Source organism: Acinetobacter sp. LT1 (genome assembly GCF_059800965.1).
This window is the reverse complement of record NZ_JBBAXE010000006.1, coordinates 1-115343: the sequence shown is the minus strand read 5'-3', so window position 1 is coordinate 115343 and position 115343 is coordinate 1. Positions and strand designations below refer to the sequence as shown.

At 38.3% G+C, this 115343-nt stretch carries 110 protein-coding genes, 2 tRNA genes, 1 other RNA gene and 1 pseudogene (1 of these 114 running past the window's edge); 63 read left to right on the top strand and 51 right to left on the bottom strand.

What is annotated here, in order from left to right:
- Both nfuA and WBW42_RS07745 read left to right on the top strand, forming a co-directional pair.
- Nucleotides 1-557, top strand: the 3' portion of a protein-coding gene (gene nfuA / locus WBW42_RS07750; protein WP_002117617.1) for a Fe-S biogenesis protein NfuA. The gene continues 82 nt to the left of window position 1, outside the view; 557 of the gene's 639 nt are visible here — the last part of the coding sequence; the start codon falls outside the window, past its left edge; the stop codon is at nt 555-557.
- 169 nt (nt 558-726) lie between these two features.
- Nucleotides 727-2991, top strand: a complete 2265-nt coding sequence (locus WBW42_RS07745) for a TonB-dependent siderophore receptor (protein ID WP_163114271.1) — start codon at nt 727-729, stop codon at nt 2989-2991.
- Between the two features lie 23 nt (nt 2992-3014).
- Here the strand turns inward: WBW42_RS07745 and WBW42_RS07740 are convergent, their stop codons facing one another.
- Both WBW42_RS07740 and WBW42_RS07735 read right to left on the bottom strand, forming a co-directional pair.
- Nucleotides 3015-4022 carry a hypothetical protein gene (locus WBW42_RS07740; RefSeq protein WP_032056851.1) on the bottom strand — a complete coding sequence of 336 codons (1008 nt, stop codon included), beginning with the start codon at nt 4020-4022 and terminating at the stop codon, nt 3015-3017.
- Between the two features lie 26 nt (nt 4023-4048).
- A complete protein-coding gene (locus WBW42_RS07735) occupies nt 4049-5074 on the bottom strand; it encodes an alpha/beta fold hydrolase (RefSeq protein ID WP_032056850.1) in 1026 nt (341 codons plus the stop codon).
- A gap of 284 nt (nt 5075-5358) precedes the next feature.
- Between WBW42_RS07735 and WBW42_RS07730 the strand changes: the two genes are divergently transcribed.
- On the top strand, nt 5359-5973 hold the full coding sequence (locus tag WBW42_RS07730) for a carbonic anhydrase (RefSeq protein WP_002117769.1): 615 nt from the start codon (nt 5359-5361) through the stop codon (nt 5971-5973).
- Between the two features lie 35 nt (nt 5974-6008).
- Here the strand turns inward: WBW42_RS07730 and WBW42_RS07725 are convergent, their stop codons facing one another.
- Nucleotides 6009-6632, bottom strand: a complete 624-nt coding sequence (locus WBW42_RS07725) for an arylesterase (RefSeq protein ID WP_032056849.1) — start codon at nt 6630-6632, stop codon at nt 6009-6011.
- A gap of 44 nt (nt 6633-6676) precedes the next feature.
- Here WBW42_RS07725 and WBW42_RS07720 point away from each other — a divergent pair, with 44 nt between their 5' ends.
- Together WBW42_RS07720 and WBW42_RS07715 are read left to right on the top strand one after the other, a co-directional pair.
- Entirely contained in the window at nt 6677-7369 is a 693-nt protein-coding gene (locus WBW42_RS07720) for an ABC transporter ATP-binding protein (protein WP_032056848.1), read from the top strand.
- A 3-nt stretch (nt 7370-7372) separates the two neighbouring features.
- Nucleotides 7373-9832: an ABC transporter permease gene (locus WBW42_RS07715; RefSeq protein ID WP_032056847.1), complete on the top strand. Its 2460-nt coding sequence runs from the start codon at nt 7373-7375 to the stop codon at nt 9830-9832.
- Nucleotide 9833: 1 nt separating this feature from the next.
- Here the strand turns inward: WBW42_RS07715 and WBW42_RS07710 are convergent, their stop codons facing one another.
- Nucleotides 9834-10643 (bottom strand): rhomboid family intramembrane serine protease, encoded by an 810-nt coding sequence (locus WBW42_RS07710; protein WP_032056846.1) that lies wholly within the window; start codon nt 10641-10643, stop codon nt 9834-9836.
- Between the two features lie 76 nt (nt 10644-10719).
- On the opposite strand from WBW42_RS07710, the gene mtgA reads away from it, so the two are divergent.
- Together mtgA and ppk1 are read left to right on the top strand one after the other, a co-directional pair.
- Nucleotides 10720-11397, top strand: coding sequence for a monofunctional biosynthetic peptidoglycan transglycosylase (mtgA, locus tag WBW42_RS07705; protein WP_002117784.1), 678 nt, complete (start codon nt 10720-10722; stop codon nt 11395-11397).
- Nucleotides 11398-11502: 105 nt separating this feature from the next.
- Nucleotides 11503-13581: a polyphosphate kinase 1 gene (ppk1, locus tag WBW42_RS07700; RefSeq protein ID WP_032056845.1), complete on the top strand. Its 2079-nt coding sequence runs from the start codon at nt 11503-11505 to the stop codon at nt 13579-13581.
- 60 nt (nt 13582-13641) lie between these two features.
- On the opposite strand, the pseudogene WBW42_RS07695 reads toward ppk1, so the two are convergent.
- A pseudogene (locus tag WBW42_RS07695) lies at nt 13642-13770 on the bottom strand (hypothetical protein).
- Between the two features lie 57 nt (nt 13771-13827).
- On the opposite strand from WBW42_RS07695, the gene WBW42_RS07690 reads away from it, so the two are divergent.
- On the top strand, nt 13828-14412 hold the full coding sequence (locus tag WBW42_RS07690; RefSeq protein ID WP_032056844.1) for an SPOR domain-containing protein: 585 nt from the start codon (nt 13828-13830) through the stop codon (nt 14410-14412).
- Nucleotides 14413-14441: 29 nt separating this feature from the next.
- Here the strand turns inward: WBW42_RS07690 and oxyR are convergent, their stop codons facing one another.
- The 4 genes from oxyR to rubA all read right to left on the bottom strand — a co-directional run bounded on the left by oxyR (nt 14442) and on the right by rubA (nt 17794).
- Nucleotides 14442-15350 carry a LysR family transcriptional regulator OxyR gene (gene oxyR, locus WBW42_RS07685; RefSeq protein ID WP_005070616.1) on the bottom strand — a complete coding sequence of 303 codons (909 nt, stop codon included), beginning with the start codon at nt 15348-15350 and terminating at the stop codon, nt 14442-14444.
- Nucleotides 15351-15356: 6 nt separating this feature from the next.
- Nucleotides 15357-16301 (bottom strand): esterase EstB, encoded by a 945-nt coding sequence (gene estB, locus WBW42_RS07680; RefSeq protein WP_032056843.1) that lies wholly within the window; start codon nt 16299-16301, stop codon nt 15357-15359.
- A gap of 52 nt (nt 16302-16353) precedes the next feature.
- A complete protein-coding gene (gene rubB, locus WBW42_RS07675) occupies nt 16354-17535 on the bottom strand; it encodes a rubredoxin reductase RubB (RefSeq protein WP_032056841.1) in 1182 nt (393 codons plus the stop codon).
- Nucleotides 17536-17629: 94 nt separating this feature from the next.
- A complete protein-coding gene (gene rubA, locus WBW42_RS07670; RefSeq protein WP_000760495.1) occupies nt 17630-17794 on the bottom strand; it encodes a rubredoxin RubA in 165 nt (54 codons plus the stop codon).
- Nucleotides 17795-18240: 446 nt separating this feature from the next.
- On the opposite strand from rubA, the gene WBW42_RS07665 reads away from it, so the two are divergent.
- The gene (locus WBW42_RS07665; RefSeq protein ID WP_032056840.1) at nt 18241-18681 is read left to right on the top strand and encodes an SRPBCC family protein; all 441 of its coding nucleotides are present in this window, start codon (nt 18241-18243) and stop codon (nt 18679-18681) included.
- Between the two features lie 15 nt (nt 18682-18696).
- On the opposite strand, the gene WBW42_RS07660 is transcribed toward WBW42_RS07665, so the two are convergent.
- Nucleotides 18697-19185: a YqiA/YcfP family alpha/beta fold hydrolase gene (locus WBW42_RS07660; RefSeq protein ID WP_014206073.1), complete on the bottom strand. Its 489-nt coding sequence runs from the start codon at nt 19183-19185 to the stop codon at nt 18697-18699.
- Nucleotides 19186-19441: 256 nt separating this feature from the next.
- Here WBW42_RS07660 and lysS point away from each other — a divergent pair, with 256 nt between their 5' ends.
- The 6 genes from lysS (at nt 19442) to WBW42_RS07630 (ending at nt 25988) form a co-directional block, all read left to right on the top strand.
- Nucleotides 19442-20971, top strand: a complete 1530-nt coding sequence (gene lysS, locus WBW42_RS07655; protein ID WP_002117806.1) for a lysine--tRNA ligase — start codon at nt 19442-19444, stop codon at nt 20969-20971.
- A gap of 185 nt (nt 20972-21156) precedes the next feature.
- The gene (locus WBW42_RS07650) at nt 21157-22611 is read left to right on the top strand and encodes a capsule assembly Wzi family protein (protein ID WP_032056839.1); all 1455 of its coding nucleotides are present in this window, start codon (nt 21157-21159) and stop codon (nt 22609-22611) included.
- Nucleotides 22612-22864: 253 nt separating this feature from the next.
- On the top strand, nt 22865-22996 hold the full coding sequence (locus WBW42_RS07645; RefSeq protein WP_002117520.1) for a hypothetical protein: 132 nt from the start codon (nt 22865-22867) through the stop codon (nt 22994-22996).
- Nucleotides 22989-23897, top strand: a complete 909-nt coding sequence (gene cysD, locus WBW42_RS07640) for a sulfate adenylyltransferase subunit CysD (protein WP_000140408.1) — start codon at nt 22989-22991, stop codon at nt 23895-23897. The genes WBW42_RS07645 and cysD overlap by 8 nt, the downstream gene beginning before the upstream one ends.
- A gap of 30 nt (nt 23898-23927) precedes the next feature.
- Entirely contained in the window at nt 23928-25541 is a 1614-nt protein-coding gene (gene cysN, locus WBW42_RS07635; RefSeq protein ID WP_032056838.1) for a sulfate adenylyltransferase subunit CysN, read from the top strand.
- A 90-nt stretch (nt 25542-25631) separates the two neighbouring features.
- Nucleotides 25632-25988, top strand: coding sequence for a hypothetical protein (locus tag WBW42_RS07630; RefSeq protein WP_032056837.1), 357 nt, complete (start codon nt 25632-25634; stop codon nt 25986-25988).
- Between the two features lie 48 nt (nt 25989-26036).
- On the opposite strand, the gene WBW42_RS07625 is transcribed toward WBW42_RS07630, so the two are convergent.
- Nucleotides 26037-26594 carry a DUF2239 family protein gene (locus tag WBW42_RS07625; RefSeq protein WP_080776927.1) on the bottom strand — a complete coding sequence of 186 codons (558 nt, stop codon included), beginning with the start codon at nt 26592-26594 and terminating at the stop codon, nt 26037-26039.
- A gap of 213 nt (nt 26595-26807) precedes the next feature.
- Between WBW42_RS07625 and WBW42_RS07620 the strand changes: the two genes are divergently transcribed.
- Nucleotides 26808-27320 (top strand): hypothetical protein, encoded by a 513-nt coding sequence (locus tag WBW42_RS07620; protein WP_002117749.1) that lies wholly within the window; start codon nt 26808-26810, stop codon nt 27318-27320.
- A 42-nt stretch (nt 27321-27362) separates the two neighbouring features.
- On the opposite strand, the gene WBW42_RS07615 is transcribed toward WBW42_RS07620, so the two are convergent.
- The 3 genes from WBW42_RS07615 to WBW42_RS07605 all read right to left on the bottom strand — a co-directional run bounded on the left by WBW42_RS07615 (nt 27363) and on the right by WBW42_RS07605 (nt 31707).
- Nucleotides 27363-28700 carry a CitMHS family transporter gene (locus WBW42_RS07615; RefSeq protein WP_002117607.1) on the bottom strand — a complete coding sequence of 446 codons (1338 nt, stop codon included), beginning with the start codon at nt 28698-28700 and terminating at the stop codon, nt 27363-27365.
- A 568-nt stretch (nt 28701-29268) separates the two neighbouring features.
- On the bottom strand, nt 29269-30594 hold the full coding sequence (paeA, locus tag WBW42_RS07610; protein ID WP_002117726.1) for a polyamine export protein PaeA: 1326 nt from the start codon (nt 30592-30594) through the stop codon (nt 29269-29271).
- 123 nt (nt 30595-30717) lie between these two features.
- Nucleotides 30718-31707 carry a LysR family transcriptional regulator gene (locus WBW42_RS07605; protein ID WP_004703082.1) on the bottom strand — a complete coding sequence of 330 codons (990 nt, stop codon included), beginning with the start codon at nt 31705-31707 and terminating at the stop codon, nt 30718-30720.
- Nucleotides 31708-32294: 587 nt separating this feature from the next.
- Between WBW42_RS07605 and WBW42_RS07600 the strand changes: the two genes are divergently transcribed.
- Nucleotides 32295-33899 carry an isocitrate lyase gene (locus tag WBW42_RS07600; protein WP_002117581.1) on the top strand — a complete coding sequence of 535 codons (1605 nt, stop codon included), beginning with the start codon at nt 32295-32297 and terminating at the stop codon, nt 33897-33899.
- Nucleotides 33900-33954: 55 nt separating this feature from the next.
- Here the strand turns inward: WBW42_RS07600 and WBW42_RS07595 are convergent, their stop codons facing one another.
- On the bottom strand, nt 33955-34425 hold the full coding sequence (locus tag WBW42_RS07595) for a copper resistance protein NlpE (RefSeq protein WP_032056835.1): 471 nt from the start codon (nt 34423-34425) through the stop codon (nt 33955-33957).
- Between the two features lie 187 nt (nt 34426-34612).
- The gene (locus tag WBW42_RS07590; protein ID WP_005070594.1) at nt 34613-34936 is read right to left on the bottom strand and encodes a hypothetical protein; all 324 of its coding nucleotides are present in this window, start codon (nt 34934-34936) and stop codon (nt 34613-34615) included.
- 201 nt (nt 34937-35137) lie between these two features.
- Between WBW42_RS07590 and WBW42_RS07585 the strand changes: the two genes are divergently transcribed.
- The 8 genes from WBW42_RS07585 (at nt 35138) to WBW42_RS07550 (ending at nt 40897) form a co-directional block, all read left to right on the top strand.
- Nucleotides 35138-36013, top strand: a complete 876-nt coding sequence (locus WBW42_RS07585) for an urease accessory protein UreD (RefSeq protein WP_032056834.1) — start codon at nt 35138-35140, stop codon at nt 36011-36013.
- A gap of 101 nt (nt 36014-36114) precedes the next feature.
- Complete coding sequence (gene ureA / locus WBW42_RS07580) at nt 36115-36417, top strand: urease subunit gamma (RefSeq protein WP_032056833.1); 303 nt, start codon at nt 36115-36117, stop codon at nt 36415-36417.
- Nucleotides 36418-36428: 11 nt separating this feature from the next.
- Complete coding sequence (locus tag WBW42_RS07575) at nt 36429-36737, top strand: urease subunit beta (protein ID WP_032056832.1); 309 nt, start codon at nt 36429-36431, stop codon at nt 36735-36737.
- A 37-nt stretch (nt 36738-36774) separates the two neighbouring features.
- Nucleotides 36775-38475, top strand: coding sequence for an urease subunit alpha (ureC, locus tag WBW42_RS07570; protein WP_032056831.1), 1701 nt, complete (start codon nt 36775-36777; stop codon nt 38473-38475).
- 70 nt (nt 38476-38545) lie between these two features.
- Nucleotides 38546-39028 carry an urease accessory protein UreE gene (ureE, locus tag WBW42_RS07565; protein WP_002117757.1) on the top strand — a complete coding sequence of 161 codons (483 nt, stop codon included), beginning with the start codon at nt 38546-38548 and terminating at the stop codon, nt 39026-39028.
- Entirely contained in the window at nt 39015-39680 is a 666-nt protein-coding gene (locus WBW42_RS07560) for an urease accessory protein UreF (RefSeq protein ID WP_032056830.1), read from the top strand. The genes ureE and WBW42_RS07560 overlap by 14 nt, the downstream gene beginning before the upstream one ends.
- 23 nt (nt 39681-39703) lie before the next feature.
- A complete protein-coding gene (gene ureG, locus WBW42_RS07555) occupies nt 39704-40318 on the top strand; it encodes an urease accessory protein UreG (RefSeq protein ID WP_002117800.1) in 615 nt (204 codons plus the stop codon).
- A gap of 9 nt (nt 40319-40327) precedes the next feature.
- A complete protein-coding gene (locus WBW42_RS07550; protein WP_032056829.1) occupies nt 40328-40897 on the top strand; it encodes a HupE/UreJ family protein in 570 nt (189 codons plus the stop codon).
- 42 nt (nt 40898-40939) lie between these two features.
- Here the strand turns inward: WBW42_RS07550 and rsmD are convergent, their stop codons facing one another.
- Nucleotides 40940-41491 carry a 16S rRNA (guanine(966)-N(2))-methyltransferase RsmD gene (gene rsmD / locus WBW42_RS07545; RefSeq protein ID WP_032056828.1) on the bottom strand — a complete coding sequence of 184 codons (552 nt, stop codon included), beginning with the start codon at nt 41489-41491 and terminating at the stop codon, nt 40940-40942.
- Nucleotides 41491-43509 (bottom strand): penicillin-binding protein 2, encoded by a 2019-nt coding sequence (gene mrdA / locus WBW42_RS07540; RefSeq protein WP_002117576.1) that lies wholly within the window; start codon nt 43507-43509, stop codon nt 41491-41493. Before mrdA ends, rsmD begins: the two co-directional genes overlap by 1 nt.
- A gap of 235 nt (nt 43510-43744) precedes the next feature.
- On the opposite strand from mrdA, the gene WBW42_RS07535 reads away from it, so the two are divergent.
- The 4 genes from WBW42_RS07535 to WBW42_RS07520 all read left to right on the top strand — a co-directional run bounded on the left by WBW42_RS07535 (nt 43745) and on the right by WBW42_RS07520 (nt 46587).
- Nucleotides 43745-44263 carry a hypothetical protein gene (locus WBW42_RS07535; protein WP_032056827.1) on the top strand — a complete coding sequence of 173 codons (519 nt, stop codon included), beginning with the start codon at nt 43745-43747 and terminating at the stop codon, nt 44261-44263.
- 61 nt (nt 44264-44324) lie between these two features.
- Nucleotides 44325-45638 (top strand): DUF445 domain-containing protein, encoded by a 1314-nt coding sequence (locus WBW42_RS07530; protein WP_032056826.1) that lies wholly within the window; start codon nt 44325-44327, stop codon nt 45636-45638.
- 86 nt (nt 45639-45724) lie between these two features.
- Nucleotides 45725-46378: an adenylate kinase gene (gene adk, locus WBW42_RS07525; RefSeq protein ID WP_002117671.1), complete on the top strand. Its 654-nt coding sequence runs from the start codon at nt 45725-45727 to the stop codon at nt 46376-46378.
- 71 nt (nt 46379-46449) lie between these two features.
- Nucleotides 46450-46587 (top strand): hypothetical protein, encoded by a 138-nt coding sequence (locus WBW42_RS07520; RefSeq protein ID WP_002117672.1) that lies wholly within the window; start codon nt 46450-46452, stop codon nt 46585-46587.
- A gap of 37 nt (nt 46588-46624) precedes the next feature.
- Here WBW42_RS07520 and nth read toward each other — a convergent pair whose 3' ends face one another.
- Entirely contained in the window at nt 46625-47314 is a 690-nt protein-coding gene (nth, locus tag WBW42_RS07515) for an endonuclease III (protein ID WP_002117539.1), read from the bottom strand.
- Nucleotides 47315-48106, bottom strand: coding sequence for an RnfABCDGE type electron transport complex subunit B (locus tag WBW42_RS07510; RefSeq protein ID WP_032004136.1), 792 nt, complete (start codon nt 48104-48106; stop codon nt 47315-47317).
- Nucleotides 48107-48378: 272 nt separating this feature from the next.
- Here WBW42_RS07510 and gdhA point away from each other — a divergent pair, with 272 nt between their 5' ends.
- A complete protein-coding gene (gdhA, locus tag WBW42_RS07505; RefSeq protein WP_080776925.1) occupies nt 48379-49782 on the top strand; it encodes an NADP-specific glutamate dehydrogenase in 1404 nt (467 codons plus the stop codon).
- Between the two features lie 53 nt (nt 49783-49835).
- On the opposite strand, the gene WBW42_RS07500 is transcribed toward gdhA, so the two are convergent.
- From WBW42_RS07500 to WBW42_RS07480, 5 genes are all read right to left on the bottom strand, one after another.
- Nucleotides 49836-50945, bottom strand: coding sequence for an META and DUF4377 domain-containing protein (locus tag WBW42_RS07500; RefSeq protein WP_032056824.1), 1110 nt, complete (start codon nt 50943-50945; stop codon nt 49836-49838).
- A gap of 168 nt (nt 50946-51113) precedes the next feature.
- Complete coding sequence (locus tag WBW42_RS07495; protein ID WP_005075524.1) at nt 51114-51890, bottom strand: DODA-type extradiol aromatic ring-opening family dioxygenase; 777 nt, start codon at nt 51888-51890, stop codon at nt 51114-51116.
- Nucleotides 51891-52002: 112 nt separating this feature from the next.
- A complete protein-coding gene (gene rlmH / locus WBW42_RS07490; RefSeq protein WP_002054393.1) occupies nt 52003-52482 on the bottom strand; it encodes a 23S rRNA (pseudouridine(1915)-N(3))-methyltransferase RlmH in 480 nt (159 codons plus the stop codon).
- A gap of 304 nt (nt 52483-52786) precedes the next feature.
- The gene (gene lon, locus WBW42_RS07485) at nt 52787-55216 is read right to left on the bottom strand and encodes an endopeptidase La (RefSeq protein ID WP_284105998.1); all 2430 of its coding nucleotides are present in this window, start codon (nt 55214-55216) and stop codon (nt 52787-52789) included.
- Between the two features lie 463 nt (nt 55217-55679).
- Nucleotides 55680-56264: a 5-formyltetrahydrofolate cyclo-ligase gene (locus WBW42_RS07480; RefSeq protein ID WP_005070553.1), complete on the bottom strand. Its 585-nt coding sequence runs from the start codon at nt 56262-56264 to the stop codon at nt 55680-55682.
- Between the two features lie 223 nt (nt 56265-56487).
- Between WBW42_RS07480 and WBW42_RS07475 the strand changes: the two genes are divergently transcribed.
- The 3 genes from WBW42_RS07475 to WBW42_RS07465 all read left to right on the top strand — a co-directional run bounded on the left by WBW42_RS07475 (nt 56488) and on the right by WBW42_RS07465 (nt 57472).
- Nucleotides 56488-56832, top strand: coding sequence for a hypothetical protein (locus WBW42_RS07475; RefSeq protein WP_005070552.1), 345 nt, complete (start codon nt 56488-56490; stop codon nt 56830-56832).
- Between the two features lie 112 nt (nt 56833-56944).
- A complete protein-coding gene (locus WBW42_RS07470; RefSeq protein ID WP_002117788.1) occupies nt 56945-57058 on the top strand; it encodes a hypothetical protein in 114 nt (37 codons plus the stop codon).
- A gap of 93 nt (nt 57059-57151) precedes the next feature.
- Nucleotides 57152-57472 carry a hypothetical protein gene (locus WBW42_RS07465; RefSeq protein ID WP_032056823.1) on the top strand — a complete coding sequence of 107 codons (321 nt, stop codon included), beginning with the start codon at nt 57152-57154 and terminating at the stop codon, nt 57470-57472.
- A 141-nt stretch (nt 57473-57613) separates the two neighbouring features.
- On the opposite strand, the gene ssrS is transcribed toward WBW42_RS07465, so the two are convergent.
- The 3 genes from ssrS to WBW42_RS07450 form a co-directional block, all read right to left on the bottom strand.
- A non-coding RNA gene (gene ssrS / locus WBW42_RS07460) (6S RNA) lies at nt 57614-57798 on the bottom strand.
- A 192-nt stretch (nt 57799-57990) separates the two neighbouring features.
- On the bottom strand, nt 57991-58275 hold the full coding sequence (locus WBW42_RS07455; RefSeq protein ID WP_002117766.1) for a cell division protein ZapA: 285 nt from the start codon (nt 58273-58275) through the stop codon (nt 57991-57993).
- Entirely contained in the window at nt 58272-58832 is a 561-nt protein-coding gene (locus WBW42_RS07450) for a hypothetical protein (protein ID WP_002117619.1), read from the bottom strand. Before WBW42_RS07450 ends, WBW42_RS07455 begins: the two co-directional genes overlap by 4 nt.
- A 64-nt stretch (nt 58833-58896) precedes the next feature.
- Between WBW42_RS07450 and WBW42_RS07445 the strand changes: the two genes are divergently transcribed.
- The 5 genes from WBW42_RS07445 to WBW42_RS07425 all read left to right on the top strand — a co-directional run bounded on the left by WBW42_RS07445 (nt 58897) and on the right by WBW42_RS07425 (nt 63844).
- The gene (locus WBW42_RS07445; RefSeq protein WP_005802891.1) at nt 58897-59526 is read left to right on the top strand and encodes a UPF0149 family protein; all 630 of its coding nucleotides are present in this window, start codon (nt 58897-58899) and stop codon (nt 59524-59526) included.
- 67 nt (nt 59527-59593) lie between these two features.
- Nucleotides 59594-60916, top strand: a complete 1323-nt coding sequence (gene pepP, locus WBW42_RS07440; RefSeq protein WP_032056822.1) for a Xaa-Pro aminopeptidase — start codon at nt 59594-59596, stop codon at nt 60914-60916.
- A gap of 31 nt (nt 60917-60947) precedes the next feature.
- Nucleotides 60948-62156, top strand: a complete 1209-nt coding sequence (gene ubiH / locus WBW42_RS07435; RefSeq protein ID WP_163114267.1) for a 2-octaprenyl-6-methoxyphenyl hydroxylase — start codon at nt 60948-60950, stop codon at nt 62154-62156.
- On the top strand, nt 62153-63385 hold the full coding sequence (locus WBW42_RS07430; protein WP_032056820.1) for an FAD-dependent monooxygenase: 1233 nt from the start codon (nt 62153-62155) through the stop codon (nt 63383-63385). The genes ubiH and WBW42_RS07430 overlap by 4 nt, the downstream gene beginning before the upstream one ends.
- Nucleotides 63386-63592: 207 nt before the next feature.
- A complete protein-coding gene (locus WBW42_RS07425; protein WP_002117665.1) occupies nt 63593-63844 on the top strand; it encodes a hypothetical protein in 252 nt (83 codons plus the stop codon).
- Between the two features lie 38 nt (nt 63845-63882).
- Here the strand turns inward: WBW42_RS07425 and WBW42_RS07420 are convergent, their stop codons facing one another.
- The gene (locus tag WBW42_RS07420) at nt 63883-64284 is read right to left on the bottom strand and encodes a MerR family transcriptional regulator (protein ID WP_032056819.1); all 402 of its coding nucleotides are present in this window, start codon (nt 64282-64284) and stop codon (nt 63883-63885) included.
- A 65-nt stretch (nt 64285-64349) separates the two neighbouring features.
- Between WBW42_RS07420 and WBW42_RS07415 the strand changes: the two genes are divergently transcribed.
- Nucleotides 64350-64991 carry a cation efflux transmembrane domain-containing protein gene (locus tag WBW42_RS07415; protein WP_005075543.1) on the top strand — a complete coding sequence of 214 codons (642 nt, stop codon included), beginning with the start codon at nt 64350-64352 and terminating at the stop codon, nt 64989-64991.
- 55 nt (nt 64992-65046) lie between these two features.
- Here the strand turns inward: WBW42_RS07415 and WBW42_RS07410 are convergent, their stop codons facing one another.
- Complete coding sequence (locus tag WBW42_RS07410; RefSeq protein WP_002117603.1) at nt 65047-65649, bottom strand: LysE/ArgO family amino acid transporter; 603 nt, start codon at nt 65647-65649, stop codon at nt 65047-65049.
- Nucleotides 65650-65755: 106 nt separating this feature from the next.
- On the opposite strand from WBW42_RS07410, the gene WBW42_RS07405 reads away from it, so the two are divergent.
- Nucleotides 65756-66646 (top strand): LysR family transcriptional regulator ArgP, encoded by an 891-nt coding sequence (locus WBW42_RS07405; protein ID WP_032056818.1) that lies wholly within the window; start codon nt 65756-65758, stop codon nt 66644-66646.
- Nucleotides 66647-66648: 2 nt separating this feature from the next.
- Here the strand turns inward: WBW42_RS07405 and WBW42_RS07400 are convergent, their stop codons facing one another.
- Complete coding sequence (locus tag WBW42_RS07400) at nt 66649-67035, bottom strand: hypothetical protein (protein ID WP_032056817.1); 387 nt, start codon at nt 67033-67035, stop codon at nt 66649-66651.
- Between the two features lie 99 nt (nt 67036-67134).
- The gene (gene rsmI / locus WBW42_RS07395; RefSeq protein WP_032056816.1) at nt 67135-67971 is read right to left on the bottom strand and encodes a 16S rRNA (cytidine(1402)-2'-O)-methyltransferase; all 837 of its coding nucleotides are present in this window, start codon (nt 67969-67971) and stop codon (nt 67135-67137) included.
- 208 nt (nt 67972-68179) lie between these two features.
- Here rsmI and WBW42_RS07390 point away from each other — a divergent pair, with 208 nt between their 5' ends.
- From WBW42_RS07390 to WBW42_RS07380, 3 genes are all read left to right on the top strand, one after another.
- A complete protein-coding gene (locus WBW42_RS07390) occupies nt 68180-68581 on the top strand; it encodes a YraN family protein (RefSeq protein WP_005070523.1) in 402 nt (133 codons plus the stop codon).
- Nucleotides 68582-68660: 79 nt separating this feature from the next.
- Nucleotides 68661-69368 (top strand): BON domain-containing protein, encoded by a 708-nt coding sequence (locus WBW42_RS07385; RefSeq protein ID WP_032056814.1) that lies wholly within the window; start codon nt 68661-68663, stop codon nt 69366-69368.
- 3 nt (nt 69369-69371) lie between these two features.
- Nucleotides 69372-70235, top strand: coding sequence for an alpha/beta hydrolase (locus WBW42_RS07380; protein ID WP_002117650.1), 864 nt, complete (start codon nt 69372-69374; stop codon nt 70233-70235).
- Between the two features lie 28 nt (nt 70236-70263).
- Here the strand turns inward: WBW42_RS07380 and nudC are convergent, their stop codons facing one another.
- The 3 genes from nudC to dnaQ form a co-directional block, all read right to left on the bottom strand.
- The gene (gene nudC / locus WBW42_RS07375; protein WP_005070517.1) at nt 70264-71007 is read right to left on the bottom strand and encodes an NAD(+) diphosphatase; all 744 of its coding nucleotides are present in this window, start codon (nt 71005-71007) and stop codon (nt 70264-70266) included.
- Nucleotides 71007-72650, bottom strand: coding sequence for a hypothetical protein (locus tag WBW42_RS07370; protein WP_032056813.1), 1644 nt, complete (start codon nt 72648-72650; stop codon nt 71007-71009). The genes nudC and WBW42_RS07370 overlap by 1 nt, the downstream gene beginning before the upstream one ends.
- Before the next feature lie 130 nt (nt 72651-72780).
- Entirely contained in the window at nt 72781-74160 is a 1380-nt protein-coding gene (gene dnaQ / locus WBW42_RS07365) for a DNA polymerase III subunit epsilon (RefSeq protein ID WP_032056812.1), read from the bottom strand.
- A 233-nt stretch (nt 74161-74393) separates the two neighbouring features.
- Here dnaQ and WBW42_RS07360 point away from each other — a divergent pair, with 233 nt between their 5' ends.
- The 6 genes from WBW42_RS07360 to WBW42_RS07335 all read left to right on the top strand — a co-directional run bounded on the left by WBW42_RS07360 (nt 74394) and on the right by WBW42_RS07335 (nt 84557).
- Nucleotides 74394-77609 (top strand): LysM peptidoglycan-binding domain-containing protein, encoded by a 3216-nt coding sequence (locus WBW42_RS07360; RefSeq protein WP_032056811.1) that lies wholly within the window; start codon nt 74394-74396, stop codon nt 77607-77609.
- A gap of 15 nt (nt 77610-77624) precedes the next feature.
- The gene (locus WBW42_RS07355) at nt 77625-79460 is read left to right on the top strand and encodes an extracellular solute-binding protein (protein WP_017403143.1); all 1836 of its coding nucleotides are present in this window, start codon (nt 77625-77627) and stop codon (nt 79458-79460) included.
- 31 nt (nt 79461-79491) lie between these two features.
- On the top strand, nt 79492-80544 hold the full coding sequence (locus WBW42_RS07350; protein ID WP_032056809.1) for a microcin C ABC transporter permease YejB: 1053 nt from the start codon (nt 79492-79494) through the stop codon (nt 80542-80544).
- Nucleotides 80544-81554 (top strand): ABC transporter permease, encoded by a 1011-nt coding sequence (locus tag WBW42_RS07345; protein ID WP_032056808.1) that lies wholly within the window; start codon nt 80544-80546, stop codon nt 81552-81554. The genes WBW42_RS07350 and WBW42_RS07345 overlap by 1 nt, the downstream gene beginning before the upstream one ends.
- Nucleotides 81529-83124, top strand: a complete 1596-nt coding sequence (locus tag WBW42_RS07340; protein WP_032056807.1) for an ABC transporter ATP-binding protein — start codon at nt 81529-81531, stop codon at nt 83122-83124. Before WBW42_RS07345 ends, WBW42_RS07340 begins: the two co-directional genes overlap by 26 nt.
- Nucleotides 83125-83312: 188 nt before the next feature.
- A complete protein-coding gene (locus WBW42_RS07335; protein ID WP_032056806.1) occupies nt 83313-84557 on the top strand; it encodes an NADH:flavin oxidoreductase/NADH oxidase family protein in 1245 nt (414 codons plus the stop codon).
- A 40-nt stretch (nt 84558-84597) separates the two neighbouring features.
- Here WBW42_RS07335 and WBW42_RS07330 read toward each other — a convergent pair whose 3' ends face one another.
- From WBW42_RS07330 to pyrC, 4 genes are all read right to left on the bottom strand, one after another.
- The gene (locus WBW42_RS07330; protein WP_032070507.1) at nt 84598-86712 is read right to left on the bottom strand and encodes a TonB-dependent siderophore receptor; all 2115 of its coding nucleotides are present in this window, start codon (nt 86710-86712) and stop codon (nt 84598-84600) included.
- A 183-nt stretch (nt 86713-86895) separates the two neighbouring features.
- Nucleotides 86896-86971 (bottom strand) — tRNA-Glu (locus WBW42_RS07325).
- 18 nt (nt 86972-86989) lie between these two features.
- A complete protein-coding gene (gene rnt, locus WBW42_RS07320) occupies nt 86990-87652 on the bottom strand; it encodes a ribonuclease T (protein WP_002117536.1) in 663 nt (220 codons plus the stop codon).
- Nucleotides 87637-88671, bottom strand: a complete 1035-nt coding sequence (pyrC, locus tag WBW42_RS07315; protein ID WP_032056804.1) for a dihydroorotase — start codon at nt 88669-88671, stop codon at nt 87637-87639. The genes rnt and pyrC overlap by 16 nt, the downstream gene beginning before the upstream one ends.
- Before the next feature lie 149 nt (nt 88672-88820).
- Between pyrC and WBW42_RS07310 the strand changes: the two genes are divergently transcribed.
- A complete protein-coding gene (locus tag WBW42_RS07310) occupies nt 88821-90083 on the top strand; it encodes a GGDEF domain-containing protein (RefSeq protein WP_032048894.1) in 1263 nt (420 codons plus the stop codon).
- A 61-nt stretch (nt 90084-90144) separates the two neighbouring features.
- On the opposite strand, the gene argG is transcribed toward WBW42_RS07310, so the two are convergent.
- Complete coding sequence (gene argG, locus WBW42_RS07305) at nt 90145-91503, bottom strand: argininosuccinate synthase (protein ID WP_081309928.1); 1359 nt, start codon at nt 91501-91503, stop codon at nt 90145-90147.
- 297 nt (nt 91504-91800) lie between these two features.
- On the opposite strand from argG, the gene WBW42_RS07300 reads away from it, so the two are divergent.
- From WBW42_RS07300 to WBW42_RS07290, 3 genes are all read left to right on the top strand, one after another.
- Nucleotides 91801-93831, top strand: a complete 2031-nt coding sequence (locus WBW42_RS07300; RefSeq protein WP_032056802.1) for an NADPH-dependent 2,4-dienoyl-CoA reductase — start codon at nt 91801-91803, stop codon at nt 93829-93831.
- A gap of 85 nt (nt 93832-93916) precedes the next feature.
- Nucleotides 93917-94007 (top strand) — tRNA-Ser (locus tag WBW42_RS07295).
- 151 nt (nt 94008-94158) lie between these two features.
- Complete coding sequence (locus WBW42_RS07290; RefSeq protein WP_032056801.1) at nt 94159-95556, top strand: hypothetical protein; 1398 nt, start codon at nt 94159-94161, stop codon at nt 95554-95556.
- On the opposite strand, the gene WBW42_RS07285 is transcribed toward WBW42_RS07290, so the two are convergent.
- From WBW42_RS07285 to WBW42_RS07255, 7 genes are all read right to left on the bottom strand, one after another.
- Nucleotides 95553-95732, bottom strand: coding sequence for a hypothetical protein (locus tag WBW42_RS07285; RefSeq protein ID WP_032056800.1), 180 nt, complete (start codon nt 95730-95732; stop codon nt 95553-95555). The genes WBW42_RS07290 and WBW42_RS07285 overlap by 4 nt on opposite strands.
- Nucleotides 95725-96045 carry a hypothetical protein gene (locus tag WBW42_RS07280; protein WP_032056799.1) on the bottom strand — a complete coding sequence of 107 codons (321 nt, stop codon included), beginning with the start codon at nt 96043-96045 and terminating at the stop codon, nt 95725-95727. Before WBW42_RS07280 ends, WBW42_RS07285 begins: the two co-directional genes overlap by 8 nt.
- Nucleotides 96045-96476: a DUF5681 domain-containing protein gene (locus WBW42_RS07275; RefSeq protein WP_004998933.1), complete on the bottom strand. Its 432-nt coding sequence runs from the start codon at nt 96474-96476 to the stop codon at nt 96045-96047. Before WBW42_RS07275 ends, WBW42_RS07280 begins: the two co-directional genes overlap by 1 nt.
- A 35-nt stretch (nt 96477-96511) precedes the next feature.
- On the bottom strand, nt 96512-97228 hold the full coding sequence (locus WBW42_RS07270; RefSeq protein ID WP_000029898.1) for a hypothetical protein: 717 nt from the start codon (nt 97226-97228) through the stop codon (nt 96512-96514).
- Between the two features lie 670 nt (nt 97229-97898).
- On the bottom strand, nt 97899-99563 hold the full coding sequence (locus tag WBW42_RS07265) for a YfjI family protein (RefSeq protein WP_032056798.1): 1665 nt from the start codon (nt 99561-99563) through the stop codon (nt 97899-97901).
- A gap of 138 nt (nt 99564-99701) precedes the next feature.
- On the bottom strand, nt 99702-99944 hold the full coding sequence (locus WBW42_RS07260) for a helix-turn-helix transcriptional regulator (protein ID WP_000155629.1): 243 nt from the start codon (nt 99942-99944) through the stop codon (nt 99702-99704).
- A gap of 200 nt (nt 99945-100144) precedes the next feature.
- Nucleotides 100145-101353, bottom strand: a complete 1209-nt coding sequence (locus WBW42_RS07255; RefSeq protein ID WP_032056797.1) for a tyrosine-type recombinase/integrase — start codon at nt 101351-101353, stop codon at nt 100145-100147.
- A gap of 1134 nt (nt 101354-102487) precedes the next feature.
- Here WBW42_RS07255 and WBW42_RS07250 point away from each other — a divergent pair.
- The 10 genes from WBW42_RS07250 to WBW42_RS07205 all read left to right on the top strand — a co-directional run bounded on the left by WBW42_RS07250 (nt 102488) and on the right by WBW42_RS07205 (nt 111066).
- Nucleotides 102488-102748, top strand: coding sequence for a hypothetical protein (locus WBW42_RS07250; RefSeq protein WP_049591060.1), 261 nt, complete (start codon nt 102488-102490; stop codon nt 102746-102748).
- A gap of 18 nt (nt 102749-102766) precedes the next feature.
- Nucleotides 102767-103345, top strand: coding sequence for a hypothetical protein (locus tag WBW42_RS07245; RefSeq protein WP_236162483.1), 579 nt, complete (start codon nt 102767-102769; stop codon nt 103343-103345).
- Between the two features lie 11 nt (nt 103346-103356).
- A complete protein-coding gene (locus tag WBW42_RS07240) occupies nt 103357-103737 on the top strand; it encodes a hypothetical protein (protein WP_498478630.1) in 381 nt (126 codons plus the stop codon).
- A gap of 139 nt (nt 103738-103876) precedes the next feature.
- Nucleotides 103877-104176, top strand: coding sequence for a hypothetical protein (locus WBW42_RS07235; protein WP_284106487.1), 300 nt, complete (start codon nt 103877-103879; stop codon nt 104174-104176).
- A gap of 111 nt (nt 104177-104287) precedes the next feature.
- Nucleotides 104288-105325, top strand: a complete 1038-nt coding sequence (locus WBW42_RS07230; protein WP_130136347.1) for a DUF932 domain-containing protein — start codon at nt 104288-104290, stop codon at nt 105323-105325.
- A 148-nt stretch (nt 105326-105473) separates the two neighbouring features.
- Nucleotides 105474-106565: a YqaJ viral recombinase family nuclease gene (locus WBW42_RS07225; RefSeq protein WP_284106486.1), complete on the top strand. Its 1092-nt coding sequence runs from the start codon at nt 105474-105476 to the stop codon at nt 106563-106565.
- A gap of 139 nt (nt 106566-106704) precedes the next feature.
- Nucleotides 106705-107601, top strand: coding sequence for a recombination directionality factor (locus WBW42_RS07220; protein WP_284106485.1), 897 nt, complete (start codon nt 106705-106707; stop codon nt 107599-107601).
- Nucleotides 107602-108069: 468 nt separating this feature from the next.
- On the top strand, nt 108070-109155 hold the full coding sequence (locus tag WBW42_RS07215) for a nucleoid-associated protein (protein ID WP_130136345.1): 1086 nt from the start codon (nt 108070-108072) through the stop codon (nt 109153-109155).
- Nucleotides 109152-110393 (top strand): hypothetical protein, encoded by a 1242-nt coding sequence (locus WBW42_RS07210; protein WP_130136344.1) that lies wholly within the window; start codon nt 109152-109154, stop codon nt 110391-110393. Before WBW42_RS07215 ends, WBW42_RS07210 begins: the two co-directional genes overlap by 4 nt.
- 19 nt (nt 110394-110412) lie before the next feature.
- Complete coding sequence (locus WBW42_RS07205) at nt 110413-111066, top strand: hypothetical protein (protein ID WP_284106484.1); 654 nt, start codon at nt 110413-110415, stop codon at nt 111064-111066.
- Between the two features lie 105 nt (nt 111067-111171).
- Here WBW42_RS07205 and WBW42_RS07200 read toward each other — a convergent pair whose 3' ends face one another.
- The 4 genes from WBW42_RS07200 to WBW42_RS07185 all read right to left on the bottom strand — a co-directional run.
- Complete coding sequence (locus WBW42_RS07200) at nt 111172-112251, bottom strand: hypothetical protein (RefSeq protein ID WP_130136426.1); 1080 nt, start codon at nt 112249-112251, stop codon at nt 111172-111174.
- A gap of 27 nt (nt 112252-112278) precedes the next feature.
- Nucleotides 112279-113457, bottom strand: a complete 1179-nt coding sequence (locus WBW42_RS07195; RefSeq protein ID WP_130136425.1) for a YagK/YfjJ domain-containing protein — start codon at nt 113455-113457, stop codon at nt 112279-112281.
- Nucleotides 113458-113812: 355 nt separating this feature from the next.
- Nucleotides 113813-114046 carry a helix-turn-helix transcriptional regulator gene (locus WBW42_RS07190; RefSeq protein ID WP_125318075.1) on the bottom strand — a complete coding sequence of 78 codons (234 nt, stop codon included), beginning with the start codon at nt 114044-114046 and terminating at the stop codon, nt 113813-113815.
- 116 nt (nt 114047-114162) lie between these two features.
- A partial coding sequence (locus WBW42_RS07185) for a hypothetical protein (protein WP_498478625.1) occupies nt 114163-115343 on the bottom strand: 1181 nt, incomplete at its 5' end.

Here is a 115343-nt window from a genome sequence, read left to right as displayed (position 1 = left end):
ACGATTTACTAACGAAGCAAAATACTCCGGGAATTGGCGTTCGAATTTTTGTTGAGCATCCGGGTACGCCACGTGCGGAATGCTGTATGGCATATAGTGCGCCAGAAGAAGTGATCCCAACGGATTATAAACAGGACTATCCTGATTTTCCTGCATATATTGATGCGCCATCTATTCCTTATCTTTTAGATGCCGTAATCGATTACAACAAGGACCGTTTTGGTGGTCAGCTCACTTTCCGTGCTCCAAACTCTAAAGTTCCACGTGTTGGTCCAGATGCTTCGATTGAAGAACGTATTACTTACATTCTTCAGGCAGAAATTAACCCAGGTCTTGCAGGGCATGGCGGAAATTGTAGCTTGGTAGAAGTACAAGATGACCCAGAACACGGTTTAACTGCTGTATTGAAATTTGGTGGTGGTTGCCAAGGTTGTTCTGCAATCGATGTTACCTTGAAACAAGGTGTAGAAACTACTTTAAGAGAGAACATTCCTGAGCTTCAACGTGTGGTTGACCAAACAGACCATACACAAGCTGAAGGTGCTTACTTCAAATAATTAAATTATTTGAAAAGTAAAATAAAAAAGCCTCGCAATGAGGTTTTTTTATTATTCAATATAAATAATGATAATTACTATCAATATCATTTGTAATTTTATTTATCTTTGTTACAATGCGGAACTGAAAATGAGAGATGTTTAATAAATCAATATATTGGGAATACTTATGTCGAAGCGTATTATCCAGTCAGTGCTTTCTGTTTCAGTACTGGCAAGTATGATGTCTATGGCTTATGCTGCACAAAATGAGCAAGAACAAGCTGAAAAAGCATTAGAAAAGCCTGCTGAACCTGTGAAATTGGAAACAATTTTTGTAACAGCTGAAGAGCAGGTGAAGCAGTCGCTCGGCGTATCAGTAATCACCCAAGAAGATTTAGAAAAACTACCAGTTCGTAATGATATTTCTGATTATGTGCGCCGTATGCCTGGTGTCAATTTAACAGGTAACAGCGCAACAGGGCAGCGTGGCAATAATAGACAAATTGATATCCGTGGAATGGGGCCTGAAAACACGCTTATTTTAGTAGATGGAAAACCAATTAACTCTCGTAATTCAGTTCGTTATGGCTGGAAAGGAGAGCGTGATACACGAGGTGACTCAAACTGGGTGCCAGCAGAAGCAATCGAGTCGATTGAGGTTTTACGTGGACCGGCAGCAGCTCGTTATGGCTCTGGTGCGGCAGGTGGTGTGGTTAACATCATTACTAAAAAAGTGACTAATGAAACCCATGGCTCAGTAGAGTTTTATACATCGCAACCTGAAGACTCTAAAGAAGGTGCATCAAATCGTGTTGGTTTTAAGGTAAGTGGGCCACTGATCAAAGACGTTTTGTCTTATCGTTTATATGGTAATTACAATAAAACAGAAGCTGACGATGTTGATATTAATAAATCAATTGGTAGTACCGCAGCTGGGCGTGAAGGCGTTAAAAATAAAGATATTTCAGGTCGTTTAGCTTGGCAGGCAACAGATCAGCAAACTGTTTTGCTTGATGTTTCTTCTAGCAAACAAGGTAATATTTATTCTGGTGACTCTCAGTTAAATGCAAATGCTGAGGCGGATGCGATTCTTTCAGAACTTATTGGTAAAGAAACCAATACTATGTACCGTGATAGCTATGCATTAACACATGAGGGGGATTGGTCTTGGGGTAAGAGTAAGCTCGTTGCTCAATATGACAAAACGCATAATAAACGCCTTCCAGAAGGCCTGGGCGGTAGCACAGAAGGAAAAATTAATAACCTTGATGATAAAGCCACTTCACGTTTAGAAACTCTTCGATTTAATGGTGAAGCCAATATTCCTTTTGAATATTATGTACCGCATGTATTAACACTTGGTACCGAATGGGTTGAAGACAGATTTAAAGATAATGTGTCGACAAATCAAGGGAAAGACAGTAGTGGTTCAGGTTATGGCGATCAATTGGCTAAAGGCGATCGTAGTAAAATGGAATCACGTATTGCTTCTGCATATATCGAAGATAACTTGAAACTCACAGACAGTACAGATGTCGTGTTAGGCCTGCGTTTTGATGACCATAGTAAATCTGGTTCTAACTGGAGCCCAAGCTTAAATATTACCCAAAGACTTAACGATTATTTCACTTTAAAAGGTGGGGTAGCAAAAGCTTATAAAGCACCGAATATGTATCAAAATGCCGAAGGGTATTTATTAAGTACAAATGGCAATGGTTGTCCGGCCAATATTGATTCACGTTGCCTGTTGCAGGGTAATGGTGACTTAAAACCAGAAACTTCGGTTAACAAAGAGCTCGGTATCCAGTTCCAAAAAGACATCGTGAATGCGAGCTTAACTTGGTTCCGCAATGACTATAAAGATAAAATTGTGGCTGGTACAAACGTTGTTGGAACAGTTGATGGTTCAAGCACGAATGCAAATACAGGAGCTGTGACCAATACTAAGTGGAATATCTTACGTTGGGAAAATACGCCTAAAGCATTAATTCAAGGTTTTGAAGGAAGCTTAGGATTAGATTTCGGTGATATCCGCTGGACTAACAACTTTACGTATATGATGGACTCAAAAGATAAACAAACAGGTAATCCATTATCTTTAGTTCCAATCTATACAATTAACTCAATTTTTGATTATGACATCACAGATCAGTTAGATGTAAATTTTGTATTTACTCAATATGGTCGTCAAAAATCACGTCAGTTTGCAGAAAGTAGAATCGAATCTGGTATTGGTTCAGGTGGAGCAAATTCTGCGCTTAAGCCAAGTACTGTAAAAAGTTATAGTACCGCTGGAATTAATCTCGGTTATAAATTTTCAGACAATATAAGTACGCGTGTTGGTGTAAGTAACTTGTTTGATAAACAAATTTTAAGAGATAGTAATTCAATCAGCCAAACTTATAATGAACCAGGTCGAGCTTATTACGCTTCTTTAAAATATTCTTTCTAATCAATATAAATAACAAAGGCGCTCTAAGCGCCTTTGTTATTTAAAATATCTAATGCTTTTTCAGAATAATAAAACTTCTCTAAGTACACACGGGCACGACGTCTTAAATGTCCTGTTGTAATTAACTGCTGTAATACAGGCACAAGTAACGTGGTCAGCTCATGTTGCACTAAGCTTTCATCGATATTGAGGTCACGAAGCAATAAATCAAAACTACGCTCCTGATTACGTACATACCAAGTATAAATACCATCATGTACTTGCTGTTTTAGATAATCAGTTTGGCGAATGTGGTCCCAGATTTCATGTCCTAGGCCAACCGTTTTTGATAAGTCTTGAGTTTCTACATAATTTTTTAAAACAGAAAGTGGCATAGTTTTAACTTTATGCCAAACATTTGCCTGAAAATGGTAGAGCTTATCATTGTCAAAATGTTGGTTTAAAACACGCTCACTCATTTGGCTGAGTTTTAAAATATTCTTTTGCAAATAATGATTAATCGTATCGTCCAGATTTGAATCGGTTACTGTTTCTAAAACAGATTTTCCCATTTTCATAAAACGACCTACACCTGGTACACGCTTTGACATTGATTCATCTAAATAATCATGCATTGTTTGCTGAATCAGTTGCGTGAGCAGGGCCGAAAAAGCAGGATTATTCACAATCGTTTTAATCAGTTTTTTACGGTGCTCTTCTTTACTTGCAACGTATTGTGCAATTCGGTCAATCGTTAAAACAGGAATAACATCTTCAACAGTTGCGGTTTCATTTGCAGGATGAATCAATGCAAACCGAATATGCTCAGCAATTTGTTCAATCAGGAAATCAGAAGCAGGCGTATCTAAAATCTGCTTTTGAATGAGCTGTTGAATTTGTTCAAAAGTCCACAGATGTTGTAATTGCCGACTCCCCAACCAATGATAAAATTGCTCAAACTCTTGCTGGATCACCTGAGTCTGAGCAAATTGCTCATCTAAAAAATCTAGATGAGCTTCAATAAGTTTTTCAATAAGTGGTTGGGTAGACATAAGGTCTCACAAGTCCGAAGTTTTATTTAAGGTGTGGTCGTTTTTGACGACTGATTTGTTTCTACTTTAAGTAAAAACGGTAGATATTGTTGCTTAACCAACTGTTCAGCTTCCAATATTGGCATATGACCTACATTTTCTAGAATAACTGGAGGCTGAGCATTCTTTAAAAGTCGTTTTAGTTCACTTGCTACTTCGACATTAATAATCTTATCTTGTTTGCCCCATAGAATGAGCGTCGGTGCATCAATCGTTTTGGTAAGTACCGCAAATGAATCTGGTGTATAGACTTTATTAAGTGCAATCAATTGATCAACCAGTTTTTGTGTTTGAGGCGCCTGATCAATCATCAACTTTTCTTGAGCTTGAAGAAACTCTTTAGGAATAAATGGAGGATTAAACATGGTTTGTTTTAATAAATAATTAAAGTCACCTTTTTTAGACACTAACAGTTGTTTGAGGTAAGCAGGATCTTTTAAATAAATTGTATTGGCTGAGCGAAAAATACCGCCGCTATCTACTAAAAATAAACTTTTGGTTTCAAATGGATACTGTCCAGCATAGAGTAGGGCAATAGATCCGCCGAGTGAGTGCCCAGCAATATGAATTGGACCTTTTAAATTTGCAGCCTCAACAAAGCGACGTAATTTTTCAGCAAGATTTGGTACTGAATAATCGAAGTCTTGGGAAACGATAGTTTCACCACTACCCGGTAAATCAGGAATAATGACATGGTAATTTGTAGTGAGATAACGAGCCACTCGGTTCCAGTTATCACGGCTACCCGCTAGGCCATGAATAAGGAGTAAAGTCGGTTTTGTTGTAGAGCCGCCTTCGCTATATGACCAAGTCACATCACCGACTTTTAAGCTTTTACTTTGTAGACCTGCCCAGCTACGTTCTTGCTGTAACACATTCTGGAATGTCACATCAATATTATCGGCTGCCTGTGTTTGAGAAATACTCATCACTGACAATACGCTACAAGCCAAAGTCAGGGCGGTAGCAGTTTTTTTCATAGAGGCCATAATTGATGTGGACAGCCTTGTCATAGATTTCATCCTTGAAGCTTGAGCGAGTTTGAAAAATTATTGAAAAACTTTGCCAATGAGTCATTTGCCAAATGTTTAGAATGAAGAAAATTATAGTCAATCCGAGAACCAAAGTATGTCTATTTTTTCACTAAACAGTAGCGAATATGCAGTGAGCTCTACATTAAAGCAGGTTAAGTATTTTTAAATTTTTTCATAGAAAAGGATTTATTTTTTGTCAGTGACATTCAAATTTTGACACATTAAAATGATTTCCAACCTTGAAAAAACAATGGAAATATAAAATGCCTACTGCGCAAGAAGTTTTAGATCGTCTGAAAGCCGGTAATCAACGATTTGTAAATGGAAATACTTCCCTTGCAAAAACCTTATCTCATCAAGAACGCGCTGAAATGGCAAAGGATCAAAATCCGTTTGCAATTGTACTTGGCTGCTCAGATTCTCGTGTTCCAGCAGAGATGGTATTTGACCAAGGTCTTGGTGACTTATTCGTAATTCGTGTAGCTGGTAATGTGGTTGCACCTTCACAAGTCGGTAGTGTTGAGTTCGCAGCAGAGCGTTATGACTGTCCAGTTGTAGTTGTATTAGGACACAGCCATTGTGGTGCGATTCAAGCAACAATTGATACGTTAATGAATCCTGATCACCCGCCATCATCTAACCTAATGTCGATTGTGAACCGCGTTCGTCCATCAGTTGAAATTTTAATGCAGACTGATTTAAAAAATGATTTGAAAAAACTTTCATGTCATGCGGTACGTTCAAACGTTTTTGCTTCTGTAAATCAATTACGCCATGGTTCAGCGGTGTTAGAGAGCCTGATTGCAAAAGGTGAATTAATTGTTGTCGGTGCAGAATATTCACTCGAAACTGGTGAAGTTACTTTTTTTGATTTCTGATCATATTAAAAAGAATGCTTAAATATTAAAGGTGCCTATAAGGCACCTTTAATATATGGGTAAGCTAAATTAAGTAGTTTTGACTGCGCTTGTACATTGGGATGAATTAAATCATTTTGCATAAGCTGTTTTTGACCAGCAACACCATCTAGAAAAAACGGTAGTAGTTTCACCTGATATTTTTGACTTACAACTTTATAATTATTTTCAAAAGCTTTGCTATACGCAGCCCCATAATTTGGCGGAATCTTCATGCCAAAAAGAATAACTTTGGCTTTTTGTTTCTGGCTTAATTGAATGAGCTGATCCAGATTCTTTTGAATCATTTGAGGTGGTTGACCACGCAAGCCGTCATTTCCACCTAATTCAATCACGACCACATTCGGCTTATAGGTCTGTAATAACTTAGGTAATCGGGCTAAAGCGCCGCTTGTTGTTTCTCCACTAACACTTGCATTGACCACTTTGTGTTGTTTGGGATACTGTTGGTCTAAGCGTTTTTGCAGTAATTGTACCCAACCTTGTTTGGGATCAATTCCGTAACCGGCACTAATACTATCTCCTAAAATTAAAATAGTTTTCGCCGATACAAGCATAGGCAACATACTTAATGAGATGAGCATGATGCTTTTAGAACCAATCAAAAAAGATTTAGACATTTGTACTTCGACCCTGATTCTGAATACATAGGACTTTTCACATCATGCCACAACCCATCATTGCTGCCCATCAAGTTACACAAACTATTCAGATTAACCAAAATCAGTTTACGATTTTAAAAGATATTGATTTAGAGATTTTTGAAGGGGAACAGGTAGCAATTACGGGACGTTCCGGCTCAGGTAAATCAACCTTACTAGGAATTTTGGCGACTTTAGATCAACCGTCTGAAGGAGAAGTCTGGTTGTGTGGTCAAGCTGTTCATCAGTTAACAGAGGAACAACGTGCCCAAATCAGAATGCAGCATATTGGTTTTGTATTTCAGTCTTTTCAACTTCTGCCTCAGTTGAGTGCGCTTGAAAATGTGATGTTACCTTTACGATTACGTAAAGACTTTGGTTATAAAACAGCTGAGAAAAAAGCTTTAGATTGGTTGCATCGAGTAGGGCTGAGCCGTCAAGTTGAACAAACGCCTAAAGTCTTATCTGGTGGCGAGCAGCAGCGTGTAGCCATTGCACGAGCTCTCATTGCAGAACCACAAATTATTTTTGCAGATGAACCGACTGGAAACCTAGATGGTCAGACGGCACAAGAAATTGAAAGCTTACTCTTTGACTTAAACCGAGAGTTAGGTACGACTCTGATTTTGGTGACCCATGATCGTAATTTAGCAACCCTTTGTCAGCGTCATGTTGAGTTAGATGATGGCCGACTAAAGACAGTACAGGGTGGTTAAGCTATGCGTAATCTTCTCAAACCACTTTTGCTACAGAGTTTTCGTACGGGTGGATTATATCTACTCATTATTGCTTTATCGCTTGCGATTAGCGCAACGACAGCCCTGAAATTTAGTAACGATCAAGTTAAAAATGCAGTAAGTCTGCAAGCTTCACAAATGCTGGGTGCTGATTTAGTTCTGTCGAATAACGAACCTATCGAACAGCAGTGGAAAAAGAAAGCTGAACAGCTTGGTTTAAAGCAAACTAATGTCACTATATTTAGCTCGATGGCACATACCCAAGATCAGTTTGTCATGGTGAATGTAAAGGCAATTGAGCTTTTATTTCCACTTAGAGGGCAGTTAGAAATTGAACCAAGCGCTAAAGCAATTCAATCTGGTGAGGTTTGGCTAAGTCAAAGAGCAGCCGATTTACTTAAAGTAAAGCTAGGAGATACTGTTTCTATTGCTGATGGTACCTTCCGTTTTAGTGGCGTGATTGTGCGTGATTCAAATCAGGAACTCGGTTTTTCAGGCTTTTCGCCAACCGTTATTATTCATCAAGCCGATATTGCTAAGACGCATGCGATTCAAACAGGGAGCAGAATTGACTATCGTTTATTAATGGCAGGTAGCCCTGAACAGGTTCAGTCATTTTCAAAGCAATTTAAGCAACAGCATCAACCTTCTAAAGATGTAGATGAAACGGCTGGCTTGCGTTTACGTGATGCAAGTGAATCGAACAGTAGGTTATTACGTCCGCTTGAAAATTTAGATACCTTTTTGCAATTGGCCAATATTTTAACGATTTTGTTGTGTGGTATTGCCATCGCTTTAACGAGTCAAAGATATGTTCAACAAAACCAAGATCACATTGCACTTATTAGATGTTTAGGTGCCAGTAAGTTCCAAATCTTGTGGGCATATATTGGATTGCTTTGTATTGTCAGTGCGATTTCAATTGTGCTAGGAAGCCTATTAGGTTTAATCATGGGGTTTGGTCTGCTGCAACTTATGCTGCAATTGATTCCTCAATTAGAGTTAAGTTTTTCGGTTGTACCTCTTTTAATCGGGCCTTTACCAATTGCGATTTTTACCAGCGTGATTGTGCTGCTTGGTTTTATTTTGCCAAGCATTTGGGAGCTTTTAAATACACCTCCAATTCGTGTTATTCGGGAGCAAGCCAAATCTCGCAAATCTTTATTCTTCATGTTTTTTGCAGGAAACACTAGCCTAGTTGTTTTTAGTTTGGTGTTGAGTGAAAACTTAATACTCAGCATTCTGGTTTTAGCGGCAATTATTGTTCTTTGTATTTTGCTTTACACCGTTGTTTGGCTATTGCTTCGTAGCTTAAAAAAGCTGAAAAATCGATTGTCTTTTTATATTCGTTCGCCATCACAAAGCGCCTTACAAATTACCACATTGGCTTTAGGCTTAAGCCTCATTACGGTACTCAGTGTATTAAGAACAGATTTATTAGAGCGTTGGCAGCAACAACTTCCAGAAGGGACACCGAATCAATTTGTTTATGGATTACCTCCATTTGATTTAAAAGCATTTGAGCAACAATTAAAGCAGAATGGCTGGCAAAGCACGCCGTTATATCCAAATATTCGTGGCCGACTAGTAGCAAAGAATGATGTACCTTTTTCGGAAGAAGCCATAAAACAAAATAACTCTTTGCGCCGTGAATTGAATTTAACACAATCAAATCAATTACCGAATGACAACGCAATTACAAATGGTCAAGCCCAGTTTAATGGCATTGGGCAAGTTTCAGTCGAAAGTAAAACTGCCGAAAGTTTAGGAATCCAAATTGGAGATAAGCTTACTTTTAGTTTGCCCGAAGGCAACTTACAGGCCAAAGTGGTAAATTTCCGAAGTGTCGAGTGGGAAAGCTTTAGCCCTAACTTTTTCTTTATTTTTTCCCCTAAAACTTTAGATGAAAATGCTGGAAGTTATTTAGGTAGTTTCTATGTGCCTAAGCAAGATCAATCTAAAATGATCAATATTATTCAGCAGTTCTCAAATACCGTATTTATTGATGTTGACCGGATTTTAGATGAAGTAAAACGCTTAATGAATGTTCTAGTCAAAATAGTAACTGTTCTAGCGGCATTAGTTGGTTTTTCTGGAATACTCGTTTTAATTGCTTGTCTAAATTTATTAATGGATGAGCGACGCCGTGAAGTTGCTTTGTTACGTTCATTTGGTTTATCTAAAAATAAAATGAAGCAAATGCTCAGTTTTGAGATTGGGTTTTTAGGTCTGTTAGCAGGCATAGTTGCCTGCTGTTTTGCAGAAGTGATTAGTGCGATCGCGAGCTATAAAATGAATATGGCAATACAGTGGCATATTGAAATATGGCTGATTTTACCTCTTGGCATGATGCTGGTTTGTGCCTTGATTGGTCGTTATCGACTAGGTTATCTCTGTAATTTACCGCCTTTACAGAGTTTAAGAGAATTAAACCAATTGTAGTTTAAGGAATAATGTCAGGGTTCTGGATGATGATTTCATGCCATAGTGGAAGTAACGGTGAGTTGATTTGTACACAGTACATATAAAAACCACCTGTAATGATTACTGCTCCTAATAAACCTAAAATTTTAAGTATAGTTTTTAACTTGCTGACATAGCTTAAGTACCACATCAGTGCAAGAAATGCTCCAATAATCATGCCGCCAATATGCGCGGCATTATTAATACCAGTTGCGACAAAACCAAAAATAAGGTTGATGGCCATAACCATTAATAAAGCTTTTTTATCGAGTATGTAGGCTTGATGCGGCAGCGGGGGAAATAGAGAAAGTACTGTTAACGCAGCACCTAATCCCATCACGGCACCCGAAGCACCTGCACTGACATGAGGAAGTAAACTTTGATCGAAATGTTGCAGTAATTCATGCCCATTTTGAATGGTCATATAGCTACTAAGAAGGCTACCAAATAAGCCAGCAAGTAAATAAAGGCTTATAAAATAGAAGCGACCAAATAGAGACTCTGCAACATTACCGAAAATATAGAGGGCCCACATGTTAAGCATGAGGTGAACAAGACCAAAATGAAAAAACATGCTGGTAAATAAGCGTTCAGGCTGCCCAGTAAAAGTAAGTGGTGTAAAATCTGCACCCCAATGAATAGCATCTTTCATGGCTGGGTCGCTAATATCGACACCAGTTGCAATTTGCCAAACAAACAAACCTACGTTAATCAAGATCAATAAGGCGGTCAGCCACCAAGTTTGTACATTGAGTTTACGATTAATGTGCGGAGGCTGATATTGAGTCATGCTATGCTTTTGTTATATATGAACATGCTTAACAGCTTAACATGAAAAAAGTTGAATACAGGAGATCAGGACGAACATGAAAGCTTTTATTGTTCGCGTGTTGTTAATTTTTATAGGGGCAATTCTCCTTATTCAGCTTTGGATTTTCTCAAGTTTAGTTTGGTGGCGTACACATGAAGTTGATACCACCATGTTTATGCGAATTGATTATTGGTCAGATACCTCAGAGCCGATTATTCATGAATGGCTTGACTATGATGATATTAGCGACAATTTCAAGCATGCGATTTTAGCTGGGGAAGATGCAAAATTTATTCATCACCATGGTTTTGACTGGGATGGCATTCGTTTTGCTCTAGAGCGGAATAATGAAGAAGGCGAAGTAGTTGCTGGTGGTTCTACTGTGTCTCAACAATTGGCAAAGAACTTGTTTTTATACAATAAGCGTTCGTTTATTCGTAAAGGCCAAGAAACTATCGCAACTTGGATGATGGAGCGGATGTGGTCAAAACGCCGAATTCTTGAGGTGTATATGAACTCTGTTGAATTTGGCAAAAATCGATATGGTGTAGAAGCAGCCGCACAATATTATTATGGTAAAAGTGCGAGAAGCTTAACGCGCGAACAAGCTGCTTTTTTGGCCGCATTATTGCCTGATCCGAAATATTATCAAGATCACCGCAACGATCGTAAACTACAATATAGAAAACGCGTTATCCTACGTTATATGAATAGTACCCAGATTCCTGAATAATGATGTTTTAAAGATGTGTAAATTTTTTAGTTTTTACCAAATTGTCATATTTTTGCAGCATACTGTTTTATAGAGATTTTGGCTGGATAGAGAATTGAGTTAGACATGAATACAGCGATTACACCAACGACCCCAACAGAATATAGTTATAATGACCGTTATATAAATCGTGAATTGTCTATTCTTGACTTCCATTTGCGTGTATTGGAGCAAGCGGTAGACCCTTTACATCCATTACTTGAGCGAATGAATTTCTTGCTCATTTTTTCACGTAATCTAGACGAGTTTTTCGAAATTCGTGTTGCAGGGGTGATGGAGCAATTTTCTCTGGGCAATGAGAGTCGTAGCCCTGATGGTTTGACGCCAAGACAAGTCTTACAAAAAATCTCTGAAACTGCTCACGCTGCGATTGAACGTCAATATCGTATTTTAAATGAAGAAATCTTACCTAAGTTACGTGAAGAAGACATTTGCTTCCTCCGTCGTGGTGAACTAACACCAGCGCAATCAGCTTGGATTAAGAAGTATTTTCAAGAACAAGTTGCACCTGTATTAACCCCAATTAGCTTAGATCCAGCGCATCCGTTCCCACGTCTCGTCAATAAGAGCTTAAACTTTATTATTACCTTAGAAGGTAAAGATGCTTTTGGCCGTCAAATTGATTTAGCTGTGGTTCCAGCCCCACGTTCATTACCTCGCGTTGTACGACTGCCAGATGAGTTAACAGGTGGTAAAGAACATCACGTCATGCTATCTGCAATTATTCATGAACATGTGTCCGATTTATTCCCTGGAATGACAGCAACGGGATGCTATCAATTCCGTGTTACACGTAATGCAGACTTGGCATTAAATGAAGATGTTGAAGATTTAGCAAAAGCTTTAAAAGGTGAATTAAGTTCTCGACGTTTTGGCCGTGCTGTTCGCTTAGAAGTAACTCATAACTGTCCGCAGCATATTTACGAGTACTTATTAGAAGAATTTGATTTAACCGATGAGCAATTATACAAAGTTGATGGCCCTGTAAACTTGGCTCGTCTGGTTTCAAATTTTAAACGCCCTCATTTGCGTTATGACTCACATACGCCGGTTGTACCTAAAGTGTTTAAAAAGACCGAGAGCATTTTCTCTGCAATGCAGAAGCAAGATATTTTGCTTCATCATCCGTTTGAATCTTTCGCTCCCGTGATTCAGCTACTTCGTGAAGCTGCTCGCGATCCACAAGTATTGGCAATTAAGCAGACGCTTTACCGTAGTGGTACTGACTCTGAAATTGTACAGATTTTGGCGGAAGCTGCGCGTAATGGAAAAGAAGTGACCGCGGTTATTGAATTACGTGCCCGCTTTGATGAAGAATCAAATATTGAAGTGGCTAACGTTTTACAAGAAGCAGGGGCTGTGGTTGTTTACGGTATTGTTGGTTATAAAACTCACGCCAAAATGATTATGGTGGTACGTCGTGAAAATAACAAACTTGTGCGTTACGTTCATTTAGGCACTGGTAACTACCATGCAATGAATGCTCGAATTTATACCGATTATGGTCTCATGACGACCGATAAAGATCTCTGTGAAGACGTGCATCGTATCTTCCAAGAACTAACAGGTATGGGCAAAATGGCGAAATTGAAAAAGCTATTACATGCACCATTTACCTTACATGCTCAGCTCATCAACTTTATTGATGAAGAAATTGCCAATGCTAAGGCAGGGCGTAAAGCTCAAATTATTGTGAAAGTGAATGCTTTAACGGAAGTTCAATTGATCAATAAATTATATGAAGCATCTCAAGCGGGTGTTCAGATTGATCTGATTATTCGTTCTATTTGCTGTTTACGTCCAGGTTTGCCTAACTTATCAGAAAATATTCGTGTACGTTCAATTGTAGGACGTTTCCTTGAACATACTCGCGTTTATTACTTCAGCAATAATGGTGATGCACGTATTTACTGCTCAAGCGCAGACTGGATGGATCGTAATTTATTTAACCGTGTTGAAGCATGTTTCCCTGTGGAAGATCCTGCATTGAAAAAGCGTATTTATCAACAAGGCCTAGTGAACTATTTGCAAGATAACCAGCAAGCTTGGTTGTTACAGTCAGATGGTACGTGGGTGCGTGCTGAGCCAGCAGAGGGTGAAAAATTGCATAATGCTCAAAGAGCACTATTAGAAATGATTAAATAATAAGTTTTAAATTTAATTAAAAAAGCCGACAAAATGTCGGCTTTTTTAATTCACTGAAATTCAAAATAATTTAATTAGTTTTTCTAAATGGTTGTTGGGTAAACGATAATAATTTGAAGCACAGCAAGATGTTTTTAAAATATGTGATTATTTTCATAAAACATTGAATTTTATAAATATACAAATCATGTGAAATCTACTTTAATACGCCGCATTAAATATACTTAACTTCGGTAAATGAATAAGATGCAATGCTTTATTAGAAATTTACTTATTAGAATACTTTTGGGGATAATGCCAGTGGCGGCCTACGCAGATCAGAAGTGTTATGGGGATATCATCGTATTTCAAAGGTTTGATGATCAAGCGATATATCCTTATTTTGCGCCCGTTTCCAATGATAAAACTAAAAAGAGTGAGGTAAGGAATAAAACAATAATTATTCAAAAAAGAAAACAAAAACAAGATGAGTTTTTAGCGCAAAAGAAAAATGAGGAAGTTCACACAAAAGAAGAAAAGAAAAATTCTGAAAATAAAAAACAACTTGATGCTGCGATTGCTAAAGAAATTTTAGAAAATGGTGAAAAAAAGTGGATGGTACAGGTTGCACTAGCAGCTAATCAAAATAAAGCAAATAAGATTCAGTCACAGCTTGAGGCAAAAGGCTATAAGGTCGTAACTAGTTCAACCACTAAAGGAATACGAGTCATGATAGATCCAGCCAACGACTATGCTATCGCACAAATTATTAGAGAAAAAATTATTGCTGATAATAGTTTGAATATGCAATCTGCTTGGGTGTTTAAGTGGGCATCCCTTACACCTCAATAAAATAAAAAGGAGTCCGAAGACTCCTTTTTTTATTCATGTAGGTTTGTCGTGATTTTCTGCATAATTTGCAGTAACACGTCGAATTCACTTTGTAGCGGCGTACTTTTACGAGTGACTAGCGCTAAAGTGCGACTCGGGGCATCTTCAATTGGTTTTGCAGTAATTTGATCATTAAACTTGATCATACTGTTATCAATTGCAATTTCTGGTAAAAGGGTAAAACCTAAATCAGAAGAAACCATTTCAACTAAAGTTGGTAAAGAGCTTGCTTTTAAACGGTTGTCGTTTTTACGTTCACCGATAGGGCATGCACTTAAAACGTGGTCACGTAAACAGTGGCCTTCTTCAAGCAAAATTAATCTCGATAAATCAAGATCATCTAGTGAGTTTGCTTGCAAAGCATTTGTATCTTGCTTACTACATACAAGGTACAAATTTTCTTTCGAGATTTCAGCGACTTTTAGGCCTCTAGTATCAAACGGTAGAGCAAGAACAATCATGTCTAGATTACCGTGTTCTAGACGCTCTACAATTTTTTCACTTTGAGCTTCATGCAGATGCAACTGAATTTTAGGTAACTGCTGATGCACTTCATCAAGTAACCGTGTCAGGATAAAAGGTGCAATGGTTGGGATAACGCCCAAATGCAAATCACCTGTTAACGGTTCACTCATTTCACGGCTCAAACGCATTAAATCTTGAGCATCTGCTAGTAATACACGGGCACGAGCAACAACTTGTTCACCCAATGGTGTTAAACGCACATTCTGACGGTCACGCTCTACCAGAACGCCACCTAACAATCGTTCAAGCTCCATGATGCCGCCTGATAACGTCGATTGCGTGACAAAAGAGCGGCGTGCTGCTTCAGTAAAATGCAAAGTTTCCGACAACGTAACTAAATATGATAGCTGTCTTAGTGAGGGTAATGCAGCCATAGTGTCCTAGTATGATGATTTAAAATGATGCGCAAATAAACCGCTAAGCTGAGGAATAAAATGTGCAGGGATATCATGCCCCATTCCATCAATTAATTCAAACTTAGCACCGGAAATTGCTTTTGCTACAGCCTTACCATGACTAGGTGGAAGTAAGCGATCACGAGAGCCATGTAAGACTAACGCGGGTTGCTTAATTTCACGGTCCAGTTGAAGTAAGGAGCCTGTACATAATATTGCTAAAAACTGTTGAAGTACACCAGCAGGATAATAGCTACGTTGATAAAGTTTGCGTGCAGTTTGCATTGCTTCAATCTGGTTGACGTAACCAGGTGAACCAATCAATTGAAATAGTTTTAAACTGTGATTAACAATACCTTCTTCGTCACGTGACTCAGGTTTGCCAATTAAACTCAAAAGCTGTTTCGGAAAAGGAGGGGGTAAAAAAGGCTGATTATTACTTGTAAACATGAGCCCTAATTTCTCAACCTTTTCAGGATATTTTGCTGCAAGAATTTGAGCGATCATCCCGCCCATTGATGCACCAATGACATGTGTCTTAGCCACGCCTAAGCGGTCAATGAGCATTGATACGTCATCTGCCATATCATGCAGAGTATAAGGGGCACCTTGATTACTTAGTCCGAGCGCAAAGCGACCCATCAATTTAACCGTATTTAGCCGTTTACCTTCATGACGTACTTTTGAAGAAAGGCCAATATCACGGTTATCAAAACGAATAACACGAAAACCTTGATCAATGAGTGATTTACAGAAGAAATCCGGCCAGAAAAGCATTTGAGCGCCAAGACCCATAATCAGCAAAATAGTTGGATGTTCCGGTTTTCCACCTACTTCTACATGTAGCTCAATACCATTGCCTAAGTTGACCTTGGTTTCTTGCATGAAGGATGTGTACGGCGAAATGTTAAACTGTAAGGCACTATTCATGTTATTCATTCCTTAAAGGAATACTCACAAAAGAGTATTCCTGATTCAAACCTTATGCTTGGGCTGGAATAAGATCTGGAACAAGCTTTGTTAAAGTTAAGCGTTGTTTACCTGCTGTTGCACCTAACAATACGAAACCACGCAATGTTCCTTCATTGTCAATTGCTTTAGCAAGCATACCATCGTCGAACTCTTCTGTTTCCCAGTTCACTTCTACATCCATTGGAGCTGGTAACACTGTAAGTGGAGCTGCAGGAGTTTTTACTGCAACTGGCATAGCAGGATAGTGCACGGCAGTTTGTTGTCCGCTGAGGGTTTTTGCAAGAGCACGAGCTTGCTGCATAATCGGCATTACATACGGAAGTAGCGTGCCATTTACTTCAGCGCAATCGCCAATCGCATAAATATCGGCTTGATTTGTTTCAAGTAAACTATTGGTAATAATTCCACGGCTTGTTTGAATATCTGCACTTTTAGCAAGTGAAATATTTGGCTGTAAACCAATCGCTGAAAGAACGATGTCGGCTACCAAAGTTTGGCCGTTTGCGAGTGTAATCGCATAATCTTCGCCATTATTAATTTTACTAACTTTTTCAACGGTTGTGCCTAATGCAAATTTAACACCAGCCTCTTCGAGATTTTGCTGGAATGCAGAAGCAATATGACCTGGCAATAAGCGACCTAATGGTTGAGGTGCCAAATCAATGACAGTAATGTCATATTCACTGTGAAGTAAGTCATTGGCGAATTCACAACCAATTAAACCAGCACCTAAAATAACAACACGTTTGTCTTTACGTTGAGCTAGATTTTCACGGAAAGCACGATAGTCAATGAGTGAGTTCACTACATGAATGTCATCGCTGCCATCGCCTGCAATTGCAAGACGAATTGGGTTAGCACCAACAGCTAAAATCAGTTTTGAATAGGGTTGATTCGAAATTACCCCGTCTTTTTCAAGAACAAGCTCATGACGTTCAGCTAAAATTTCTTTTACAAAAGTGAAAGGCTCAATACGCATATTGAGTTGGGTACCCATTTTAGCAGCATCACCTAAAGCAATCTGTTCAGGTGCTTTTTTACCTGCAAATGCATTTGATAATGTTGGTTTTGCATAATTCACTGCATCATCCGCACAAATCATCACAAGTTCTTGCTCTGGGCTAAGCTTACGAAACTCACGTGCTAAGGTATAACCTGCCATGCCTGATCCGATAATGACGATAGGATGCATTTTTCTCTCCAGAGTTAGAATTGTTTATTTAATACGGTGATTGGGAATATTCGTAAAAAAGACCATGTCAATCATGGCCTTTTGCTTTAAATCATTAGATTTCGATCATTTCGAAGTCAGCTTTTGAAACGCCGCAATCAGGGCAAGTCCAGTCATCAGGGATATCTTCCCATTTTGTTCCAGCTGCAATGCCGTCTTGTGGCCAACCCTCTGCTTCATCGTAAATCCATCCACAAACGATACATTGATATTTTTTCATGAGACTCTCCGCACTGATAAGTTTGCTCAAAGCTGCCTTTCAGTAAAACTATTCCATCTATTAATAATGTAACCACGATCCGGTCAATAATAACCAATGTGCCTTTGATCGGATATCAAATTTTTACGCAGTTCTACATTTAATGTAAAGCAAATAACGGAGTTTAATCATTCGTAAGCAAAGATGAATGGCAGGTTAGGACAAATAAGTGGTTTTTTAGGCAAAACTTGAGCATAAATTAATAATAACTAATACATTCTTAACGTTAATTTTAAACTTAATCTTGTTTGTGAAATTATTAAGAGATAAAAAGTTTCTGCTCATTTAAAACATTTATATAATAAGAAAGCTAAATAACAACAAATAAAGATTCAACAGATGTCATCATTAAACGCGAAAATTAAAATTCGGCAGTATAAGAACGGAATAAATCAGGGAAGTTAAGTATGGAAAATTTAGTATACGAAGTAGAAATTGAGGCACCTATAGAAAAAGTATGGGAATTACTTTGGAATAACGAGACATATAATGCTTGGACAAAATTTTTTGCTCCAGATTCCTCAATGCGTACCGATTGGCAAATCGGTGGCAAAACTTATTTCCTAGATGGTGAAGGCAATGGCATGGTTTCCACCATTGAAGAATTGAAAAAGCCGGAAATCTTGATTTTTAAACATTTAGGAATGATTAAGGATGATAAGGAAGATTTAGAAAGTGAAGAAGTTAAAGGCTGGAGTGGTTCTCTAGAAAAATATTTTTTAAGCCAATACGATAATGTAACTACTTTAAAAGTTGAATTAGCCACCTTACCTGAATATATGGGTATGTTGAAAAGTGGCTTCGTTCAAGGTTTTGAGGTGATTAAGAAATTAGCAGAAGAAAAATAGGCAATCGGCATCAATTTAAGCCAAATATTTTTTATAAATTTTCATAATCAAATCATTGATACGAGAAGGGTAGGCCAAACGATGATGTCCGCCTTCAAAGGTTTCAATATTCATGTAGGGTGCAAGTGTTTCTTGAACCTGATACATATCAAGTTGCTCATCTCCTAATTCTAAATAAGCCATTTTAGGATTAGAGAGGGTAAGTTCCTCTTCGGAAAGCTGAGGATAATCAGGTCGAAAACTAGGCGTAAGACTTGGATTTGCCACAATCACAGCTAATTTATGTTGAGCGGCAGTTTTTAAGGCCCAATATCCTCCAAGGCTGTGACCAACCAGTAAATCTGGTTTAATCGTCTGAATAGCCTGATGATAGAAGTACTCAACAGACGCATAACTTAGGTTACGATAATCAACGTCAATACAAAATTTTTCAGGATGTAAAATGGCGTGGAACTTTGTCGATTCACGAGAAGAATCCAAGCCATGTAAAAATAGAATTTTCATTATTTACGACACAATCTCATTGATAAAATAAAAGGCAAAAAGGGCCTTTGAATATCGAGGTTATTTGGATTTTTTTATATTTTACTAAAAGCTTTAAAAAATGATCTTAGCGATTGGTCTAAGTCATTTTGCCTTTAAAAAGTACGGCTCGTTTCCATAAATTGTCTTTTTTCATTTTTGTTTGATTGAAATCATTCGAAAAACTCCTGCAATCTGTTAAGCTATGCCACTTCATTTTTACTTAATCGAGGCAGAGATGACGCAACAAAACGCTCAATCGACTTCTGAACCAACTATTTCCGAAAACGATTTAATTGCACAGCGTCATGCCAAATTAAAGCAAATCCAAGATGTTGCAAAGGAAACTGGAAAGAGTCCTTGGCCAAATACTTTTAAGCGTGAACATTACGCAGCTGATCTACAAGAACAATTTAAAGATCAGTCGAAAGAACAAATTGAAAGCGCTGAGCATGTCTATGTAAAAGTGGCCGGCCGTGTCATGTTAAACCGTGGTTCTTTCATGGTGATTCAAGACATGACAGGTCGTATTCAGTTATATGTTGACCGTAAAGGCTTACCAAAAGATATTCTTGAAACCATTAAAGGTTTAGATCTCGGTGACATTATTGCTGCCGAAGGTTATATCGGACGTTCAGGCAAAGGTGACTTATATGTTCATCTTGAAGGTTTTGAACTTCTTACAAAATCTCTTCGTCCGTTACCAGATAAATTTCATGGCTTAAATGACACAGAAGTTAAGTACCGTAAACGCTACCTTGACTTAATTGTGAATGAAGAAACACGTAAGACTTTTGAAATCCGTGCCAAAGTTGTTGCAGGTATTCGAGCATTCTTAAACAATGAGCGTTTCATGGAAGTTGAAACGCCAATGATGCATGTGATTCCAGGTGGTGCTTCTGCACGTCCATTCGAAACACATCACAATGCTTTGGATATGCCTTTATTCTTACGTATTGCGCCTGAACTTTATTTGAAGCGTTTAGTTGTGGGTGGTTTTGAGCGTGTGTTTGAAATCAACCGTAACTTCCGTAATGAAGGGGTGTCAACACGTCACAACCCTGAATTCACGATGATCGAGTTTTATCAGGCATATGCTGATTATAAAGACCTAATGGCATTGACTGAAAATATGCTTGAAAAGTTGGCTTTGGATATTCTAGGTACAACTGATGTTCCTTACCAAGGTGAAGTATTTAGCTTCAAAGGACCATTCAAGAAAATCTCTATGTTCGATGCGATCTTAGAGAATAATCCGCAGTTCACACCTGAAAATGTAGGTGATCGCGAGTTTCTTGCAAAATTTATTCGTGAAGAGTTGAAAGAAGAGGTTAAGCCAGGTTTTGGTTTAGGTAAGCTTCAAACAATCGTATTTGAAGAAACTGTTGAAACTAAACTTCGTCAGCCAACATTTATTACTGATTACCCAGCGGAAACTTCTCCATTGGCGCGTCGTAATGATGACAATCCACACGTTACAGATCGTTTTGAATTCTTCATCGGTGGTCGTGAGTTAGCAAATGGCTTCAGCGAGTTAAATGACCCAATCGATCAAGCTGAGCGTTTCCAAGCGCAAGTTGCTGAAAAAGACGCTGGTGATGATGAAGCAATGCATTACGATGCAGAGTTTGTTGAAGCACTTGAATATGGTTTACCTCCAACAGCAGGTGAAGGTATTGGTATTGACCGTTTGGTTATGTTATTTGCTGACGCACCAAGTATTCGTGATGTAATTTTATTCCCGCATATGCGCCGTAAAGAAGGTTAATCTTCTAAGATGCAAAAAGGCAGTATTTATACTGCCTTTTTTATTACTTTTTATATCTAGAAACTTACCTAATTATACTAATCTTAAGATAGCGTTAAAAAATGTAATTGCACAGTTTAACAATTGCAAAGTTGTGATAAAAAATTTAAGGTGTTGCTCATAAATAACTTTGAGAATTGGCTGGCATGTTTCTAAGAAAAACACTTTCAATTGCAATATTGGCAACTGCTTCATCCGCTATTTTTGCACAAGGTTTAGTGCTAAATAATGAAGACTTACGTACCGACTTAAACTGGTTAAATCAACAAGGTGTTATCAGTATTAGCACTTCAACTTGGCCGTTAAGTGGTGATGAAATTCAAAGAGCACTTTCTCAAGCAAAAGTGACGCATCCAGCTCAACAAAAAGTTATTAATTCAGTACTTAATGCGTTAAAAGCAGATAACAATACAGTTAAAGTGGGTGCTTTTGCTGAATCTGATATTAAAAATATTCCACAAGCATTTGGCGATAACCAAAAATCACAGTACCAAGGTTCATTAGAGTTTAATGCTGGCGGTGAAAACTGGGACGCTAAAATCCGAGTAAATGCAGAAAAAGACCCACAAATTGATAATGGTCAAGATGTCAATGTTGAGGGTTCATATGTCGCTGGTAAACTTTGGAATCAATGGGTAGTTGCAGGTCAAATTCCAACATGGTGGGGACCTGGATATGATGGTAGCTTAATTCGTGGTGATGCAAGTCGACCAGTTTATGGGGTAACTGCACAACGTGCTGTGCAAAATGCTTTTGAGACAAAATGGTTGTCTTGGATTGGACCTTGGCAATATCAAGCTTTTGCTGGTCAATTAGATGATTATAAAATACATAATGCAAAATTAATTGGGATGCGTTTAACTGCACAACCATTTCCTGCTTTAGAACTTGGTGCTTCTAGAGCGATTCAAATTGGTGGAGATGGTCAGCCAAATAGTTTTAAAGCCTATTGGAATGCGATTATCGGTAAAGATAATGGTTGTACTGAAAGTAGTTGTGTAGGCGAAGATAATGCATCTAATCAGTTAGCAGGTTTTGATGCTCGTTTACAATTACAACCGTTGTTTAATATCCCAGTCAGTGTTTACGGGCAATATGTAGGGGAAGATGAGGCGGGTGGTTTACCATCTAAAAAAATGTATTTGGCTGGAGCAGATTATTCTTCAATAGTTAATAATATGCCTTATCAACTCTATGCTGAATGGGCAGATACACGTACAAATGGTGATGCAAGAGGGATTTCATATAATCACCACCAATATACAGATGGCTATTATCAACATGGTTTCTCGTTAGGTCATGCGATGGGTGGTGACGGGCAAATGTATTCGGTGGGTGGCGATATCCGCTTTGATGTCATGAACCGTTTAAGTGGTCGCGCTATGGTGGTTAAAGTTAACCAATCTAACTTGGCAATCAATAAAGCATTCCCTAAAGATGATGAAATTAAAGCACTTGATTTAACGTGGACGCATTTCATCAAACCTGATCTTCCATTAAAAATTAATGGATGGGTAAGTGATTCGGATCTTGAGGGTAATGATGCAGGTGCATCTATTGGTGTTGAAATTCCATTAGAACGTAAAATGTTTGGTTTCTAAGATTAGATCATGTTTTAGAAAAGAGAAGCGATTAATGCTTCTCTTTTTTATGGCTTTTAAAGAAAACTATAGACTAGAACATGATTTGCTTAAGTTGGTTACACAAGCTAGGATTACAAAGTTATGCAAGTGAATCAGCATATTACATGTATATGATTAAATCGAATATCAATATGAAAAAACAAGCAAAAGGAATCGGTTTTAAATCACTATAATGCATAACTAATGCTATAAGCCATATAAAGGCTTGTGGTTGGATTATCTATCACGAAAAATTGGAGTTGTTATGGCACTCGTTCCTCCACATGGTCTTCTAGGTGGTGGTTTAATACTACTTCTAGATTTTATGGGCAAAATGGATAGAGAAGGACGTGTTCATGACTGAATCAAGACTCACACATCTCAAACAGCTTGAAGCGGAAAGCATTCATATCATCCGTGAAGTTGCTGCAGAATTCGAAAACCCAGTCATGCTTTACTCAATTGGTAAAGACTCGGCTGTTATGCTTCATCTTGCGTTAAAAGCATTTTATCCAGCTAAACTTCCATTCCCATTATTACATGTAGATACGGGTTGGAAATTTAAAGACATGATCGCGTTTCGCGATAACATGGCAAAAACTCATGGTTTTGACTTAATTGTTCATCAGAACAAAGAAGGCCGTGAAGCTGGGATCAACCCATTTGATCATGGTAGTTCAAAATATACCGATATTATGAAAACCCAAGCTTTAAAACAGGCTTTGGATAAATATCAATTTGATGCTGCTTTTGGTGGTGCACGTCGTGATGAAGAAAAATCACGTGCAAAAGAGCGTGTTTACTCATTCCGCGATAGCAAACACCGTTGGGACCCGAAAAACCAACGCCCTGAACTTTGGAATCTTTACAATGGTAAAGTGAACAAAGGTGAAAGTATTCGTGTATTCCCTTTATCTAACTGGACTGAGTTGGATATCTGGCAATATATCTATTTAGAAAATATTCAAATCGTTCCTCTTTATTTCTCTGCTGTTCGTCCAGTAGTAGAGCGTAGCGGTACGTTAATCATGGTTGATGATGAGCGTATGCGTCTAAAAGAGGGTGAAGTTCCACAGATGAAGTCTGTACGTTTCCGTACGCTTGGCTGTTACCCGTTAACTGGTGCAGTTGAGTCTGAAGCAGATACGTTACCTGAAATTATCCAAGAGATGCTTTTAGCCACGAGTTCTGAGCGTCAAGGTCGTATGATTGACCATGATGAAGCGGGCTCAATGGAAAAGAAAAAGCAAGAAGGCTATTTCTAAGACAATTTCTAAATTTGTGGAGTTTGAGCAATGTCTCATCAATCAGAATTAATCAGTCAAGATATCTTGGCCTATTTAAAGCAACATGAACAAAAAGACCTTCTACGCTTTTTGACTTGCGGTAACGTAGACGATGGTAAAAGTACGCTTATTGGACGTTTACTCTACGATTCAAAATTGATTTATGAAGATCAATTGCAAGCTGTAACGCGAGACAGTAAAAAAGTAGGAACTACGGGTGATGCACCAGACTTGGCGTTACTAGTAGATGGCCTTCAAGCAGAACGTGAACAAGGTATTACCATTGACGTAGCATACCGTTATTTCTCAACAGAAAAGCGTAAGTTTATTATTGCGGATACTCCAGGGCATGAGCAATATACACGCAACATGGCAACAGGTGCGTCAACTGCGGACTTGGCAATCATCCTGATCGATGCACGTTATGGTGTACAAACTCAAACTCGTCGCCATACGTTTATTGCAAGTTTGCTTGGTATTAAAAATATTGTTGTTGCAATCAATAAGATGGACTTGGTTGAATATTCACCTGAGCGTTTCACTGAAATTCAGATTGAATATGATGCTTTCGTAAGCCAATTAGGTGATCGTCGTCCAGCCAATATTCAGTTTGTACCAATCTCTGCCTTAAATGGCGATAATGTTGTGAATCCGTCAGCTCATACGCCGTGGTACAAGGGTCAAACCTTGATGAGCATTCTTGAGTCGGTGGAAATTAGTCGTGAATCAAACAAACACGAATTCCGTTTCCCTGTTCAGTATGTAAATCGTCCAAACCTTGATTTCCGTGGTTTTGCGGGTACTGTTGCTTTAGGTGAAATCAATGTTGGTGATGAGATTGTTGCACTGCCATCAGGTAAGCGTTCAACAGTTAAAGAAATCGTTACTTTTGATGGAAACCTTGAGCAGGCTGTAGCGGGTCAAGCGGTTACATTGACCCTGAATGATGAAATTGATATTAGCCGTGGTAACGTTTTGGTACGTGCTGGCGAGCAACCGTTAATTTCACGTAGTGTTCGTGCTTCAGTGGTGTGGATGAATGAACATCCGCTCGTGAAAGGTAAGTTATACAACGTTAAGATTGGTACCCAGACTGTTCCTGCTAAAGTCACTAATATTCACTATCGAGTGAATGTGAATACACTTGAACATACTCATGTGGAAGAGCTTGAGTTAAATGCAATTGCAGATGTTGTAGTTGAGTTCGATGCGCCAGTTGTGTTTGATCAATATCAAGATTCTCGTTATACAGGTTCATTCATCTTCATTGACCGCTTAAGCAACGTAACTGTTGGTGCAGGTATGGTTGAGGCTGCTGTTGAATGGACTGCACATAGCAATCCTGTAACAGCTGAAGATCGTGCTGCACGTTTGGGCCAAAAGCCAGCGGTGATTGGGATTTCTGCACAGTTAATCGAGAAAGCTCAAGTTTTAGAAAGTTTATTGATCCAACAAGGTGTAGTTGCGATTGCAAAAGCCAACTTAACTGCTGATCAAATTACTTTATTGCGTGAGACAGGTGTTGTAGTTATTACTACGGCTGTGGATGGTACAGATACAGAAGTTACTGCTGAAACCGTTGAAGAGGCAGCTGAAAAAGTTGTGGAATTAGTTCGTCTTTAATAGACTGAATTGATTTTGAAAAAACCCGCGTAAGCGGGTTTTTTTGTATTGTGTATACTCTATATTTTTATATAACTACATCTCTAATATATGAAACTTGAAACCCTTAATAAAAATGCTGAATTCTATATCGCTTCACTAGCTTTGGGAGTTTTAGAGGGAATGAAACAGGGAATTCTTTCTCCTGAAGCTGGAATATGGTCTTTAGCAAGGTCGAGCTTTTCTAATGAACTTTTAAAATCTACAATAATTTCTAACGATCTAAAATATGTAATCGCATGTTTTGATGAGATTGATGCTTTATCTAGCTTTGATGGAGGAGAGGTAAAGCAACAGCAAATGATTGATGAATTGAAAGAGAGATGTCTAAGTTGTTTGCAGGGGGTTGATTATAAAAATCTTGATATGAAAATGACATCTTCAATAAATGATGAAGATGATTTATAGATTATGTCTGATTGTTCCGCTTATCAAGAAGCTGGAATAATCAAAAAATTAAAAAATATTTTGGGTTTTTTGAATCAGATGCTCTTTTATATCTTTAGGATAGTTCTGAATCATCTTTAAAAATATATCTCGATCACCTTGATATAAGGCACGTGTTGCTTCTTCGTAATTTGGCATATTGCCCAACATGGCAGACATAAAACGGTCGATGGCTTGTTTAGCGAGCATAATATTACCTTCAGAATTTGAGTTATTTAACTCTTTATCAATTAACTTACGAATTACTGCTGATGCACTCGCACTTTGTTGATCTAACCAATCCCAATGTTTTTTCTGTAAAGTGATTTCACGAGAAATTACTCCGAGTTTAGGTCGTCCAACTTTTTTAATTTCTTCTGGTTCAGCATAACGTTGTTGAATTTCCTGTTCCGAACCAGAAAGATCAAGATCAATTTGTTGACCTGTTTGATCATTAAAAATCAGAATATTTTCCGTTGTTTTCGGAAGATCTTTGAGTTTTTTTGCAAGTTCAATAAGGGAGTCACTCGCAATAAGCGTGCTTCCAGTGAAGGCAGTATAGGTGATTTTAGTATTCATTTTAGCCATATATTTTTATCTGGGTAAAATAATATTATCAGGGTAAAATTAATTTGGCAAATAATTAAAATTATAACCAAAGAATTATTTGATTTTATGAGTGTAGTCGATGAAGTTAGGACTATAAAAATAGTCAAGATAATGAGCTATTTAAAATTTTACTCTGCTTTAGTATTGCTTTTATGAGAGAATACGCCTTTAGTTGTATGTATAGAGACTCCTATGTTTGAGCAATCTCCTGAATCTTTAAGCGATATCGAAATTTTAGACATTTTACAGTCGATGAAAAAAGATAAGCTAGATACGGAAGCAAATGAGATCATCCGTAACGGGGGAAAAGCAGGACGCCAGGAAGCACATAAACAGGCTTTAGTGGCACTGAATACAAATTTTGAAGAAAAGTTTGTAGAGGCAGTTACTCTTGCACTAGGTTTAAATGCAGCTCAAGCTAAAAAAATTCGCTATAAAAAAGATCGAATTCGTATTTTAAAAGCGCGTGGTATTGATTATTTAGCTATTGATGGTGCAGAAACAGCGCAAGTTTTGGCACAAATTTCACAAGCGATTGTTCGAGAAGATGCAATAGTTACTCATGACTTACATGACATCTTCCCATTTTGGAAAGAAGGTTGGCCAATGGTGCAATTTGATAATGCCTATAAAATTTTAGAAGAAGATATTAGCTTGCACTTTCATGCGTTCTTAGACGCCATGATTGAGTATATAAATAAATAAAAATAAAAGCCCCGTTTGGGGCTTTTATTTTTAGGGGAATAATTAAAGTGTACTAAAGAGCGGGAAAACGCCAATCACTAATGCGGTGCCCATCAAAACCATACATGTTATAAATGCCCATTTAAATGTGAACTTTTGATGATCTGCAAAGTCAACTTTAGCAAGACCGCATAACAAGTAAGTTGATGGAACAAGAGGCGATAGTAAGTGTACTGGTTGACCTACAATTGATGCACGAGCAATAGCTTCTGGGCTAATACCGTAATGTGAAGCCGCTTCAGCAAGAATTGGTAAAACACCATAGAAGAATGCATCATTTGACATAAAGAATGTCAAAGGCATACTGACTAAAGCGGTAATCGGTGCAAGATATGGACCCATGCTTGGAGGAATCATTGCGACGAATTCTTTAGACATCGCCTCAACCATACCTGTACCAGATAGAATACCTGTGAAAATACCTGCTGCGAAAATTAAACCTACAACAGCTAAAATACTATCTGCATGCATTGCGATACGCTTTTTCTGCATATCAACATCTGGATAGTTAATCAGCATTGCAATACAGAACGCTAGCATGAATAGCACTGACATTGGCAAAATGCCTTTGATTAATGCAATCATGAGAATAATAGTAAGTACCATATTTACTTTGCGTAAATGTGGACGCGTCGCTTCAGGATCTTTCGACACGGTAATATTGTCACCATGATGACTTTCAAGCTCAATCACGCCTAAACGTTTTTGCTCATAGCGGCCATATAAATATGCCAAGAAGAATAACCAACCAATACTAATGATCATTGGAAGGATCATTGGTACGAAAATATGGCTTGGATCAACTTGTAACGCACTTGCAGCACGAGCAGTAGGACCGCCCCATGGCGTTAGGTTCATTACACCACTACATAAAAGCATAAGCGCAGTCATGATGAGTGTGTTCATTCCTAGGCGTTGATAAAGTGGCAACATTGCAGCCACACAAATCATATAGGTGGTTGAGCCATCACCATCTAAAGAAACGAGAGTGGTTAAAAAGACAGTTCCTAGTGTAATTTTTAAAGGATCGCCTTTAACTTTTTTCAAAATCCATTTAACTGGTGGGTCGAAAAGACCTGCATCGATCATTAAGGCAAAATACAAAATTGCGAATAAAAGCATTACGCCAGTTGGCGCTAATTTTTTGATGCCATCCAGCATCATCTCACTGAGACCTTTAAGTTCAATGTGACTTAAACTTTCAAAGTAATGACCTAGGCCCCAAGCAATGAGAGAAAAAATAAACGGGATGAGAATTAAAGCAATAATAGGGCTTAAACGTTTGGACATGATTAAGTACATGAAGCACAAAATCATGCCAACACCAAGTAATGTCAGCATACAATCAATCCTTTGCCTATAGTTTTACTGAACAAGTTTATTCAAAACTCTGACCTTGGTTATTCTTATTAATTTTTATTAAAAAGACAAATAATATATTTAGTTTATTTGGTTAATATATATTCGTTTGGATAGGTATATTTAGATGAAATACTGAACATATATATTAAGGTTATAATGGTTTTATAATAAATGAATGCTATTATAAAATAATATAAAGGTATTATAAAAATAAAAATTATATGGCATTTTTTTTAATTATATATATTTTGATGATTGAAATGAGAAGAAGAAGCATTTAGGGGCTTACTTTGAGCTAAGTTATATAAGTTTGTTTGCAATGTAAATGGGACTTAATTACTTTATAGGTAGCTAAGGGATATAGATTATTTTATTAATTTTCAGTATTTAAGCTTTAATAGAGTTGTTAAATAAAATAATAATACTTTTAGATTAAAAGAGCAAATTGAATAAATGAATCTAAAATAATTATTACATATATTTAAAAAAGTTATTTAGTTTAAAAAAATACCCCAGCTAAATTGTGGGGCATTTAAATTAATACCGATTAGTTTTCATCAATTGATGAGTGTGTTTCGGTTTGTTCTAAAATTCGAGTTACAAGAAGTTGGTCAATTTTAAAATGGTCGACATCGACAACTTCAAATTTATATCCACCAAATTCTACAAAATCTGCTGGACGTGGAATTTTGCGTAAACGGTACATCATGAAACCTGCGAGCGTCTCATAGTTTTCTTCATCAGGCATTTCATCAATTTCAAGAGCATGTCTTAGATCATCAATTGGTGTACTGCCATCAATTAACCAAGAGTTATTATCACGTTTAATGATTTGCTGCTCTTCTTCAATAGGAGTAACCCAATCACCCATAACTGTGATCATGATATCGCTTAATGTAATCACTCCGACAACAAGTGCATATTCATTGATAACGACAGCAAATTTCTCTTTTGTAGAACGAAAACGGTCAAGTAGTTCAGAGAGTGTGAGAGTGTCGGGAATCATGAGTACAGTACGAATGGTAGACTCATTTAATTGAGTTGGTGATTGATTATTTAAAATGCGTACTAAGAAATCTTTAGCATCAACATAACCAATAACCTGATCAATATTTTCATTACACACTAAAAATTTTGAGTAAGGATATTCTGCTAATTTTTGACGAATACTATCTTCATGTTCGTTTAGGGTGAAATAAACGACGTTTTCGCGTGTCGTCATGCTTGAAGGTACAGTACGTTCTTCTAGTTCAAAAACATTCTCAATAAAGTGGTGTTCTTGTTTTTGAAGTACGCCGGCTTGAGCACCTGCATCCATGACTGCTGAGATATCATCAAAAGTAATGTTATCTTCGCGTGTTGTATTCACTTTAAATAAGCGAAATAACAGATTCGCAATAGCATTAATTCCCCAAGCTAAGGGTTTACACACCTTAATAAAAACTTGAATCGGGTTAATAACGCTAATTGCAATTTTTTCAGGTGCAATCATTGCCAAGCGTTTTGGCATGAGATCGGCAAATAAAATAAATAGAGAAGTTACTAAAGTGAAGGAGAGGGCAAAACCGATAGTTTGTGTCCATGGACCTTCATAAAAGCGGTCAACTAAAGTGACAAAAAAGGGACGAAAAGCAGCTTCACCCAAAATACCGCCTAAAATTGCAACTGCATTTAGGCCAATTTGAGAAGCTGCAAAAAAATCGGCAGATTGTTCTTGTAGATCAAGTACTTGTTGGGCACGTTCTTCGCCAGCTTCGGCTAAAATTTTTAACTTTACTTTTCTGGCGCCAGCCAATGCAATTTCAGTTAAAGATAAAAAGCCTGCTGCGATGATGAGCAGTACGATGATAATGATATTTTGAAAGAGACTCACAAATCACCCGAGGTTCATCATTATTATGACTATGTTTTAACACAAAAAAGCGCTGAGGTAATCAGATTGATTGCTCAGCGCTTGAAGATAATGTCTAAAATCGACAATTAAATTAAAATTTATTTAATAGTGAGAAAATTGTGAATTGTTGGTTAGAAATTCACGATTTTCTTCTTCAATCATTTGACGAGCAACAAATAAAATAAGTTGGCGCAACCAGCGATGAGCTGGATGATGATGTAATAACGGGCACCAAGCCATTTTAAGTTCAAATTCTGGAATATAAAAAGGAGGATCTTTTATAACCAGTTTTGGATTTTGAGTTTGTAGGCGTGCCATTCGAGTTGGAAGGGTGGCAATCAAGTCAACATTTTGAGCAAGTAATGCTGGCATTTGGTAGTGACGAGTAAATACAGAAATTTTACGACGTTGACCAATACGTTCTAATGCCTGATCGATCCAGCCTAAACCGCCTTGTTTGTCTGGATTTACACCAAAACCTACGCCCATACCCGTTTTAGAAACCCAGATATGTTGCGCATCTAGATAACTTTTGAGATTCAAATGGGTTACAGCAGGGTGTTTGTCATTAAGAATACAGCTGAAACTATCACGCCAAACTAACACTTGGTGGAAACTTTGCGGTATTTCATTAAATCTATTAATAGCAAGATCAACTTTACCTTGTTCCATGTCTCTATAAGACACATCACTTGGTGTAAGAAAGTCGAGTACAACATTTGGAGCTTCAGAGCGTAGAGCTTTGACAAGACGAGGGACTAAAGTTGCCTCGGCATAGTCAGATGTCATAATGCGGAAAACGCGATTACTTGTATAAGGGCGGAATTCGGTACGGGGTTCCAAAATCATGGAAAGATCAGAAAGGGCATCACGAATACGGGGTTGTAATTCAAGAGCACGTTCTGTCGGGGTCATCCCTTCGGAAGAACGGATAAGAAGCGGATCATTAAATAAATTACGTAAGCGACGTAAAATATTACTCATTGCAGGCTGAGTCACCCCAAGCTGTTCGGCTGCGCGCGTAACATTTTTTTCACGAAGAAGTACATCAAGATATATTAATAGATTAAGATCTACTCGCTCCAGATTCATAAAAAAAATACCGAAAATAAAACCCTGAAATTGTTTCAAATTATGCCATATTTAATAATCATTGTGTGAAAAAATGATGAGAAAAGCGACATTTTTTGTAGGAATTAAGTAGGGCGGAAAGGTGTTTCAAAGGCACGATTTTACTGTCTTTGCTCAGTTTTGAATGAAAGAAATCTAAATAGAATATATTTATGAATAACTTCTCAATTTCTAGCATATAAATTGACTTTTTGCATTGGCAAAAATAGCCTAATTTACAATTGACTTTTAGGTTTAAAAATGAGTGGAAAATCTCCAAAAATTGTATAAAAATAAGACTTAGTGAGTTTTTAGAATAAAACTCTATACTCCTTTAGGATAATTTTATTTTTATAAACAAAGTGTTAAAGTTTTTGGTTTTATCTATAATATCGATTTATTGGTATATTTTTTAAATAAATACTGAAGATTAACAAAGGATATTGGATTAATTGATTGGCTAAGTCTAAGCTGTGTTCATGAGGAAGCAGCTGGTGTCATAAGAAATTTAAGTAACGTGACTCTAGGCTTCAATCGATGAAATCCTAAAATGAATACAGGACAATATCATGACTACATATCAAACAGCGATTGATGCAGTACGTCAATTAAAAGCAAAATTCGGCAATACTTGGGCAGACATTAGCCCAGAAGATGCTGCTCGTATGCAACTTCAAAACCGTTTCAAAACTGGTTTAGATATTGCTAAGTATACAGCTGCGATTATGCGTCGTGATATGGCTGAATACGATGCTGACTCAAGCAAATACACTCAATCATTAGGTTGCTGGCATGGTTTCATCGCACAACAAAAAATGATTGCGAACAAAAAATATTTCGGTACTACAAGCAAACGTTATATCTACCTTTCTGGTTGGATGGTTGCTGCTCTTCGTTCTGAATTTGGTCCACTTCCTGACCAATCTATGCACGAAAAAACTTCTGTTCCTGCATTGATCGAAGAAATCTATACTTTCTTACGTCAAGCTGACGCAAAAGAATTAAACGATTTATTCCGTGCGCTTAAAAAAGCACAAGAAGCTGGTGATACTGCTAAAGCAGCTGAAATCACAGCTCAAATCGACAACTTTGAAACTCACGTTGTGCCAATTATTGCGGACATCGATGCTGGTTTCGGTAACGAAGAAGCAACTTACTTACTTGCTAAGAAAATGATCGAAGCTGGTGCTTGTGCGCTTCAAATCGAAAACCAAGTATCTGATGCTAAACAATGTGGTCACCAAGCTGGTAAAGTAACTGTTCCACACGAAGACTTCATCGCTAAGATCCATGCATTACGTTATGCATTCTTAGAAATGGGTCTTGAAGAAGGTATCATTGTTGCGCGTACTGATTCTGAAGGCGCTGACTTGACTCAAAAAATCCCAGTGGTTAAAGAGCCAGGTGACATCGCTTCTCAATACATCAGCTACTTAGATACTCAAGAAATTGATATTGCTGATGCTCAAGAAGATGAAATCTTAATCAAGCGTGATGGTAAATTACACCGTCCTAAGCGTTTACCTTCTGGCTTATATCAGTTCCGTGCTGACACTCAAATTGACCGTGTTGTACTTGACTGTGTGTCTAGCTTACAAAATGGTGCTGACCTTCTTTGGATCGAAACTGCGACTCCAAACGTAGAAGAAATCGCACACATGGTTAACCGTGTTAAAGAAGTTGTTCCAAATGCTAAGCTTGTTTATAACAACAGCCCATCATTCAACTGGACTTTAAACTTCCGTCAACAAGCTTACGACCGTTGGGTTGCTGAAGGTAAAGACGTTTCTGCATATGACCGCGCTAAATTAATGAGTGCTGAATATGACAACACTGAATTAGCTGCTGATGCTGATGACAAGATCCGTACTTTCCAAGCAGATGCTTCTCGTGAAGCGGGTGTGTTCCATCACTTGATCACACTTCCGACTTACCACACTGCTGCTCTTTCTACTCATGAGCTTGCACAAGGTTACTTCGGTTCTGAAGGTATGTTGGCTTATGTTGCTGGCGTACAACGTAAAGAAATCCGCGGTGGTATCGCTTGTGTTAAACACCAAGCAATGGCGGGTTCTGACATCGGTGATGATCACAAAGAAATCTTCTCTGGTGACAACGCTCTTAAAGCACATGACGATGCTAAAAACACAATGAACCAATTCGCAGCTCACTAAGAATTGATTCATAAAAAAACCCGCTCAAATGAGCGGGTTTTTTAATTATTAAAAATTATTTTTTCAAAACATAGTGTTCAGCTAAAGAGCCTTCAACTTTTTTACCTTCCATATCTAAAGCAGTTGCAGTGTTCTCACCAATAAAGAATTTACGGTTTTGGCCTTTATCATCTAACGTAATAACTGAAGTATTATCTTTGTCAAAAGTAAAGGTACCATGGGTTTCAAATGGGTTTGTATCACCTTTACCAAGATAAGTTTCAGTCAGCTCGTAGGTTTTATCATCTTTAAGTTCTAATTCGGTTTTAATACCTTCACAGTCTGCGCATGGGAGAGTGCCTTTATATGTGCCGTCCCAATCGAGTGAGTTTTCAGCTGTGTGTGCGGTATCTACAGCATTATTATTGGCTTCAATCGTTTGTGCTGGAGCAGATGCTTGAGTTGTCGTGTCGGCTTTATTTTCATTTTTGCTACAAGCGGCAAGAAGGATGCTTAAGAGTGCTACTGATAATAATGTTTTTTTCATGATGATCTAAACCTCGGAAAATAAATAAAAAACAAGTAAACAGGCTATGAAATATAAGAGCCTAATAAAAGTTTAAGTATGTAATTTAATTTTAACAAAAGGTAAAGTGAGTGAAATTTAATCAAAAAGAAAGATATAAAATTAAAAAAAGGTATCCACTAAAAAATTAAGTGAATACCTTTATATATTAAGGTTGCGAAGAAACCCCACCTAAAGAATCACAAGCTGATTTATAAAGTTGATATTGTTGCTTTAAAACTTCATCGAGCGGCATGTCAAATAACTCTTCACCATTTTTATAACTCTCTACATATGAAGTCGCCTTTTCTTTGCTTACCGCTAAAGACTGTTGGTAGTAAGAATTAATTGAGCTTGTTGCAATCTGACTTGTCTCAACATTTTTACATTCAAAATTATGGAGAATTTTCTCTGCACGTTTGACCTCACTAGATTGGCCAAAAATACACCCAGTTAAAAAGACAAGTGGCGTTAACACGAAAAAAAGTTTCATGGAGAGCAAGTATGGAAGCAACGGTGGGCGCTATTGTATAAATAATTCCATGAGTTACTGTGGTTTTATGTTAGACATTGATTGTTTTTTAACTCATTAAAATCAAAAAATTGTATCTAATTTTATCATTTTGCTTATTTTTATATTTGGTGCGTATTTTGCTTATAACTTTAAGCACTTATTTTGAACATATGAACCAGAATGAATCAGGTACAAACGTTTTCAAAAAACTCTTTAGCACCATTTTGGTATGCGCGATTAGAGCTTGGATTTTGTTTTGAAAATTCACGCACCATAATGAGTCATAGAAAACACCATGGCCCTGTAAGGGTGCAAAAAATGCTCTGGCCTGAAAAAACAGGTGTATGTCATGCGATTATTGTACATCCTCCAGCAGGAATTGCAGGAGGAGATCATCTTACTTTTCAAATTGAAACCAAAGATCAAGCTCATGCGGTTGTAACGACTCCTGGTGCTGGAAAGTGGTACAAAACTAATGAGAAACAGGCCTTTCAGCATATTCATCTTCATGTGCGAGATCGGTCTATTTTGGAGTGGGTTCCACAAGAAACGATGCTGTTTGATGGAGCTCTAGCACACTCAGAAACTCATATTCATCTTGATCTTGCTGCCAGTTTTATTGGCTGGGATATGTTGGTACTCGGGCGACAGGCACGTGCTGAACGTTTTGTGCAGGGAAGTTATCACAACCAGTTTAAGTTGTGGCGAGAACAAAAATTATTGGTTGCAGATACATTGTTTTTTGAAGGTGAAGATCGTTGGCTGAGTTCTTGTTTAGGTATGAATAATCAAGCCGTAATGGGAAATTTTTGGGCCGTAGCACCTGAGAAATATCGGTCTTCATTTTATTTAGAACAACAGCTCGAACTCATTCGCGAATTGATGATGCGTATGCAAGCACCTGTAACTTTAACATTATTAGATGATGTGGTTTGTGCGCGTTTCTTGGGAAATGATGTCCGACATTGTCATGATGCTTTTGCAGCCATAAGAGCAAGATTAAGACGTTATTGGTTTGATTTGGATGAAGAATTCCCAAGAATCTGGAGAACCTAAGTTACGTTAAATTGCGTATTTAAAAAACGATTAAAACAAGTATGCTGCTTTTGAGCACGTATTTTGCTTAAAGAAAGTTAGATGCTATTTAGGAAAGAGATATGGAACTCAATCCAACAGAAAAAGATAAATTACTTATTTTTACCGCAGGGCTAGTCGCTGAGCGCCGTAAATCTCGCGGCTTAAAGCTAAATTATCCAGAAGCTATCGCTTTTATTTCTGCTGCTTTGCTTGAAGGAGCACGGGATGGTATGACGGTGAGTGACTTGATGCATTACGGAACAACTTTATTAAAGCGCGAAGATGTGATGGATGGTGTGCCAGAAATGATTGCTGAGGTTCAGGTCGAAGCAACTTTTCCTGATGGCTCGAAATTAGTCACTGTTCATCAGCCAATCGTATAAAAGGAGCGTTTATGATCCCTGGTGAAATCATTACTCCAGATGCAGACATTGAGCTGAATGTTGGACGGCAAACTTTAAAGATTGTAGTTGCTAATATTGGCGATCGGCCTATTCAGGTGGGTTCTCATTTTCATTTTTATGAAGCAAACGATGCACTACAGTTTGACCGTGAAACAGCGAAAGGCTTTCGATTAAATATCGCGGCAGGCACGGCAATACGTTTTGAACCGGGACAAAGTCGAGAAGTAGAGCTTGTTGCTTTAGTGGGTAAGCGAGAAGTATATGGTTTTGCAGGCCGAGTCATGGGCAAGTTGGATTAAACATAACAACGATAATGAAAGAGATGAGTAATAAGTTATGAAAATGTCACGTCGTGCATATGCTGAAATGTTTGGTCCAACGGTTGGTGATCGTATTCGCTTGGCTGATACAGAGCTTTTTATTGAGGTTGAGCAAGATCTAACGACTTATGGTGAAGAAGTTAAGTTTGGCGGTGGTAAAGTCATTCGTGATGGAATGGGGCAATCTCAACTTTTAGCTGATGAAGTTGCCGACACTGTCATTACTAATGCCTTGATTGTGGATTGGTGGGGGATTGTAAAGGCTGATGTTGGCTTAAAAAATGGTCGAATCTGGAAAATAGGGAAAGCAGGAAATCCTGATATTCAACCTGACATTACCATTCCTTTAGGTGCTGCAACAGAAGTGATTGCGGGTGAAGGGCAAATTTTAACGGCAGGTGGTATTGATACTCACATTCACTGGATTTGCCCGCAGCAAGTTGAAACCGCGCTAATGTCGGGTACAACAACAATGGTGGGTGGTGGTACGGGACCTGCGGCTGGAACTTCAGCAACCACAGTGACTCCAGGTCCTTGGCATATTGCGACCATGTTGCAAGCCATTGATGATTTACCTATGAATATTGGCCTATTGGGCAAAGGTAATTTGAGTTTGCCAGACCCAATTCGTGAGCAAATTAAAGCTGGGGTAATCGGGTTAAAACTACATGAAGATTGGGGCTCCACACCGGCAGCCATTGATAACTGTTTGAGTGTGGCAGACGAGTTTGATGTACAGGTCGCTATTCATACAGATACCTTAAATGAAGGTGGGTTTTTAGAAGAAACTCTAGCAGCTTTTAAAGATCGTACGATTCATACGTACCATACCGAAGGTGCGGGTGGTGGGCATGCTCCCGACATTTTAAAGGCAATTGGACAAAGTAATGTCTTGCCGTCTTCAACTAATCCAACACGTCCTTATACCATCAATACTATTGATGAGCATTTAGATATGCTCATGGTTTGCCACCATTTAGACCCAGCAATTGCTGAAGATATTGCATTTGCAGAAAGTCGTATTCGCCGTGAAACTATTGCCGCTGAAGATATTTTGCAAGACTTAGGTGCAATTGCCATGATGTCCTCTGACTCTCAGGCGATGGGTCGTGTGGGTGAAGTAATTATACGTACTTGGCAAACTGCTCATAAAATGAAAATTCAACGTGGTCCTTTAGAGGGTGATAATGATTTTCATGATAACAATCGCGTTAAACGCTACATTGCCAAATATACAATTAACCCAGCCATTACCCATGGTTTAAGTCATGAAATCGGTTCGGTTGAAGTTGGAAAACTTGCTGATTTAGTGTTATGGAAGCCTGCGTTTTTTGGTGTGAAACCTTCCATGATTATTAAAGGTGGCATGATTGCAGCGGCACCGATGGGTGACATTAATGCTTCAATTCCGACACCTCAACCCGTGCATTATCGCCCAATGTTTGGGGCTTATCCGCGAGGGGTGCATAACACTTGTATTACCTTTTTATCTCAAGCAGCAATCGATGAAAAAGTTGCTGAGAAGTTAAATCTTAAAAAGTTAATTAGCCCATGTAAAAACACGCGTGCAATTACTAAAGCCGATATGAAGCACAACACATATTGTCCAGTTATGCATGTTCATCCTGAAACTTATGAGGTGCGGGCTGATGGTGAATTATTAACGTGTGAACCTGCTGACGTGTTACCAATGGCTCAGCGATATTTCTTATTTTGATGAATTTTATAGAGGTGATTTGCCTCATTACTCTAGATATGAAAGAAATAAATAAGGAGAGAAAAGCTAAATGAAAATCTATACCCAACGACTTGAAGATATTTCTCCTGATCAGGCATTTGAAACGGTTGAACTGACTTTTGATACCCGCCAAAAATCCCGCTTTCGAGCAGCTTTAGCGAGTGGCATCGATATTGGTGCTGATTTACCGCGTACTGGTATTTTGCGTAGTGGTTCATATATTGCAACGCAAGAGGGTGATGTATTACGTGTTGACGCGAAACCTGAGCGATTAATGCAAGTCACTGCTCAAACCGATTTTGATTTACTTAAAGCTGCCTATCACTTAGGTAATAGACATGTACCGTTAATGTTGACCCCTACAGCTTTGTATTTTGAGCCTGATCATGTGCTTGCAGAAATGGTAGAAGGTTTAGGACTTACAGTTTCAGAAACTGATCATCCGTTTGAACCTGAAAGTGGCGCTTATGCACAGCATAGTCATGATCATCGTTTAAGCCCAATCAAAGCTTTACATCATGTCCACTCATAGTGCCGCGCAATTACTGCAATTACTGACATTGTCTTCTACGGCATTGCCAGTTGGGGCGTATTGTTATTCGCAAGGTGTAGAAACGGCGATTGATATTGGCCTAATACATGACGAAACCTCGGCAATTGCTTACTTTGAAGAAGTGCTTGAGATGTTGTTGGTGAGGTTTGAGTTGCCCGTATTAAAGCGTCTCATGCAATATCATGATGACTCAGAACAGTTTCTGGTATGGGCAAATTTGTATAAGGCCAGCAGAGAAAGTAAAGAACTCTTGGCAGAATCTCAACAGCTGGCATTTTCTTTAAATGCGTGGATTAAAGATGTTTTAAAAAAAACAGTTGAGGTTAAAAAGCAGTTTGGTTTCGTACCAGTCTATGCACAGCTATGTGGTCGACTCGAACTCAACGACATGGATGTACTTACGGCTTACACCTTTACTGTTTTAGAAAATCAGGTTTTAGCCGCAGTAAAAACTGTTCCTTTAGGACAAATGGCTGGGCAAAGAATTTTATGGCACTTGCATGGTTTAGTACCACAAGCGGTAGAGAAAGCTTTGAAGCTTAGTGATGAGCAATTGAGCAGCGCTTTACCTCGTTATGCCATGCTAAGCATGAAACACGAAACACAATATTCACGGATATTCAGATCTTAAGTTTAGGAAAAAGGATAAAAATCATGACAGAACGTAGTCCATTACGAGTTGGAATTGGCGGACCAGTGGGTTCGGGTAAAACAGCACTTACACTTAATTTATGTTTAGCCTTGCGTAATAAATACAATATGGCTGTGGTGACAAATGATATTTACACCAAAGAAGATTCAAACTTTTTAACCCGTAATGAAGCGATGTCACCAGATCGTATTGTGGGTGTTGAAACAGGTGGTTGTCCGCATACGGCAATTCGTGAAGATGCTTCAATTAACTTGGCTGCAATTGATGATTTGTGTGAAAAATTCGAAGGCTTAGAACTCATTATTATCGAAAGTGGTGGTGATAATTTAGCTGCGACATTTAGCCCAGAGCTCTCTGATTTAACTTTGTATGTTATTGATGTCGCAGGTGGAGAAAAAATCCCTCGTAAAGGCGGGCCGGGTATAACCAAATCAGATTTACTCATTATTAATAAAACTGACCTTGCGCCAATGGTAGGTGCAAACCTTGATGTCATGGACCAAGATGCGAAACGTATGCGCGGTGAAAAGCCATTTTTATTTTCAAACATGAAAACACAAGATGGGCTTGAAGAAATTATCCAATTTATTGAGAAACAAGGGCTGTTTAAAGCTTAAGGAGAGATTATGGACTTCATAAAAAAATGGAGTGTAGCGCTCCTTTCATTATTGCCAGCACTTGCAATGGCTCATCCGGGACATGACCATGCACATTCTGGTTTTATGGCAGGTTTTATTCATCCGTTTACCGGTTTAGATCATTTAGTCATGGCTTTAGGTTTTGGTGTCTTGTTATGGTCAGCAGCTAAACAGTGGAAAATTGCTGGAGTCATTGCCTTAAGTACTACCTTAATTGTAGGCTTTTTAATAGGTGCTCAAGGTTTGGTACCAGTTAATATAGCTGAATACGGCATTGTTGCTTCTTTAGTTATTACAGCAATTGCTCTATGGACAAAATCAAATAAAGTTTTACCTATTGCCGCGGCATTACTTGCAAGCTTCCACGGTATTGCTCATGGGGTTGAGTTAGCACATGCTGGGCATATTGTTGCATTAGTAACTGGTATGGTTGCTGGTATGGTGCTCATCTATTTGGGTGGATTGGTGTTAGGTGCTGTGCTTACCCGATATGTGCCATATGGCAAAAAAATTGTTGGCGCCTGTGCAGCAGTTGTTGCAGTGATTGGCTTAAGCTAACTAAAACCTTGCAAAGCAAAAGGTAGCTTTAAGCTACCTTTTTTATTCGCCGACTTTTTGGTAGAGCCCAGCGTGGACTGTGCCAGCTTTAGTGGTTTTAACTTGTTGCCATGTTGCGGGAAGTTGAAGCTGAGATAAATCTCGGTCAGCTTCAACATAAATGTATCCATTTTTTTTAATATGAGGCTCGGCCAAGTTCGAGAGTTCATGCCATAAATCAAGACTATAAGGTGGATCTAAAAAAACCACATCGAACTGTTCTTTTAAGCGGGGTAGAGCTTGTTGAGCCGTTGCATTAATTAGATGACAGTTTTGGGCTTTTAATAGTTCAATATTATCTTTTAAAAATCGTGCCTGAGTTTTGTCAGGCTCAATCATATAAACAGATGCAGCACCACGTGACAGAGCCTCAAAACCTAATGCACCAGAGCCTGTACAGATGTCGAGAACTTGAGCATTTTGAATATCCCACATGAGCCAGTTAAATAGAGTTTCGCGTACTCTATCTGGGGTTGGGCGTAAGCCATCAATGCTAGCGAAAGGCAGTACTCGTCTTTTCCATTCGCCGCCAATTATACGTAATTGATTTTTCATTATTCATCGGCCTCATTGGTAGCAGGACGAGCAGGAGCAGCTTGCGGTGTTGATGCTGCTGGTTTGTTGGTGGTAGCTGTAGCCGATGCTGGACCAGAACTTTCACCGCCGCTTGGAAGTTCACCTGGTTTAATACCTGCTGTCATTAACCCGCCATTGACTTGGTGATTTGCTGGACGAATCGGGTTTTTCTTACGAGTTAATAGCCAGTAATCAAAGACAGGTCTTGCAAGTTGAGCAGCTGAACCACCATGACGACCATTTTCCCAAATGACTGCAATCGCAATTTCAGGTTTTTCAGCAGGGGCAAATCCAACGAATAAACCATGGTCAAGTTGACGTTCACTCAAGGCTGCTTCGTTATAGCGTTTACCCTGTGCAATACTCTTAACCTGTGCTGTACCTGTTTTCCCTGCAATTTGGTAGAGGGGAGTACGAATACCGCGGCCAGTACCTGATTGAATTACATCAATCATGGCATCACGCATTTGAATCCAGTCTTCATCAGTGCCGTTGAATTTGATTTTGCCATCAGGTGCATTACGTACTGTAAATGGTTTTGCACCATGCGTTGCGCGTAAAACATGAGGCGTTACATGAGAACCATGATTTGCCGTAATTGCAGTTGCCATCGCAAGCTGTAATGGAGTGGCTGTAAACGCGCCTTGACCAATACTGACAGAAATAGTTTCACCCTTCATCCATTTCGCTTTACGCGTACGCATTTTCCATTCAGGACTTGGATAAAGGCCTTCACTTTCACTTGGTAAATCGACACCTGTTTTTTGACCAAATCCAAATTGGCGCATCCATTGGTTCATTTGATCAATACCCATTTGATGGGCAAGAATATAAAAATAGGTATCACAGGATTGCACAATCGCTTTATGCATATTCACGATGCCATGACCAGATTTCTTCCAGTCACGGAACTTATGTGAATCACCAGGTAGATGGAAATAACCAGGATCAGAAATTGCTGTTGACCAGTCTACAATACTGTAGTGTAAACCACCCATTGCTTCCATTGGTTTAATGGTAGAACCAGGTGGATATACACCCTGCACAGCACGGTTGTAAAGAGGTTGGTCTAAATTATCGCGTAGTGAACTGTAGTCAGTATGACTAATTCCAGTCACAAACAAATTAGGGTTAAAACTTGGGCTAGACACTAAAGCTAGAATTTCACCTGTACGAGGATCAATAGCGACAATAGCTCCACGACGACCTGCGAGCTGCTGAGAAGCGACAACTTGTAAACCGTAATCTAAAGATAAATAGAGGTCATTACCGCGAGTAGGGTCTTTACGACCTAAATGACGCAATACATTACTATGTGCATCTGCTTCAACAGATTCGTAACCGGGTGTCCCATGTAGTAGGTCTTCATAGCTTTTCTCAACACCAATTTTTCCAATTAGGTTGGTCCCAGCATATAAGTCTTTATCAATACTTTTTAATTCTTTATCGTTGATACGCCCGACATAGCCAATCACATGAGCAAATAACTCACCGTGTGGATAATAGCGAGTCATTTGTGTCTCGATTCTTACACCTGGAAACTTATATTTGGCTTCACTAAATTTAGCAATATTAGCTTCAGTTAGATTAAGTTTAATCGCGACGCGTTCAGTTTTACGGGCAGTTTTTATACGGCTTTTAAAACGGTCAATATCTTCTTGTGTTAAATCTAAAATAGGTTGTAATTGCTCAATGACACTATCAACATCTTCTACATCTGTTTTACTTAAAGTTGCTGTAAAAACAGGATAGTTATCTGCTAGTAATACACCGTTTCGGTCATAGATATAACCACGAGCAGGCGGAAGTGGTTGTAAGCGAATTCGGTTTTTGTCAGATGCAGTCGAGAATTCGTCGTAGTGAAAAATTTGCAGGTAAGCGTATCGGCTAATTAAGACTAATAAGCAGATGGTCACGATCCCTACGGCAAAAAAGATACGACCTCGATAAATGCGCTTTTCTTGCTGGATATCTTTTAAAGGAAAGTGCTGTTTCATAAGGATCGACTTAATGACATAGGGTAGAAAAATAGCTGCTTATTCTAACGCAAGAGCGCTTAAAATATTGCACAATTTTCAAAGTTTCATTGCATTTTAATAAGATACTTTTTGACTTTGCAGACAACAAAATTGTAGATACTTGTATATAAGAAGCAAAATAATTCTGTTAAAGTCTCTCATTCAATAGAATAGGGTTGTTCTCACCATACGATTAGGGAAAATGGAGAAAATAATGAGAAAAATTTATCCCTTACTTGCAGTTTTGACAGTAAGTAGTTGGGCCCATGCTCAAGACTACTCGTTTCTTCCGGAAGCAAAATTAGCAGGACATAATGCATCTACCTGGAATGTGGGTGCAGGCGTTACTCAAAAATTATTACATCTTAACGGTGAGTGGGTAAATCCGTATGGTATTGCCTATGCCAAAGCCGGTGCATTTTTGAATGGTGACAAAACCGCTGGTGGTCAAGTTGGCTTCCGATACCCTTATTATCTTACTGGCACAGACAAAAATGGTTACTATATCGGTTTCTATGCTGGTCATCTTGATAGTAAAGAGGTCGATGGTGATTTTAAATCCCGTTTAGGTGCGGGTGTTGATTTAGCCTATGTGTGGTTAAATCCAGAAAGAATTAGCACTTTTAGTGTGGGTATCGGTGCGGCTGAAAAATTAACCGACCAGAACGGAAATGTTGCTGCAGATACGAAACCACAAATTCAATTTTCTTATTCTCTAAGTTTTGGTTTATAAAACAAAGCAGTTTATCGTTAACTCGCCATAAGCAGAGCACAAATAAATACGAGAGTCTTACATGTTAGAGTACGTCAGTGGATTGTGGCAGACCTTTTTACACAGACCTGATTTTTGGGCCGTTTTGAGTATTATTCCTGTAACGGCTTTTGTCACATGGGCACATGTGTGGATGGCTTTAAAAATGGTATTTTACCCAATTAAATTTTGGGGATTCCATTTAGGACCCTTGCCAGTAGGTTGGCAAGGTATTGTGCCACGTAAAGCAGGACGTATCTCTGGGATTATTACCGATAACACTTTATCTAAATTGGGTTCATTGCGTGAATTTTTAGAAGCAATGGATCCTGAAGATATGGCCCGTATTATTGGTGAACAAGTCGGTTTTGAACTTGAACATCTTATTGATGAAGTCATGATCGATCGTAATGCTGTGCTTTGGGAAAATCTACCTTATTCAATTAAACGCCGTATTTATGCTCAAGCACATAAGCAATTGCCGGGTGTGCTAAAAGAATTAGTGACTGAGCTGACCATGAATGTAGAGTCACTGGTTAACATGCGTGAAATGGTCGTGAGCCAGATGGAAGGTGATCGCCGTTTAATGGTACGTATGTTCTTAAAGGTGGGTCAAAAAGAAATTAACTTTATTTGGCATATTAGTGCACTGATTGGGATGTTCTTTGGTATTTTCCAAATGGTGGTTTGGTTTGTAGTACCATGGCACTGGACAGTACCATTTTGGGCTGCAATTTGGGGCTTTTTAACTAACTGGATCGCAATCTGGATGGTGTTTAACCCAATTGAGCCACATTATATTCGTTATCCACAGATTTTTAGATTAGCAAAAGATCGTAAGTTTCCATGGATTGTACCAGTTCTTCGAATTGGGACTTATAATGTCCAAGGCGCTTTTATGAAGCGTCAAGAGGAAGTCTCTGATGTGTTTTCGAGCGTAGTCACAGAAGATTTGATCACGTTAAAATCGATTATGACCGAAATGATGTACGGGCCGCGTAAAGATAAAACGCGCCGCATTGTTAAGCGTCATATTAACGAAATCATGGAAACCCCGTTAGTTCGCACCTCTTTACAGCTTTCTTTAGGGCCAAGAGAGTACGCAAGATTAAAGACGGACTTGATTGATCGTTCAATTGAAATTACGATGGGACCCGTATGTGACCCAGCACTGAACGCAAGCCGGGCACAGAAGATTTTTCAAATGTTTAAAGAGCGTATTCGTGAACTAACACCAAAAGAATTTCAGAATTTATTACGTCCTGCATTTCAGGAGGATGAGTGGATTCTTATTGTACTAGGTGGGGTAACCGGATTTATTGCTGGTACAATACATTTGTTTGTGGCTTTCTTATAATTCGATGTCAGGCAGGATCTATTGAAGATTAACGAGACTTTTTCTGCCGGACTTCATATTCATTGTTTTAAATGAGGATGTTTTTTATGCGCATTATTTTACTCGGACCACCTGGAGCAGGCAAAGGGACTCAGGCTCAGTTGATCTGTAAGCGCTACAATGTCCCACAAATTTCAACCGGTGATATGCTCCGTGCTGCGATTCGTGAAGGTACTGAATTAGGTCTAAAAGCTAAAAGTGTAATGGAATCTGGTGGTTTGGTTTCAGATGAACTTATTATCGGTTTAGTAAAAGAACGTATTGCTCAACCTGACTGTGCAAATGGCTGCATTTTCGATGGTTTCCCACGTACTATTCCACAAGCTGAAGCTCTGGAAAAAGAAGGGATTAGCATCGATCACGTAATTGAAATTGATGTTCCTGATGAAGAAATCGTAAAACGTCTTTCTGGTCGTCGTCAGCATCCAGCTTCTGGTCGTGTTTATCACACTGTATACAATCCACCTAAAGTGGAAGGTAAAGATGATGAAACTGGTGAAGATCTTGTTCAACGTCCAGATGACCAAGAAGAAACAATCCGTAAGCGTTTAGCGTCTTATCACACTGAAACAGAGCAACTGGTTGGTTTCTACCAAGGCCGTGCTGCTTCTGGTGAAAATGCTCCAACTTATGACAAGCTTGATGGCTTGCGTACAATTGAAGATGTACAAAAAGATTTGTTCAACATCTTAGACAAATAATTTAATATTGTTTGTAATAATGAGCCCTCTTTGTGAGGGCTCTTTTCTTTCATTAAGTGCAGGAGAACAATATGAAAATCATATTGATTTTGGTGGTATTGCTGAGTCTGGCACTAGTAATATTTTTGGCTTTTCAAAGCTACAAAATGCTAAGACAGGTTCAAAAACAAGCAAAAGAAGAGCGTAATGAAAAAAAGCGTCTAAAGTAAGTTTGATTGGGTATGATCCCTATACCCAACCATATTTTTAAGCTTCAATATTTTTAATGGCAATTTGCTTTTGTGCGCCAAATTCAAAGCGATCAGGCCAGTTACAGACATCTGCAACAACACATTCTGCACATTTCGGTTTACGGGCGATACAACAATAACGACCGTGTAATATGAGCCAGTGATGTGAATCTAAAATAAATTCTTTAGGAATGACCTTAATTAAGCGGTGCTCAACCTCAAGAACATTTTTACCTACTGCTAAACCAGTTCGATTTCCCACTCGGAAAATATGAGTATCGACAGCCATGGTGGGTTGTCCGAAAGCCGTATTTAAAACAACATTGGCTGTTTTACGCCCGACACCCGGTAAAGCTTCTAAATCTTTTCTGTTGCTTGGAACTTCGCCGTTAAATTGTTCCATTAAAATCTTACAGGTCTTAATGACATTTTCGGCTTTTGCGTTATAGAGACCAATTGTCTTGATATATTCCTTTAACCCATCTACACCTAAGTTATAGATTTTTTCAGCTGTATTCGCCACAGGGTAGAGTTTATCAGTTGCTTTATTAACACTTACGTCGGTCGCTTGAGCTGACAACATAACTGCAATAAGTAGCTCAAATGGAGATGAATATTTTAACTCGGTTTGAGGTGAAGGTCGTTGTTCGCGAAGGCGTTCAAAGAAAATTTGAATCTGCTTTTTCGTCATATTCTTGACGGCCATTCAGACCTCCTGTAATTGCATGAGTTGCTGTTGAAGTTCTTCAAGTTGAAGACGTTTTTTAGCATCTTCACGTACACTGAGTTGTTTTTCCAGTTTCTTAATTTGCGTACGAATTTTCGCTAACTCAATTGTAGTTTTTGCATCAGTTGACACAACTTCTTTGGGTTTCTCGATGAGCTCGATTGAAGGTACTTCATCAAGTACCTGAGAGAACTGGGCAAACAGTTGGGTATCAATTTCAGCGCGTACTACAGGCCCTTTACGGTAAGTACGACGCTTTTCTTCTCGCTGAATGTGAGCGTAATAACGTTGTCTTAAATCATTTTGTTCAGCGATACGCTGTTGCTCATTTGGTAATGCTTGCGTGTCTTCGACCAAATCAATGCAATCTACCGGACAAGGTGGAATACATAACTCACAACCTGTACATAAGTCAGTCAAGATGGTATGCATGAGCTTACCACTTCCAATAATAGCATCTACAGGGCAAGCACTAATACATTTGGTGCAACCAATACATTCATCTTCCCGAATAATCGCTTTCATTCGCTGGGGACGACCATCGGCCTGTACAGGCCATACGCTAGTTTCAGCGGTTAACACAGGACGATTTAATAGATTTGCGAGTGCATCGGCTACAGGCTGACCACCTGGAACGCATTTATTTGCTTCTTCACCTTCAGCAATCGACTTTGCGTAGGGTAGACATCCATCACGATGTCCACATAAACCACACTGAGTCTGTGGTAATAACGCATCAATCTCGCGTATGAGAGAAATAGATGAATTCATAGTGGGCAAATAGCTTGGTTAAAACGATGCGATAATGAAGAAAAACCTAAGTAAGGTCAATGGATTTTAACGAATTTATTGGCTTTTTGATTGACCTAAAATGTAGCTAATATTGCACAATAATAGATCAATAAAAATGAAAAGATAAATGACTATTTCTTATTTTTAAGTAGTTTTTCTAAAAATAAGTTTTTGATAATTAAGATAAATAAAATAATTTAAAATAAGTATTGTTAAAATTGATGGAAAGGGATTTAATATTTTGCTGCTAAATGATGCATTTAAAAATGTATTGCACCAATTTAATTCATTACTATGCTGAGGACCGTGCATTGAAATACAACAACCTGAATGAATTCCTGAATTACGTGCAAGCGCGTGATCCGCATCAACCTGAGTTCTTACAAGCTGTCGAAGAAGTTATGACGAGTTTGTGGCCATTTATTGAAAAAAATCTGGAATATGCAGAGCAGGGATTGCTAGAACGTTTAGTTGAACCTGAGCGTGTGATTCAATTCCGTGTTTCATGGATGGATGATCAAGGTCAGACTCAAGTTAACCGTGCTTTCCGTGTTCAATACAATTCAGCAATTGGTCCATTCAAAGGTGGAATGCGTTTCCATCCGTCGGTCAATCTATCAATTTTAAAATTTTTAGGTTTTGAGCAAACTTTTAAAAACTCACTGACGACTTTGCCAATGGGTGGTGGGAAAGGTGGTTCAGATTTTGATCCTAAAGGTAAATCTGATGCTGAAATTATGCGCTTCTGTCAGGCACTCATGATTGAGCTTTATCGCCATTTAGGACCTAATACGGATATTCCTGCGGGTGATATTGGCGTGGGTGCGCGTGAAGTTGGTTATATGGCAGGCATGATGAAAAAGCTGAGTAACGACACCGCTTGTGTCTTTACCGGTAAGGGAGTTTCATTTGGTGGTAGCTTAATGCGTCCTGAAGCAACTGGTTATGGTGCGGTTTATTTTGCAGAAGAAATGCTAAAAGCCCGTGGACAATCTTTTGCTGGTAAAACTGTTTCTGTTTCAGGCTCTGGTAACGTCGCACAGTATGCGGCAGAAAAGGCGATGTTCTTAGGAGCAAAAGTTGTTACCTTGTCGGACTCAAACGGTACAGTTTATTTAAAAAATGGTTTTACAGATGATTTGCTTGCTGAAGTAATGGAACTGAAAAACGTTAAACGTGGTCGTATTTCCGAGTTTGCTTCTAAACATGGTTTTGAATACTTTGAAGGAAAAACACCTTGGCATATTCCTGTTGATATTGCTTTGCCATGTGCTACACAAAATGAATTAACAGGTGAGGACGCTAAAACACTTATTTCTAACGGTGTCATTTGTGTAGCTGAAGGCGCTAATATGCCATCTACACTTGAAGCAGTTGAACATTTTATTGAAGCTAAAATTTTATATGCCCCAGGTAAAGCATCTAATGCGGGTGGGGTGGCAACCTCTGGTTTAGAAATGTCTCAAAATGCAATTCGTTTAGGCTGGACACATGCTGAAGTCGATGAACGCTTACATGCAATTATGAAAGACATTCATGCCAATTGTGTTAGATACGGTACTAAAGAAGACGGTAGTGTGAACTACGTAGACGGTGCCAATATTGCAGGTTTTGTAAAAGTTGCTGATGCAATGCTTGCTCAAGGTATTTTCTAAGATAGAAATAAAAAATCCGATGCATAAGCATCGGATTTTTTTAGTCTAAAAACTTATTTTTTAGGTTTTTTAACTAACTCTTGTTCTACAACCATATCCAATACATCTGCTTGACTAGATTGGTCTGCAGCTGGGTTTTTCACTTCAAAACGTTTTACACGCAAAATTACGCGTTGGTCTGGTTTATGTTCAAACCCTTCGATTTGACCGTAATATAATGACCAGTTTTTGTCAGCGTAAGTTTTAACACCTTTGTCATCATATTTAATTTCACGAACTTGCATACAAGTTTGTGGCGCAACACCAGTACAAGATTTAGTTTCTGGAGCTACTTCTAGGAAAACAGTTTTTCCTTCAGATTGATATTTTGCTTCAGGTGTCATTTTACCTGTGAAAGTATATTTCTGGCCTTGAGCATCAGACACTGTCAATGTTGGTTGATCAACATTTGTAGTATTGAGTTCAAATGGAATTGCACGTTTTTGGAAGAGGCTACTAGAGAACTGTTCCTGTTTCATTAAAGCAGGTTCACACGCCATCATCGTCGACATTACGTCAGCTGTTATAATCGTATTATTTTCAACTTTCCAAGTTGTTCCTTGGCGGTTACAACCTGTTGCGATAGATAAACGGTCATTTGTAAAGTTAAGAACGATTGGCTTTTTAGTATTTTCAGGCTGATATGACCAAGAGTAGTCTGTTAAAGCTTGAGTATTCACGGCTTTTTGACCTTGGAAAATGTGTTTTTGACCAGTTTTATCTGTCACCGTTAAAATCACTTGACCATTAGTGTTGCTAATTTCGATTGGTAATTTTGCTTCGTTAAAGATGCTATTCGACAATTGTTCTTGTTTCATTAAATCATCTTGGCAAGCCATCATAGTTGAAACAAGATTAGAAGTAACAAGTTGGTTACCTTCAACTTTCCAAGTACCGCCTTGGCCATTACAACCTGTATTGATTGCTAATTTACCATCTGCATTAAAGTTAAGAATAAGTGGCTTAGAAGCTTTTACATTTTGGTAAGTCCATGCATATTCACCTAAAGTGGTTGCAAGGTTTTGTTGTTGCTCAGATACAATTGGAGCAGGAGTATTAGTAACTGTTTGACACGCCATCAAAGAAAAAGGTAATAACGCAAGAATTAAATATTTAATTTTCATTTAAAAACTTCAAGTAAAAAAACAACAGTAATAAGCTTAAAACATTCTTAAAAAAAGAAAATGTAAACATTTGATTGTTTCGGTTTTTAAAATGTATAAGTTTGTAAATTATTCTAATTTTCAACAAAAATAATGGTATACCCCGCAAAATGGGGTATTTGCTAATAATTAATCAAAACGATAGATATCCATTCCTAATGAGCCCATTGTGAAGCTACTATGAACAATCGTAAAGCGATTGCCTGTACCCATAGCAAAAAACAAAGGTGCAAAATGTTCAAGCGTAGGGTGGTTACGTTTCACAAACGGCAGTGATTGCCAGTCTAAAACTCCATCATAATCTTGATGGGAAAGCTTATTAACGACAGTATTTCTAAAAGTTGAAGCCCATTCAGGAACTTTAGAGTTGTCTCCTTGCCAAGATAACTCTGCAAGATTATGAGTAATACTTCCCGAACCAATGAGTAAGATTTGTTTATCACGTAAAGGGGCAAGCGTTTGTCCTATACGATAAATTTCTTGTGCACTTAAATTTGATGGCAAAGAAATTTCGACTACAGGAATGTCTGCATCTGGGTACATATGCAATAAAGGCATCCATACGCCATGATCACGAGGACGGGTACTATTGGCATGTGCAACAAAGTGAGCATCGGCCAATAATTTTAAGATTTCTTCTGCTAATGCTGGTTCGCCAGGCGCACTGTAGCGAATTTCATATAATTCTTTAGGAAATCCACGGAAATCATGCCACGTTTCAGGACGAGTCGAAATGCTCACTTCAAGTGCTTTACTTTCCCAGTGCGCAGACATCACAATGATTGCCTTAGGTATAGGAAGATTTGTGCCTAAACGGTGTAGAGCAGGTCCCACTTGTTCTGGATCAAGTGCAAGCATGGGCGAGCCATGGGAAATAAACAGTCCAGGAAGGGTTTGTAGTTCCATTTCATTACACCTGAGTTGAAAAGCAGAATAATAGTCATTATGCCAAAATCAGGACATGTTAAAAGTATCCTGATTTCAACGGATTGTTCTTAAAATGAAACGTTTGTTCTTTTTATGCACGGTGATAAGGATGATTATGATTAATGCTCATCGCTCGGTAAAGCTGCTCGATTAATAAAACACGTACTAAAGGATGGGGCATCGTAAGTTTTGAAAGTGACCAATGCCAAGCGGCAGCTTTACGTACCTGATCTGACAAACCATCTGGACCGCCAATCGCGAGAGCTACATCATTACCTTCAAGCATCCACTGTTTCATTGTGTCAGCTAATTTTTCTGTACTTAGTTCCCGACCACCAACTTCAAGAGCAATTAAGGTTTCATTCGGTTTTAAAGCATTTAAAATACTTTCGCCTTCAATTTGGCAATACTTTAAAATATCCGCTTCTGAATCATTCTTACCACGTTTGGCCATAGGCAGTTCAATAACTTGGGTTTGAACAAAAGGTTGGATGCGTTTGAAATAATCTTCAAAACCAGTAAGAACCCAAGCAGGCATTTTTTGACCAATCGTCAGAATACGAATTTTCATGTTATCTATTCATTAAAAAACAGCTGGCGCATTATACCTGAGGAATGAAAGCATCTGACGATCTAAAAAGCTGGCATAAAAAACGCAGTCCAAAAAACAGTGTTGGACTGCGATCAAATGATCATCTGTCTGGAGTTCAGATGATCATAGAGAATAAAAACAAGGCTATCTAAGAATTAGATAGTTAAGAGTACTCATTTATTTAAATACTCTTATTACCTATTATGAGGATGGTTGGATATTTTTCAATCAAATTGTGTAACAAAAAAAAGAGAGCCGAAGCTCTCTCTTTTTTATTTTTTAATTAGTGGCGTGCTGCTTTTGAGCCTTCCACTGGTTTTACAATCGGTGTTTTAGGTAAAGGCTTTGGCATCGAAACTAATGCTAAAGGTAAGATGTCATCAATACTTTTCACAGCTTTGATTTCCAAACCTTCTTTAACATTAGCAGGAATTTCTGCTAAGTCTCGTACGTTGTCTTGAGGAATAAATACAAGTTTTATTCCACCGCGGTGTGCCGCAAGAAGTTTTTCTTTTAAGCCACCAATACGCATTGCACGACCACCTAAGCTTGTTTCACCAGTCATTGCAATATCTGGACGAATTGCAATACCTGTAAATGCTGATACAAGCGCAGTTGTTAATGCTAAACCAGCAGATGGACCATCTTTTGGTGTTGCACCTTCAGGTAAGTGAACGTGTACATCAGTTTCTTCAAAACGAGAAGCTTCAATACCTAATTCATCGGCACGTGTACGCACTAAAGTCATTGCTGTAGTAATAGATTCTTTCATTACGTCACCGAGTGAACCAGTCGTAATGAATTTACCTTTACCTTTAACAGCTGCAACTTCAATGGTAAGTAACTCACCACCTACAGATGTCCAAGCTAGACCATTTACGCGTCCTACTTGTGCTTCATCTTCTGCGATACCAAAGTCAAACTTATGTGGACCTAAGTATTCTGGAAGATTGGCAGAAGTCACATCAAGTTGTAAGTTTTTAGACTTTTTACTTACTGCTTCTTTTACCACTTTACGCGCAATTTTAGACACTTCACGTTCTAAACTACGTACACCGGCTTCACGTGTATAACGTTGAACAATGTCACGAATCGCTTCTTCATGAATTGTTAACTCTTTTGGACGTAGACCATTGTTCTTAATTGCTTTTGGAACAAGGTAACGTTCAGCAATGTTAACTTTCTCATCTTCGGTATAACCCGGTAGACGAATAACTTCCATACGGTCAAGCAAGGCTTCTGGAATATTCATACTGTTTGCAGTACAGATGAACATCACTTCAGATAGGTCAAGATCAAGATCTAAATAGTGATCGTTGAACTTACTGTTTTGTGATGGATCTAATACTTCAAGCAATGCAGAAGCAGGATCACCACGGTAGTCTTGTGCCATCTTGTCAATTTCGTCGAGTAAGAACAATGGGTTCTTCACGCCAACTTTTGTTAAAGATTGCACGATTTTACCTGGCATCGCACCAATATAAGTACGACGGTGACCACGAATTTCAGCTTCGTCTCGTACACCACCAAGTGCCATACGAACAAAGTCACGGCCAGTTGCTTTCGCGACAGACTCACCAAGTGAAGTTTTACCTACACCAGGAGGGCCTACTAAACATAGAATCGGACCTTTGAGCTTTTTAACACGTGACTGAACAGCTAAGTATTCAACAATACGGTCTTTTACGTCATCTAAGCCGTAATGATCTGTATCGAGAATTTCCTGTGCTTTCGCAAGGTTAATACTCACTTTGCTCGCTTTATTCCACGGTGTATCTAAAATTACTTCTAGATAGTTACGTACAACAGCTGCTTCACTAGACGCAGGTTGCATTGCTTTAAGCTTACGGAACTCAGCTTCAGCTTTTTTACGTACGTGTTCAGGTAAATCAGCTTCAGCAAGACGTTTCTCTATTTCAGCAACGTCATCTTCAGCACCGCCATTCATGTCAGAAAGTTCACGTTGAATGACTTTCATTTTTTCATTTAGAAAGTATTCACGTTGATTTTTTTCCATTTGGCGTTTTACGCTGTCATGCAAAGTTTGTTCAATTTGCTGTTCAGCAGATTGATTTACCAAGTAGCTCATAAGCTCTTGCAAATGTGCTTCGAACTCATCGTGCTCTAAAAACTTCTGTTTAATTTCAATATTTAGAGGCACACGTGTTGCTACGAAGAACATGAGTTGTAGCAAGTCTTCAATTTTATTAGCTGCAGCAACGAGTTCGCGTGCATTACGTAATTTTGCTTCAGCATATTGAGCAAATAAAGTACGTAACTCTTGCAAACGAGTTTCTTGAGTAGCTTTATCTACGTTAATTGTCATTGGACTTAAGCTGTGTTCAGCAGTCAAATGGCTATCTTCATCGATAATCTTTTCAAGTTTAGAGCGATGTAAACCTTCAATAAGTACTTTAATGCAGTTTTCATCATTCTCATGATTTACGACTTGAACAATCTTAGCGACAGTTCCGTACTGATAAAGGTTATCGTGATCAATTTCTTCTGTAAGCGAATCTTTTTGCGCAACTACAAATACTAAATTGTCACTGTTACGAGCCACATCAACTGCATTGATCGATTTTTCACGACCCACGAATAACGCAATTTGCATGTGTGGATAGACCACTACATCACGTAACGCTAAAAGTGGTAATACACTTGGAACCTGAGGCTCTAAGTCAGTTTTTTCATTCATAATAAGTTCAGACATGGGCACTCCTAATGAGTGACAACGAGGTTGCCATGTTTTTTATAGTGATGTGTATTTCAAAAAATACAAGGGCCTCTCTATAGAAAATGTGGAAAAAATGACTAATTTAGTCAACTTTTTTATTAAAATATTATGAATCAATGGATTAATTCTTAAGAAGAATAAAATTTTGTAGAAAGGATAGGTAATTTAGCTTAATAATTATGAAATATTCATATAGTAAAAAAGACGTTTGGATGGAAAATAACCATTTCCTTATGTCATTTGTCGGCATTGTATAATTAACAATAATTCACAACTTATTCAATGTTTGGTGTCTAATAGAGGTGCTAATATAAATTGGTGAAACGGTCTGTCACGTAAAAGTAACCATCCTTAGGGTGGTTACTTTTATGATTTTGAAAGACATAAAAGTAAAAAACTGGTTTTATATGACTAAATTTTAGTAGTTTTTATATAAATATTATCTTTTAAAATAATAAACACGTTGAGGTGTGAGTAAAGCATCTAATGGCTGATCCCAACTCTGACGTTTTAAAGTATGTTCGATAAATTGAAATTGATGAGCTAACCCTAAACGATAAGGTTTGTGTTTTGCACTTGCCAAGGTACGATCATAATAGCCCCCTCCCATGCCAATACGCGTACCATATTGGTCGCATGCCAGAAGTGGCATGATCAATAAATCAAGTGATGAAACATGTTTTGCTCTAGTTGCCATCGGTTCTTTCATTCCCAATGGATGATGAGAAAAACGTCGATTTACATATTGGTTTTTAGATATTCTTACCCAGACTAAACGTTGGTTCATAGAACAAATCATAGGTAAATAAACTTGTTTATTTTTTTGAAAACATAACTTTATGATCAGATCTGTATGAACTTCTCCGAAGGCATGTAAATATAAACCAATTTTTTTTGATGAATGAAAAATAGCAAGACTGTTTAAATGATGGAGAACATTAAGCTGAGCTTTTTTTTGCTCCAATGGGGACAAAGAGCGTCTTTTAGATCTTAAATTTTTTCTAATAAAACTAAGTTCATTCATGCGTAAATCTAACAAAGATTTGAGATCAGTCGAGCAAAATTATACCTATTTTTCTTAAGATTTATGGAAATAGAGAACTAATTAAGAAATAACTTTAAATTTACTTGATACAAGGTATTTTCTTTAGTGATAAAAAATTCTATTTCTTTACGTATTACCAGTATTTATTTACATTTAATCAGATAAGAATATTTAAAAGGATGAATGTGAAATTGTTAAGCCTATGAAGTTAAAAATTTTAACCATTACAATAAGCGCTAGTCTGCTACTTGGTGGGTGTACAAAACAAACAGAACCTGAAGCTGCTGAAGTTGATTATAAAGCTCAATTTGAAGAATCTGACCGTAAAATAGGAGAGTTTCTAGATCAACTAGATAACCCGAATACACCGCAAGAAATTAAAGTCAAAATCTTATGTCATGACTATCCAGAAGTTTATAAGACCCAATATATGCCTGCCTTAATAAAAATTTCGCCTAAACCTTATACCGAAGACAAATTATTAGCGGATTTGAAAAGTGCGACTGACTACTATAAGGATGCTTTTGCAATTAGATGTACTCAATAATTTTGAATTGAATTTAATCTCAAAAAATCCGATAAATGTGAATTGATTGGCATTATTGGGTTGTGGTAAATTTTCTTCTATCTATATAAGTGAAAGTTTAGGGGATTTAGATATGGAAATCTTAAAGTTCTTACAGAGTTTTAATACAGTTGGTACATACTTAACGATCGCTTCAACCGTTTTAGTAGGTCTAATTATTTATTTTTATGTGATTAATCCAGCATAAACACATTTAAAAGAAATAGGGATCAATTTCCTATTTCTTTATTAATAATAAAACTCTGTAATTAATTTAAAGCTATAAAAATAAGGTAGGTATATGAAGTTTAAATTATTTTTTCTTAGTTTTTTAACTTTTGGCTGTTATGCCGATGAAAGTGTAAATGACCCCGAAATTTGTAATGTGGTGAAGAAAGTTTCTTATACTGTCATGGAAGCGCGTCAACAAAAAGTCCCATCTGAAGAATTGCAGCATATAGCGAATAGTCTTGAAGATCCAAAGGCAAAAAAACTTTATCAAGATTTAATTACTTCTGCTTACTCAACCAAAGTATTCAAGACCAGCTTCTTTAAAAGAAAAGCGATAGAAGATTTTCAAACAGCTTGGTATCAAGAATGCCTGAGTAGAAAAGAAAAGTAATTTTGAATTCAGAGACTCATTCATCTCTAAAATAATAATGTCATGCATTATTAAATGCTTGAGAAAAAAATCGTACCGACAGGTCTGTATTGAAAGGCTAATTGATATAAATTTTTGAAATTTTATTATTTAATTAAAAATAAATGCTCCGAAGATGCCGCTGCATGTGTCGTTACCCTGAACCCGATGAGTTCAAGGTGGACGCGACGTATACTTGCTGGGTTTCCTACTCGAAGGTAGGCATACACTCTAAATATACAGAACGCAATCCATAAGTTTAAGTATCGGCAGGGGAATAGACCCGCTGGCGAACATCCCAGAGATAGCTTAAGTATAACCGATCTGACTATGTTGGCAATCACTTGAGTCTATGGAACTGTAAACTTAGTTTGCGTTTGATGAAGCTTTGTACATTGAACGTGGATAAAACGATATTCAACTGTAGTTGATAGTCAAAATAAAAAAAGCCTTGCATCTATGATTTATAGAGCAAGGCATTTTGTGGTAATCAAAGCTTGTTAAATAACCTGCTCCACATCTTCTAAAATCGCTTGCAGTAGGCGTTCACAGTGAGTGTATTCCTGCAAAGATTTATTAAGGCTTAGCACTTCTTGAGTTAACTGTAGAGCGACCATAATGACTAGTTTGTTGTGCTCAACACGTGGGGCACTACGGCGCATGTCATTAAATTTCTCATTGAGAAGTTGTGCTGCGCGTTCAAGTTCATCTTTTTTATCTGAGGTAGTCGCGAGTCTAAAAGTTTGCTCAATCAGCCTAAGCTCTACCATGACTTGTTCACTCATGATTGGATCTCCTCACCAGTTTCAGCATTAGGATGGGCAAGTTGCTGGATTTCTTGAGCGTGTTGATCTTGAGCAGTGCCTAAAATTCCTAAACGCTGAATAATGGCTTCAACTTTTGATTTGGCAAGCTCATTTTTTTGTAACAAACGGTCACGATCTTGTTGTAAATCATGCAGCTCTTGTTGGGTTTGACGCTGGTGGGCTTGTAACTTCTCTTTTGCAACACGTAATTCATTTCGTTCTGCAAGAATTTCTTGAAAACGATTTTTTAAATCAGTCGTACTTTTTTCTAATCGGCTATAACGTTCGGCAAGTGTGTTAGCATCTTGATTCAATTGTTGAAATTGGCCTTTTAACTGAGAAAGTTGCTCAGTTACCGACTCAATTTCCTCTTGTTTTTTAGTGATAATACTATTTTTTTGCACAACTTGTGCGTGATGCTCTGTTTCAGCCAGTTCTTTAGCTTCTGAGAGTGCCGCATGTTCACTCTCTAAATGATGTAAGCGTGTTTTTAAAACGCTAATATGCGCTTGTAGCCGCTGTAATTGTTCTAACATAACGAGGTCGCACAGAATTGCAATCAAAGGTAATATATACAAAGTATAGAGATTGGATAAACGAATGCAAGACGATATTTCAGGCTGGACAGATTGGAACGCTCATTTTGAAGGAATTGAAGAAATTTCAAGCCCTAGTGAGTTACATGGTCTATTAACAGGTATTGTTTGTGTGACAGAAGCGCCTACGCGTGAAGAATGGTCACAAATTTTAACAACCCTTAATGTGCCAGAGTTAAGTGAAGATGCTTTAGCGCTTTTGACTGACGAAGCAGAAGATGTGGTTCATGCTTTATCTGAAGATGAATTAGATTATTTACCAATGCTTCCAGATGATGAACATTTACTTCAAGAGCGTGTGCAAGCACTATCTGATTGGTGTGCGGGTGTTGTGTTAGGTTTCGGTTTGGCATCAGGTCATGTTCGTGGTGATGAGCGCGAATTGATTGAACACCTTCAAGATGTTGCTGCAGTAGAATTTGAAGATTCTGACAATGATGAGGAAGGCGAAAGCAGCTACGAGGAATTGTATGAATTTGTACGCTTGATCCCTGTAAGCTTGTCGATTGGTAGAAAAAAAATCACTGTAGCTGAAAGTTCTTTATTGAAAAACTTTCATGCAAAAAGTAAAACTGCTGCTCTAGGTACAGATCAGAATATTGTAGAAATGTTCACACCACATCGTCCAAGCTAATTGAGGCGATGTGTTATTGGTTGTATTTTATTTTTTGACTTTAAAATTCTAAATCAAGTAGATCATTATGAAATTGCCTCAAGCTGATTTTCAACATCGTAGAGACCGTTTAGCAGAAAAAATCGGTCCTAACAGTATTGCAATTATTGCAACGCGTGAGGAGATGTACCGTAATCGTGATGCGGATTATAAATTTCGTGCCGATAGTAGTTTTTTCTATTTGACGGGCTTTGCTGAGCCTGAGGCAGTTGCAGTTATTGAAACTTTTGAGGATGTAACTGACTATAGCTATAGTCTTTTTTGCCGTGAACGTAACCGCGAGATGGAAATCTGGAATGGTTACCGTGCTGGAATTGACGGTGCAATCGAAGACTATGATGCAGATGAAGCCTATGCAATTGATCTGCTTGATGAAGAAATTATTGAAAAGTTATTAAATAAAGAACGCCTTTATTATCGGATTGGGCAAAATGCTGCGTTTGATGCACGAGTGAGCCAGTGGATTAAAAAAGCAGATGCTGAGCATCGACATCAAGGTGCTCCAGCTCAACTGGTACAGCTCGACCGTATTGTCGATGAAATGCGTTTAATCAAGTCACCACAAGAACTTGAGCTGATGCAAACTGCTTCAAAAATTAGTGCTCAGGCACATACCCGAGCGATGCAAATCGTGCGTCCAGGTATGATGGAATATGCGCTTGAAGCCGAGCTCAATTATATATTTGGGCAAAACGGCTGTGTCCCGTCTTATAACAGTATTGTTGGTGGTGGGGCTAATGCCTGCATTTTGCACTATGTTGAAAATAACCAACCTCTTAAAGACGGTGATTTAGTCTTAATTGATGCTGCATGCGAATATGAGTTCTATGCGTCAGATATTACCCGTACTTTTCCGGTTAATGGTAAGTTTAGTGCTGAACAAAAAGCGTTATATGAAGTTGTATTGGCTTCTCAATATGCAGCGATTGATGCAGTACGGATTGGTAATTCGTACCGTGAGCCTCATGAAGTAGCCGTTAAAATTTTAACCGAAGGCTTAGTGGATTTAGGCTTGCTCAAAGGTGATGTTAACGAACTTATCGAAACCGAAGCATACCGTCAATTTTATATGCATGGTACAGGCCATTGGTTAGGAATGGATGTACATGATGTCGGGTCTTACAAAAAAGGTGAAGACTGGCGTCAATATGAAGAAGGTATGGTCGTTACCGTTGAACCCGGCCTATACGTTGCACCAGACGATGAAACTGTAGATAAAAAATGGCGTGGTATTGGTATTCGTATTGAAGATGATGTGGTCGCAACCTCGAAAGGACCACGAGTTTTAACTGCTGATGTAGTTAAAAATATTGCAGATATTGAACATTTAATGGCGCAAGCTAAATCATAATTAAACGTATTCGCCAAAGGAGCACAACTCGATGCAACAACAAGTGATTATTGTAGGTGGGGGAATGGTTGGACTTAGCCTTTCACTCATGCTGGCGAAGGCTAATATTGCAGTAAAGCTGTTAGAAGCTGTGAAATACCCAAGCTATGATGATCAAAATGTTGCCCCTTATCATTCCAGTTTCGATGCGCGTAATACGGCTTTATCGCGTCGTAGCGTCCAGATTTATCAGAAGCTGGGGTTATGGGATGCCTTACAGCAGCACGCGACTCCAATTCTACAAGTTCACATTACTGAACAAGGCAGTTTTGGTAAGGCCCGATTAATTGCAGAACAAGAAAAAGTCGAAAGCTTTGGGCAGGTGATTGAAAATGCTTGGTTGGGTCGTGTTTTATTGACTCAAGTACGTCAGCAGCCTTTGATTGAGCTGATTGATGGCGTTCAAGTGACTGCTTTAACTCAAGATGCTGAGCAAGTACATATTGAGGCCAAGCGTGGTGATGACCTTTTAAAACTTGAGTCAAAACTATTAATCGCCGCAGATGGGCGTGACTCTTTCTGTCGTCAGGCTATCGGCGTTGGTGTAGATGTTCATGATTATGATCAGGTTGCAATTGTCACTACCGTTCAGACTTCAAAACCACATGATCAAGTCGGTTTTGAGCGTTTTAGTGCATTAGGCCCTTTAGCTTTATTGCCTTTACCGGGCGAATATCGCCGTTCGGTTGTATGGCCTGTTAAAAAAGGCACTGAAGGTGAGTGGTTAGGTGAAGAAAACGACCAACACTTTTTAGATGCTTTGCAAAAAACTTATGGTGACAGAGCGGGTAAATTTGAAAAGACGGGTAAACGCTTTAGTTATCCGCTTTCACAAGTGCTTGCACATAAACAAGCAGTCGGACGCGTTATTTTAATGGGGAATGCGGCGCATACAATCCATCCTGTTGCAGGACAGGGCTTTAACCTATGTCTACGTGATGCGGATGTTTTAGTGCGTTACTTAGTGAACCAGCTAACTACTTCTGATGATATTGGTAACCCAGATAATTTACTGGCTTATGAACAAGCTCGTTTGTCAGATCAACAACGAGTCATTAAGTTCTGTGACACCGTGGTTCGTGGTTTTAGTAATCAAAATCCATTATTAAAATTAATTCGTAATATGGGATTAATTGCATTCGATGTCATTCCGGGAGTTAAACCACTGGTAGCGAACTATGCAATGGGGCTAAAAGCATGAGTGAAGTACTAGATGTTGTCATTGTTGGTGGTGGACTGGTTGGTGGTTTAACAGCTTTATTACTTGCCCAAGGTGGTGTACAGCCTACTGTGCTTGATGCTGCTCCTGTACTGGATGTTGAAAAAACACTAAGTGTGATGAACCCGCGTGTTTTAGCACTCAGCCAAGCGACCATTCATTTACTTAAAACTGTCAATGTTTGGGATGATCTAGCACGTCAAATGCCATATACAGGCATGCAAGTGTGGAATCTGAATGGCTATGGTGAAATTAATTTTGGTCACGAGTCCGTACAAAGACCAATGCCAGAACAGACCTTGGGTTCTATGGTTGAGCCAAGTGTGTTGAATGTTGCTATTCAACAAAAAATGCTTGAGCAGTTAACAGACTATCGTACTCAAGTTCGTGTGACTCGCATTGAGCAGGGTGTTGGTTGTTGGCATATTCAATTGGCAGATGGTACGACACTTAAAACAAAACTGCTGATTGGTGCAGATGGTGCCAATTCATTTGTACGAGAACAGGCCTTTATTGACCTAGATGTCTTAGATTACAAGCAAGCAGCGATTAGTTGTGCTATTAAAACATCTAAACCTCACAATCATGTTGCTCGTCAAATTTTCTTACCTACAGGGCCTTTAGCCTATTTACCGATGGCTAGTCTTGAAGAAAGTGAAAATGGCTACTGGCAGTCAATTGTCTGGACACTACCTGATGATTATGCCGATGAATATTCTGCTTTAACCGATCATGAATTTATGCAGCTTTTAACTCGTGAAAGCCAACATATGTTGGGTGAAGTGTTAGATGTACGTTCAAGAGCCCAATTCCCGCTCAAAGCGCGCGCCGCAAAACAGTATGTGAAAGCTGGTTTAGCTTTAATTGGGGATGCTGCACATGTGATTCATCCACTTGCTGGACAAGGGGTAAATATTGGTTGTTTAGATGCGGCTGTACTCTGTGATGCATTACTACATGATTTAGCGCGTGGCGTATGGGCAAATGAACAGACATTGTTGCGTTATGAGCATCGCCGTAAAGGCCAAAATGATGCAATGATGCATAGCATGTCGGCAATTGGCTGGTTGGAAAGTAGTGAGCTATTTCCATTTATCTGGGCTCGGAATGTGGGACTCAAGCAAGTTGAACAAATTTCCTTCTTAAAAGAGAGTTTTATGCAACAAGCAAACGGTTTAGGGTCTTTACAAAACACCCAGTATAGTCGTTAAAATAATTACGAAGTTTATGCTCTACTGGTCTAAATAAATATCAGTAGATATTTTTTAAGCAATCATTTATATATCATTACCAATTGGGTTGAAAAAGATACACATTTGACCAATTTGGCTCTTTGCTAAATGCAAAGAGATTGCTAAATTTCTGAGGTCTTGGGACCATAGCGATGATGCAATAGAAATCATTCTGGGGAGTGAAAAATGTCAGATATCAATGATTATGAAGATGCAGAAGATTCTGCTGTAGATGAAGATGAAGCGAAGGCAGCTGAAAGCGGTGCAGCTGATGAAGAAGCAAGCAGTATTAATGATACTGATATTGCTGAGGCAGAAACACTGACTGTGACTGCCAAGCAAAAACAGCGCCAAGCGCTGGAAGATGAAGTTGCCGCATTTTTAGCTCGAGGGGGGAGAATTACCGAAGTTCCTCCAGATGAACATAGCGACCATTAATCCTAAAAAGCATCACATGAGTGATGCTTTTTTTATTTTTAAGGTGCGTTCTGAAGCTCTCTCAAGATCCCGCATTCATCTACTGTTCGATTGGTAGAGCAGTGCTGTTTTAAATCAGTCAAAGATTCTTTTAAAAGTAATAATCGTTCGATTTTTTCTGATACTTCTTTTAAGTATTTATCGACTAAATTATCAATTTCTGTGCAGGCCTGTTTAGGCTGAGTTTTCATTTCTTTTAACGTTTTAATATCACTCAGTGAAATATTTAATTCACGGCAATGCTTAATAAATAAAAGGTCTGCAAGTGTTTGTTCGGTGTAAACACGATAATTATTTTCTGAGCGCTGAATACGGTCCAGCACACCTACTTTTTCGTAATAACGGATCGTATCAATTGGAATATCCGCTTTTTTTGATAATTGACCAATAGAAAAACTCATAAGACTTGACTCTGGAGCTACTCGAGGGTTTTTAATCACTATAAAAGAGTTTTTGAGGAAATAAAATGGCTGGATGTGGTTGTGCTTCAACATGTTCTCCTTCAAAGAAAGTGAGTCCACGTTTTAGAAAAGCGTTATGGATTGCACTTGTGATCAATGCCTTAATGTTTGTGGTGGAAATATTGGGAGGTTATAAGGCCCAATCTGTTTCACTTTGGGCAGATGCATTGGACTTCGCCGGAGATGCAGCAAACTATGCACTATCTTTAGTCGTTCTTTCGATGAGTTTATATTGGCGTGCGACAGCGGCATTAGTTAAAGGAATAACGATGGCGGCTTTCGGTGTTTTTGTCATTGCGAAAGTGGTCTGGTCGTATTTTTATGGTGTTTCACCCGAACCAATGGTGATGGGGGCAATTGGTGTAATGGCTCTAATTGCTAACGTTTCTGTCGCGCTTATGCTTTATGCATTTCGTGATGGGGATGCAAATATGCGTTCTGTTTGGTTGTGCAGTAGAAATGACTCAATTGCTAATATTGCTGTAATTTTAGCTGCGGTTGGGGTATTTGGAACAGGCAGTGTATTTCCCGATTTATTTGTTGCCTTTGTCATTGCATACTTGGGTGTATCTTCTGGTTATGCTGTTATAAAACAGTCACAACAAGAAAGAAAACAGGCAAGAGTTATAGTTGCCAGTGAAGCGTAATACTCAAGAGTAATAAAAAAGGATCTTTTATATGATCCTTTTTTATTTTAAGCCGTTAAAACAAGAGGGTTATAGCGATACTCCACATAACGCAACCAATAATGAAATCTAAAATTTTCCAAGCTTTGGGATTGGTAAATAGTGGCTTTAATAATCTTGCACCATAGCCCAGACTAAAAAAGAAAACCCAAGAGGCAAGAATGCTCCCCAAAGCAAAACTCACTTTGTCTTCAAGCTGAGTTGCAACTGAACCAATTAGAACAATAGTGTCTAAATAAACATGAGGATTAAGCCAAGTAAAGGCAAGACAGGTCACTAATGCTTGAGTTAATGTTTGTTTTTGACTGCTATCAAGGTCCATACTTTGGGTAGTCTTAAATGCAGCATAAAATGCTTTGGCACCGTAAACTAATAAAAACGTTGCCCCTAAATATTTAGCTACGGTAATTAAGATAGGTGATGCCGTCATGATTTCGGCAAAGCCTAATACACCACAGGCAATTAAAATTGAGTCGGATAGAGCACAGATTAAGCACAACCAAAATACATATTGCTGTTTAAGTCCTTGTTTTAGGACAAAAGCATTTTGAGCTCCAATTGCTACGATAAGCCCGCTACCAATACCGAAACCTTTAAAAAATATACTAAGAGAGAACATAACAATAAGGTGGAAAAAATCAGATGTGGGAATTATCTGACTTTTTATTAAAAAATAAGTAAAATTAAGAATATTTAGGTTTGGCTAAAAAAAATTTAGGTTTGATATGTTAGATAGCAAACAATGTGAAGCCTTTCTGGCGGTAGCAGAATTGGGAAGTTTTGATGCGGCAGGAGAGCATTTATATATTACGCCTTCTGCAGTTTCGTTACGCGTACAGGCTTTAGAAAAGTATTTAGGACAAATACTCATTATACGGGGGCGCCCGAGTGTGCTCACTCAAGCAGGGCAAACTTTATTGCAGCATTTACGTCATACGAGATTAATGGAGCAAAATTTATTACAAGGTTTGATGGGGAAATCATCCGAATCTGAATTTTATAAAATTGCTCTAGCTTCAAATGCAGATTCATTAGCAACTTGGCTTTTACCAAATATTCAGCAAACGCTTTTTAAAGAAAAAATCGTGTTAGAACTAAAAATTGATGATCAATCTCACACGCATACTTTATTAGAGACAGGACAAGTCAATGCCTGTATTTCGGCAGAAGAGCAGGTCATGTCAGGTTGTTTAGCTCAACCACTAGGAAAAATGCGTTATAAAATGTTGGCTTCTGCTGAATTCGTAAATAAATGGTTTAGCGCTGGAGTGAATAGAGACGCATTAAGAAAAACACCAGCAGTTATTTTTAATCAAAAAGACTTAATGCATTCAGAGGTTCTATTAAAAGGATACGGTTTACCGATGCAAAGTTATCCTTATAGTTTTATTCCAGCAACAGATGCTTTCGTCAAAGCAATTCAATTAGGTTTAGGCTATGGCATGGTGCCTGAACTTCAAGTTCAACCATTACTCGAAAATGGAACACTTGTTGATATTATGCCTGACGCCCAACTTGATGTTCCTTTATATTGGCACCATTGGAAAAGACAGTCGCAGCAACTTGATGTATTAACCGAGACGATTGTTCAGTCAGCAAAACATATCTTGAGATAAATTTAAGTCCGTGAGCGGGCATAAAAATTTGAAACATGCTGAATATAAAACTCTATATCTTGTGTTGAGTAACCTAAAAGTTGTCCGATTCTACGATCAAGCTCTAAACGATCTTCCAGTTGAGTCTCCTTTAGTGATTTTTCAATACATAACACAAGTTCATTTAAATCTGCTAAAGGTGCATTTTTATAGATCAGCATAATTGAAAATGGTGAAGGTAAAGAGGTTTCAATATCTTTACTCAGCATAGATAAAGTACCTTGCTCGAGATGCTCTAAAAACTCGGTAGGTAATAGATCATAAAACAAAGCGATAGGTTTCTCGCCTGAAAGTAATAATTCTAGTTCACACTCTTCATGCGGCCCAAGTTTTCCAAGCTGTACAGTCATGTAAATACTCTTATTTTTATCTTTAATATTATTATGCAAAATTCATGCACAGTGATGATGAAGGCTATTTATTATTCATCACTGTGCTTAATCAAAAGATTAAGATTGTGTTAACTCAAGCGCACGTTGATAAGCAACTTTTTTCTTAACTCCTGTTAAATCAGCAGCCAGTTGAGATGCCGCTTTAACAGATAAATCTTGAAGTAAGCGCTTTAAAAGCTCATCTAATTTCTCTTGTTCCAGATCTGTCTTTTCTGGTGCACCGCCAACTACTAGAACAATTTCGCCTTTTTCTTGATTGTGATCATTTTCAATAAAACTGACCAAATCTTTTAAAGTCATTTTTTTGATGGTTTCAAAGGTTTTGGTAATTTCACGTGCGAAACCTACAGGACGATTTTCACCAAATACCTCAGCCATATTTTTTACACACTCTAAAATACGATGTGGTGCTTCATAAAAAATTAAGGTCTGAGTCTCATTTTTGATTTTTTCTAATTGAGAAATACGTTGAGAAGCTTTTGATGGCAAAAAACCTTCAAAACTAAAACGATCACTCGGTAGGCCTACTGCACTTAAAGCGGCAATCGCAGCACATGCGCCAGGCACGGGAACAACCCTAATACCATGTTCTTGAGCAGCTCGAACTAACTTAAAACCAGGGTCACTAATAAGCGGTGTACCCGCATCACTAATTAAAGCAATATCATCGCCTGCAAGTAATTTTTGAACTAACTGCTCAATTTTATTACTTTCATTGTGATCATGACATGCAGTAAGTTGAGTCGATATATTATAGTGCTTAAATAATTGTGCAGATTGACGAGTATCTTCGGCGGCTACAATAGAAACTGATTTTAAAATATCAATTGCACGGAAAGTCATATCATCTAAGTGCCCGATTGGGGTGGCTACAACGAATAACTGAGCACTCATTTGGTTTTACTCCGTACAGATAAACAATTTAAATGGGGTAGTTTACCCGAAATTATGATTTGGGCGTGAACAATGTCTGCCAACCTTTGCTTTTCCAAAATGATCTGATTTTCATTTGTTCAATTTAGATCAGAAAGTACGGGTGGATTTAGCGAAATAACTTATTTATAAAAACATCTAGAGATGCTTTTCATTGGGGAAGATAAAAATGCTATTAGCGCAGCAGTTGGGTAAATGGGCGGAGCAAACGGCTTTAAACCTGTTGCAAAAGCAAAACTATGTATGGGTAACCAGTAATTATCATTCACGCCGTGGTGAAGTGGATTTGATTGTTAAAAGAGGACAAGAACTGGTTTTTGTTGAGGTAAAGGCGCGTACTATAGGAAATTATGGACAGGCTTGCGAAATGGTGACAAGAACAAAGCAGAAGAAAATTATTAAAACCGCGATGCGTTTTTTACAGCGCTACCCATCTTATCAGGATTTTTATTGTCGTTTTGATGTGATTTGTTTTGATTTTCCACAGAAAATTGCAAAAACAGTACAGCAAGACTTTTCAAATTTCCATTATGATCTGCAATGGATCGAAAATGCATTTACTTTGGATTAAGAGTTCATTACTCTTTTGAGCAAATTAAAACCGATGTTTTATGATCAAGCCAAGAAGAGATTGATAGGAGTCTGGTGGAGTGTTGAAACGTATTGCTGTAACAGCGCTTTGTGTCGCAAGTTTGTCAGGTTGCGCAAGTTTTATTTCTGGTGGAACAGGTACAGCTCCAGTCGGAACAGATAGTGGTGTACGTAGCTTAGGTCAGGTATTCATTGATTCTTCAATTAAACGTACAGCGAATATTAACCTCTATAAGCTTGATCAGCGTTTTAAACAATCACGTATTAATATCGAAAGTTTCCATAGTACTGTTTTATTAACAGGACAAGTGCCAGACCCATACTTGAAACAATTGGCAGAAGATAATCTTAAAGCCATGAGTGATGTAAAAGCTGTACATAACTATATTACCGTGGGTAATAAGGTCAGCTATAACACGATCATGCAAGATGCTGGTGTAACTGCAAATACACGTGCTCTATTAATGAAAGCGCCCGTTGTATCGGACAGTAAAGTACTTGTCCATACCGAAGATGGTGTTTTATATGTAATGGGCCGTTTAAATACAGCTGAAATTAATGATTTAAATAATGTGCTTCAAAATGTTGGCAACGTGACCAAAATTGTGACACTCATTGATAACATTGATTTAGCACCTGCGCCAGCGGCGAGTACTGCTAGTGCAACGACTACACCAATTATTAATAACGTCATTGCTCAACCAACAGTTCAAACTCCTGTTGCAATTGATCCTGACCAAACAGATCCAGCTTCGAATGCACAGTAATATATGAATCTGATTGAACAACTACAAAGTAAAATTGAACAGGCGCGAACTCTTTATAAAGAGTTCCGCCTTTATGATTTGGGGAGTTTTGCTTTAAACCGTTTTACGCCAAAAGATGGTTTTGAACAGGTCGCAAATGTACGTTATGGTCTAAAGCCGCGTCACCGTTTGGATATTTACCGATCTGTTAAAAAACTAGCACATCAGCCTCTTATTGTTTTTGTACATGGTGGTGCTTGGCAACATGGTAATAAGCGGGATTATCTTTTTATTGGTGAGACGTTTGCTAAAGAAGGTTATGACGTTGCAGTTATCAACTATCAATTAGCTCCTAAAAATATTTTTCCGAGTTTTGTTGATGACCTGACTCAGGCATTGAATTATTTACATCAAAACCAAGACAAACTCGAAATTTCTACAGAAAATGTTGTGCTTATGGGGCATTCGGCGGGGGCATTTAATGTAATGTCTGCTGTTTATCACCCAAAACCAAACCCTATTCAGTGTTTAGGAAATATTAAGGCGATTTTCGGTTTAGCTGGACCTTATCATTTTGATTATAAGGGTGATCCACTAGCTGAGGATGCTTTTGATCAAAGTATTTCTTATCAAGAAGTGATGCCATACTATTTCGTCAATCAAAATAGTATTAAACATTACTTGCTCATGGCTGAAAATGATCAGCTTGTCGGCAAAGAGAATACATTGGATTTGGATCGGGCTTTAAGACAGAGTGGAAATCACAGTCATATCGCTGTGATTCCCAAAACTGGACATATTACAATTTTGGCCAGTCTTTCTAGCTTTATTAGCCACTATTTCAGAACGAAAAGAACGATCTTACATTTTCTCGAAGAAGTGTTTTAAACGAGAGTCTCGTTTAAAACACGGCAGATTACCCAGCTTGGGTAATCTGCATAATCATTGAATGAGCAATACTTCCTTTAAACGGAATCTCAGGTAATTGATCAATTTTGAAGAATTGGGCATCTGCAATTTCTTCTTCTTGAAGCTTAATTTCACCCGACTCATATTCTGCCCGAAATGCCACCATAAGGTTACTCGGGAATGGCCAAGGCTGACTTGACATATATTGAATATTTTTGAGTTTTAAACCTACTTCTTCAAAGGCTTCACGTTGTACTGCCTCTTCAAGTGTTTCGCCTACCTCAACAAAACCTGCAATCAAACCATACATATTGGTTTTGTTATGAACTGACTTAGCCAGCAAGATTTCATCATCACCACGAGTAATGACGGTAATAATGCAAGGGTTTACACGAGGATATTGGTGGTAGCGACAAGAAGGGCATACCATTGCATATTCGGTTGGATGAACTTCTGTTGGATGTCCACAGTGGCTACAAAACTTATGGTTACGTCGCCATTCAAGTAATTGAACAGCACGGCTCGCTTGCAAAAACTGTTCTTTCGACCAGCTGGTAATAAGCTGGCGAATTGGGACAAGTTGTAAGCCTTCGGGGATAGGTTCCTCAGCAAGCAAGTCACGTGCAATGACCTGCTCATCATGAGTGAAAAGTAAATCACTTGCTAACTTTTCGACTTTGGGTAGTTGGAGATTCTGGTCAACCAGTAATTGTTGATGATGGAAAATATAAGCAAGTGATAATTCAGACATTAAGCTGCCTTTTTTTGAAGTTGTTGACTACTCGACAATGCTACATTAAACATGGATTGTAGAACAGGTTGTTTATTTTTTAAATTGTCAACTAACATGTCAATGCCTGCCAATACGTTAAAAATACAGTGAATTTGGTCTGTATTAAAAGGCTGGCTTTGTTCAAGTTGCTCTTGAACAAATTGGGCAGTTTGGAGTAAAGCATGTTGTTGAGTCGTGCTTCCTAAAAATTCGGCTGCACCTGCTAACTCTTTTAATGAACCTGCAATCGCTTCAATATTTTGTGTCTGATCATTGGCATACAACGTAAGACTTTGGCAGATAAAATCAATTAAATTTTTTGTCTCAGTAAGCAAAGCTTGGTGAGCTTCATCAAGACGATCTAAAGAAATAGCCGTATTATTCACGCTAAGTTGTAGACGATTTGACGTGTAATTGCGTACCAAAATACCAATTGAGTTCATAGCAGATAAAATGCTGTTCATCAGCTGCTGAGCATAGTTTTCATCACTTAAAATGTTAAGTTGACTTAAACTGCTGGCTTGTTGAGAAAGAGCAGAGGCGGCTTCATCAAGGTTTAGTAGTCTAAAGGTATGAGCCAGTTGTAAAAGGCTCGCTTGTAGTTGCTGTGCTTTTTCAGGCGACATATTTTGGTAGTTGTATTCAATATCGTTTCGCACCTTATTCATTTCATCCAAGATTAATTGGCTGACTGTGTGCATCGTATCAAAGTCAGGACCAAAAAGATGGCGACTTAAAACGAGTAATTGAGTATCAGTCGGTGTTTCATCACCAATATGAAGTTGGTTACGAATATGGTGAGCAATTTCATCTTCTTGAGCGATGACAATACTTAAAATATCTGCGAATGCCGCTAAATTAGGTTCAAAACTTTCGGGCGCTGCTAAAAATAGAGCAATATGACTTTCAATATTAATCAGTACACGTAGGCGTGAATCATTTAAAAGGAGGTCATCAATATGGTTAAAAGCGTAATTGACGAGCTGCCAATATTTTTGGCTTGGCTGAGTGTTCGCCATGCTGACCAAATAGGTTGCAATAAGTTTAAAGGCTTGAAAATTCTGAGCTGAGGCTGTCTTTTTTAAAAATTGGTGTAAAGATAGTTTGTATAGTTGATGGATGAACTGAGTTTTTTCACTAATTAATATTTCAGGCAAGGGTAGTTCAAGCGAAGTATTTGCAAGTAAAGGAACAATAGCTTGTCCCGATGTAGTTAGAGGCTTATTTAAAGCCAATTCTAAATTATTTAAAGTCGTAAGAAGAAATTGTGGAACTTGTATTTCACGCAAACAGATAAATTCAATATAGCGCTTTACCATGGTCGTGCCTTCGCTTAGGGCAACGACATCATCCGTATTAATTTGGGCTGGATTCGCAATAATTTTTTGCATCAACTCAGTCGAATATTGAGTGATTTTTGCAAGATAAGGAACATCAATTAAGCGTAGAACTTGAGTGCATTGCTTAAACTGTTCTAATGCATCATCAATACCAAAAGGGAGGGTTTGTTCTTCAATTAAGGTACTTACTGCACCTTCAACCAGTTTTATTGAACGATCAATTTCATGTTTAATGATGAGTAAAGCTGTTGGATCGAAATGAATCGACGTATGCTCAGACATAAACGTTCCCCTTTGCAAAAAAATCAATTGTTATATTCATAGTGCTCAATAATTTGAGCTAAAAATCTATGCGACTAATATAACTTAACTTACAAAGGGGAAAAGCTAAAAACACTAAAGAATCAAAAATTTATTTTGCAAAAAGGCAAGGTTCTCCGTGTTTTTCCTCATATTCTTTGACCCAAGTCTCATGTGTATTTAACTCTTCATCTGAAGGGTAAATTACAGGAAGATCAATTTGAACTCTGCTTCTATTGGTTGTTTGCTGGCTATTTTCACTCTGAGATAAGGCATCAATATCAAAAGAAACCTGACCACCAGTCATTGCCAAGTAAACATCAGCAAGAATTTCAGCATCGAGTAATGCGCCGTGGAAAGTACGGTCACGTGCTGGAATTTCATAACGTCTTACAAGCGCATCAAGGGAGTTTTTTTGTCCCGGATGTTTGTTTTTCGCTAAAGCTAAAGTATCTGTTACCTCACATACTTCAGAAAGTGCAGGAAGTCCTACGCGCTTAAACTCCATATCAAGGAAGTTCATATCGAAGGTCGCGTTATGGGCAATAATCTCTGCACCTTTAAGATAGTCAAATAAGGTGTCAGCAATATCCGCATAGAGCGGTTTATCTTTTAAGAAATCATCACTGATACCGTGGATGTTTTCTGAGTCTCCCACTGGTTTTTGTGGGTTAATATAAATATGAATCGAGCTACCCGTAAGCTTACGGTTAATCATCTCAATCGCGCCCACCTCAATAATGCGGTCGCCATCTTGGAAATAAAAACCAGTAGTTTCCGTATCGAGAATCAGTTGTCGAGGACCTTGTAATTTTAATTTGGCTTCGGTCACAACGATTTGAGGATGAATGTTATTGGTTGGCTGCTTACTTTCTTGTTCGACAGTTTCAACTTCAATAATTTCTTCTTCCACAATAATCATCTCAACTTCTTCAGATGCTTCAAGATGAATATTTTCCTCTTCTGTTGCGTCAGCCAGATCAAACCCGAAAGGGTCATCTAACAACCAGTCCTGTTCAGGCTTTTTTATATCTTGCGATACAGTGGCAGACTGTGGTTGCTTGAGTTCTTTCGCAGTTTTGTCTGCACCTAAATTAGCAAGCTGGTCTGCCATTTCATTGCCAGGGTGTCCTGCGTGGCCTTTAATCCAGTTCCACTCAATATTTCTACCTGCACAGACAGCATCTAATTTCTGCCAAAGGTCAGGATTTTTTACATCTTTCCAGTTTTTCTTTTTCCAGCCATGAATCCACTCAGTAATACCTTGCTTCACATAATTTGAATCTGTCCAGATAATCAAATGTGCATCGGCTGGGCAAAATGAAACACCTTCAATGGCAGCAGTAAGTTCCATACGGTTATTGGTCGTATCAGGTTCACCGCCAAATAATTTATGTTCACCCTGCTCAGTAATGACATATGCGCCCCAACCACCTAAACCCGGATTGCCACGACATGCACCATCAACATACAGTGTGATTGTTTGAGACATAAATCGAAACCTAAACTAAAAGAAAAAGAACTGAATATGGTGTATTGTATACGCAAAAAGTTCGGTTCCATCGTATCAAAGCAAGGTTTTTTTAATTTCTTGTAACATTTCCATGCAAATGACATTAAATTATTGCCTTGTCTATCTTGCATGCTTTACTACAATGGCATCGAAGACCTAGGGTTTGTGGGCAGACCCCAAAAAAATATTACGCGAGTTGTTTGGAAGTTTTTATGTATAAACCAACCACATTTGTGTGGCAGCCATCTGCAGCATCATTGTTTAAAATTACCGTACTTAGCTCTGCGTTAGCTGCGTTGGGTATTACAACAGGCTGTTCATCGACTCCGCAATCTGCAAAAACCTCAAAATCGAAACAGGTCAGTGGTGCAGGTTATTTAGATGCAAGTAGTCTTGATTCATTGGAAGACTTACTTTCAGCAACTGATATGCGTGCTGTAGAGGGTGACCGTCTGCTTATTTTAAAGCATGGTGATGTCTGGAAACGTATGTCTGTTGGTTTCAAAATGGATTTGAACCATTGGGATTCACGTATTGAAGCTCAGCGTAGTTGGTTTATTTCTCGTCAGCCTTATCTTGATCGTTTAAGTGCCCGCGCAAGTCGTTATTTGTACCATACAGTTAAAGAAGCTGAACGCCGTGGTTTGCCGACAGAACTTGCACTCTTACCTGTAATTGAAAGTTCATATGACCCAGCTGCAACAAGTAGTGCTGCAGCAGCAGGTTTATGGCAGTTTATTCCGAGTACTGGCCGTATTTATGGCTTAAAGCAAACAGGCATGTATGATGGCCGTCGAGATGTTGTTGAGTCGACTCGTGCTGCCTATGAGTTTTTAGGAAGCTTATATAACCAATTCGGTTCTTGGGAGCTTGCTTTAGCAGCCTATAACGCTGGACCGGGACGTATTCAACAAGCAATTAACCGAAATCAGGCAGCAGGTTTACCAACTGATTATTGGTCTTTAAAATTACCTCAAGAAACCATGAACTATGTTCCGCGTTTCTTGGCTGTTGCCCAAATTATTAAAAATCCAAAAGCTTACGGTATTTCTTTACCACCAATTGCAAATAGACCCCATTTCCGTGAAGTGACTTTATCTGCACCTTTATCTTTAAATGAAATTGCTTCTGTAGCTGGATTAAGTCGTTCGGAACTCTATGCATTAAACCCAGGATATCGTGGTGAAATGGTAGACCCTGCAAGTCCAATGCGTATCTTGATTCCGGCCGATTTAAGTCCTTCAATTGATAATAAATTAAAAGGTATGAAGTCTGGCGGTGGTTCAGGTTGGTGGGCAAATGTGACTTCACCCTCTAAGCCAGATGTAAGTGCTTCAACATCTGTGACAATTAAAACCACGCCTGCAAATCAGGTTCAACCAGTTAAACCGTCAACACCTACTAGAACAACCAGTAGCTCTACCACGGTAAAAACTTCAACTCCTCGTGGGTCTGATGCTTTAGCCGCGTTTGCCGCTTCGGCTGATGTACCAAGTGCTCCACGTATTCCTGTTGCTGTGACACCTGCGGCAAATATTAAGCAAGTGAAGACAGAGCCACCAATCTCGGCTGCAGAACGTGAAAAGATTTTAGCGGCAGTTCGAGCTGAAGGTGAGAAAGAAACAGTTCAACAAGCTTTAGAGCCACAACCAACGCAGGCTGAAAAAGATCAAGTAGTTGCTGAGTTGAAAGCTATTGCACCACAAGGAACAGAAATTGTTGATCCTTATGATGGCAAAATTAAGTTAACTGCGATTCAAACAAGCCAATCAGTTGCAGAGCAACAAGGTAAAGAAGTAAGTAAAGGTTTTGCATATCCAAAAACTTTAGCTGAAGACGTGACTGTAGCTAACTCTGAAGATGGGCAGCGCAATAAAGACAAGCCTTACATTAAAACTGATACAGATGTAGTGGTTGTGCAGCCTAAAGGCAAACGTAGTACCTATACAGTTTTACCAGGTGATACTTTAGCCGTTATTGCGATGAAAAATGGCGTAAACTGGCGCGATGTTGCTAAGTGGAACCAGATTGATCCAGAAAAGACGTTATATGTTGGTTCAACGCTTTATCTTTATGACGCTAAGCCACAAGAAGCTCAAACGACTTCAAAAAGCACAGCTAAACCAGATGTATATGTCGTTCAGGCTAACGATAGCTTAAGCGGTGTGGCAAACCAGTTTAATTTGTCAGTAAGGCAGTTGGCTGAATATAACGATTTATCAGTGACTGATGGCTTATTTGTTGGGCAAAAACTACAGTTAAAAGAACCAAAAAATAGTCGCTCAAGTGCTAAAGCAGAACCGAAAGCTGTTCAGGCAAGTGCAAAACGTATAGCAACTAAGAGCTATACTGTGAAGCGTGGTGAATACCTTAAATTGATTGCAGATCGTTATGCGCTCTCTAATCAGGAACTTGCTGAATTAACTCCGGGATTAACTGCGGGCAGTAACTTAATGGTAGGCCAAAAAATTAATGTGCCTACACAAGATATTTCTGTAGATGAAGTTGCTGAAACTAAGGCTTCTAGTAAATCTGAGAAAGCATCAGCAAGTGTTTCTTATAAAACAGAAGGCTATAAAGTACAACGTGGTGATACTTTATCGAGTATTGCAACTAAATCAAAAATTAGCCTGGCTGAGTTAGCCGAGTTAAATAACTTAAAAGCAAATAGCCATGTACAGCTTGGTCAAACTTTAAAAGTACCGGCAGGCTTAAGTGTTCCAGAACAATACATTGTACAGTCTGGCGATAGTTTAAATGCGATTGCGAGTAAATATAATTTGCAAACAAGCTATTTGGCTGACCTAAACGGTTTGTCTCGTACCGCTGGTTTGCGTGCTGGTCAACGCTTAAAACTAACAGGAACTGTTGAAGAGGCGCCAACTAAATCTTCTAAAAACGCCAAAGAAGAAACACCAGAAACTTATACAGTTAAATCTGGTGATAGCTTAGGTAATATCGCTAATCGCTACCACTTACAGTTGGACTATATTGCTTCATTAAATGGTCTTTCACGCAACAGTAGCGTTCGTGTGGGGCAGCGTTTAAAGCTAACGGGTGATGTGCCTACAGTTGAAACAGCTAAAGTAGATACTAAGTCTTCAACTAAAACAGTTGCTGCTGGTAAAAACACTGAAAGATATACGGTTAAATCTGGTGAGTCTTTAAATAGTATTGCGAGCCGTGCGGGTATTTCAGTGCGTGAACTGGCTGAAATGAATGCATTAAAAGCAAATGCTAACTTACAGCGCGGCCAAAACATTGTGATTCCAAAAACTGTTGTGGAATACAAAGTGAAGCGTGGTGATACATTAATTGGCCTCGCTAGCAAATATGGTTTAGAAACCAATTTCTTGGCTGAGCTGAATAATTTGACACCTTCTACTCAGCTTCGCATTGGTGATGTGATTAAAGTGCCTAATTTGTAAAATAATTAGCCACTTATGCATAAATTAAATTTTCAACTGAGCCTGCTAGTCGGGCTCAGTGTCATTTCCCATAGTGTTTTTTCTGCACAACAAACCAATTCATATATAGCGATTCATTCTAAGCCTAAATATTTAGAAATGATGGCTATGCCATATGCAAACCCTAATGCACCTAAAGGTGGCCTATTAAGTCAGGCAGCTCAAGGAACTTTTGATAACCTCAATAGTATGAATGGGAAAGGGAATGCTACAGAAGGCGTTAATTATCTTTTTGATACCTTAATGACTCAATCACTTGATGAGGTTGGAGTTTTATATCCGCTTTTGGCTCAGAAAGTGAGTTATGACCCAGAAAAAACGCAATCAGTGACTTTCTATTTAAACCCTAAAGCGCGTTTTAGTAATGGACAGCCGGTCACTGCGGCGGATGTTAAATTTAGTTTTGATGCCTATCAGACTAAATCTAATTTAGGTTTGCAAATGTACCTTGCTGATTTAGCAAAAACAGAAATAATAAACGCCCATCAAGTAAAGTTTAGTTTTAAGTCTATACATAACCCTAAAATGCCATTCATTTTGGCAACCTTACCCATTTATTCAAAAGTAGATTGGCAAAAAAGAGATTTTAGCCGAATTACCTTACAACCGATTGTTGGTTCGGGACCTTACGTGGTTGAACGAATTGATCCGGGCAGAAGCATCAGTTATAAACGAAACCCGAATTATTGGGCAAAAGATTTGCCTATTAACAAAGGGCGTTATAACTTTGACCGCTTGAGATATGTTTATTATCGAAATTGGGATATTGCTTTTGAAGGATTTAAATCTGGGCAATACACTTTGCATGAAGAAACTAATCCTAAAAAATGGGTAACTGATTACCGGTTTCCAGCCGTAAAAGCAGGGTTGGTTACTCAATATAAGTTTCGTCACCATAATCCTATTGCCACTGAAAGCTATGTTTTTAATACACGACGAAAACCTTTAAATGATATTCGTTTTAGACAAGCTTTAACCTATGCTTATGACTTTGAATGGCAGAATAAAGCTTTGTTTTATGGACAATATCAGCGCCTACAAAGTTATTTTGAAAATAGTGAATTAGCAGCAACAGGTCGACCTTCAAAAACTGAATTAGAGTTGTTAAAACCGTTATTGCTTAAGTTATCTCCACTTATGCAACAAGGTGTTTTAGCAAACTGGAAATACCCAGTGTCAGATGCGAGTGGATTTAACCGTCAGAATTTATTAACTGCGCGCCAATTGCTTATACAAGCTGGCTATAAAATTAAAGAAGGGCAGCTATTTACACTTGAGGAAAAGAAAGTTCAGCTTGAGTTTTTAATTCAGCAAGATGGTAAACAACGAACACTTCTACCTTTTATTCGTAACTTAAAAAAATTAGGCATTGCTGTTAATTTACGTCAGGTTGATGCTCCGCAATATTTAGAACGAACTCGCCGTTACGATTTTGATATGACCACAATGAATTTGCCGCAATCTCTCAATCCGGGAAATGAACAAACTCAGTTCTGGGGGAGTGTAGCTGCAGCTCAGGATGGAAATTACAATTATGCGGGAATTCGTAATCCAGTAATTGATCAAGTGATTGCAAAACTCGTTGCGAGTAAAAGCCGTGAACAACAGCTTATTTATACTCGCATTCTCGATCGATTGCTTAGAGCTGGTTATTATCAAATCCCGACCTATGGTAAAGGTGAAAACTGGTATGCTTATTGGAATATGTATCAACAACCTAAAGTTAAACCAGCACTTTCTTCTGGGATAGAATATTGGTGGAGTGATGCAAACAAAGCCAAAAAAGTTGCCAAATATTTACATCAACAATAAAAAGCACCTGCCATAAAGGAAATCCTGTTATATGGGTTCATATATTCTCAAGCGACTTCTTTTAATGATTCCAACATTGTTTGTCATTCTATTGATTAACTTTGTGGTTGTGCAAATTGCACCGGGTGGGCCAGTTGAGCAAGCAATACATCAGGCACAAAGCGATTTGGGAATTGGTCGTGCATTGAGTGCAGAAACTTATTATCAAGGTGCGCAGGGGTTAAGCCCTGAAATGGTTGAGCAAATTAAGGCTCAGTACGGCTTTGATCGTTCTGCTCCTGAACGTTTTTTTCTAATGTTAAAGGGCTATTTAACTTTAGATTTTGGACAAAGTTTCTTTAAAGATAAATCTGTCGTGCAATTGTTATGGGAAAAAATGCCTGTTTCCATTTCACTTGGGCTGGTGAGTACTTTTCTCATTTATCTCATTTCTATTCCTCTGGGAATTAAAAAGGCAAAGCAGCAGGGCTCTTGGTTTGATCGGTCCACTTCTTTAGTGCTTGTGGTGGGGTATGCTGTACCAAGTTTTGTATTTGCCATTTTGTTAGTTGTTTTTTTTGCAGGTGGGTCTTATTTTCAATGGTTTCCACTACAAAACTTAGTCTCAGATAACTTTCATCAACTCAGTCTCTGGGGCAAAGTTAGCGATTATTTATGGCATATGACTCTGCCACTCATTACGATGGTATTAGGCGGTTTTGCCAGTTTAACCTATTTAACTAAATACTCATTTTTAGAAGAACTCAATAAGCCCTACGTTTTGGCAGCCTATGCAAAAGGGTTGGACAGCCAACAGGTCTTATATAAGCATGTCTTTCGTAATGCCATTTTAGTTGTGCTCGCAGGATTGCCAGAAGCGTTAGCAGGTATTTTCTTTGTAGGTAACCTGTTCGTAGAAATTATCTTTCATCTAGATGGGGTGGGTTTGTTGGGCTTTGAAGCCATTGTTCAGCGTGATTATCCTGTTATTTTTGGTGTTTTATTTTTCTTTACTTTATTTAGCCTAATTTTACGTCTCATTTGTGATGTGTTGTACCAATGGATTGATTCACGAATTCACTTTGATGCGCAAGGAGGCAAATAATGTCTTTAATTGTGCGAACACGATTACAGCGTTTTAGACAGCATAAATTGGGCTGGGCCAGCTTTATTTTATTTAGTCTAATTTTGTTTTTGTCATTAGCCGCGGAGTTGATTGCTAACGATAAACCGCTGTTAGTGAAGTATGAAGATTCTTACTATTTACCCGTGTTAAAAACTTATCCTGAGACTGCGTTTGGTGGGATGTTTGAAACAGAAGCTGACTATAAAGACCCTGCCGTACAAGCGCTTATTGAAGCTAAAGGATGGGCAGTTTGGCCCCTCATTCAATTTTCATATCAAACTCCCAATTTAGATTTGGCAGTTCCTGTGCCATCACCACCTTCCAAGCAAAACTGGTTGGGAACAGATGATCAAGGAAGGGATGTTCTTGCGCGTATTCTTTATGGCTTAAGAGTATCGTTACTTTTTGGCTTGGCCTTAACATTTTGTTCTGCTTTATTTGGAATTACGGTAGGCGCTATTCAAGGTTACTATGGTGGCTGGGTCGATTTATTGGGGCAACGTTTAGTTGAAGTCTGGAATGGCTTACCCATGCTTTTTATGGTCATGATTTTAGTCAGTATGTTTGTTCCAAATGTATATTGGCTATTTTTCATTATGTTGTTTTTCGGCTGGACTGTTTTGGTAGGCATCGTTAGAGCAGAATTTTTGAAAGCTCGCCAGCTTGATTACGTCCGTGCAGCCCAAGTTTTGGGAGTGACTGATCACGCGATTATTTTTAGGCATATTTTGCCAAATGCGATCAGTTCGAGTTTGTCTCAGTTACCTTTTATTTTAACGACCAATATTAGCGCTTTAACCGCTCTTGATTTTTTAGGATATGGACTACCACCCGATGCGGCCTCTTTAGGTGAATTATTACTACAAGGTAAAAATAATTTAGATGCGCCATGGCTAGCAATTTCAGGCTTTTTTAGTCTGGCTATTGTTCTTTCACTTTTAATTTTTATTGGGGAGGCGGCCCGTGAAGCGTTTGACCCAAGAAAATAACTTAAATCCCACTTTAGCATTATTAAAAGTAGAGCAACTTTCGGTTCAGACCAAAGACCGAAAAGTTTTATTAAAAGATCTAAGTTTTTACTTAAGTGAAGGTGAAACACTCGCTATTGTGGGCGAAAGTGGTTCAGGTAAATCGATGAGCTGCTTAGCAATAATGGGGTTGCTACAAGAAAAATTAGAAGTAACAGGTCGGGTCTGGTTTGGCTCACAAAACATGCTTGAGCTAGATGAAAGAGCTCAATCAAATTTACGTGGTCGCCAAATCGCTATGATTTTTCAAGAGCCTGCTACTGCGTTAAATCCGCTCCATCGGGTTGAAAAAATTATAGGTGAAAATCTTCTTTTATCTGGTTTTTCAAAACAAGAAGTTCAACAGCAAATAGTTGAATTACTAAAAGATGTTGGAATTGTCGAACCAGAACAAATTTTAAAAGGTTATCCGCATGAGCTTTCTGGTGGGCAAAGACAACGTGTCATGATCGCGATGACATTGGCACTTCAGCCTAAAATTTTGATTGCTGATGAACCTACCACTGCGTTGGATGTGGTTTTACAGATACAGATTTTAGAGCTATTAAAATCTTTGCAAAGCAAATATGGGATGGCACTTATTTTAATTAGCCATGACCTCAATTTAGTACATCGCTATGCTGAGAAACTTATTGTATTGCAAAGTGGGCGTGTCGTAGAGCAAGGTGAACTGAGCCAAATCTTTGTAAATCCTAAAACTAGTTATACAGCACAGTTGTTAGATCATGACTTTGGAAGTGTAGAGTCTAGACCTGCTCAACAGAATGTTTTATCAGTTCGACAGCTCAGCGTGCGGTTTCCTATAAGAAAAGGAATTTTAAATCGCATTCAAGGGTATTTCACCGCAATAGAAGATTTGAGTTTTGATCTTGCTCAAGGTGAATCGCTTGGGGTGGTTGGTGAAAGTGGTGCTGGTAAGTCATCTTTAGCCCTCGCTTTAGTTCAGCTTATTCAGAGCAAAGGACAGATTGTTTTTTTAGGTCAAGATTTAAATCAGTTACAGCCAAAAGCCTTGCGTTTGATGAGATCGGATTTTCAACTTGTCTTCCAAGATCCATTTGGAAGTTTAAACCCGCGTATGACAGTAGGGCAGATTATTGCTGAAGGATTGAAAGTGAAAGCAGTAGCTGATAACGAGATCAAACAGGAAATTGAATCTGTATTGGTAAAAGTTGAATTGGCTGAAGATTTTCAACACCGTTATCCTCATGAACTTTCAGGTGGACAGCGTCAACGTGTCGCCTTAGCCAGAGCTTTGGTAGTTCGACCTAAACTTTTAATTCTGGATGAACCTACCTCTGCCTTGGATCGGACCACGCAAAAAGCCATGATCAAGTTGTTGAGACAATTACAGCAAACTGAGCAGTTAAGTTATATTTTCATTAGTCATGATCTCAATATAGTAAAAGCACTTTGCCACAAAGTGGTGGTATTACGTCATGCAAAAGTTGTTGAATATCAGGAAACTGAACTCTTATTTTCTAAACCTAACAGTGAATATACGAAACAGTTAATTAAAGCATCCTTTTAAAGATATTTTTTAATTGATTGTTTTATATAAATAAGTTTTGGTTAAACTTCTAATGCAAAAAGTTGCATATTTTTATATTCTTTAAAATTGACATGTGCTATTGTCAGTTATCGATTATGACTTGACATGCCCAATAACTCATTTAAATTAGAGTAATTGCTCTAAAATTCAAAGAACAGAGGTTAACCATGAACCAGTTTGCTCAACCCATCACAATTCGCAATACCACCTTTAAAAACCGAATTATTAAAGGTGCAATGAGTGAAGCACTAGCAAATTATGAAGGCCAACCAAATGACTTACATTTGGGTTTATATGGTGCATGGGCAAAAGGTGAGCTTGGCTGTGCGATTACTGGTAATGTCATGGTAAATGCGGGCGCAAAAAATGAACCGGGTGTTGTTGTTATTGAAACTGAACGTGATCTAGAGCGCTTAAAAGAATGGGCGGAATTAGGTAAAAAATATGGCATGGTGCAGTTAATTCAATTGTCACACCCAGGTCGTCAGTGTCCAAAAGGCTTAAATAAAGAAACTGTAGCGCCATCAGCGGTACCTTTTAGTCCAGCTTTAGCAACCATGTTTGGAACGCCACGTGAATTAACTCATGATGAAATTCTAGATATTATTAAACGTTTTGCGACTGCAGCTCAAATCTGTGAAAAGGCAGGTTTTGAAGGAGTGCAATTACATGGTGCACATGGTTATTTAATTAGTCAGTTTTTATCGCCATTAACCAATAAGCGCACAGATCAATGGGGCGGTTCAGTTGAAAATCGTACTCGTTTTTTACTAGAAGTTTATAAAGCGGTACGTGAGGCGACTTCAGATAATTTTATCATTTCAGTGAAGCTTAACTCGGCTGACTTCCAGCGTGGCGGTATTAGCGAAGAAGATGTAATTTCAGTATTTAAAGCAGTGGATGAAGCTGGTATCGATTTAATTGAAATTTCAGGCGGTACTTACGAGGCACCAGCAATGGCTGGGGCTAAGGCGGATAAACGTAAAGCAAGCACGATTGCTCGTGAAGCATACTTTTTAGATTTTGCTGAAAAAATCCGTCAGCATGTTAAGTGTAAGCTTATGGTGACAGGCGGTTTCCGTACCGTAGAGGGCATGAACGCTGCGCTTGAAAGTGGTGCATGTGACTTTATTGGTATTGCTCGTCCATTTGCAGTAGAAACTGATTTAACTGAGCGTTTAATTGCAGGGCAAGATGTTCGCTATGCAGTAAAACCAATTAAAACAGGCTTACCATTTGTTGATAAGATGGCAATTATGGAAATTATTTGGTATGCAGCTCAATTTAAAACGATTGGCAAAGGTAAAAAGCCAAATCCAAAACTTTCACCACTGGTAGTGTTTTTAAATTACGCCAAAGGCAATATTAAAGCGGTGATTCAAGGGCAAGTGAATTCACGTAAGTCTGCATAAATCTGATGCGCCATTTCAAAAACTGAAATGGCGCATTTTTTTAGAATGTATAGCTCATACCTAATTGAACAGTACGTGATTCACCTGGATACGCATATAGATTGAAAGCACTTTCATCATAAACTTTGTCAAAAAGATTTTTCAGATCTAAGTTAATACGAAGTTTTGGTGTTGCCTGATAATAAGAAACCAAATCTGTAACAGCATAACCTTTCATTGTATAAGTGCTATTGGCTGTTTGACCTGCACGCTTATCAATATATTTTTGATTAATGCCTAGACCTAAGCCTTGTAAACGGCCATCTTGAAATTCATAGATATTTAACAGATTAAAACTATTCTTTGGAATATTGGCTAAAGTGGTTCCTTTTTTCAAAGTATTATCTTTGCTGACTTCTGCATCTGTATAGGCATATCCACCAATAATTTTCCAAGCTGGAGTGATTTGTCCTGCAACATTTAGCTCAATACCTTGGCTACGAACTTCACCAGCAGCAACTTTATAGGCTGAATCTACAGGATCGAGAGTTAAGACATTTTCTTTTTTTGCATAAAAAATCGCAGAGTCAACCGATAGCATATTGTCGAGTGCTTGCCATTTAAAGCCTAACTCGTAAGCCATGCCTTCCTCTGGGTCAAATCCCTCTCCATTACGGCTAGCACCAGTATTAGGTTTAAAAGATTTTGCAGCATTGCTATAGATTGAAAGGTCATCACGGGCTTTAAAAACTAAACCTAAACGCGGAATAAATGCGTCATGACTGGTATTCCAGTTTGCAGTATTCGGTAATAGGTTTTTGTAATCATGTTCGTAGTGCTCAAAACGTAAACCCAGTAGTGCACTTAAACGCTCATTTAAATCGATTTGGTCTTGTGCAAAAACGGCAGTTGTTTTTAAATTTTCGCGGTCATGGGTCGTAATATTTTTAAGCTCAGGAAGAGGTTGGCCTAAAACTGGATCATAAATATTGATCGGGTAGTTATTTGACTTAGGATCTGAACGAATAATATATGACTTATAATCATAGTTTTCGTATTCAAGCCCAGTCACTAAAGTATGAGCTAGACCTAAAAGTTGGAAATTACCTGTTAGATGAATTTGGGCATCGGTATCTTGCCATTTTAATTCGCGATAGTTGTAATTTCGGTTTAAAGTTTCGCCGTCATCTTGAATGCCATTTGCCTCTACCGCATAGCCATGCAGTTTGCCATTTAAATATTGCACGCCAGCATTCAGTTTCCAGTCATTACCAAGGTCGTGTTCGACTCGTAATTGAGTCATATTGTTATCATTGTAGAGTCGGTTGTTGTATTTACCTGTTTCCCATAAATAGGTTTCGGGTGAACTATTAAAAGACTTCTGACCTGCATAGCGTGTTTGACCACGATCAAGTGGATGCTGATTTCTTAAAATATCGGCTTCAAAGGTAACTTTTGTTGCGTCAGAAGCTTGCCATTGAATGACTGGTGCAATTCCATAACGTTTAGACTCGACATGATCGCGATAACTATCACCGCCTTCAGCAATCACATTTAGACGATAACCGATATTTTCTGCATTCTGGATAGTACCTGTTGTGTCTACCGTGGTGCGATATAAACCTTCACTACTGAGCTGAGCACCTAAAGTGGTTTGTTGTTCAGACTTTGGTGTTTTAGAAATTAAGTTAAACGTACCACCTGGGTCACCACGACCATATAAGCTAGAAGAGGGTCCACGTAAAACGTCTACACGTTCAATAGTGTTGCTATCTGGAGCGTTTGGATAACCACGGTTAATCGGGAATCCATTACGGTAAAACTCACCGCTAGTGAAACCACGGAGATTAAAGCCTGTTAAGCCTTGGCCACCAAAGTTATTAGCGCGAGTCACACCACCAGCTAAATCAAGCGCTTCGATTAAACGTGTCGCGCCAATATCTTCAATTACTTTTTGAGTCACTACACTGACAGATTGTGGTGTATCTTTTAATGCGACTTCACTACGTGTTGCGCTACTTGAACTATCGACTTTATAAGCTTGGTCGGCAGCTTGTTGGGCTTTAATCTTAATGGTAGCGAGCGTTGTTGAGGAATTATGGGTTTCTGCGAAAGTACTTGAAATACAGCATAGTTGAGCGATGCTCAGGGAGAGGAGGCGAAGCTTAAGATCCATTTAAAACCTTGTTGATAATAAATATCAGTATAAAAATAAGAATTATTATATTGTAAATCTATGTAAAGGAAATACTGGATCAGTGATATATATGTACAAGTGTATTTTATTGGGAAATACAGAAAATTAGAAATATAAAAAATTTAAAAATAAAATAGAAAGGAATTTTATAAGAAGAGAATATGGCGTCCCTACGGGGATTCGAACCCCGGTTACCGCCGTGAAAGGGCGATGTCCTAGGCCTCTAGACGATAGGGACGTTGAGGATGGCGGTATCTTAAGAAGCCGCCACCAAACTGTCAAGAAGGTAAGGTGACAGTTTGTTCAAAATATAGCAAAACAGTTCAGCAGTCTTCTGAGTATCGTACAAAGCAGAGTGTGCTTCTTTACCATCAAACTCAATTCCAGCTTGAATACAGGCTTTAGCAAGCACAGTTTGTCCAAACATAACAGCACTTAAAGTAACCGTATCCATTACTGAAAAACTATGGAATGGGTTTTGGTTTTTTGTGCTTGTACGTGCAATTGCTGCTTGCACAAAACCAAGGTCAAAATGCGCATTGTGGCCCACTAAGACGGCATGTGTACAATGTTGCTGTTTACGGACTTCATTCACCGATTTAAAAATACGGCGTAATGCAGTGCGTTCATCTTCAGCCATTGCAATACGCATTGGATTGAATGGATCAATACCAATAAAGTCTAACGAACGGCGATCGAGATTAGCCCCTTCAAACGGGTTAATATGTGCATGAAATGCTGGACCAGGGACAAATTGTCCCTGAGCATCATACACAATTGGAATGCACGCAATTTCTAGCAATGCATCTGTCTGGGCATTAAAACCTGCCGTTTCAACGTCAACAACAACAGGTAAGAAGCCACGAAAACGTTGGCCAATGACCGGGACAGAGGTTTCTTGTGTCACACTTTTCTCCATTGCAGCGTTTTCCCGGCATGCAGCGGGATAATTTTTTGATCATCTAAATAATCAAAAGATTCTGGAACGAGGTTATCTTCTTTTACCAAGGTAATGGTAGAAGTATTACGTGGTAGCCCGTAGAAGTCTGCACCAAAGTGGCTTGCAAAACCTTCTAAACGCTCTAATTTACCCACTTGGTCAAATGCTTGAGCATAAAGTTCAATTGCATTAGGCGAACTATAACAGCCCGCACAGCCACACGCATTTTCTTTTGCATTTTGCGAGTGAGGAGCACTATCTGTACCCAAGAAAAATTTAGGGTTACCGCTCGTTGCAACTTCAAGCAAAGTGGTCTGGTGAGTTTGACGCTTTAAAATTGGTAAGCAATAGAAATGCGGTTTAATACCACCAACCAACATATCATTACGGTTAAATAATAAATGCTGAGGTGTAATGGTTGCAGCCACATTGCGGTCTTGTTCTAAAACAAAGTGCGCAGCATCGCTTGTTGTGATGTGTTCAAGTACCACTTTAAGTTTTGGAAACTGTTTTAATAACGGTGACAAAACTTCATCTAAGAAGCGTTTTTCACGGTCAAAAATATCAACGTGGTTATGAGTCACTTCACCATGAAGTAATAACGGAACTTGGTGTTCTTCTAATTGCTCAATGACTGCATAAACTTTACGGATGTCACTTACACCGTTATCAGAATTGGTGGTCGCACCTGCTGGGTAAAGTTTAATAGCATTTACATGTCCAGATTCTTTAATTTTACGAACTTCATCTGGTGAGGTGAAATCAGTAAAATAAAGCACCATACGTGGGTCAAAGTTAAGACCCTCTGGAACATGAGCAAGAATACGTTCACGGTAAGCCAATGCTTCTTCCACAGTTTTTACAGGTGGAACAAGGTTTGGCATACAGATCGCACGAGCAAATTGTTTGGCCAAATCAGGTACAGTACGTTTTAATGCTAAACCATCACGTAAATGTGCATGCCAGTCATCTGGCTGGAGCAGGGTAATAGAGTCCAAGGCAGTTCAAACTTCGAAATAAAACAAATGATAATCGATAAAGTGTGAAAATGGTAACGAGAATTACGGACAAATGGCAAAATAAAGCGCCAGAGGCCTTAAAAAATAATGTTATATTTTGTTAATGTGTGAGAGGCAGGAATCAGGTAGTGGCAAATAGGGGAAATGTACATGAATTACTCAAAGCAAAAGAAGAAATAGAATATTTAGTAACTCTACATACCCATCGTTATGCCAATATACCTTTGCCACATCAATTAGAAAAAAAATTCTGGTGTTTAAATCTTGAGCGAACTAAACAGAATATCTCAAAATTTTTAGCAAGTGGCGTTTTAACCTATCTCATTTTCATATTGCTGGCTCTACCTACAGACTATTTGGTCATAGGCGTGCCTTATATTACTTGGGATTTTATTTACTGTTTACTTAGCGCAATTAATATTGCTTGTGCACTGCTGTTATTTTGGGTTTTTGCAAAGTTTAAAAAACTCACTGAATATTTTTATATCGCCGCATGTGGCATTGTATTTTTGACCATTATTATCAATGCAATGTTGCTCCTTAGCGTAGGAAATGTCGCTCTTAAAAACCAGTCGATGTTATTACTTTCCTTCTTATATATGCTGGGTTTTATTTTAAGCGGAATAAAGCCTCTACATATGCTTTATGTAGGTTTAACAGCAGCCTTTTGTGTTTTTTCCCTACTGATTTTATGGCAAGCGAATTGTGATTTTATTGCTTTGGGAAGAGCGCTGTTTGGAAGTTGTATTTTAGGTTTTTCAATTAGTACGATGCTTACCTCAAGAGAAAGAAGCCTTTTTTTAAATAATCAGCTTGCTGAGCTTAACGAACAGATTTTACGTATTGAGGCATCTGAATTGCTTCATTTAAGCCAGCAGGATGCACTGACGAATATCTCAAATCGACGTACTTTTGATGAGATGTTCGATTTCTTTTACTATCGTGCAAAGCAAGAAAAGCGCCCATTGGCTGTTTTATTTATTGATATCGATTTTTTTAAAAATTATAACGATTTTTATGGACACCAAATGGGGGATAAAGTCATTTCATCTATTGCCGCTGCAATTAAAAATTCGATTCGACATGTTGATTTTGTTGCTCGTTATGGTGGAGAAGAGTTTGTCGTACTGTTACCGAAAACACCTGCTCAAGGCGCCTATGCCGTCGCTGCAAATATTTATAAAGCGATTGAGCGACAAGCGATTCCTCATGCAGCATCTTTAGTCTCTAAGCATGTCACGATTAGTTTAGGTTTTACTGTTTATACAGAAGGTTTTAAAGTAAATCAGGAAAAATTAATTCATGCTGCGGATCAAGCTTTGTACCGAGCTAAGCAGCTTGGACGTAACCAGATTTATTATCAACCCTTGGATGCGGCAGAACTTGTTTAAACTCTAGTGCTTGAAATAAAAAAGCCACCTGTGTCGGTGGCTTTTTTATTAATTAAGAAAATTATTTTTTCTTGCTATCGAGTTGTGGCACAGCAGAACCTTGGCCGATTGAAAGCAAACCAGCATCTGTATAGATACCAAGTTTTGCACGTGTATCGGTAATGTCGAGGTTACGCATCGTCAACTGACCAATACGGTCCATTGGCGTAAACATTGAATCGCCTTTTTCCATTGTTAAACGTTCAGCTTCGTACGTTAAGTTTGGAGATTCAGTGTTCATGATGGTGTAGTCATTACCACGACGAAGCTCAAGAGTTACTTCACCAGTAATCGCTTTAGCAACCCAACGCTGTGCAGTTTCACGCAACATAAGTGCTTGAGAGTCGAACCAGCGGCCTTGGTAAAGTAAACGACCTAAACGTAAACCGTTAATGCGGTATTGTTCGATCGTATCTTCGTTATGAATACCAGTAACCAAACGCTCATAAGCAATATGAAGAAGGGCCATACCCGGTGCTTCATAAATACCACGAGATTTTGCTTCGATAATACGGTTTTCGATTTGGTCAGACATACCTAAACCATGACGGCCACCAATACGGTTTGCTTCAAGAATAAGCTCAACCGGATTGTCAAAAGTTTGACCGTTTAAGGCAACAGGTACACCTTCTTCAAAACGTACAGTCACTTCTTCTGGAGTAATTTTAACTTCATCTTTCCAGAAAGCAACGCCCATAATTGGGTCAACGATTTTGATACCAGCATTTAAATATTCAAGATCTTTTGCTTCGTGAGTTGCGCCCAACATATTTGAGTCCGTTGAGTACGCTTTTTCTTTTGACATTTTGTAGTCAAAACCGTTGTCGATCAGGAACTGTGACATTTCTGCACGGCCACCGAGCTCATCGATGAAGTTTTGATCTAACCAAGGCTTATAAATTTTAAGATTCGGGTTAGTCAACAAACCATAACGATAGAAACGTTCAATATCGTTACCTTTATAAGTTGAACCGTCACCCCAGATGTTTACGTCATCTTCTTTCATTGCGGTAACTAGCATTGTACCTGTTACTGCTCGACCAAGTGGAGTCGTATTGAAATAAGGAACACCACCTGTACTGATATGGAATGCACCACACTGAATCGCAGCAATACCTTCAAGCGCAAGTTGTAAGCGGCAGTCAATTAAGCGAGCTTTTACAGCGCCATATTGTTCTGCTTTCTTTGGAATTGCATCGTAGTCATCTTCATCAGGCTGACCTAAGTTTGCAGTATATGCATAAGGTTCTGCGCCTTTTTGTTTCATCCACAATAAGGCAGCTGAAGTGTCTAGGCCTCCGGAGAAGGCAATCCCAACTTTTTTGCCTACTGGTACATGCTGCAAGATAGTTGCATTATCAGTCATTGCTAATCCTAACATTTATGAAAAAGACCCCATATAGGCGGTCTTGAGAATTCTGAATGGCGGCTATTGTAGCACTATTCATGGTGCTTTTTTTCGCAAAAAAAGCATTAATTCACTTGTTCTGATTTGAAGTTTTAATTTGATAAAAAATATAAGGCTATTTATAGAATAAGAAGAGTTAAATGAAGTATTGTTCTTAAATAAATGGATTGACCATAAGCTCCGATAAATTTCTTTGCATGGTCATCCAAAATTATCAAAAAAGTATTAAAGTACTATGCAACAAGTTGCAAAAAATTATTGGGACGCAGCATGACAAGTTACGCCAATTTATTAAAACCATTACATTTAGGCTTTACCACTATTAAAAATCGTGTGGTGATGGGTTCCATGCATACGGGGCTTGAAGACCGTTTTTACAATTACCCAAAGCTGGCAGCTTATTTTGAAGAGCGCGCGAAAGGTGGGGTTGGCCTGATTGTGACAGGTGGTATTTCACCGAACCGTCAAGGATGGTTAGCACCTGCTGGCGGAACCATGAATAGCTTATTTGATATTCCACAGCATCGTCTGGTTACACATGCTGTGCATAAACATGGTTCTAAAATCTTAATGCAAATTTTGCATGCAGGTCGCTATGGTTACCAGCCGTTTGTTGTGTCTTCAACAGCCATTAAATCTCCAATTTCACCTTTTAAACCACGCCAGCTTTCTGAAAAAAATATTCTGAGCACAATAGAAGATTACGCACAGTGCGCCGATATTGCCAAAAAAGCAGGTTATGACGGTGTCGAAATTATGGGCTCGGAAGGTTATTTAATTAACCAGTTTTTAAGTCGCCACGTGAACCAGCGTACTGATCGTTGGGGTGGTGAAATTGAAAACCGTATGCGCTTTCCAGTCGAGATTGTTAAAGCGATCCGTGCCAAAGTTGGTGAGAAATTTATTATTTGTTTCCGCTTGTCTTTACTCGATTTAGTCCATGACGGTAACACCATGCAAGAGGTGGTGACTGTAGCCAAAGCCTTAGAAAAAGCAGGGGTGACTTTATTAAATACCGGCATTGGCTGGCATGAAGCTCGTGTGCCGACCATTGTAACATCTGTGCCTCGTGCCGCTTTTGTCGACTACACTGCTCATGTAAAACAGCATATTTCTATCCCGATTATTGCGTCAAACCGCATTAACATGCCTGAAACTGCCGAAGAAATTTTGGCAACTGGCAAAGCAGATATGGTTCAAATGGCGCGTCCTTTATTGGCCGATGCATTTTGGGTAAATAAAACTGCGACTAACCGCGTTGATGAAATTAATACTTGTATTGCCTGTAACCAAGCCTGTTTAGATCATGCTTTTAAAAATAAGCGTGTGTCTTGTTTAGTGAACCCACGTGCAGGACATGAAACTGAACTGGTCTATTTAAAGACTAAACAGCCTAAGCGAATTGCAGTTGTGGGCGGTGGAGTAGCGGGTATGTCGGCGGCAACTGTTGCGGCAAGCCGTGGCCATGCAGTGACGCTATTTGAAGCAACTTCAGATGTAGGTGGTCAATTTAACTTTGCCAAAGTTGTACCAGGTAAAGAAGAATTCCACGAAACGATTCGTTATTTTAAAGTCCAGCTCGAAAAAACTGGAGTAGACGTACGTTTAAATACTCGAGTGAATCGTGAGCAGCTTGAACGTGAAGGTTTTGATGAAGTGATTGTTGCAACAGGTGTAATCCCTCGTGCATTAAAAATTGAAGGAAGTGACGCACCACAAGTCCTTTCATATGCTCAAGTTTTAAAAGGGGCAGAAGTCGGGCAAAAAGTTGCAGTGATTGGTGCGGGTGGTATTGGTTTTGACGTGTCAGAGTTTTTACTTAAACCACCACATCAACCACAGCCTCAACCTTTGGCAGATTGGCAACGTGAATGGGGTGTAGACCCAGATCCGAGCTATGTTTCTGAAGGTGGTATGCAGCCGCCAGAAGTTGAACCGGCAATTCGTGAAATTTATTTACTACAACGTAAAACAACACCACTCGGTATTGGCCTTGGTAAGACTTCGGGTTGGGTACACCGTGCACAGCTTAAAAAGCATGGTGTGCGTATGCTGCGTGGTGTGCAATATAAAGCAGTCACTGATGAAGGGCTTTGGATTGAGCACAATGGGCAAGATCAACTTTTACGTGTAGACACTGTGGTGGTGTGTGCAGGTCAAGAGTCGGTAAAAGACTTGATGCCAAAAGAAGGTGAGTCGACTATAGCGAACTATCATATTATTGGTGGTGCAAAGCTTGCAGCAGAGCTAGATGCGAAGCGTGCGATCAAAGAAGGAGCAGAATTGGCTGCTCAACTGTAAAATTGATGAAACAATATGCACTTGAACACAAAGCGATGATATTTTTCTTGAATAAAATGAATAAGCTTTGTATTCTTACGCACATGGAAGCGTGGCAGAGCGGTTTAATGCACCGGTCTTGAAAACCGACGAGGGCTTATACCCCTCCGTGAGTTCGAATCTCACCGCTTCCGCCAAATTTCAACGACTTAGCCCTGACATTCTCAGGGCTTTGTTGTTTCTAGGGTTATGCAACGTAAGCCTGTAGTAAGCAAAAAATAAATACTTAACTTATATAAATTGTTAAAATCAAAAAAATTAAATCATTTAAAACGGAATAACTAACTGATGACACCATTTTCAATCGAGTTAGCAATTGAGAAAATTGTAGATAAAAATTCTAAAGAAAACTTTCTAGAAGTATACAAGTGCTATGAAGCTGGGTGCTATAGAGCTGCTGTTGGCTTACTGTGGTCTGTAGTTGTAACAGATATAGTTTCAAAATTGCAAAAGGTTGAAATCGATTTTAATGATTCCACAGCCCATAAAATTTTAGCTGAAATAAAAACTAAACAACAAAAAAGAGAAAAAGGAAGCGATTGGGAGCAGTCTATTGTTAAAGATGTATATGAGCGAATGAAATTTTTTGACCAAGATACATATGAAAATCTTCTACATTTACAAAAGAAACGTCATTTATGTAGTCATCCTTTGATTCAAGAAAATGACAATAAACTCTATACCCCGACTCCTGAAGAAACAAAATCTTTTTTACGACATGCATTAGAAGATGTTTTGACAGTTCCAGCTGGCTTTTCAAGGCACGCTTTGACCGACTCTATTTTGGGGGAGATATCCAAATTAAGAGAAGCAGAACATACCTTAGAAACTTTTAAAATAATTATTCGCCAAAGATACCTTAAACATTTACCAAATGAAATTTTACCAGTTTTATTAAAAGATCTATGGAAATTTGTTTTTGTTAAAGATAATGAAGATATTGATGCTAATAGAGTATTTAATGCGGAATTTCTTTTTCAAGTTATTGAAGGTAAAAAAGAAAAATGCAAGGAAATATTTGAGAATGAAGATTATATAAATAATATAAATCAAAACGATAAAATACTTTTCATATTTGTTATGTTGCTTTCTCGATTTGAATTTATGTATGGGTTACTTGATGCGGGTGGAAAAGCTATCTTAGAAACGTACTTATCTAGAAAAGAAAAAATGAAAGTATTTTGTCCTTTCTTATCTACTAATATTTTAGAGCACTTAAAGATCTATATTCCATTGGCTGACAAAAGAGATTTCAAATATTTATTAAAGCTAGCAGATAAACATATGATTAGAAGGGAAGCTCTAGAAATGGGGTTGAATGAATACATTGCTTGTCCAACATATAATGGATTTGCTTTTGCTGATTCAGCATTCGCTAATTACATTGAAGATCATATTGAGGAATATGATTTCCAACTTTTTGAAAAGTATTTAAAAATTGGTGAAACCAACAGTCAGATTTATGATAGAAAACAATTCAAAGAAAGTAACAATATCGTCTATAGGGCTTTATTGAAAAAATTTAATTTAACTATAGTGTCATCTGTATTTAAAGAGTCTGAATATACCCAATTTTATAGTAATGTGGATAAAGATGATATTGAAGAAGAAATTTATGGGGCAGAAAAATCAGCTAAGGAATTTTATAGTGAATTAGTTTCAACAGATGACGATCTGCCATTTTAATTATGTTTAGTATCGTCAACTAATTGTTGCTGATGTGGTACAGCAATAGCTTCCCACTCATCATAAGATAAAATAGGTGGAAAAGCGGCTACTAATTTAATAGTAGTCGCTTTGTTCTTTCTGTGGGTTTCGACTTTAGCTAAACGCCTTTGAAAGTCTTTTAATACCTTAGCCATTATCGGTATGACCACAATTAGGGTTAGGGTATTGTGCCCACGGTTGCCCCTGTAGCATGTTTTTAACCGTTACTGGTACTGTAGGAGGTACATAGTCGCTAAATGGGTGTAATGGGCTATTTAGCTTTTCTTCAAGCTTTGCAAATAAGGGTTTAATAAATACTTCCTCAAGTTCATCGCTGGAAGCATATAAAGCCATGATGTGTATTAGATTATGCATTGCAACCAAACGTTCACTTGGTGAATCATGTGCAATATCCTGTGTAAATTTAAAACGTAAAAATTCATATTCTTCTCGGGTTGGCAGGTTCATTAGTGTTTCTCCAAAGCATTAATACGTTGTTCTAATTCATCAATTTGACGAATACCATTTAAAGCATTAATCGCTTCAATGATTTGTTTACCCACATCAGGCGCAACATTGCCGTCAGCAATAGCTTGTAAAACAGATTGAGCTTGTTCGGTTACGCTTGCTGTAGCATCTAGCTCGAACTGGACTGTTTCTGTTTGGGCTTTAAGAGTTGGTGCAATACGGGAAAGGACTAAGCTAGCCGCTTGCATATCGCCTGAAAGAGCAGATTGAATAACTACCTTGGCAATATCATCAGCATCAGCTAGTAGGGATTGATTTACTTTCATTCGTTTATCAATAATCCCTTTTGGGCGACCTTGTGGGTTAGGGGAGTTCATCCCCTTACGCCAATTTGGATTTCCTGCTGTTTTAGTCTTTGAATTTGTGGTCATTACAATTCCTTGATCTAAACTATTAATTATCAATTTCAAAGATCGACACGTTGATCTTTTAAAATGAATGCTTGTTCTGCTTCGTTTTTCGCTTTACGAAGTTTTTGAATAACGTGTGATGGTTTACCCACTGCTTTTTCTACTTCTTTAAATACCAAGCCACCACGTTCACCCAGTAACGTTGCTGCATTCTTCATGACTTTTAATCGCTTAGCTAAGGCAGGATTTTGAATTTCATGGAGCTGACGTGTGTAATGTTGAACTTCAATATCTGTTAAGCCTGAAAGGTATGATGGAGCACCTAAAAGGGCTTGAAGTGTTTGCAAGTCTTTTTTCTGCTGTGCTTCTTCAATGAATTTGCGACGCTTGCTGTTATTCATGTTTTTAACATGTGAGCGGATTTCATTAGCCACAGGGTCATTAGCACCTGCTGTCAAAGGTGTGGTTAGTTCCTTTTCAATATGAGCAATGCTTTTACTTAGGTTTGCATTTGCAGAATCAATAGATTTAGTAATTTTAAGAAGCTTCTTAGTTGCAAAATCATCAGTTTGGATTAATTGAGCTGCTTCATTCCAAACAGGATTTCGCTTACTTGCTTCACGTGCTTTATGAATATCATTGATACCTTCGTAGGCTTCACTCAATGCTTGGGCAGCAATGTGAACATATGAAGCAGTTTCTTCATCATAGCCTTGAAGGTGCTTGATATTGTCGGGATGTAGTGATGGTGTAATTAGAGGATATATAGACATTTTGAACTCGCATATTGGTTGCATAATTACTTATTGCTTACAACATACGAAAAACAAATTAAAATGGCGACGAAATCAAATAGATACAAATTATTTACAGCAAATAACAAATTATATGGGGGTATAAACAAGCATTTTTATAGTGCGAAAAATAGCCGTTTTAAGCGAGTTTTTAGGGTAGCCAGTACCCTTGTACCAACCGAGTGCGTAAAGAGGTTATTTACCCCTGAAAGTCGTGCTAATTTCGCTATGTTTAAAACTGTATTTGGGGTAAAGGGTTTAGTAATTTAGTTAGCAGCAAGTATTCATATTTTTAACCACAGTATTAATTATTAGCTTTTGCTAACCTTTTGCGGTGTTTTTGCTTTAGTTTTTTTTAAATATTTATAAAAAATAATAGCTTAAGTTTTGCTTTTGCGTTTTTGCGATTTTTGCGGTCGAGGGCAGTAAGTAAAAAACTAAAATTTATACAAATGCTATAAAAAACAAATACATAAATAAATTTACTTAAAAATTGCCTTTAAGGGTTTCGCAAAAACCGCAAAAATCGCAAAAAATAATAATAAGTAATTGTTTTTAAATTTAAAATATAAAAATTAAAATCGCAAAAACACCGCAAAAGGTTAGCAAAAAACGCAAAAGGTAGCTTAAAGCTACCTTAATGTGGTTATTAGTTTTCAAGTTTAGGGTTTAGCGCAATATATAGTTTCTTGCCTCTTTTAAACAGTCGAATACATTTATACATTACAAGTGTATCTAGAAGACGTCGATATTTCTCTAAACGTTGTTGTTTACGGTATGTTGTGTTTGGTCTAAGTTTGCTGTCTGCTACAGTGAAATCATTTTCGTCACAATGTTTCTGAATCATACCTAATAAATATTTTAAATCCGATAATAATTCACTTTCGATAGATTTATTATCGAATCTTTTTTGTTCACGAATATACCAGTACATAATTTCAATAGCAGAACTCATAATATCTTTATCTATTAAACTGTTTTGACCAGTTTTATCACAAAAAATATGAAGACAAGCGGCTAATCGAACTAAGTGTTCGGAGGACTTACTAGCGAAGCCTGATATGTGGTCATAATTTTCCCCTTCACCTTGTTGTTCTTCAATACGATTATAAAAATCTTCCCAAAGGATTTCTGCATCTTTGTTCATTAAGATGTCAGTACATTGAAAAACTTTATTTTCATTATTAAACCGAATACCTAAGTTTAAAAGTCGAGATATTCTTTCATTATAATTCTCTAAATATGGTGTTTCCATATTTCGAGTATTGAGATCAATAAACCGAGTTCCTTTTGTACTGATAGGTCTACTTAATAAAAAGCGTGCTAGAAACCCACTACCTTTTCCCAGTTTTTTTGTATTAACCATAAATTGATCAAATACACTAGGTTGCACAGCTACTCCTAGGGTAACGCGTACTTCTCCAACTGACACATTAGCTTCTTCTGCAATACGGTCACGTTGAATACCATTTCCATCCCATAGTTCGTTATATTGACTGAGTGTTTTCATAATATTCTCTGCACCCATTGCGTTTGAACCAAAAATAGTACCTCCCTCAGAACTTAGTTGAGCTTTTACTGGATAAGATTGTAATTCCTTCATAAACGCTTCTGTTGTTGCGTCCATAATAATGAGCTTTTTCTTTGTTGGTTTTGAGGGTTCATTTTGATAGTGCGTAGTGAAATCGCTGTCAATTTGAGAGCTATTAGGATTTGAACTTTTTTGCATTTGGTTTTCTAATATTTTGGTTCTAGTATCCCATACTTTTTTAGCACCTTTAAAGTTTTTCATTTCTACTTCATATTCTTTAACCATTTCTTTTTCCCAATTAATAATAGGTTTTTTGAAATAGGAATCGACAGTAGATTTGCGTTCGCCACTATCAGCTAAAGTTAGAAAGAATAATGAACAAGGCACGGATTTATTTCCATTTAAAGTGGGGTAAGTGGCATTTACTAATCCCTGAACACTTGCAGAAATTACTGACATACAGCTTGCAAAAATTAGTGAAATTGGTGCTTGAGTAATTTTTGAAACTTCTTCAATAACACACCTAATATCATCAGGGAGTTCCCATAATGGGAAATCTTCAGGGAGTGCTTCGGGGTCTGTATAAGTGTCTAATAAAGGGGTTTCCCAATTCTTATTCCAATCGCAATCATCTTTCCAAAATTGAGGCATAGTTTGCTTTGTATTGTTTGCTATTTCGCTATTGCCTTTATCATTGTTACTTATGATGACTGGTTGCTGTGGGGCTTGGCTGCCCTGTGTAGTTTGCTGTGGTAAAATAGGGGTACGGTTTAAGCTATTCATGCCAGTTTATTCCTATCAAAAAGACTGCTTCGGCGGTCTTTTTTTGATTGTATGTTTACGATAGGCTTAGGTCGGGAGAGGTGTAAGACACAGGTTTCAATAAGCACAGTACGTTTAAGGTTTAGAACAGAAAATTAATTATTTGTCGGAGGTTTGAACTGAATACGAAGACGTACTCGAATGCGCTTGTGCTTCAAGCCATGCCATTAAGGTTGAACGTAAATAGCGGACACGTGACTGGGTATCTGATCCCACTTTAATAAATTGTGGCCCTTTACCTTTAGTACGCCATATTTCAAGGGTATTCTTTTTAAAGCCAAGTAATGAAGCGGCTTCTTTAGTCGTCAGTAAATCTTTATGATTGTTTGCTGAAATAGTCATGTCAAAAGTTCCTTTAGTAATGAGCTATCTGACATGCAATAAAAAAGGGACAGATAGCTCAAGTTTAAATTAACCTTGAAGCCTCTATCCCATGATAGATACAAGCTTAATAATGTAACCCATGTTACGTGAATATTAAGCGAGGTGTTTGCAGTTAAAAGCAACTATATTATGTTTTATGTTAATGCACAAATGATTTTTTATGATTTACTTTTATCAATCCAATCAGCCACTTGCTGAACTTCGGGACGTAAATATTGCAAGTGTGTAGTTTCTAAATAATGAATTGCTGTAACCCCTTTAGGCACATGGTTTGTCAGCAATTCAACCTTGTTTAAATCAATACCACAGTGCGCCACTCCTATTGTGGTAAACGTCCGTCTAAGGTCATGTGCTGTAATTGGTGTTCCAGCAACTTCACTCATACGTTTCAATGAATCTCTAGGGTCAATAATGTGCCCTGACTTTGACCATGAAGCAAAAACAAAAGGTGAACCCTCTGTTCTAGGTCTAGCTTTGAGCAGCTCTATTGCTTGAGTTGATAAGGGTAAATAAACAGGATTGTGGTTTTTAGGGTCGGGTATATGCCACCATGCTTCCTCCAAATTGACCCTATCCCAAGTTAAAGAACGAGCTTCGCCTAATCGTGCGCCTGTGAGCATTAAGAAAATGATTAAATCAATGCTTGCTAGAGTTTCACGGTTAAAAGCAGTTTCCCTTGTTGACCACAAATATTTCCAAACATCATTTACCTTAGAATCAGGAATACGACTGGTACGAGGTTTTAATTTCACCATTTTCTTTTTAAGAATATTAACTGGGTTCTCTTGGATTAATGGTGTGCCATCTTCCTTTCTATATTCGTCCATTGCGTAATTAATTAATGCTCGTAATACACTGAATGCTTGATTAGCTTGGGCAGGTGCAGGGGCATTACCACGTAAACCATGTTCTTTAAGTTGGTTGTAGCGTTTATTCACATCCTCACGGTTTATGGCTGCAATAGGGGTATCCTGCCATGCTTCAAAACTTGTGGTCACATGTCTGCGAATTTCACTTTGTGAACTTTCTTTAAGCGATCTGTCTTTAATGTAAGAGTCGCAAACTTCGCGTAACGTAATAGACATTAATGCATGTGCTTTTGCCTGCGCTGTTGGGCTTGTACCCATGCGCATTGTGCGTAAATGCTCGCGGGCAATGTCACGTGCTTGGTCAGGGGCAAAGACACCATACTGCCCGATAGTAATACGTTCCGAGCGACCATTAACACGGTTTTGCACAATAAAGCTAACACGACCTTTAGGGGTAACTCGAATACCGAAACCTTTTAATTCAGTATCCCATTCAAATTTATCTTTGCTGATTGGTGCAGGGTATTTGTCGATGAAGCTCTTAGTCAACTTAGGCATGATAGAACTCCTCACCGACATTGTAGTTGGTGATAAATGTAGTATGATTCATTTGTTGTTTCCTAGTAGGGATATAACCACAGGCAAGGACTATTGGCGTAGTCGCTTGCCTTTTTTGCACTGTAACTCGTAAGCAATTTGTAAGCGATACAGGGAAAGCATAAACAAGCTACATAAAACAAAATATAGCTTCAAGGCATTGTTTTGTAAAGGAATGTATGGCTTACTAAATGTTAATAAAGCCTAGTAAAGTGTAAGTCCCAATAACTTGAAAACCGACGAGGGTGTGAGTCCTCCGTGAGTTCGAATCTCACCGCTTCCGCCAAATTTTAAGATAAGCCCTTGTATTTGCAAGGGCTTATTTTTTGTATGTGTTTTTACCCCACAACCTACCCCTCATCAAATTTCGGATTGGATTGGCTTTTTTTAGCTGTATTTAGAAGATTAAGGAATGTAGTTTAAAAAACTGTATTTAAATCTAACTATATTCTTATTCAAACATTTCATAATTCTAAATATTTTCACTATTCATTCACTTAGCTTGCTTGACGCTATATAACGTGCAGATTATCCTTAGCCTGCTGACCTACATCGTCAGCGGGTTTTAGCAGACCCATTTACCTAAGTACACTAAAAAGTCTAACTTTTTGGTGGGTATCCCTACGTGCCCCCCTCTGCGGCGGAACGGGAGGGGGGACGTCTTCGGACGTGCTGATTTCTTAGGTATCAGTCTGCTAACCCGTCTTCTGTTTCGCCACCATCATTTAGCAGTGATTTGGTGAAACTTCTTTATACCTAAGGAGTACGCCATGTGCTTACATCAAGACCGTCTTTTATATTTCTCTTTTTTTTATGTGTGTGCCCGATCTACACCACAGGGGTAATGTGACCTGATGCTCTGTATTTCATGCATTGCTGTGTCGATGACTTTCTAAGAATAAAACTTTTTCAATTACATATTACCGATATGAAGATGAATCTCTCATGCTGTTTTGAGGGGCGTAGATTTTTGTGCTTTATCGTCTATAACACTTCAAAAAAACATAGATATTCATTCCAACATTTATGACATGGGGAACACTGTGTCTGATTAAGACCAAGACCAGTGATGCCTATAAAAAAGAGAAAATGATGATGTTTAAAACCTTCCTAAAAACGACTCTGATTTCATCACTACTTGCAAGCGCATCATTGGCGCAGGCAGGCTGGTTTGCACAAGCCAGTGAATCCTACCTTGTTCAAGCACGTCATACAGGCGGTGGGGTTTATCAATGTCTTTATAAAACCAATCCTGGCAACCGTGGTTGGCGTAATTTCACGGTGAACTTTCAAGGTGGTTGTCCACGTTTTGTTCACTTTAATGCGCAGAATGGTCAAGTCACTGTGCCCAACTAAATGAGGGGGAACATTCAAATGACCCAAAAAACCATATTGGGCTTGGCGGCAATCTTAGCCCTGACCTTGATCAGCATCGCAGGCTTCTACTTCTTTAGCCCTAAACACCCAACTGAAAAAACGGTTCCAGCCAACACTTCTGAGACCAGCTCTGCACAGCCTTTAGAATCCGCCACTTCTGCCGCATCAACCGAGATTCCCGCAGCGGAAGTGGATGGGATTGATGTCAAAGAATTGACCACGGGAAGCAAAAGTCTGAGTCCATCAGATCATGAGCCTGAGCTGCTGAGTTTTGAGTTTGATCAAAACCTTAAGGCGGTGGATACCTTACTGTCGATGCTGCCTTATGATGAACTGCCTGAATTTGAGCAGGACAATATAGACAAGTATCAACGCTATATCTTTGCCAAAGCCGCAAAAGATACAGGCAAATCAGTGCAAGACTTTAGCTTGCAAGAACATGGCGCACTGGAATCGGAGCAAGCGGGTAATCGCTACTACGTTTATAAATTTGATAACGGCACAGACTGTGAAATCCATTTGGCCAGCATTGATTTAAATACAGGCGATTATGGCGTGAGCTATAACTACTGCTAAGGATGAACTTGATGAAGCAACTTTTAAAACCCTTACTCTTCGCAGTGACTACAACGACAGGCATCATGTTGAGTGGATGTAATGCAGGTCTTGATCCAAACACGTTTACGGTCGAACTCGATGTAATTGATACCAGTAACTGGTATGCCCAAAATCAATCCGCTACGGTATTGACCATCCGTTCCAATATTGCAGAGCCTATCGATGTCAGCCATGTTTCTGTCAATCATGGACAATGTCGTTATGAAGGCTATCGTCGATCATTTGAATATCCGCAGCATTTTAAGATGGGGCAACGTTTAAGACTAAAATTAACAGACTGTAGCTACAGTAATGTGGTGCAGGTTGATGTCGAAACAGATAAAGGCACTGCAAGCTATAGCTTTCAATAACCGTCTTGCATTCTAAATGTTAAAACACAGCATTTCAATTTAGATGAAACACCAAATCAAACCGTGTCCTCAATGGGCACGGTTTTTTTATGTCCTCAATTCGCTCTTCGCACTGAATTCATTTTTACAAGGAATACCAATGTCCTTTATTCGATGTCCCTACTGTCAGTCTACACATGTCAGACAAACCGATTCAGGCAATACGCATGCCAATTATTTTGAGCAACTACAACGTTGTATCTCACCAACACAGATGGCGATGTTGGGGATGCAGTTCGCTCGCAAGTCAGGCTTTTCACCGCTCTTCGGTGCAGCTGTTGGGGTAGTGGTGGGTGGCGTACTGGTGGTGGTGAGTCAGTATGCCTTTGAAAAATACTACAGCAATGCCGAGCAGTATCTCTGTCTGGATTGCCAACAAGCGTTTGCATGGGTGCCGTAATCGCATCTCTAACTTTACACGGTTACATCTTTGAATAGATGGATTGTTTAAACCCTTACAGCACATTTCTGCATTTTTACATCTTTCACTTTTATTTGAGGAATAATCAAAATGGCACATCAACTTGAACAAATGGCGTATGTCGGACAAACCCCGTGGCATGGTCTGGGCAATCAACTTAGCCAAAACCAACCGATTGAAGTCTGGGCCAAGCAAGCGGGCATGGATTGGCGCATTGAATCATCCAATGTCAGCTACATGGCTAAAAATGATCGTGGACAAAGCATCATTATGCCCTATGAGGAACAGCGGGTATTGTACCGTTCAGATACTCATGCGCCTTTATCGGTGGTGAGTCAGCGTTATCAAGAAGTCCAACCGATGGAAATTCTGGAGTTCTACCGTGACCTGACCGAACAATCGGGGTTTGAGTTGGAAACTGCGGGTGTCTTAAAAGGTGGGAAAAAGTTCTGGGCTTTGGCACGTACAGGCCAAACAGCAGAATTGAAAGGTGGGGATGTCAGCAATGGCTATATTCTGCTAGCAACCGCATGTGACGGTACGTTGGCGACCACAGCACAATTCACCAATATCCGTGTGGTGTGTAACAACACTTTAGCCATTGCCTTGCGTGGACAGAGTTCCAATGCAGGCGTGGTCAAAGTACCACACAGTACCAAGTTTGATGCTGATAAAGTCAAAGATCAACTCGGTATTTCAGTGAAAACATGGTACGACCACATGTATGAAATGAAACAACTCACCCAGCGTAAAGTCACGCAGAAAGAAGCAGCGGCTTATTTTGATGCGGTATTTAACAACAATAGCCTAAGTGCGATGGAACAGGAGGATAATATTATTCAGTACTACCGTAATGTCGCGTCTCAAGCCAATCCACAACCCAATAAAACTGAACCGAATGGACGTGCCATGACCAAAGTCATGAATATGTTTAATGGGCAGGGACGTGGAGCAGACTTATCTTCAGCCAAAGACACCGCCTATGGACTGCTTTGTGCAATCACCGAATTTGTAGATCATGAACGTCGCGCGATGAGTACCGATCACCGCCTTGACTCTGCTTGGTTTGGTGCAGGCGCAGCATTGAAACAACGTGGATTGGAACAAGCTTTACACTTGGCTGTTTAAGCTTGATTTAATCTTGAGATTTTATCATCAGGGCATGTGATCAGCACGATCAAGTGTCCTCCTAATCAACGATCCCTCTTTGCCACATCTTTGGATGTGGCTTTTTTTATGCCGTTTTTTTAGAACGTATTGAGATGAGGAACAGCACATGAATCAAAGCATAACTACAACACCTACAGTGAATTCCACCACTTTAACCACAACCAACCCGACTGCTGTCGCTGATTCAAGACAGCTAAATCCACCACCAAGCCCTTCAAAACGCAGCTTAAATGCCAGACGTCTGATCAACACCAAACAACTGGACTATCAGGCATGGCTTGAAGTGCGTAAACAGGGAATAGGCAGCAGTGATGCCGCAGCCGCCTGTGGCTTGAATCCCTATATGTCGATGCTGGAACTGTGGATGATTAAAACAGGACGGGTACAGCAAAACATTGAAGATGAAAGCTCAGGACATGCACCTTTATATTGGGGCAAGCAGTTGGAACCCTTGGTCGCAGAATACTACAGCATGCACACCAATAATAAAGTCCGTCGGGTCAATGCGGTGCTGCAGCATCCTGATCCTGATAAAGCCTTTATGTTGGCGAACTTGGATTATGCAGTGGTAGGGAATGAAGACGTGCAAATCCTAGAATGTAAAACCGCAGGAGAATATGGTGCCAAACTGTGGCGAGATGGTGTGCCGTTATACGTGTTGTGTCAGGTACAACATCAACTGGCCGTTACTGGCAAACAAGCGGCACATATTTGTGTGTTGCTGTGTGGGCAGGAAACCAAAATCTACAAAGTCAGTCGTAATGAAACTTTGATTGAACAGATCATTCAGGCAGAACGATTATTTTGGGAATGTGTTGAAAATGACGTTCCACCAGCAGTGGATGCCAGTGAATCGGCAGCCAAAGCTTTACAGCAGCTCTATCCTGAACATACCCCGCTCAGTTGTGTTGATCTAACGGAGGTCGAACTTGCCAATGAACTGTTTGATCAGCTGATAAAGGAAAAACAGCAGATTGAACAACACCAAAGCCAGTTTGATCTACTCAAACACCGAGTTCAGGCACTGATGCAGGAACATGAACGTGCCGTATTTCAGCAAGGTTCAGTGACATGGAAGAAGAGCAAGGACAGTATCAGCCTAGATACCAAGTCCTTACTTCAGCACCAACCTGAACTCATTCAACAGTACCCACTGCAGAAAGCAGGCAGTCGTCGTTTCAACATTTATCACGATTAGCTCAAAACTTAGAGTTAATCACTCAGCAAGAAGAAATCTGAAATCCCGTGCAGCCCTGCATGGGATTTTTTTATGCCGATTTTATTTTAAGCACACAGGGCAACACATCTAAACATCTCAACGACAGAGGAATTTCAACATGATTAAAGGTTTAGCAATCACACCACCCATCTTGGGACGGATCAGTATTGGCCGTGTAATAGAAAAGAATGGCAAGCGTCTGCCAGAGAAAGACGATCAGTTCACCATTACCAGTCAAATACAGGGTAAGGACGGTTGGATTAAACACCCCTTGGATGAGCAATTGCGTAGTCAAGCACCGAATCAAAAGCTGCGTAGCATCCCTGTACGTATGATCTTCAATGACCCTGAACTCAATCTTCGAGCTGAATATAGTTTATTTGACCGACAGACAGGTCGCCCGATTTGTGTGGGGAATGGTCAGACGTGTCAGCGTATGACATCACAAGGTGTAGAGCAACATCCTTGTCCATCCCCCGACTTATGCCCACTTGGACAGGGTGGACATTGTAAGCCTTATGGACGCCTGCATGTCAATTTAGGCGAAGCCGATGAGTTTGGGACTTTTATCTTCAGAACCACAGGTTTTAACAGCATTCGCACTTTGGCAGCACGTTTGAATTACTACCATGCAGCATCAGGTGGTTTGTTGTCGTGTTTGCCGTTGCAGCTCACGTTGCGTGGGAAAAGCACAACTCAAAGCTATCGTCAGCCCGTGTATTACGTGGATTTAACGTTACGGGAAGGCGTGAATTTGCAAACCGCGATTCAGACAGCCAAGGAGATTGACCAACAGGGAAAACAGGCAGGGTTTGATCAGGCGGCATTAGATCAGATTGCACGGCAGGGTTTTGCGAATGCCAAGTTTGAGGTGCATGCAGAGGAGGGGATGGAATTGCTGGAGGAATTTTATCCACACAGTGACAGTGCTGTAGATACGGAGCATTCAGTGCAATTGAGCTATGTGCAGGAGATTCAGCAGGGGTTGCAGCAGAGTGTTAGAGCTGTGAATTGAGCACAGTTGAATTATCTAGTCAGCTTGGTAAGTCAATTAATGGACTCTGAACAAGTTGGCTAGTCACTAATTGAAGGGAGCTTCGGCTCCCTTAATTTTTTTGTTATTCAGGAGGGCTTTGTTGCACAAAGATTTCATAACTATATGATTTTAAAAGTTTTGATTATTTTTTGATCCAAAATTAAATTTATTTAAATCAGATGCTTACATATTTATGCAACAAAGCCCTCTGAAAGGTACAATTGCCCCTTCTACCTCTAGTCAAGATAGTGGGAAAAATAAATCCGGTACGGACCAAAATAACTAAATCTAATTTAGCATATCGTGAAAGGCTCAATCAGTGATTGGGCTTTTTTGTACGAAAAGATATGTCGCTTTACCTAACACAGTTATTTAAATAGTTTTGTTAAAATGGTATAAGTGCATGCATAAAACCTAATAATTTCAATATGTTTTTTTGAGGGTAGAATGGGAATCCAACACATTATTATTCATGAGATACGCAGGGCTAAAGCTGATGATGATCAAGATATAATCATTTCGAATATTAAAAATGAAGAAAATGATTTATCAAAGCTGGATGCAGAGTTAGCTGTTGGCCTCATACGAATGTTTGCTAAAGCGAATCTTTATGTTGGCGAATTCGCATTGAATGACGATACTTCAGCATTACCAGCTTTTGAGCAAAAGTTAAAAGATTTCTATGATGAGATTGTGGATTGTTCAGATTTTGTTGAAATGACAAAACAGCTTGCACAGCATTTTGAATCAATCCTAACGAAGGATAAAAGGATTAATGGAGGATATTTAGTCTTTTTTGAGTATGAATCTATGGCTCAGATCAGACTGGCTGTTGCTGTAATTAACAAGACCAAGGGAACTGATGTTGATGGTGAATTAAACTTTGTTGTTCGTGAAATATTGGATATTGATAAATTACATATTGGAGCGACTATTAACATTTCAGAATGGTTAGAAGATATTTCCAACAGATATATTCGTTTTAAGAAAGGTCATGCTGATGAAGTCAGGGACTATTTTCAGAGTTTTATTGGTTGTATTGTTGATGCAAATGCAGCTAAAGAAGAAACACAGAAGCTTAAGACAGCGGTTGAAGACTTTGTAAAAGAAGAGTTTAGTCATATCCCTGATGAGAATCCTGAAAAGCTTATGATGATTCAGGATGAAGTTGATAAGAAACTAATGGAAACCCACGCTTATGTATCTGACTGCTTGAAAAATAATAATGATGTTTTACTTGGAAATATAGCCAAGCGTGTTTTTCCTGAAAAGAGTGAAGACTTTTTTATATATGCATCCAATACACATAACATCTCTGACAATATTTCAATCAGTAAAGGTGTGCTCAATGGTTTCAAAAAAGTAAGCAGTCGTAACAGGGATGTTTCATTGAGCATTGCTCGCCATCTTATAGGACGACGTATCTTCCGCAAAAATGGTAAACTTGAAATTGACGAAAGCTTGTTAACAGCAGAATTTTTAAATGATATTGACAATGCTACAAAAAACCTTAATCAGGCAGATCAGAAATGACAGATAGCCAATTACAAATTTATCGTGAGATTTTACTGTCCCTAAAGGACAGGGAAGACTTTCATGATAAATTTGTAGGTTGGTTTAAATTTGATTCAAATTCTATTTTAAAATTTAAAATGATCTGTGAAGCAGGATTAGCTGCTTCAAGTATTAAGGTTCAAAAAATAACATCACAGAATGCCACATCGATAGATATTAATAATGTTATTTCAAAGTTTGAAAGTAAGTTTTCAAATAATGACTGGTTATTTCAAGTTGAATTAGAAAAAAATAATCTCAACAAAGGAGACGAATTCCTTATATGTTCAGACTGGAATGAACTACTTAGTTTTGAGCATTATGTGACAAATCCTGTGCATGAAATTTATTTTACAGCTTCAGATTCTTATTTTGATAAGTCCTCGCAGAGTGAAAAATATAAAAATTATTTGAAAGTTGGAAAGGTCTTTGAGTTTATTCAGTTTTTGACTGAACAAACCAAAAGTGATCCTGGAACTATTTTTTTTAATCGTTCCTATAAATTTAATTTTTATTTGACAGAAAATTGCTTGGAAAATTCTATAGACAGCGAATCGCTGGAAAGTTTGATGAATAAAGATATGCATAGAGAAGCAATTATTCATTTAATGACTAAAGAAGTTACTAATTTTGTTAAAGATCAAGATGAGAACATTCGCTTTATTCATATTATAAAAAATTTAAATCCTTTAATTCATAATATTAATCATAGTTATCAAAGTTATGTAGATAATTATAGTTTTGATAAAGTTAGAAAGGAATACCTTGAAAAAAGAACAGAATATATCAAAAAAATGAATGATTCATTTGATTCTGTTGCTACAAAAATGTTAGCTGTTCCAGCGGGTATCTGGTTTGCTATAGCTCAAATACAGCAAGTAAATCCCAATGATCAAGTTGTTGTAACCAAAAATATAGTAGTATTAATTACTATTACATTTATGGTTGCTTTATTAATTATGAATATTTGGGGGCAGAGAAATATTCTGGTCTCAATGATAAAAGAATACACAAATATTTTTTCTGCATTGTCTTCAAAATTTGAGGATGAAGCAATAAAAATATTATCAGTTAAAGAAGAATTAGACCATAATGCATTTGTTGTAAAATTAAAGATGTATTTTTCAATTTTTTCAGCAATCGCCTTATTAATAATTACATTATTCTTATTTATGCAAAGTAATTACGGTCTAAGTATTTCAAAAATTCTAAATTAATTTTTGCTTTGGTTATCATATGGTTGATTTAATTTTAAAATTATTGCCAATACTTGTCGCACTTGGTCCTTTATTTGTATGGCTTGATAAAACACAGAGATTTTCTCATAGACGAAAATTTTATGCAAAACGAATTGAGGAAGTTAAAGCGTACATTAGCAAATATTATAAAAAAGACGTTCAACAAATTGAAAAGGATTGCGCAGCACAACTTTTAGTCGGATCTGAAAAAGTAGGACATCTTGAAGTAGACTATGTTATTGAAAATTATCCTCGGCGTTTTTTTTCAGTAATTGAAGAGGTTATTACAGCAAGAAAATTCATAAAAATAGAAGTTACTGACGGAAAAACTATTTTTGTCACTCGTTACACTAAATCTCAACTGGTTAAGTTTTTGATTATTCTTGCTATTTCTTATTTTTTATCCTTATTGATTTTGTACTTAAATGATATATTTGTTGCAATATTAACTTGGGTTCCATATCTAAATCCTATTCCTGTAAATTCCAGTGTTTATTTTTTAGGTTTTATTTTTTCTTTATCATTATTCATTCTGACTATTACTTCTATTTGGTTATTATTTTGGGGAGCGGATTCTGCTTGGCGTATTTATGATAAATTAAATGTGCAGTATCGACCTGAAACACAGAATTCTGCTTCTAAATCCAATTGAGTAACCAAAACGGCACTTTTAGCTTAGCATTGAATAATATTAATAGGTTAGCTATTTAATATAAATCCAACGAGCATATAGCTCGTTGAATTTGTTAAGCCTATATCAACCGTATTGATGTTCAATTCGTACAGTAGCTCTATCCCCATCAACACGCATCCAATAGTCAGTACCGTAAAGATGAGCCTTTAAACGGCTTAACCTCGGTGCAATGCCTGACTGATTTAAATCGTAATAATTTAAATGTTGTCCTTGGAACATTGGAGCTACGCCAGCATTCATTGATGGCACGTCACCATAATAAATACTGTGAGTAATCGTATTTTCAAAAAATGGACTGAGAGATTGAAATAATTGAGAATCTGCCCAATCATCTATATCTGTAAATTCTTTTTTCACAAAGAAAATCAGTCTTTTACTTATATCACCAACAATATCGATCTCATTTTTAGACAGAATGCCAATCACATAATTTGAATCTTTGTTCAGCCAGACCGCTTTTATGATTGGCTCTACAAGATCAGCCAACATTTCATTCTCTGTTTGACCCTTGAATTGTTCATCGCCGAATTGAGGCATTTTCCCTGAAGCTGTTTTTAATTGAACAACAATAGAGTGAACTTCGAATCTTGGAGATTCGTCGATTATTGTATCGATGAACCGATTGATATCACCCTGAGATTTTACATACATGGCTCGCCAAGAGTTAAATATGGTGGTGCTGTTTCGCGTACCACATCGAACCTTAAAATCTGAAAAACAGGTATCTACAGCTTTTTCATAGTATTCACGATTTATAAACTGACCACTGGAAAGTTGGTGTACAGTCAAGGTTTCAGCCATGAGTTTGATCAAAGGATTGACCGTCATATTCCTAAAGCGTCCATTCACAAAGGGATTAAAGGTGTAATCGTGTATAACTGGTATCACTAATTGCCCCAACTTGGTTAGGTATAAATCAGGAAACCCAGTAGGCATCCCAGTGGGTTGATGCGTAAATATTTTTAGGTTCTTTGCTGAACGTATTTTTTTTGCCATGGTGTTATACATTGAAAGTGCAACTGGCTGTATATGCGGTGGATAATTTGTAAATCCTCGATTTCCAGCTTTGGTCACATGATTCAGCATTTCCAGAGAATCAAATTGTTCTTGGGCAGTTAAAATATCGCGGGCATGGATTGGCATGAATGTCTCCCATATCATAAGCATGATTTAAAAATTTAAATTGAGTTGCTGAGCGTATTTACGTGGACGACCAGCATTTGATGTGTTTTCTGGAACTTCGCCGAGTTGGAAGCCTCGTGCGCCTTTCATATTGGTAAAATCAAACAGCTGTTCAGTTTTGCAGATGTAATCAAAGGTTTTATACAGATACCCCAGTTTTTCAGTATCTGCATAATGAACCATGCCAATTGCACAGTGACGATAAGATTCCTTTCTCATATTGCAGATATAGCTAGTGCCTTGGCCCTGTGTAACTTTGTTCCACAATTTGCCAATGCCTTGGGCGAGGGTAATATCTTGTAGTTGCTTATCCCCATTGAAGAGAAAGTAACAGTGCACATGAAATCCAGAGCGGACGGTGTATTCGAAGCGAAAGATATAACCCACAAGCATTTTCATGACTGGATTATTCCGTTTATTATTCAGCAGCTTTTGAGTACATGCTTTGAAATAAGCCAGATCATGCTTGGAGCGAATTTCTTTCAGGCTATAAGCATTTTTCAGTAAAGTCTGTTGATCTCGCATAAGGGATAAATCCATTCGAACGACCAATAACCTAGAGTAGACTTCCAGCAATTGTTGAATGTATCCAACGCAAACCATTTTCATATTTTTGCAATGGTTATTTTGGTCACGGAATTTTTTTTTGACTTTAGGATCGTTCATATACGACATAATCAATTCTACAAGGTGTAGTAAGGCATCAACAAACGACTGAATAATTTCAAGATGACGTGAAGATCCAACGCCTTGAGTTGCCAGTTCATTGAATTCATCTTGAGTAAGTTGAGACCGAGCATGATCAAATGCAAGACAGGCCACACCAGGCTCTATCTCTGGAGGTGTGTATGCATGAAGTAGTTCAAAAAAACTTTGCATTAAAGGTTCAATGGGTTTTGCAAATTTACGAAAAAAACGATCAGTTAAACCGTGCTGTTTTACAGTTAATATCTTAACAATAGGGGTTTTACACTTCAGAACAGCTTGCACAAACTCAATTTTCTGCAATATCGGCATAACGATATTGTCTAGATGATGGATGGCAACTCTCTGGTTTTCACCGTGATTCAGTACGGTGTGTTGATGATCAAATTTCGCTTGCTCTAGGAGCTCATGATCGAACATCGTAAACAGTCCAGCTGTATTGGATAATTTGGGTTTAGTCATGTCTAAGCCTTGAATTAAATGGAATTGACTTAAAAACACAACGATTAAGTAAAGCTCTCCCTTGGACACTGTGCTAAGGCAGTGTCCATGCGGGAATATAATTTGGTTAGATAGAAGAGGTTATGGAATAGGGTATTTAGTACTTGTATTTATGTAGTTAAATTCAAGTTATTATTTATATGAATATTAAGCCAATTACATACTCTATAAAGATATAGATAAGTCATTGGATAGTATTATATAAATATTATATAAATTATATAAATACCGTAATTCAAACCCTAAGCTAATCCGAAGAGCTAAACTCAAAAGTTGCGTGAATCGTGCATGTTTTTGAGAAATTGTTTGTACAGAATTAGCTCACCGAATCGGCTCGATCTCGGCAGGACATTTTATTTCTAATCCACTCTTCAACCTCGCTGAGTAACCAGCGTGATGCCCGGTTTAACTTCACAGGTTTAGGGAAGTCTGGGTCGTAACGTTTCGAGCGTGGGTTTAGTCGGTCATAAACGGATGACCGAGATAAACCTATGAGTTTGATCAGCTGAGGAAGCTTGAGCATTTGAACTGCATCGTAGCTGGTATTCAATTTCATCTCCTTGTGTCGTGTTGGTTTGATTTGGAAAGCGTTAAACTAACAAGCACAAGATACCCAGATGAAAATGCAGTTTAAAAAGGAAGTGCGTGGAAAATGTCATCAATTTTCTATTTAGTGTGAATGGTGTAGTTTAATAAATCACGTAAAGACTCATATAGTTCTTTATTTTCTTTTAGAATTCTATTTGTATCGCCAATAAAATTTCTTTTAACTGGGGATACTGGATATATTTGAGATTTAAAACCTCTCTGTTTTTTAGCGGATTTATTCCTACCGATTTTTGTTTTTAGCTCATTGAGTGGAGCAGTATCATGAATAGATGTAGTGGGCGTAAATAAGCTTAAGTCATAAGTGGTTTCAGTCTTACTTAATGGATTTGTTAGATTTTTCACAATATGTTTGTGCAGCTGTTTTTTAAATTTAAGCTGTTGAATAGTTTTTTTCTTTTCTTCCCTTAGACATTTTTTATGTTCTTTCTTTTTAGCTTTCATTTTGGTTTCTAATTTTGATTTTAATGCTGGTGTAAATTTTGTTCCAATCTTTGCAATGACCTTAACTCTTTGGCTTCTGTTTAAGATTTGTGTTTGGTATTTATTGAGTTGAGTACGTAATAGAATATCAATATTGACATTCTGTTTTTTGTACATTTTTTCTTTACGCGAATACATTTTTTTGATCGTTGTTCGAACATAGAGTTCTGCTCTGATGTTTAAATACTCAGTTAGACGCTCAAGCAGGATTTGTTGGGTTTTTACTTTTGGGCGGATCTGTGATTTAAGTTGGCGTTCTTCAAATTTATTTTTGAACGGACCTTTAAGTTTATTTAAAAGCAGAGCTAACTCTCGTAGAGTTTTTTTGTCTTGTTTTGAAAATTTTAATTCATCCCAAAGATGTTCATGGCTATCTTGGTATTTATTGATAAATCCTTTTACAAAGTCAATATAAGCCTTTTCTTTGATCTTGTCTGCTTCCTGCGAAAGGAAGCTGTTCTGTATTTGATGAATCGTCTGCTGAAGACTTTCAGGTATATCTTTTAAATTATAACAATCACGATGTGTTGAATAATCCCTAAGTAATGTGCGATAAAGGCGTTCTATTTCGTCATGATTTCTAGCTTCAACAGTGCAATGAAAGCTTCTTATAGCTTGAATGATTTCATCATAATGTTTTGGTAAATAGAGGTGGATCAGGAAATTTGAACAACACTTATAAGTGATATTTTGCTCCCCAAATGATGTTATAAACATCAATATATGGAGTATTTTATGGCACGTAGACCAAGAAGAAA

Excerpts from the sequence above, each read along its gene's own strand:
- WBW42_RS07745 (WP_163114271.1), top strand. The coding sequence starts at position 727 with ATGTCGAAGCGTATTATCCAGTCAGTGCTTTCTGTTTCAGTACTGGCA.
- WBW42_RS07740 (WP_032056851.1), bottom strand. The coding sequence starts at position 4,022 with ATGTCTACCCAACCACTTATTGAAAAACTTATTGAAGCTCATCTAGAT.
- WBW42_RS07735 (WP_032056850.1), bottom strand. The coding sequence starts at position 5,074 with ATGACAAGGCTGTCCACATCAATTATGGCCTCTATGAAAAAAACTGCT.
- WBW42_RS07730 (WP_002117769.1), top strand. The coding sequence starts at position 5,359 with ATGCCTACTGCGCAAGAAGTTTTAGATCGTCTGAAAGCCGGTAATCAA.
- WBW42_RS07725 (WP_032056849.1), bottom strand. The coding sequence starts at position 6,632 with ATGTCTAAATCTTTTTTGATTGGTTCTAAAAGCATCATGCTCATCTCA.
- WBW42_RS07720 (WP_032056848.1), top strand. The coding sequence starts at position 6,677 with ATGCCACAACCCATCATTGCTGCCCATCAAGTTACACAAACTATTCAG.
- WBW42_RS07715 (WP_032056847.1), top strand. The coding sequence starts at position 7,373 with ATGCGTAATCTTCTCAAACCACTTTTGCTACAGAGTTTTCGTACGGGT.
- WBW42_RS07710 (WP_032056846.1), bottom strand. The coding sequence starts at position 10,643 with ATGACTCAATATCAGCCTCCGCACATTAATCGTAAACTCAATGTACAA.
- mtgA (WP_002117784.1), top strand. The coding sequence starts at position 10,720 with ATGAAAGCTTTTATTGTTCGCGTGTTGTTAATTTTTATAGGGGCAATT.
- ppk1 (WP_032056845.1), top strand. The coding sequence starts at position 11,503 with ATGAATACAGCGATTACACCAACGACCCCAACAGAATATAGTTATAAT.
- WBW42_RS07690 (WP_032056844.1), top strand. The coding sequence starts at position 13,828 with ATGCAATGCTTTATTAGAAATTTACTTATTAGAATACTTTTGGGGATA.
- oxyR (WP_005070616.1), bottom strand. The coding sequence starts at position 15,350 with ATGGCTGCATTACCCTCACTAAGACAGCTATCATATTTAGTTACGTTG.
- estB (WP_032056843.1), bottom strand. The coding sequence starts at position 16,301 with ATGAATAGTGCCTTACAGTTTAACATTTCGCCGTACACATCCTTCATG.
- rubB (WP_032056841.1), bottom strand. The coding sequence starts at position 17,535 with ATGCATCCTATCGTCATTATCGGATCAGGCATGGCAGGTTATACCTTA.
- rubA (WP_000760495.1), bottom strand. The coding sequence starts at position 17,794 with ATGAAAAAATATCAATGTATCGTTTGTGGATGGATTTACGATGAAGCA.
- WBW42_RS07665 (WP_032056840.1), top strand. The coding sequence starts at position 18,241 with ATGGAAAATTTAGTATACGAAGTAGAAATTGAGGCACCTATAGAAAAA.
- WBW42_RS07660 (WP_014206073.1), bottom strand. The coding sequence starts at position 19,185 with ATGAAAATTCTATTTTTACATGGCTTGGATTCTTCTCGTGAATCGACA.
- lysS (WP_002117806.1), top strand. The coding sequence starts at position 19,442 with ATGACGCAACAAAACGCTCAATCGACTTCTGAACCAACTATTTCCGAA.
- WBW42_RS07650 (WP_032056839.1), top strand. The coding sequence starts at position 21,157 with ATGTTTCTAAGAAAAACACTTTCAATTGCAATATTGGCAACTGCTTCA.
- cysD (WP_000140408.1), top strand. The coding sequence starts at position 22,989 with ATGACTGAATCAAGACTCACACATCTCAAACAGCTTGAAGCGGAAAGC.
- cysN (WP_032056838.1), top strand. The coding sequence starts at position 23,928 with ATGTCTCATCAATCAGAATTAATCAGTCAAGATATCTTGGCCTATTTA.
- WBW42_RS07630 (WP_032056837.1), top strand. The coding sequence starts at position 25,632 with ATGAAACTTGAAACCCTTAATAAAAATGCTGAATTCTATATCGCTTCA.
- WBW42_RS07625 (WP_080776927.1), bottom strand. The coding sequence starts at position 26,594 with ATGGCTAAAATGAATACTAAAATCACCTATACTGCCTTCACTGGAAGC.
- WBW42_RS07620 (WP_002117749.1), top strand. The coding sequence starts at position 26,808 with ATGTTTGAGCAATCTCCTGAATCTTTAAGCGATATCGAAATTTTAGAC.
- WBW42_RS07615 (WP_002117607.1), bottom strand. The coding sequence starts at position 28,700 with ATGCTGACATTACTTGGTGTTGGCATGATTTTGTGCTTCATGTACTTA.
- WBW42_RS07605 (WP_004703082.1), bottom strand. The coding sequence starts at position 31,707 with ATGAATCTGGAGCGAGTAGATCTTAATCTATTAATATATCTTGATGTA.
- WBW42_RS07600 (WP_002117581.1), top strand. The coding sequence starts at position 32,295 with ATGACTACATATCAAACAGCGATTGATGCAGTACGTCAATTAAAAGCA.
- WBW42_RS07595 (WP_032056835.1), bottom strand. The coding sequence starts at position 34,425 with ATGAAAAAAACATTATTATCAGTAGCACTCTTAAGCATCCTTCTTGCC.
- WBW42_RS07590 (WP_005070594.1), bottom strand. The coding sequence starts at position 34,936 with ATGAAACTTTTTTTCGTGTTAACGCCACTTGTCTTTTTAACTGGGTGT.
- WBW42_RS07585 (WP_032056834.1), top strand. The coding sequence starts at position 35,138 with ATGAATCAGGTACAAACGTTTTCAAAAAACTCTTTAGCACCATTTTGG.
- ureA (WP_032056833.1), top strand. The coding sequence starts at position 36,115 with ATGGAACTCAATCCAACAGAAAAAGATAAATTACTTATTTTTACCGCA.
- WBW42_RS07575 (WP_032056832.1), top strand. The coding sequence starts at position 36,429 with ATGATCCCTGGTGAAATCATTACTCCAGATGCAGACATTGAGCTGAAT.
- ureC (WP_032056831.1), top strand. The coding sequence starts at position 36,775 with ATGAAAATGTCACGTCGTGCATATGCTGAAATGTTTGGTCCAACGGTT.
- ureE (WP_002117757.1), top strand. The coding sequence starts at position 38,546 with ATGAAAATCTATACCCAACGACTTGAAGATATTTCTCCTGATCAGGCA.
- WBW42_RS07560 (WP_032056830.1), top strand. The coding sequence starts at position 39,015 with ATGTCCACTCATAGTGCCGCGCAATTACTGCAATTACTGACATTGTCT.
- ureG (WP_002117800.1), top strand. The coding sequence starts at position 39,704 with ATGACAGAACGTAGTCCATTACGAGTTGGAATTGGCGGACCAGTGGGT.
- WBW42_RS07550 (WP_032056829.1), top strand. The coding sequence starts at position 40,328 with ATGGACTTCATAAAAAAATGGAGTGTAGCGCTCCTTTCATTATTGCCA.
- rsmD (WP_032056828.1), bottom strand. The coding sequence starts at position 41,491 with ATGAAAAATCAATTACGTATAATTGGCGGCGAATGGAAAAGACGAGTA.
- mrdA (WP_002117576.1), bottom strand. The coding sequence starts at position 43,509 with ATGAAACAGCACTTTCCTTTAAAAGATATCCAGCAAGAAAAGCGCATT.
- WBW42_RS07535 (WP_032056827.1), top strand. The coding sequence starts at position 43,745 with ATGAGAAAAATTTATCCCTTACTTGCAGTTTTGACAGTAAGTAGTTGG.
- WBW42_RS07530 (WP_032056826.1), top strand. The coding sequence starts at position 44,325 with ATGTTAGAGTACGTCAGTGGATTGTGGCAGACCTTTTTACACAGACCT.
- adk (WP_002117671.1), top strand. The coding sequence starts at position 45,725 with ATGCGCATTATTTTACTCGGACCACCTGGAGCAGGCAAAGGGACTCAG.
- WBW42_RS07520 (WP_002117672.1), top strand. The coding sequence starts at position 46,450 with ATGAAAATCATATTGATTTTGGTGGTATTGCTGAGTCTGGCACTAGTA.
- nth (WP_002117539.1), bottom strand. The coding sequence starts at position 47,314 with ATGGCCGTCAAGAATATGACGAAAAAGCAGATTCAAATTTTCTTTGAA.
- WBW42_RS07510 (WP_032004136.1), bottom strand. The coding sequence starts at position 48,106 with ATGAATTCATCTATTTCTCTCATACGCGAGATTGATGCGTTATTACCA.
- gdhA (WP_080776925.1), top strand. The coding sequence starts at position 48,379 with ATGATGCATTTAAAAATGTATTGCACCAATTTAATTCATTACTATGCT.
- WBW42_RS07500 (WP_032056824.1), bottom strand. The coding sequence starts at position 50,945 with ATGAAAATTAAATATTTAATTCTTGCGTTATTACCTTTTTCTTTGATG.
- WBW42_RS07495 (WP_005075524.1), bottom strand. The coding sequence starts at position 51,890 with ATGGAACTACAAACCCTTCCTGGACTGTTTATTTCCCATGGCTCGCCC.
- rlmH (WP_002054393.1), bottom strand. The coding sequence starts at position 52,482 with ATGAAAATTCGTATTCTGACGATTGGTCAAAAAATGCCTGCTTGGGTT.
- lon (WP_284105998.1), bottom strand. The coding sequence starts at position 55,216 with ATGTCTGAACTTATTATGAATGAAAAAACTGACTTAGAGCCTCAGGTT.
- WBW42_RS07480 (WP_005070553.1), bottom strand. The coding sequence starts at position 56,264 with ATGAATGAACTTAGTTTTATTAGAAAAAATTTAAGATCTAAAAGACGC.
- WBW42_RS07475 (WP_005070552.1), top strand. The coding sequence starts at position 56,488 with ATGAAGTTAAAAATTTTAACCATTACAATAAGCGCTAGTCTGCTACTT.
- WBW42_RS07470 (WP_002117788.1), top strand. The coding sequence starts at position 56,945 with ATGGAAATCTTAAAGTTCTTACAGAGTTTTAATACAGTTGGTACATAC.
- WBW42_RS07465 (WP_032056823.1), top strand. The coding sequence starts at position 57,152 with ATGAAGTTTAAATTATTTTTTCTTAGTTTTTTAACTTTTGGCTGTTAT.
- WBW42_RS07455 (WP_002117766.1), bottom strand. The coding sequence starts at position 58,275 with ATGAGTGAACAAGTCATGGTAGAGCTTAGGCTGATTGAGCAAACTTTT.
- WBW42_RS07450 (WP_002117619.1), bottom strand. The coding sequence starts at position 58,832 with ATGTTAGAACAATTACAGCGGCTACAAGCGCATATTAGCGTTTTAAAA.
- WBW42_RS07445 (WP_005802891.1), top strand. The coding sequence starts at position 58,897 with ATGCAAGACGATATTTCAGGCTGGACAGATTGGAACGCTCATTTTGAA.
- pepP (WP_032056822.1), top strand. The coding sequence starts at position 59,594 with ATGAAATTGCCTCAAGCTGATTTTCAACATCGTAGAGACCGTTTAGCA.
- ubiH (WP_163114267.1), top strand. The coding sequence starts at position 60,948 with ATGCAACAACAAGTGATTATTGTAGGTGGGGGAATGGTTGGACTTAGC.
- WBW42_RS07430 (WP_032056820.1), top strand. The coding sequence starts at position 62,153 with ATGAGTGAAGTACTAGATGTTGTCATTGTTGGTGGTGGACTGGTTGGT.
- WBW42_RS07425 (WP_002117665.1), top strand. The coding sequence starts at position 63,593 with ATGTCAGATATCAATGATTATGAAGATGCAGAAGATTCTGCTGTAGAT.
- WBW42_RS07420 (WP_032056819.1), bottom strand. The coding sequence starts at position 64,284 with ATGAGTTTTTCTATTGGTCAATTATCAAAAAAAGCGGATATTCCAATT.
- WBW42_RS07415 (WP_005075543.1), top strand. The coding sequence starts at position 64,350 with ATGGCTGGATGTGGTTGTGCTTCAACATGTTCTCCTTCAAAGAAAGTG.
- WBW42_RS07410 (WP_002117603.1), bottom strand. The coding sequence starts at position 65,649 with ATGTTCTCTCTTAGTATATTTTTTAAAGGTTTCGGTATTGGTAGCGGG.
- WBW42_RS07405 (WP_032056818.1), top strand. The coding sequence starts at position 65,756 with ATGTTAGATAGCAAACAATGTGAAGCCTTTCTGGCGGTAGCAGAATTG.
- WBW42_RS07400 (WP_032056817.1), bottom strand. The coding sequence starts at position 67,035 with ATGACTGTACAGCTTGGAAAACTTGGGCCGCATGAAGAGTGTGAACTA.
- rsmI (WP_032056816.1), bottom strand. The coding sequence starts at position 67,971 with ATGAGTGCTCAGTTATTCGTTGTAGCCACCCCAATCGGGCACTTAGAT.
- WBW42_RS07390 (WP_005070523.1), top strand. The coding sequence starts at position 68,180 with ATGCTATTAGCGCAGCAGTTGGGTAAATGGGCGGAGCAAACGGCTTTA.
- WBW42_RS07380 (WP_002117650.1), top strand. The coding sequence starts at position 69,372 with ATGAATCTGATTGAACAACTACAAAGTAAAATTGAACAGGCGCGAACT.
- nudC (WP_005070517.1), bottom strand. The coding sequence starts at position 71,007 with ATGTCTGAATTATCACTTGCTTATATTTTCCATCATCAACAATTACTG.
- WBW42_RS07370 (WP_032056813.1), bottom strand. The coding sequence starts at position 72,650 with ATGTCTGAGCATACGTCGATTCATTTCGATCCAACAGCTTTACTCATC.
- dnaQ (WP_032056812.1), bottom strand. The coding sequence starts at position 74,160 with ATGTCTCAAACAATCACACTGTATGTTGATGGTGCATGTCGTGGCAAT.
- WBW42_RS07360 (WP_032056811.1), top strand. The coding sequence starts at position 74,394 with ATGTATAAACCAACCACATTTGTGTGGCAGCCATCTGCAGCATCATTG.
- WBW42_RS07355 (WP_017403143.1), top strand. The coding sequence starts at position 77,625 with ATGCATAAATTAAATTTTCAACTGAGCCTGCTAGTCGGGCTCAGTGTC.
- WBW42_RS07350 (WP_032056809.1), top strand. The coding sequence starts at position 79,492 with ATGGGTTCATATATTCTCAAGCGACTTCTTTTAATGATTCCAACATTG.
- WBW42_RS07345 (WP_032056808.1), top strand. The coding sequence starts at position 80,544 with ATGTCTTTAATTGTGCGAACACGATTACAGCGTTTTAGACAGCATAAA.
- WBW42_RS07335 (WP_032056806.1), top strand. The coding sequence starts at position 83,313 with ATGAACCAGTTTGCTCAACCCATCACAATTCGCAATACCACCTTTAAA.
- WBW42_RS07330 (WP_032070507.1), bottom strand. The coding sequence starts at position 86,712 with ATGGATCTTAAGCTTCGCCTCCTCTCCCTGAGCATCGCTCAACTATGC.
- rnt (WP_002117536.1), bottom strand. The coding sequence starts at position 87,652 with ATGGAGAAAAGTGTGACACAAGAAACCTCTGTCCCGGTCATTGGCCAA.
- argG (WP_081309928.1), bottom strand. The coding sequence starts at position 91,503 with ATGTTAGGATTAGCAATGACTGATAATGCAACTATCTTGCAGCATGTA.
- WBW42_RS07300 (WP_032056802.1), top strand. The coding sequence starts at position 91,801 with ATGACAAGTTACGCCAATTTATTAAAACCATTACATTTAGGCTTTACC.
- WBW42_RS07290 (WP_032056801.1), top strand. The coding sequence starts at position 94,159 with ATGACACCATTTTCAATCGAGTTAGCAATTGAGAAAATTGTAGATAAA.
- WBW42_RS07285 (WP_032056800.1), bottom strand. The coding sequence starts at position 95,732 with ATGGCTAAGGTATTAAAAGACTTTCAAAGGCGTTTAGCTAAAGTCGAA.
- WBW42_RS07280 (WP_032056799.1), bottom strand. The coding sequence starts at position 96,045 with ATGAACCTGCCAACCCGAGAAGAATATGAATTTTTACGTTTTAAATTT.
- WBW42_RS07275 (WP_004998933.1), bottom strand. The coding sequence starts at position 96,476 with ATGACCACAAATTCAAAGACTAAAACAGCAGGAAATCCAAATTGGCGT.
- WBW42_RS07270 (WP_000029898.1), bottom strand. The coding sequence starts at position 97,228 with ATGTCTATATATCCTCTAATTACACCATCACTACATCCCGACAATATC.
- WBW42_RS07265 (WP_032056798.1), bottom strand. The coding sequence starts at position 99,563 with ATGAATAGCTTAAACCGTACCCCTATTTTACCACAGCAAACTACACAG.
- WBW42_RS07260 (WP_000155629.1), bottom strand. The coding sequence starts at position 99,944 with ATGACTATTTCAGCAAACAATCATAAAGATTTACTGACGACTAAAGAA.
- WBW42_RS07255 (WP_032056797.1), bottom strand. The coding sequence starts at position 101,353 with ATGCCTAAGTTGACTAAGAGCTTCATCGACAAATACCCTGCACCAATC.
- WBW42_RS07250 (WP_049591060.1), top strand. The coding sequence starts at position 102,488 with ATGTTTAAAACCTTCCTAAAAACGACTCTGATTTCATCACTACTTGCA.
- WBW42_RS07245 (WP_236162483.1), top strand. The coding sequence starts at position 102,767 with ATGACCCAAAAAACCATATTGGGCTTGGCGGCAATCTTAGCCCTGACC.
- WBW42_RS07240 (WP_498478630.1), top strand. The coding sequence starts at position 103,357 with ATGAAGCAACTTTTAAAACCCTTACTCTTCGCAGTGACTACAACGACA.
- WBW42_RS07235 (WP_284106487.1), top strand. The coding sequence starts at position 103,877 with ATGTCCTTTATTCGATGTCCCTACTGTCAGTCTACACATGTCAGACAA.
- WBW42_RS07230 (WP_130136347.1), top strand. The coding sequence starts at position 104,288 with ATGGCACATCAACTTGAACAAATGGCGTATGTCGGACAAACCCCGTGG.
- WBW42_RS07225 (WP_284106486.1), top strand. The coding sequence starts at position 105,474 with ATGAATCAAAGCATAACTACAACACCTACAGTGAATTCCACCACTTTA.
- WBW42_RS07220 (WP_284106485.1), top strand. The coding sequence starts at position 106,705 with ATGATTAAAGGTTTAGCAATCACACCACCCATCTTGGGACGGATCAGT.
- WBW42_RS07215 (WP_130136345.1), top strand. The coding sequence starts at position 108,070 with ATGGGAATCCAACACATTATTATTCATGAGATACGCAGGGCTAAAGCT.
- WBW42_RS07210 (WP_130136344.1), top strand. The coding sequence starts at position 109,152 with ATGACAGATAGCCAATTACAAATTTATCGTGAGATTTTACTGTCCCTA.
- WBW42_RS07205 (WP_284106484.1), top strand. The coding sequence starts at position 110,413 with ATGGTTGATTTAATTTTAAAATTATTGCCAATACTTGTCGCACTTGGT.
- WBW42_RS07200 (WP_130136426.1), bottom strand. The coding sequence starts at position 112,251 with ATGCCAATCCATGCCCGCGATATTTTAACTGCCCAAGAACAATTTGAT.
- WBW42_RS07195 (WP_130136425.1), bottom strand. The coding sequence starts at position 113,457 with ATGACTAAACCCAAATTATCCAATACAGCTGGACTGTTTACGATGTTC.